The organism is Erythrobacter sp., from assembly GCF_036351135.1.
Taxonomy (GTDB): domain Bacteria; phylum Pseudomonadota; class Alphaproteobacteria; order Sphingomonadales; family Sphingomonadaceae; genus Erythrobacter.
This window is the reverse complement of record NZ_JAZBON010000017.1, coordinates 56,601-169,751: the sequence shown is the minus strand read 5'-3', so window position 1 is coordinate 169,751 and position 113,151 is coordinate 56,601. Positions and strand designations below refer to the sequence as shown.

General features: G+C 63.9%; 103 protein-coding genes, 5 tRNA genes and 1 other RNA gene (2 of these 109 running past the window's edge). 53 read left to right on the top strand and 56 right to left on the bottom strand.

Going from position 1 to position 113,151, the window contains the following annotated elements; genetic code table 11:
- Positions 1–1,088 carry the final stretch of a phosphoribosylformylglycinamidine synthase subunit PurL gene (purL, locus tag V2I30_RS05525; protein WP_330661078.1) on the top strand. Its footprint begins 1,180 nt before the window's first position, so the window shows 1,088 of its 2,268 coding nt (coding positions 1,181–2,268); the start codon falls outside the window, past its left edge; it ends in the stop codon at positions 1,086–1,088.
- A 101-nt stretch (positions 1,089–1,189) separates the two neighbouring features.
- Positions 1,190–1,516, top strand: a complete 327-nt coding sequence (locus V2I30_RS05520; RefSeq protein WP_330661077.1) for a DUF6122 family protein — start codon at positions 1,190–1,192, stop codon at positions 1,514–1,516.
- Here the strand turns inward: V2I30_RS05520 and V2I30_RS05515 are convergent.
- Positions 1,513–2,307: a Coq4 family protein gene (locus V2I30_RS05515; protein ID WP_330661076.1), complete on the bottom strand. Its 795-nt coding sequence runs from the start codon at positions 2,305–2,307 to the stop codon at positions 1,513–1,515. The genes V2I30_RS05520 and V2I30_RS05515 overlap by 4 nt on opposite strands.
- Before the next feature lie 90 nt (positions 2,308–2,397).
- Here V2I30_RS05515 and V2I30_RS05510 point away from each other — a divergent pair, with 90 nt between their 5' ends.
- Complete coding sequence (locus tag V2I30_RS05510) at positions 2,398–3,084, top strand: nitroreductase family protein (protein WP_330661075.1); 687 nt, start codon at positions 2,398–2,400, stop codon at positions 3,082–3,084.
- Here V2I30_RS05510 and V2I30_RS05505 read toward each other — a convergent pair.
- From V2I30_RS05505 to serB, 3 genes are all read right to left on the bottom strand, one after another.
- Entirely contained in the window at positions 3,081–3,932 is an 852-nt protein-coding gene (locus V2I30_RS05505) for a class I SAM-dependent methyltransferase (RefSeq protein WP_330661074.1), read from the bottom strand. The genes V2I30_RS05510 and V2I30_RS05505 overlap by 4 nt on opposite strands.
- Positions 3,933–4,024: 92 nt before the next feature.
- On the bottom strand, positions 4,025–4,858 hold the full coding sequence (locus V2I30_RS05500; RefSeq protein WP_330661073.1) for a Coq4 family protein: 834 nt from the start codon (positions 4,856–4,858) through the stop codon (positions 4,025–4,027).
- A gap of 100 nt (positions 4,859–4,958) precedes the next feature.
- On the bottom strand, positions 4,959–5,858 hold the full coding sequence (gene serB / locus V2I30_RS05495; RefSeq protein ID WP_330661072.1) for a phosphoserine phosphatase SerB: 900 nt from the start codon (positions 5,856–5,858) through the stop codon (positions 4,959–4,961).
- Here serB and miaA point away from each other — a divergent pair.
- The 11 genes from miaA (at position 5,851) to V2I30_RS05440 (ending at position 16,843) form a co-directional block, all read left to right on the top strand.
- Positions 5,851–6,819 carry a tRNA (adenosine(37)-N6)-dimethylallyltransferase MiaA gene (miaA, locus tag V2I30_RS05490; RefSeq protein WP_330661071.1) on the top strand — a complete coding sequence of 323 codons (969 nt, stop codon included), beginning with the start codon at positions 5,851–5,853 and terminating at the stop codon, positions 6,817–6,819. The two genes, serB and miaA, sit on opposite strands and share 8 nt — an antisense overlap.
- Positions 6,820–7,104: 285 nt before the next feature.
- Positions 7,105–8,859 (top strand): biosynthetic-type acetolactate synthase large subunit, encoded by a 1,755-nt coding sequence (gene ilvB, locus V2I30_RS05485; protein ID WP_330661070.1) that lies wholly within the window; start codon positions 7,105–7,107, stop codon positions 8,857–8,859.
- 145 nt (positions 8,860–9,004) lie between these two features.
- Positions 9,005–9,520, top strand: coding sequence for an acetolactate synthase small subunit (gene ilvN / locus V2I30_RS05480; RefSeq protein ID WP_330661069.1), 516 nt, complete (start codon positions 9,005–9,007; stop codon positions 9,518–9,520).
- Positions 9,521–9,624: 104 nt separating this feature from the next.
- Positions 9,625–10,659, top strand: coding sequence for a ketol-acid reductoisomerase (gene ilvC / locus V2I30_RS05475; protein WP_330661068.1), 1,035 nt, complete (start codon positions 9,625–9,627; stop codon positions 10,657–10,659).
- A 184-nt stretch (positions 10,660–10,843) separates the two neighbouring features.
- Positions 10,844–11,443, top strand: coding sequence for a DUF4329 domain-containing protein (locus V2I30_RS05470; RefSeq protein ID WP_330661067.1), 600 nt, complete (start codon positions 10,844–10,846; stop codon positions 11,441–11,443).
- A 36-nt stretch (positions 11,444–11,479) separates the two neighbouring features.
- Positions 11,480–11,863: a hypothetical protein gene (locus V2I30_RS05465; protein WP_330661066.1), complete on the top strand. Its 384-nt coding sequence runs from the start codon at positions 11,480–11,482 to the stop codon at positions 11,861–11,863.
- Positions 11,864–11,890: 27 nt separating this feature from the next.
- Positions 11,891–12,538, top strand: coding sequence for a YceI family protein (locus V2I30_RS05460; RefSeq protein WP_330661065.1), 648 nt, complete (start codon positions 11,891–11,893; stop codon positions 12,536–12,538).
- 76 nt (positions 12,539–12,614) lie between these two features.
- Complete coding sequence (locus tag V2I30_RS05455; RefSeq protein ID WP_330661064.1) at positions 12,615–13,763, top strand: alpha-hydroxy acid oxidase; 1,149 nt, start codon at positions 12,615–12,617, stop codon at positions 13,761–13,763.
- Between the two features lie 129 nt (positions 13,764–13,892).
- Positions 13,893–14,330, top strand: a complete 438-nt coding sequence (locus V2I30_RS05450) for a hypothetical protein (RefSeq protein ID WP_330661063.1) — start codon at positions 13,893–13,895, stop codon at positions 14,328–14,330.
- 249 nt (positions 14,331–14,579) lie between these two features.
- Positions 14,580–16,265 carry a 2-isopropylmalate synthase gene (gene leuA / locus V2I30_RS05445; protein WP_330661062.1) on the top strand — a complete coding sequence of 562 codons (1,686 nt, stop codon included), beginning with the start codon at positions 14,580–14,582 and terminating at the stop codon, positions 16,263–16,265.
- Positions 16,262–16,843 carry a DUF924 family protein gene (locus V2I30_RS05440; protein WP_330661061.1) on the top strand — a complete coding sequence of 194 codons (582 nt, stop codon included), beginning with the start codon at positions 16,262–16,264 and terminating at the stop codon, positions 16,841–16,843. The genes leuA and V2I30_RS05440 overlap by 4 nt, the downstream gene beginning before the upstream one ends.
- 14 nt (positions 16,844–16,857) lie before the next feature.
- Here the strand turns inward: V2I30_RS05440 and V2I30_RS05435 are convergent, their stop codons facing one another.
- Entirely contained in the window at positions 16,858–17,232 is a 375-nt protein-coding gene (locus tag V2I30_RS05435) for a hypothetical protein (RefSeq protein ID WP_330661060.1), read from the bottom strand.
- Positions 17,233–17,565: 333 nt separating this feature from the next.
- Here V2I30_RS05435 and V2I30_RS05430 point away from each other — a divergent pair, with 333 nt between their 5' ends.
- The 3 genes from V2I30_RS05430 to V2I30_RS05420 all read left to right on the top strand — a co-directional run bounded on the left by V2I30_RS05430 (position 17,566) and on the right by V2I30_RS05420 (position 20,722).
- Complete coding sequence (locus V2I30_RS05430; protein WP_330661059.1) at positions 17,566–18,243, top strand: glutathione S-transferase family protein; 678 nt, start codon at positions 17,566–17,568, stop codon at positions 18,241–18,243.
- 345 nt (positions 18,244–18,588) lie between these two features.
- Complete coding sequence (locus V2I30_RS05425) at positions 18,589–19,653, top strand: amidohydrolase family protein (protein ID WP_330661058.1); 1,065 nt, start codon at positions 18,589–18,591, stop codon at positions 19,651–19,653.
- A 64-nt stretch (positions 19,654–19,717) separates the two neighbouring features.
- Positions 19,718–20,722: an NAD(P)H-dependent flavin oxidoreductase gene (locus V2I30_RS05420; RefSeq protein ID WP_330661057.1), complete on the top strand. Its 1,005-nt coding sequence runs from the start codon at positions 19,718–19,720 to the stop codon at positions 20,720–20,722.
- Between the two features lie 139 nt (positions 20,723–20,861).
- On the opposite strand, the gene V2I30_RS05415 is transcribed toward V2I30_RS05420, so the two are convergent.
- Both V2I30_RS05415 and V2I30_RS05410 read right to left on the bottom strand, forming a co-directional pair.
- Positions 20,862–21,704, bottom strand: coding sequence for a hypothetical protein (locus V2I30_RS05415; RefSeq protein WP_330661056.1), 843 nt, complete (start codon positions 21,702–21,704; stop codon positions 20,862–20,864).
- 126 nt (positions 21,705–21,830) lie between these two features.
- Positions 21,831–22,313: a flavodoxin family protein gene (locus tag V2I30_RS05410; protein ID WP_330661055.1), complete on the bottom strand. Its 483-nt coding sequence runs from the start codon at positions 22,311–22,313 to the stop codon at positions 21,831–21,833.
- Positions 22,314–22,397: 84 nt separating this feature from the next.
- On the opposite strand from V2I30_RS05410, the gene recJ reads away from it, so the two are divergent.
- The 8 genes from recJ (at position 22,398) to phoB (ending at position 30,856) form a co-directional block, all read left to right on the top strand.
- Positions 22,398–24,185 (top strand): single-stranded-DNA-specific exonuclease RecJ, encoded by a 1,788-nt coding sequence (recJ, locus tag V2I30_RS05405; RefSeq protein WP_330661054.1) that lies wholly within the window; start codon positions 22,398–22,400, stop codon positions 24,183–24,185.
- A 104-nt stretch (positions 24,186–24,289) separates the two neighbouring features.
- Positions 24,290–24,364 (top strand) — tRNA-Glu (locus tag V2I30_RS05400).
- 98 nt (positions 24,365–24,462) lie between these two features.
- On the top strand, positions 24,463–25,767 hold the full coding sequence (locus tag V2I30_RS05395) for a sensor histidine kinase (protein WP_330661053.1): 1,305 nt from the start codon (positions 24,463–24,465) through the stop codon (positions 25,765–25,767).
- Between the two features lie 140 nt (positions 25,768–25,907).
- On the top strand, positions 25,908–27,293 hold the full coding sequence (gene pstC, locus V2I30_RS05390) for a phosphate ABC transporter permease subunit PstC (protein WP_330661052.1): 1,386 nt from the start codon (positions 25,908–25,910) through the stop codon (positions 27,291–27,293).
- On the top strand, positions 27,286–28,581 hold the full coding sequence (pstA, locus tag V2I30_RS05385) for a phosphate ABC transporter permease PstA (RefSeq protein ID WP_330661051.1): 1,296 nt from the start codon (positions 27,286–27,288) through the stop codon (positions 28,579–28,581). The genes pstC and pstA overlap by 8 nt, the downstream gene beginning before the upstream one ends.
- A 41-nt stretch (positions 28,582–28,622) precedes the next feature.
- A complete protein-coding gene (gene pstB / locus V2I30_RS05380) occupies positions 28,623–29,369 on the top strand; it encodes a phosphate ABC transporter ATP-binding protein PstB (protein WP_330661093.1) in 747 nt (248 codons plus the stop codon).
- Complete coding sequence (phoU, locus tag V2I30_RS05375; RefSeq protein WP_330661050.1) at positions 29,369–30,037, top strand: phosphate signaling complex protein PhoU; 669 nt, start codon at positions 29,369–29,371, stop codon at positions 30,035–30,037. The genes pstB and phoU overlap by 1 nt, the downstream gene beginning before the upstream one ends.
- A 129-nt stretch (positions 30,038–30,166) precedes the next feature.
- A complete protein-coding gene (gene phoB, locus V2I30_RS05370) occupies positions 30,167–30,856 on the top strand; it encodes a phosphate regulon transcriptional regulator PhoB (RefSeq protein ID WP_330661049.1) in 690 nt (229 codons plus the stop codon).
- Here phoB and V2I30_RS05365 read toward each other — a convergent pair.
- The 4 genes from V2I30_RS05365 to V2I30_RS05350 form a co-directional block, all read right to left on the bottom strand.
- Positions 30,853–31,527, bottom strand: a complete 675-nt coding sequence (locus V2I30_RS05365) for an extensin-like domain-containing protein (protein ID WP_330661048.1) — start codon at positions 31,525–31,527, stop codon at positions 30,853–30,855. The genes phoB and V2I30_RS05365 overlap by 4 nt on opposite strands.
- 68 nt (positions 31,528–31,595) lie before the next feature.
- Positions 31,596–35,402, bottom strand: a complete 3,807-nt coding sequence (locus tag V2I30_RS05360; protein ID WP_330661047.1) for an error-prone DNA polymerase — start codon at positions 35,400–35,402, stop codon at positions 31,596–31,598.
- Between the two features lie 66 nt (positions 35,403–35,468).
- Positions 35,469–36,923, bottom strand: coding sequence for a UdgX family uracil-DNA binding protein (locus V2I30_RS05355; RefSeq protein WP_330661046.1), 1,455 nt, complete (start codon positions 36,921–36,923; stop codon positions 35,469–35,471).
- Between the two features lie 13 nt (positions 36,924–36,936).
- A complete protein-coding gene (locus tag V2I30_RS05350) occupies positions 36,937–38,187 on the bottom strand; it encodes a putative DNA modification/repair radical SAM protein (RefSeq protein ID WP_330661045.1) in 1,251 nt (416 codons plus the stop codon).
- A gap of 216 nt (positions 38,188–38,403) precedes the next feature.
- Here V2I30_RS05350 and V2I30_RS05345 point away from each other — a divergent pair, with 216 nt between their 5' ends.
- Complete coding sequence (locus V2I30_RS05345) at positions 38,404–39,129, top strand: carbonic anhydrase (protein ID WP_330661044.1); 726 nt, start codon at positions 38,404–38,406, stop codon at positions 39,127–39,129.
- A gap of 157 nt (positions 39,130–39,286) precedes the next feature.
- Here the strand turns inward: V2I30_RS05345 and V2I30_RS05340 are convergent, their stop codons facing one another.
- Positions 39,287–40,897 (bottom strand): Y-family DNA polymerase, encoded by a 1,611-nt coding sequence (locus tag V2I30_RS05340; RefSeq protein ID WP_330661043.1) that lies wholly within the window; start codon positions 40,895–40,897, stop codon positions 39,287–39,289.
- Positions 40,898–40,902: 5 nt separating this feature from the next.
- Complete coding sequence (locus tag V2I30_RS05335) at positions 40,903–41,820, bottom strand: recA-like protein (protein WP_330661042.1); 918 nt, start codon at positions 41,818–41,820, stop codon at positions 40,903–40,905.
- Between the two features lie 163 nt (positions 41,821–41,983).
- Here V2I30_RS05335 and V2I30_RS05330 point away from each other — a divergent pair, with 163 nt between their 5' ends.
- Positions 41,984–42,469 (top strand): pyridoxamine 5'-phosphate oxidase family protein, encoded by a 486-nt coding sequence (locus tag V2I30_RS05330; RefSeq protein ID WP_330661041.1) that lies wholly within the window; start codon positions 41,984–41,986, stop codon positions 42,467–42,469.
- Between the two features lie 54 nt (positions 42,470–42,523).
- Here the strand turns inward: V2I30_RS05330 and V2I30_RS05325 are convergent, their stop codons facing one another.
- Positions 42,524–43,957 carry a sodium-dependent transporter gene (locus tag V2I30_RS05325; RefSeq protein ID WP_330661040.1) on the bottom strand — a complete coding sequence of 478 codons (1,434 nt, stop codon included), beginning with the start codon at positions 43,955–43,957 and terminating at the stop codon, positions 42,524–42,526.
- A 134-nt stretch (positions 43,958–44,091) separates the two neighbouring features.
- On the opposite strand from V2I30_RS05325, the gene panB reads away from it, so the two are divergent.
- Complete coding sequence (gene panB / locus V2I30_RS05320) at positions 44,092–44,964, top strand: 3-methyl-2-oxobutanoate hydroxymethyltransferase (RefSeq protein ID WP_330661039.1); 873 nt, start codon at positions 44,092–44,094, stop codon at positions 44,962–44,964.
- Here the strand turns inward: panB and V2I30_RS05315 are convergent.
- The 7 genes from V2I30_RS05315 to V2I30_RS05285 all read right to left on the bottom strand — a co-directional run bounded on the left by V2I30_RS05315 (position 44,949) and on the right by V2I30_RS05285 (position 54,172).
- A complete protein-coding gene (locus V2I30_RS05315; RefSeq protein ID WP_330661038.1) occupies positions 44,949–45,932 on the bottom strand; it encodes a bile acid:sodium symporter family protein in 984 nt (327 codons plus the stop codon). The two genes, panB and V2I30_RS05315, sit on opposite strands and share 16 nt — an antisense overlap.
- Before the next feature lie 58 nt (positions 45,933–45,990).
- A complete protein-coding gene (locus V2I30_RS05310) occupies positions 45,991–47,460 on the bottom strand; it encodes a tetratricopeptide repeat protein (protein ID WP_330661037.1) in 1,470 nt (489 codons plus the stop codon).
- The gene (gene prsR / locus V2I30_RS05305; RefSeq protein ID WP_330661036.1) at positions 47,453–48,817 is read right to left on the bottom strand and encodes a PEP-CTERM-box response regulator transcription factor; all 1,365 of its coding nucleotides are present in this window, start codon (positions 48,815–48,817) and stop codon (positions 47,453–47,455) included. The genes V2I30_RS05310 and prsR overlap by 8 nt, the downstream gene beginning before the upstream one ends.
- The gene (prsK, locus tag V2I30_RS05300) at positions 48,817–50,937 is read right to left on the bottom strand and encodes an XrtA/PEP-CTERM system histidine kinase PrsK (RefSeq protein ID WP_330661035.1); all 2,121 of its coding nucleotides are present in this window, start codon (positions 50,935–50,937) and stop codon (positions 48,817–48,819) included. The genes prsR and prsK overlap by 1 nt, the downstream gene beginning before the upstream one ends.
- Positions 50,937–52,322 carry a TIGR03013 family XrtA/PEP-CTERM system glycosyltransferase gene (locus tag V2I30_RS05295; protein ID WP_330661034.1) on the bottom strand — a complete coding sequence of 462 codons (1,386 nt, stop codon included), beginning with the start codon at positions 52,320–52,322 and terminating at the stop codon, positions 50,937–50,939. The genes prsK and V2I30_RS05295 overlap by 1 nt, the downstream gene beginning before the upstream one ends.
- Positions 52,323–52,451: 129 nt before the next feature.
- Positions 52,452–52,733, bottom strand: coding sequence for a hypothetical protein (locus V2I30_RS05290; RefSeq protein WP_330661033.1), 282 nt, complete (start codon positions 52,731–52,733; stop codon positions 52,452–52,454).
- Between the two features lie 107 nt (positions 52,734–52,840).
- Entirely contained in the window at positions 52,841–54,172 is a 1,332-nt protein-coding gene (locus tag V2I30_RS05285) for a helix-turn-helix domain-containing protein (RefSeq protein WP_330661032.1), read from the bottom strand.
- Positions 54,173–54,327: 155 nt separating this feature from the next.
- Here V2I30_RS05285 and V2I30_RS05280 point away from each other — a divergent pair, with 155 nt between their 5' ends.
- Positions 54,328–55,926 carry an isocitrate lyase gene (locus V2I30_RS05280; protein ID WP_330661031.1) on the top strand — a complete coding sequence of 533 codons (1,599 nt, stop codon included), beginning with the start codon at positions 54,328–54,330 and terminating at the stop codon, positions 55,924–55,926.
- Between the two features lie 205 nt (positions 55,927–56,131).
- Positions 56,132–56,317, top strand: a complete 186-nt coding sequence (locus V2I30_RS05275) for a hypothetical protein (protein WP_330661030.1) — start codon at positions 56,132–56,134, stop codon at positions 56,315–56,317.
- Positions 56,318–56,470: 153 nt separating this feature from the next.
- Here the strand turns inward: V2I30_RS05275 and V2I30_RS05270 are convergent, their stop codons facing one another.
- Complete coding sequence (locus tag V2I30_RS05270) at positions 56,471–58,270, bottom strand: SLC13 family permease (protein WP_330661029.1); 1,800 nt, start codon at positions 58,268–58,270, stop codon at positions 56,471–56,473.
- An 88-nt stretch (positions 58,271–58,358) separates the two neighbouring features.
- Entirely contained in the window at positions 58,359–59,171 is an 813-nt protein-coding gene (locus V2I30_RS05265; RefSeq protein WP_330661028.1) for a hypothetical protein, read from the bottom strand.
- A gap of 81 nt (positions 59,172–59,252) precedes the next feature.
- On the opposite strand from V2I30_RS05265, the gene V2I30_RS05260 reads away from it, so the two are divergent.
- A tRNA-Leu gene (locus V2I30_RS05260) sits at positions 59,253–59,337 on the top strand.
- Positions 59,338–59,473: 136 nt separating this feature from the next.
- Here the strand turns inward: V2I30_RS05260 and V2I30_RS05255 are convergent.
- The gene (locus tag V2I30_RS05255; RefSeq protein WP_330661027.1) at positions 59,474–60,292 is read right to left on the bottom strand and encodes an inositol monophosphatase family protein; all 819 of its coding nucleotides are present in this window, start codon (positions 60,290–60,292) and stop codon (positions 59,474–59,476) included.
- Positions 60,293–60,298: 6 nt separating this feature from the next.
- Positions 60,299–60,862, bottom strand: a complete 564-nt coding sequence (gene efp, locus V2I30_RS05250; RefSeq protein WP_330661026.1) for an elongation factor P — start codon at positions 60,860–60,862, stop codon at positions 60,299–60,301.
- Positions 60,863–61,066: 204 nt separating this feature from the next.
- On the opposite strand from efp, the gene V2I30_RS05245 reads away from it, so the two are divergent.
- A complete protein-coding gene (locus V2I30_RS05245) occupies positions 61,067–61,462 on the top strand; it encodes an elongation factor P (protein ID WP_330661025.1) in 396 nt (131 codons plus the stop codon).
- A gap of 12 nt (positions 61,463–61,474) precedes the next feature.
- On the opposite strand, the gene V2I30_RS05240 is transcribed toward V2I30_RS05245, so the two are convergent.
- The 5 genes from V2I30_RS05240 to thiE form a co-directional block, all read right to left on the bottom strand.
- On the bottom strand, positions 61,475–62,011 hold the full coding sequence (locus V2I30_RS05240) for a M23 family metallopeptidase (RefSeq protein WP_330661024.1): 537 nt from the start codon (positions 62,009–62,011) through the stop codon (positions 61,475–61,477).
- A gap of 190 nt (positions 62,012–62,201) precedes the next feature.
- The gene (locus tag V2I30_RS05235; protein WP_330661023.1) at positions 62,202–62,540 is read right to left on the bottom strand and encodes a L,D-transpeptidase; all 339 of its coding nucleotides are present in this window, start codon (positions 62,538–62,540) and stop codon (positions 62,202–62,204) included.
- Positions 62,522–63,493 (bottom strand): peptidoglycan-binding domain-containing protein, encoded by a 972-nt coding sequence (locus V2I30_RS05230; RefSeq protein WP_330661022.1) that lies wholly within the window; start codon positions 63,491–63,493, stop codon positions 62,522–62,524. The genes V2I30_RS05235 and V2I30_RS05230 overlap by 19 nt, the downstream gene beginning before the upstream one ends.
- Before the next feature lie 71 nt (positions 63,494–63,564).
- Positions 63,565–64,134 carry a YdcF family protein gene (locus V2I30_RS05225; protein ID WP_330661021.1) on the bottom strand — a complete coding sequence of 190 codons (570 nt, stop codon included), beginning with the start codon at positions 64,132–64,134 and terminating at the stop codon, positions 63,565–63,567.
- The gene (gene thiE / locus V2I30_RS05220) at positions 64,131–64,784 is read right to left on the bottom strand and encodes a thiamine phosphate synthase (RefSeq protein ID WP_330661020.1); all 654 of its coding nucleotides are present in this window, start codon (positions 64,782–64,784) and stop codon (positions 64,131–64,133) included. The genes V2I30_RS05225 and thiE overlap by 4 nt, the downstream gene beginning before the upstream one ends.
- Positions 64,785–64,918: 134 nt before the next feature.
- Between thiE and V2I30_RS05215 the strand changes: the two genes are divergently transcribed.
- Entirely contained in the window at positions 64,919–65,329 is a 411-nt protein-coding gene (locus V2I30_RS05215; protein ID WP_330661019.1) for a hypothetical protein, read from the top strand.
- An 18-nt stretch (positions 65,330–65,347) separates the two neighbouring features.
- On the opposite strand, the gene V2I30_RS05210 is transcribed toward V2I30_RS05215, so the two are convergent.
- The 6 genes from V2I30_RS05210 to tkt all read right to left on the bottom strand — a co-directional run bounded on the left by V2I30_RS05210 (position 65,348) and on the right by tkt (position 71,560).
- Positions 65,348–66,238 carry a fructose bisphosphate aldolase gene (locus V2I30_RS05210; RefSeq protein WP_330661018.1) on the bottom strand — a complete coding sequence of 297 codons (891 nt, stop codon included), beginning with the start codon at positions 66,236–66,238 and terminating at the stop codon, positions 65,348–65,350.
- 128 nt (positions 66,239–66,366) lie between these two features.
- Positions 66,367–66,837: a PaaI family thioesterase gene (locus tag V2I30_RS05205; RefSeq protein ID WP_330661017.1), complete on the bottom strand. Its 471-nt coding sequence runs from the start codon at positions 66,835–66,837 to the stop codon at positions 66,367–66,369.
- Positions 66,838–66,860: 23 nt separating this feature from the next.
- The gene (locus V2I30_RS05200; protein WP_330661016.1) at positions 66,861–67,289 is read right to left on the bottom strand and encodes a DUF4440 domain-containing protein; all 429 of its coding nucleotides are present in this window, start codon (positions 67,287–67,289) and stop codon (positions 66,861–66,863) included.
- Between the two features lie 2 nt (positions 67,290–67,291).
- Positions 67,292–68,503 carry a phosphoglycerate kinase gene (locus V2I30_RS05195; protein WP_330661015.1) on the bottom strand — a complete coding sequence of 404 codons (1,212 nt, stop codon included), beginning with the start codon at positions 68,501–68,503 and terminating at the stop codon, positions 67,292–67,294.
- A 22-nt stretch (positions 68,504–68,525) separates the two neighbouring features.
- Positions 68,526–69,533 carry a type I glyceraldehyde-3-phosphate dehydrogenase gene (gene gap, locus V2I30_RS05190; protein ID WP_330661014.1) on the bottom strand — a complete coding sequence of 336 codons (1,008 nt, stop codon included), beginning with the start codon at positions 69,531–69,533 and terminating at the stop codon, positions 68,526–68,528.
- A 29-nt stretch (positions 69,534–69,562) separates the two neighbouring features.
- Positions 69,563–71,560, bottom strand: coding sequence for a transketolase (gene tkt, locus V2I30_RS05185; RefSeq protein ID WP_330661013.1), 1,998 nt, complete (start codon positions 71,558–71,560; stop codon positions 69,563–69,565).
- A 320-nt stretch (positions 71,561–71,880) separates the two neighbouring features.
- Here tkt and V2I30_RS05180 point away from each other — a divergent pair, with 320 nt between their 5' ends.
- From V2I30_RS05180 to V2I30_RS05160, 6 genes are all read left to right on the top strand, one after another.
- Positions 71,881–72,090 carry a hypothetical protein gene (locus tag V2I30_RS05180; protein ID WP_330661012.1) on the top strand — a complete coding sequence of 70 codons (210 nt, stop codon included), beginning with the start codon at positions 71,881–71,883 and terminating at the stop codon, positions 72,088–72,090.
- Complete coding sequence (locus V2I30_RS05175; RefSeq protein ID WP_330661011.1) at positions 72,083–72,652, top strand: hypothetical protein; 570 nt, start codon at positions 72,083–72,085, stop codon at positions 72,650–72,652. Before V2I30_RS05180 ends, V2I30_RS05175 begins: the two co-directional genes overlap by 8 nt.
- Positions 72,653–72,722: 70 nt before the next feature.
- Positions 72,723–72,890: non-coding RNA, 6S RNA (gene ssrS, locus V2I30_RS14910), on the top strand.
- Between the two features lie 117 nt (positions 72,891–73,007).
- Positions 73,008–73,589: a 5-formyltetrahydrofolate cyclo-ligase gene (locus V2I30_RS05170; RefSeq protein ID WP_330661010.1), complete on the top strand. Its 582-nt coding sequence runs from the start codon at positions 73,008–73,010 to the stop codon at positions 73,587–73,589.
- On the top strand, positions 73,589–73,822 hold the full coding sequence (locus V2I30_RS05165) for a DUF2842 domain-containing protein (RefSeq protein WP_330661009.1): 234 nt from the start codon (positions 73,589–73,591) through the stop codon (positions 73,820–73,822). The genes V2I30_RS05170 and V2I30_RS05165 overlap by 1 nt, the downstream gene beginning before the upstream one ends.
- Positions 73,823–73,926: 104 nt before the next feature.
- Positions 73,927–75,408, top strand: coding sequence for an MFS transporter (locus tag V2I30_RS05160; RefSeq protein WP_330661008.1), 1,482 nt, complete (start codon positions 73,927–73,929; stop codon positions 75,406–75,408).
- 58 nt (positions 75,409–75,466) lie between these two features.
- On the opposite strand, the gene V2I30_RS05155 is transcribed toward V2I30_RS05160, so the two are convergent.
- From V2I30_RS05155 to thyA, 5 genes are all read right to left on the bottom strand, one after another.
- Positions 75,467–75,543 (bottom strand) — tRNA-Asp (locus V2I30_RS05155).
- 92 nt (positions 75,544–75,635) lie between these two features.
- Positions 75,636–76,964: a dihydrolipoamide acetyltransferase family protein gene (locus V2I30_RS05150; RefSeq protein ID WP_330661007.1), complete on the bottom strand. Its 1,329-nt coding sequence runs from the start codon at positions 76,962–76,964 to the stop codon at positions 75,636–75,638.
- A gap of 5 nt (positions 76,965–76,969) precedes the next feature.
- Complete coding sequence (locus tag V2I30_RS05145) at positions 76,970–78,028, bottom strand: alpha-ketoacid dehydrogenase subunit beta (protein WP_330661006.1); 1,059 nt, start codon at positions 78,026–78,028, stop codon at positions 76,970–76,972.
- Positions 78,025–79,335, bottom strand: a complete 1,311-nt coding sequence (locus V2I30_RS05140; RefSeq protein ID WP_330661005.1) for a 3-methyl-2-oxobutanoate dehydrogenase (2-methylpropanoyl-transferring) subunit alpha — start codon at positions 79,333–79,335, stop codon at positions 78,025–78,027. Before V2I30_RS05140 ends, V2I30_RS05145 begins: the two co-directional genes overlap by 4 nt.
- A gap of 72 nt (positions 79,336–79,407) precedes the next feature.
- Positions 79,408–80,328 (bottom strand): thymidylate synthase, encoded by a 921-nt coding sequence (gene thyA, locus V2I30_RS05135; RefSeq protein WP_330661004.1) that lies wholly within the window; start codon positions 80,326–80,328, stop codon positions 79,408–79,410.
- A 185-nt stretch (positions 80,329–80,513) separates the two neighbouring features.
- Between thyA and V2I30_RS05130 the strand changes: the two genes are divergently transcribed.
- The 3 genes from V2I30_RS05130 (at position 80,514) to V2I30_RS05120 (ending at position 82,435) form a co-directional block, all read left to right on the top strand.
- Complete coding sequence (locus V2I30_RS05130) at positions 80,514–80,969, top strand: hypothetical protein (protein WP_330661003.1); 456 nt, start codon at positions 80,514–80,516, stop codon at positions 80,967–80,969.
- Positions 80,970–81,018: 49 nt separating this feature from the next.
- Positions 81,019–82,230: a L,D-transpeptidase family protein gene (locus V2I30_RS05125; RefSeq protein WP_330661002.1), complete on the top strand. Its 1,212-nt coding sequence runs from the start codon at positions 81,019–81,021 to the stop codon at positions 82,228–82,230.
- 128 nt (positions 82,231–82,358) lie between these two features.
- Positions 82,359–82,435 (top strand) — tRNA-Pro (locus V2I30_RS05120).
- 53 nt (positions 82,436–82,488) lie between these two features.
- Here the strand turns inward: V2I30_RS05120 and V2I30_RS05115 are convergent.
- Positions 82,489–82,875: a hypothetical protein gene (locus V2I30_RS05115; protein WP_330661001.1), complete on the bottom strand. Its 387-nt coding sequence runs from the start codon at positions 82,873–82,875 to the stop codon at positions 82,489–82,491.
- Positions 82,876–82,889: 14 nt separating this feature from the next.
- On the bottom strand, positions 82,890–83,363 hold the full coding sequence (locus tag V2I30_RS05110; protein ID WP_330661000.1) for a DUF3429 domain-containing protein: 474 nt from the start codon (positions 83,361–83,363) through the stop codon (positions 82,890–82,892).
- 83 nt (positions 83,364–83,446) lie between these two features.
- Between V2I30_RS05110 and V2I30_RS05105 the strand changes: the two genes are divergently transcribed.
- The 3 genes from V2I30_RS05105 (at position 83,447) to V2I30_RS05095 (ending at position 86,087) form a co-directional block, all read left to right on the top strand.
- Complete coding sequence (locus tag V2I30_RS05105; RefSeq protein ID WP_330660999.1) at positions 83,447–84,223, top strand: SDR family NAD(P)-dependent oxidoreductase; 777 nt, start codon at positions 83,447–83,449, stop codon at positions 84,221–84,223.
- Between the two features lie 144 nt (positions 84,224–84,367).
- Entirely contained in the window at positions 84,368–84,550 is a 183-nt protein-coding gene (locus tag V2I30_RS05100; RefSeq protein WP_330660998.1) for a YqaE/Pmp3 family membrane protein, read from the top strand.
- Positions 84,551–84,701: 151 nt separating this feature from the next.
- The gene (locus V2I30_RS05095; protein ID WP_330660997.1) at positions 84,702–86,087 is read left to right on the top strand and encodes an ABC1 kinase family protein; all 1,386 of its coding nucleotides are present in this window, start codon (positions 84,702–84,704) and stop codon (positions 86,085–86,087) included.
- A 12-nt stretch (positions 86,088–86,099) separates the two neighbouring features.
- Here the strand turns inward: V2I30_RS05095 and V2I30_RS05090 are convergent, their stop codons facing one another.
- Positions 86,100–87,857, bottom strand: a complete 1,758-nt coding sequence (locus tag V2I30_RS05090) for a DUF885 domain-containing protein (RefSeq protein WP_330660996.1) — start codon at positions 87,855–87,857, stop codon at positions 86,100–86,102.
- 90 nt (positions 87,858–87,947) lie between these two features.
- On the opposite strand from V2I30_RS05090, the gene V2I30_RS05085 reads away from it, so the two are divergent.
- Positions 87,948–88,403: a low molecular weight protein-tyrosine-phosphatase gene (locus V2I30_RS05085; RefSeq protein WP_330661092.1), complete on the top strand. Its 456-nt coding sequence runs from the start codon at positions 87,948–87,950 to the stop codon at positions 88,401–88,403.
- A 30-nt stretch (positions 88,404–88,433) separates the two neighbouring features.
- Here V2I30_RS05085 and recG read toward each other — a convergent pair whose 3' ends face one another.
- Positions 88,434–90,509: an ATP-dependent DNA helicase RecG gene (recG, locus tag V2I30_RS05080; RefSeq protein ID WP_330660995.1), complete on the bottom strand. Its 2,076-nt coding sequence runs from the start codon at positions 90,507–90,509 to the stop codon at positions 88,434–88,436.
- Between the two features lie 94 nt (positions 90,510–90,603).
- Between recG and V2I30_RS05075 the strand changes: the two genes are divergently transcribed.
- Together V2I30_RS05075 and mfd are read left to right on the top strand one after the other, a co-directional pair.
- Complete coding sequence (locus tag V2I30_RS05075) at positions 90,604–90,885, top strand: FAD assembly factor SdhE (RefSeq protein WP_330660994.1); 282 nt, start codon at positions 90,604–90,606, stop codon at positions 90,883–90,885.
- A 145-nt stretch (positions 90,886–91,030) separates the two neighbouring features.
- Positions 91,031–94,534: a transcription-repair coupling factor gene (gene mfd / locus V2I30_RS05070; protein WP_330660993.1), complete on the top strand. Its 3,504-nt coding sequence runs from the start codon at positions 91,031–91,033 to the stop codon at positions 94,532–94,534.
- A gap of 33 nt (positions 94,535–94,567) precedes the next feature.
- On the opposite strand, the gene V2I30_RS05065 is transcribed toward mfd, so the two are convergent.
- The gene (locus V2I30_RS05065) at positions 94,568–95,425 is read right to left on the bottom strand and encodes an EAL domain-containing protein (protein ID WP_330660992.1); all 858 of its coding nucleotides are present in this window, start codon (positions 95,423–95,425) and stop codon (positions 94,568–94,570) included.
- 144 nt (positions 95,426–95,569) lie between these two features.
- Between V2I30_RS05065 and V2I30_RS05060 the strand changes: the two genes are divergently transcribed.
- The 3 genes from V2I30_RS05060 to V2I30_RS05050 all read left to right on the top strand — a co-directional run bounded on the left by V2I30_RS05060 (position 95,570) and on the right by V2I30_RS05050 (position 96,935).
- A complete protein-coding gene (locus V2I30_RS05060; RefSeq protein ID WP_330660991.1) occupies positions 95,570–96,415 on the top strand; it encodes an NAD kinase in 846 nt (281 codons plus the stop codon).
- A gap of 101 nt (positions 96,416–96,516) precedes the next feature.
- Positions 96,517–96,591: transfer RNA gene (locus V2I30_RS05055), tRNA-Asn, on the top strand.
- Positions 96,592–96,779: 188 nt separating this feature from the next.
- Positions 96,780–96,935, top strand: a complete 156-nt coding sequence (locus tag V2I30_RS05050; protein ID WP_330660990.1) for a hypothetical protein — start codon at positions 96,780–96,782, stop codon at positions 96,933–96,935.
- Between the two features lie 25 nt (positions 96,936–96,960).
- On the opposite strand, the gene V2I30_RS05045 is transcribed toward V2I30_RS05050, so the two are convergent.
- The 3 genes from V2I30_RS05045 to V2I30_RS05035 all read right to left on the bottom strand — a co-directional run bounded on the left by V2I30_RS05045 (position 96,961) and on the right by V2I30_RS05035 (position 100,942).
- Positions 96,961–97,725 (bottom strand): sulfite exporter TauE/SafE family protein, encoded by a 765-nt coding sequence (locus tag V2I30_RS05045; protein ID WP_330660989.1) that lies wholly within the window; start codon positions 97,723–97,725, stop codon positions 96,961–96,963.
- A 41-nt stretch (positions 97,726–97,766) separates the two neighbouring features.
- Positions 97,767–100,538, bottom strand: a complete 2,772-nt coding sequence (secA, locus tag V2I30_RS05040; RefSeq protein WP_330660988.1) for a preprotein translocase subunit SecA — start codon at positions 100,536–100,538, stop codon at positions 97,767–97,769.
- A 140-nt stretch (positions 100,539–100,678) separates the two neighbouring features.
- A complete protein-coding gene (locus tag V2I30_RS05035; RefSeq protein WP_330660987.1) occupies positions 100,679–100,942 on the bottom strand; it encodes a hypothetical protein in 264 nt (87 codons plus the stop codon).
- A 122-nt stretch (positions 100,943–101,064) separates the two neighbouring features.
- On the opposite strand from V2I30_RS05035, the gene argJ reads away from it, so the two are divergent.
- Together argJ and V2I30_RS05025 are read left to right on the top strand one after the other, a co-directional pair.
- Complete coding sequence (gene argJ, locus V2I30_RS05030; protein ID WP_330660986.1) at positions 101,065–102,291, top strand: bifunctional glutamate N-acetyltransferase/amino-acid acetyltransferase ArgJ; 1,227 nt, start codon at positions 101,065–101,067, stop codon at positions 102,289–102,291.
- On the top strand, positions 102,288–103,088 hold the full coding sequence (locus tag V2I30_RS05025; RefSeq protein ID WP_330660985.1) for an inositol monophosphatase family protein: 801 nt from the start codon (positions 102,288–102,290) through the stop codon (positions 103,086–103,088). Before argJ ends, V2I30_RS05025 begins: the two co-directional genes overlap by 4 nt.
- 39 nt (positions 103,089–103,127) lie before the next feature.
- Here V2I30_RS05025 and trxA read toward each other — a convergent pair whose 3' ends face one another.
- The 7 genes in view from trxA to V2I30_RS04990 are tightly spaced (at most 48 nt apart) and all read right to left on the bottom strand, a layout consistent with a single transcriptional unit that may run on beyond the window.
- The gene (gene trxA, locus V2I30_RS05020) at positions 103,128–103,448 is read right to left on the bottom strand and encodes a thioredoxin (RefSeq protein WP_330660984.1); all 321 of its coding nucleotides are present in this window, start codon (positions 103,446–103,448) and stop codon (positions 103,128–103,130) included.
- Positions 103,449–103,496: 48 nt separating this feature from the next.
- Positions 103,497–106,979 (bottom strand): double-strand break repair helicase AddA, encoded by a 3,483-nt coding sequence (addA, locus tag V2I30_RS05015; protein WP_330660983.1) that lies wholly within the window; start codon positions 106,977–106,979, stop codon positions 103,497–103,499.
- A complete protein-coding gene (locus V2I30_RS05010) occupies positions 106,976–110,032 on the bottom strand; it encodes a PD-(D/E)XK nuclease family protein (protein WP_330660982.1) in 3,057 nt (1,018 codons plus the stop codon). Before V2I30_RS05010 ends, addA begins: the two co-directional genes overlap by 4 nt.
- A 24-nt stretch (positions 110,033–110,056) precedes the next feature.
- Complete coding sequence (locus V2I30_RS05005) at positions 110,057–110,788, bottom strand: nucleotidyltransferase family protein (RefSeq protein WP_330660981.1); 732 nt, start codon at positions 110,786–110,788, stop codon at positions 110,057–110,059.
- Complete coding sequence (locus V2I30_RS05000) at positions 110,785–111,771, bottom strand: aminoglycoside phosphotransferase family protein (RefSeq protein WP_330660980.1); 987 nt, start codon at positions 111,769–111,771, stop codon at positions 110,785–110,787. The genes V2I30_RS05005 and V2I30_RS05000 overlap by 4 nt, the downstream gene beginning before the upstream one ends.
- On the bottom strand, positions 111,768–112,229 hold the full coding sequence (gene tsaE / locus V2I30_RS04995) for a tRNA (adenosine(37)-N6)-threonylcarbamoyltransferase complex ATPase subunit type 1 TsaE (protein WP_442896903.1): 462 nt from the start codon (positions 112,227–112,229) through the stop codon (positions 111,768–111,770). Before tsaE ends, V2I30_RS05000 begins: the two co-directional genes overlap by 4 nt.
- A gap of 11 nt (positions 112,230–112,240) precedes the next feature.
- A protein-coding gene (locus V2I30_RS04990; RefSeq protein ID WP_330660978.1) for a PAS domain-containing sensor histidine kinase crosses the window boundary here: on the bottom strand, positions 112,241–113,151 show its end. The gene runs 1,474 nt beyond the window's last position; 911 of the gene's 2,385 nt are visible here — the last part of the coding sequence; its start codon lies beyond the right edge, outside the window — the gene reads right to left on this strand; the stop codon is at positions 112,241–112,243.

Below are 113,151 nucleotides of genomic sequence, written 5' to 3'. Positions count from 1 at the left end.
GGGCTGGCATCAAGGCGGTCGAAAACGCGCCCGAATGCGCCGATCCCGGCGCGGACCTCCTCAAGCTGCTCGCCTCGCCCAACCTTTCCTCCCGCGCATGGATCGCCGGGCAATATGACAGCCAGGTCATGGCCGACACGCTCCAGACCGGCGGCGATGCGGCAGTGGTGCGCGTGCATGGCACGCATAAGGCGCTCGCGATCAGCACCGATTGCACGCCGCGCTATGTCTATGCCGACCCCTATGAGGGCGGGAAGCAGGCGATTGCGGAGGCATATCGCAACCTCTGCGCGGTGGGCGCGCGCCCGCTGGCGGTCACCAACTGCCTCAACTTCGCCAACCCGCAACGCCCGGAGATCATGAGCCAGTTCGTCCACGCATTGGAGGGCATGGGCGATGCCTGCCGCGCACTCGATTTCCCGATCGTGAGCGGCAATGTTTCGCTGTATAATGAGAGCAAGGCGACTGGCGGCGGAAGCGCGATCCTACCCACGCCCGCGATCGGTGGCGTTGGCATCATCGAAGACGCTGCGAAAATGATCACCAGCGCCTTCAAGGCGGAAGGCGACGCGATCTACATGATCGCCCCCGAATTCTGGGCCCGCCCCGACCCGACGCGCTCGCATCTCGGCAAATCGCGCTGGCTGATCGACGTGCATGGCCGCGACGAGGGCCGCGCGCCGCCCGTCAATCTCGAAGCCGAACGCGGTGCAGGCCAGATCATCCGCCGGTTGATCGACGAAGGGCTGCTTTCCGCCGTTCACGACATCTCCGATGGCGGGCTCGCAGTCGCACTTGCCGAAATGGCGCTATCTGGCGGGATCGGTGCGGAAGTTCACGCGCACGAGGCCTACACCTCCGCGCAATGGTGGTTCGGCGAGGATCAGGCGCGCTACGTGCTCACCGTCAGCGCCGAAAATCACGAGGCCTTCAATCGCATCGTGGCCGAGGGGCCGGAAGTGCCGGAGGCCGAGATGGTCGGTTTCCATCGCATCGGCACCGTGGGCGGCGATAGCCTGCTGGGCGCCGCGCTCGCCGATCTGCGCGAGGCGCACGAGAGCTTCTTCCGCGATTGGATGGAGAGTTGATCGGCCCCCTTGGTCATTCCCGCAAACGCGGGAACCCAGCGACGGGCCAGAGAAACCTTCGCCGTGGGTCCCCGCGTTCGCGGGGATGACGGTTGGGGCTATTGGAAACTCTCCAACCGATCCTCCATTATGGCGGGCACTGGCTTGCCCCCTTCGGCATCGCCGCCATCCTCTGGCGCGCGCGGTGGTGGCAGGCGGGCTTCGTCATGATCGCCGCCAACGCCATCGATCTCGACCACCTCCTCGCCGATCCGATTTTCGATCCGAACCGCTGCTCGATCGGCTTCCACCTGCTTCACGGCTGGGAAGCCGCCCTCGCCTATGGCGCACTGCTCCTGATCCCGCGCTGGTGGGCCCGCGCCTTCGGGGCGGGCGCTCTGTGGCACCTCGCGGTGGACGCCGGCGACTGCGCTATGATGGCGCTTTAAGCCGCCGCCGCGCCACCGCTCAGCGTCAGGTCCTCGCGCTCGGTCCCCTCCCTCTCGAGGATGCGCAGGCAGGCGCGGTAGACGCTGGGCTTGCCGATATTCAGTCGTTTGCGCGCCGCGTCGATATCTTCGCTCATCAGCGCCTCGATATCCTGATGCGCGAGCTTCTGCGCAGCTTTGCCGAGCCGCTGTCCCTCGCGGATCGCGGAGAAAAGCGGCGCCTTGGTGCGCGTGACCTTCTTGATCTGCCGCGCGCCGGCATAGGCGATGAAGAGGACGCCGTGATTGTGGTTCTGCGCGTAGGAGAAACCCAGCAGGCTCGCCTCGCCCAGCGCATCGCGGCCATAGCCGGTCAGGACGTGAAACAGATCGTGCGTGTCGCGCAAGCGATCGTAATACCACTGCAGGAGGTCCTGCGGCAGCGCTTCGGGCGGGGCCCAATTGTGGCTTTCCGCGACCAGCCCCGAGGCGCTCAGCCCCTCGCGCTTCATGAAGGCCATGTAGTGCTTGCCGACCGAATTATCGGGAAGATCCGCCCAGCGATCGTGATCATCGAGCATGGCGGGGATGTCGACGCCTTCCTGAAGGAACCGCTGGCCTTCGCTCGACCGGATGAATTTTTCGCCCTGACGAAAGCTCTTCCGGCCCTTGGTCGCCTCGATGATGTGGAAGACCTGTTCGGTGTCCTCCTTGTCCTCGACCAATTTGGAGAAGTGCTGCAGCACCTTGCGCGGCTGAAATCCCGAGATTTCTCGATCCGCGGCGACGATGGGGAGAGATTGCAAGCTCATCGATTCCTCGCTGTGACAGCCCTTACTTACATCGTTGTCAGTTATATGTCCACTTCCCTTAGCGTGTCCGAGCGCGGATAGATGGCGCGCATGCAAGATCACGACACCGTCCCCTATTCACTCGAAAACCTGCCACACGAAGAGAGCATCACACGAGCGCGCGCAATGCGCGATCGGCTCAAGGAAAGGAGGACCTGCCAGTATTTTTCCAATGAAGCGGTTCCAAGCGAAGTCATCGAAGCGGCCATCGAAGCCGCAGGCACCGCTCCAAACGGCGCCAATCATCAGCCGTGGCATTTCGCGGTGGTCTCCTCGCCTGCGAAGAAATGCGCGATCAGGAAAGCGGCGGAGGCAGAGGAGCGACGGTTCTATGGGCAAGACGGCGCCGATCCCAAGGCGAGCGAGGAATGGCTCGGGGCGCTCAAGGATCTGGGAACCGATGCGGACAAGCCATTCCTCGAAACCGCGCCCTATCTCATCGTCGTCTTCGCGCAGCGTAAGGGCGGCATCGAGGAGGACGGGAAGACGCAGAACTACTATGTCAATGAAAGCGTCGGCATCGCCTGCGGGATGCTGATCGCGACCCTGCACGAGGCGGGGCTCGCGACGCTGACGCATACGCCCTCGCCCATGGGGTTCCTGCGCGAAGCATGCGAGCGGCCAGAATGGGAGAAGCCGCTGATGATCGTTGTGGTGGGCCACCCAAGCGCGGATGCGACGGTGCCCGCCCACGCGCTGAAAAAGAAGCCGCTGAGCCAGATCGCGAGCTGGCTCTAGGCCGCCGCCGTCTCTCGCGGAAACAGCTTGTCGAACGCGGCGGACGGATGCGGATACTGAAACGCGTTCGCCGCCATCGACAGAACCATGCCTTCGGGCATTCCGGGACGGAAATAATGGCCGGCAAAGCGATCGGGCGAGGTGCGGCTGTCCTGCGCCTCGTAGACCTTGCCGATCGGGGCGAAAGTCATGCCCGTGCCGAAAACCGCCGCCAGCGCCATGTCGACGAATATCATTCGGTCATGCGGCCCGCGCAAATGCGTGTCCTGGACGATGATCGAATGCAGCTGATCGCGCACGAAGCTGAGCGCGGTGAGATCGTGGACCACCTGATCGAACATATGCGATCCATCGTGATGCACCAGCGCGCGCCCGGACCCACGCGGCAACATCACCTCGCGGACATAAGCGGGAAGATCGCCGTGGAACAGCCGCACGCGTCCCGCCGCTTCGGGAAAGCTGCGCCGGATCCGCTCATGCGTGAATTGCAAGTGCTCGGCGCTGATATCGACGAGGTCGAGGTCGAAATCGAAGCTCCCGCTGCATCCTGCAAGCATGACCGATGCGCCACCCATGAAGGTGCCGACTTCGATCACCCGGTCGTATTCGCCGTTGAGATCGCGCAAGCTGCGAACGAGGTCGAAATAATAGTCGATCGAGCATTGGTCCTCGCAGACGAGATCATCCACGGCCAGGCGTTCGATCAAGCGGTCGAAGATGCGAAACTGCCCGTGAAAGCGCTGGGCCTCGCGGATCGCGCGGTAGCCCGAACGGATCGGAATGCCGAGCGCCTCGTGCAAATCTTCGGCGCCCTCGAGCGCCCGGTCCGGTTCGATGAAATGACCCATGTCCCGCTAATCTCCTCCCGCGCCGGAATGGCGGGCAGGCAATGCGATGATCGTGGTATCCAATCCCCTGCGAGGGCCCCTGCAAAGACTACCTAGGCGGCCGCCGGTTCGCCGCCGGGCTTCTCGCTCGCCAGCAGGTCGTAGGGATCGAGCCCCTCCTCCCGCCAAATGCGGTGGCATTCGCGATAAAGCGTGGGCTCCGGAATGTTGAGCGCGCTGCGCACGCGGTCGAGCGGCTGTTTCAGCAGCTCGCGGATCGGCTGTTCGATCAGCTTGGGCGCGCCCCGGCCGATGCGCTTGGCCTGGCGGACAGCGCCGATCACCGGAGCCTTCGAGCCCCAGACCATTTTCCTGATATTCGCCGCGCCCGCATAGCCGATCAGCAGATGGCCCTGCGTCGGCGACTGGCCATGGGTGAAAAGCAGCACGCACTGCTCGCCCAGCGCATCGCGGCCGTAGCCGGTTAGGACGTGGAACAGGTCATGCGTGTCGCGCGAGCGATCGCCGAACCACTGGACGAGATCGGGATATTTGGGCCGCCCGAGCTTCTCCGCCTCCGCCACCAGGCCCGCCGCGGTTAACCCTTCGCTTTCCATGAAATCGCAATAGGCATGCGCAAGGCTGCCCTCGGGCGTCCGGCGCAGCGCGGCGTGATCGTCGAGAATGTCGGGCAGGTTCGGCTCGGTCCGGCGCAGGTAGTCACCGTGCTCGGACAAAGTCAGCGCTTCGACCCGAGGCATGAAGTTCTTCGACGGCAGCGATTCGTAGATCTTGAAGACCAGCGAGGTGTCTTCCTTGTCCTTCATCAACAGCCGGAAATTCTTCACAGCGCGCGGCAGCGAATAGCGGGGCGCAGGGCGATCGGGATGGCGCAGGACGGTGCCGTCGCGGGCGAAGCGGTCGGAAAAGGCGGGGATGTCGGTCATGATTTGCCTCTGGCACGCATTACTTACATTAATGTAAATAGCAGCACCGGGGCGAATTTGAAACCCCCCAGTTATGGCTTGGCGGCGCCAGGGTCCGACCTCACGCGCCGACCCAGTCGCGCCGGGGAATGCCTAGCAGGGCCAGAACGCCGGTCAGGTCGCCGCGCTCCACCCGTCCGTTCGCCGCTTCTCGCGCTTGCGGCTTGGCGCGATAGGCGATGGCGTAGTCCGCCGCCTGCAGCATGGGAATGTCGTTCGCCCCGTCGCCCGCCGCCAGCACCCGCGCACCGGAGCCGAGCCGCACGCGCTCCTTCTCTAGCACCGCGCGCTTGGTCCGCCCGTCGCTGATTGCGCCCACGAGCCCGCCGGTCAGCCGACCTTCCTCGACCCCCAGCCTGTTGCCCACCACGCGGTCGAAGCCGAGTTGCTCGCCCACCCGGTCGGCGAAATGGTGAAAGCCGCCCGTCACCAGCACGCTGCGACAGCCATGCGCGGCGAGCGTCGCCACCAATATCCGCGCGCCCGGGCTGGGCGATATGCGCTCGGCAAGGCAGCGGTCGATCGCACTCTCCTCGAGTCCCGCCAACAGGCCCACGCGTTCGCGCAAAGCCGCTTCGAAGTCGATCTCGCCGCGCATGGCGCGCTCGGTAATCACGGCGATCTGCGGCTTGAGATCGGCGAAGTCGGCCAGTTCGTCGATGCATTCCTGCCCGATCATGGTCGAATCCATGTCTGATACGAAAAGATGCGGGACCGCGATCTCGCCCTCGCCCACCAGCGCATCGGCGGGGGCGAAGAAGCGGTCGATCGCCGCGAGCACCTTCAGCGCCTGCCCCTCGGCGAAGCGCATCTCGAGCACGGGCAGTCCGACATCGAGCATCATCGCCGAGGCGAGCGGCATCCCGTCCGCCTCCAGTGCGGCGCTGGCGGCATCGAGGCGCGTGTCGAGATCGCCCGTTCCCTCCGAAAAATGGTCTGCTATCAGACGCGCGATGAGCACCGACAAATCTCCCGAGAAAGCGTCCGCCTCCAACACCGGGGCGCCGCCGGTCGCGCTCATCGCAGGGCCGACCGCGAGCGGCAAGAGCGCAGCGGCCCTTGCGCTCGCCGAGGCGCTGGAAAAGGCGGGGCGCAGGCCCGTCATCGTCAATGCCGATTCGATGCAGGTCTATTCCGACATTCCGATCCTTTCCGCCGCGCCGAGCGAGGAGGAGCAGGACCGGGTGCCCCACCGCCTCTACGGCGCCTGGGACGGGGCCGATGCCTGTTCCGCCGCCGACTGGGCCAAAGCCGCGCGGGCCGAGATCGACGCCGCGCATGAGGATGGTGCGGTGCCGATCCTGGTCGGGGGGACGGGGCTCTATCTCAAGGTCCTGATCGAGGGGATCGCCCCGATTCCCGAAATCGATCCCGAAGTGCGCGAAGTGGTGCGCGCGATGGATAGGGGCATTGCCCATGCCGCGCTGGCGATCGAGGATCCGCTGCGCGCCGCCACGCTCGATCCGGGCGATAGCCAGCGCATCGCCCGCGCATTGGAGGTCAAGCGTTCGACCGGGGTGACGCTGGCCGACTGGCAGCAGGCTAAGAGCGGCGGGATCGGCGAAGAGGTCGACGTCCATGCCGCCGTGCTGATGCCGGAGCGGCAGTGGATCTATGAGCGGTGTGACAAACGGTTCGCGCAGATGGTGGCGGGCGGCGCGGTTGAGGAGGTCGAGGCGCTACTCGCTCGCAGCCTCTCCCCCGATCTGCCGGTGATGCGCGCCATCGGGGTGCGCGAGATCGCCGCGCTGATCGCGGGCGATATGACGAAGGACGAAGCGATCGCCGAGGGCGCACAGGCGACACGCCGATATGCCAAGCGGCAATTCACTTGGCTGCGCAATCAGAGCCCGCCCGGATGGCGACGCATTGAGACCAATTCGATTGATGTCGAAGGCGTTTTTGATCGATTGTTACGTTAATAGCGGTTGACGGGACATATTGCGCTGCTAAGGCCGAGCTACGCCGCGCAGGCGGGGCGTTGTCATTCACCCGCCGCACCATTAAGACAAACTCAGACGACGAAGGACGAGACGTTTTCCATGACCCCGATCGTAGACATCGATGTCGTAATTATCGGCGATACGGGCTGATCGGGAGCGTCCTTCGACACACCTGACCGGCCCGAGGCGACATGCGCATCGGGCCGTTTTCATATCCACCACGCTTTTTCTCCGAAACTTTCTTTTCAGGCATAGGACGTGATTATGGCGCAGCAAACGGGGGCCGCCCTGCTGATGGAAGCCCTGATCGATCAGGGCGTCAAGTTCGTTTTCGGCTATCCGGGCGGCGCGGTGCTGCCGATCTACGACGAATTGTTCGGTAGCGAGCGCATCCGCCACATCCTCGTGCGCCACGAAGCGGGCGCGGCCCACGCGGCCGAAGGCTATGCCCGCGCAACCGGCAAGCCGGGCGTCGTGCTGGTCACGAGCGGCCCGGGTGCGACCAATGCGGTAACCGGCATCGCCGATGCGTGGATGGATTCGATCCCGCTCGTCGTCATCACCGGACAGGTCCCATCGACCCTGATCGGCACCGATGCGTTTCAAGAAGCCGACACGGTGGGCATCACGCGCCACTGCACCAAGCACAATTACCTTGTGAAGGACCCCGCCGACCTCGTCGCCACGATCGAGGAAGCCTTCCGCATCGCCACCACCGGGCGGCCCGGCCCGGTCGTCATCGACATTCCCAAGGACGTCCAGATCGCGGTGCCTTCGCTGTCGCGCGCGAGCGCCCTGCCCGGCTCGCATCGCTACGCCCCGCAGACGGTCGCCCCCGCCGACCAGATCGCCGAGGCTATCGAGTTGATCGAGAATGCCGAGCGTCCGGTGCTCTACACTGGCGGCGGTGTTATCAATTCGGGCCCGCGCGCGAGCGAGGCGCTGCGCCGGTTGCAGGATCTGACGGGTGCCCCGGTCACCTCGACGTTGATGGGACTGGGCGCGTTCCCGGCGAGCCATCCCGACTGGCTCGGTATGCTGGGCATGCACGGCACCTACGAAGCCAATATGGCGATGAACCGCAGCGACGTGATGGTCTGTATCGGCGCGCGGTTCGACGATCGGGTGACCGGACGGCTCGATGCGTTTTCGCCGGAGAGCACGAAAATCCACATCGACATCGACCGGAGCTCGATCAACAAGACGGTGCCGGTCGAGCTCGGCATCGTCGGCGATTGCGCGACCGTGCTCGAACAGCTGATCGAGGCGTGGGGGGATCGCCGCGGCAAGGACATGGGCGAGTGGAAGGCGCGGATCGCCGGCTGGCGCGCGCGCGAATGCCTCGCCTATCCCGAAAAATCGCGCAAGGAACCGAACGCGATCATGCCGCAAAAGGCGGTCGAGCGGCTGTTCGCGCTCACCCGCGATCGCTCGCCGATCATCACCACCGAAGTCGGTCAGCACCAGATGTGGGCGGCGCAATATTACGGCTTCGATGAGCCCAACAAATGGCTGACCAGCGGGGGGCTCGGCACGATGGGCTACGGCCTGCCTGCCGCGATCGGCGCGCAGCTCGGGCATCCCGAGCGCCTGGTGATCGACATTGCCGGCGAGGCGTCGATCCAGATGAACATTCAGGAGCTCGGCACCGCCTCGCAATATCGCCTGCCGGTCAAGATCTTCATCCTCAACAACGAATATATGGGCATGGTCCGCCAGTGGCAGGAGCTGACCTATGAGAGCCGCTACTCGAACAGCTATTCCGACAGCCTCCCTGATTTCGTCGCTTTGGCGCAGGCTTATGGCTGGAAAGGGATCCGCATCACCGAGGAAAGCGCACTCGACGACGGCATCGCCGCGATGATCGCACATGACGGCCCGGTCATCGTCGATTGCTGCGTCGCCAAGGACGCCAATTGCTTCCCCATGATCCCGAGCGGCGCGGCGCATACCGACATGCTGCTCTACGGCGACCAGGTCGAAGGCACGATGGACGACGAGGCGAAGGCGCTGGTGTGATGCGTTCCCCCACCCTCCTCCCCGTTCGTCCCGAGCGAAGTCGAGGGACCAGTTCGAGCGAAGCCGAGAACGCGGTCAAACTCTCGGCTTCGCTCGAGCATGCCCTTCGACAGGCTCGGGGCGAATGGTGGGAAGGCAAGGCGCTATGAAAATCCAGTCCGCCCAAACCGAACGCCACGTCCTCGCCGTCACGGTCGATAACGAGCCAGGCATCCTCGCCAAGATTACCGGCCTCTTCACTGCGCGCGGCTACAATATCGACTCGCTTACGGTGGCCGACATTTCCGACGATCATGCGGTCAGCCGGATCACCGTGGTCACCAACGGCCCTCCGCAGGTGATCGACCAGATCGAAGCGCAGCTTGAACGGTTGGTGCCGGTGCACAAGGTCATCGACCTCACCGCCGCCGGCCCGCATGTCGAGCGCGAGCTTGCGCTCATCAAGGTCGCCGGCCGGGGCGAACCGCGGGTCGAGGCGCTGCGCATCGCCGAACTGTTCCGCGCCAAGGTTATCGACACCACGACTGAGAGCTTCGTCTTCGAACTGACCGGCCCGCCGGACAAGATCGACAGCTTCATTGCCCTGATGCGCGAGCTCGGCCTGGTCAGCGTCGGGCGCTCGGGCGTGGTCGGCATGATGCGCGGGGCCGGAGGGGCTTAGAAATTCATCGTCACCCTGGACTTGATCCGGGGTCTCCATCGGATACGTGCGACGTGGAGGCACGAGATCCCGGATCAGGTCCGGGATGACGAAGAGGAATACGAATGAAAGTTTATTACGACGCCGATGCCGATCAGCAGCTAATCAAGGACCGCAAGGTCGCGATCGTGGGCTATGGCAGCCAGGGCCATGCCCACGCGCTGAACCTGCGCGACAGCGGGGTGGGCGAGATCGCCATCGCCCTTCGCGACGGCTCTTCCAGCGCGCAGAAGGCGCGCGCCGCGGGCTTCGAGGTCAAGTCGGTGTCCGACGCGGCGGAGTGGGCCGATCTCGTCATGATCCTCGCCCCCGACGAACATCAGGCGGCGATCTGGGCGAACGAGATTTCGGGCCGGATGAAACCGGGGAGCGCCCTCGCCTTCGCGCACGGCCTCAATATCCATTTCGGTCTGATCGAGGCGCCGGCTGAACTCGACGTCATCATGATTGCGCCCAAGGGGCCGGGCCATACGGTGCGCTCCGAATATGAGCGCGGCGGCGGGGTGCCGTGCCTGATCGCGGTCGACCAGGAAAGCAGCGAGAGCGGTGGCAACGGCTTCGCAAAGCAACTGGCGCTGTCCTATGCGAGTGCGGTCGGCGGCGGGCGCAGCGGCATTATCGAGACCAATTTCCGCGAGGAATGCGAGACCGACCTGTTCGGCGAACAGGCCGTCCTGTGCGGCGGTATCACCCATTTGATCCAGGCCGGCTTCGAAACCCTGACCGAGGCCGGATACGCGCCAGAAATGGCCTATTTCGAATGCCTGCACGAAACCAAGCTGATCGTCGATCTGCTCTATGAAGGCGGGATCGCGAACATGCGCTATTCGATCAGCAACACCGCCGAATACGGCGACATCACCACCGGCCCGCGGATCATCCCCGAAGAAACCAAGGCCGAGATGAAGCGCGTGCTGGACGACATCCAGTCGGGGCGCTTCGTCAAGAACTTCGTGCTCGACAACCGCGCGGGCCAGCCCGAACTAAAGGCCGCGCGCAAACGCGCCGAGGCGCATCCGATCGAAAAGACCGGGGCCGAACTGCGCGCGATGATGCCCTGGATCAGCACCAACAAGCTGGTCGACAAGGAGAAGAACTGAAAGGTGTCGCGAGTCCCAGCGAAGGCTGGGACCTCCCTCAAGCTCGCGCCATGTTTCGACAAGGTCACAGCCTGCCGCGCGCGGCAGTTTATCCTGAGCGACGCCGAAGGCGGCGTCGAAGGGCTGGGACTCGCACCCCTCGGCACGCTCGACAAAACCGCTGGTCGAACCCACCTGACAGCGCATGCTGAAAAGCCCCGTTCCGCGCGTCGTCTACATCCTGTTCGCGATCGTCTTCGCGATCATCGTCGCGCGCGCCTGGTCCAATGTGAAAGGCACCGACGCGCTCCAACCCAGCCTGCCGCAATCCACCGTCCAAGCATTCGCCCGGCAGCAGCTCGACGCGCTGCAGCCGGCGAGCTTTGCCGGCAATCAGGAGCTGTGCGGCATCATCTACGAGACTTCCGAAGGCACGCTCGGCGTGACGCGCCAGAGCGAGGGCGACGTGGCGACGTGCGATATTTCCTTCTTCGACGAGCCGGGCATGGTTCCGGTCGCGAGCTTCCACACCCACGGTTCGCATTCGCCGCAATATGACGGCGAAGTCCCCTCGCTGATCGATATTCAGAGCGACGTGGCAAGCGGCATCGATGGTTATGTCGCGACGCCCGGCGGCCGGTTCTGGCATATCGACCACGATAGTGGGGCGGCGCGGCTGGTTTGCGGCCCCGGTTGCCTCGCGCAGGACCCCGCCTATGTCCCGTGCGCCGACGACCGGATCGCGGAAATCTACACGGCGGAAACGCTGGCCGCCCGGTTCACCGCGCCGCGCTTTCCCTGCTAGTCGGAACCACCGGCGCCCTTTGGTGCTTATAGGGGCATGAACTCGATCCGAACCTGCGCCGCCCTCCCCGCCCTGATGCTGCTCGCCGCCTGCGGCGAGGCGACCGACGCCGACGCGCCGCCCAACCCGACCGAGCCGGTCGAGGTCGCCGAAATCTCGCGCGATCTGCCCGACGTCGACGAGGTTGCCCCGCCGGTCGGCACAATCGACGCCGGTTGCCGGGCACAGCTCGCCGAACCCTTCGTCGGTGAGACGCTCGACCTCGGCACGCGAACCACGCTGCTCGACGCGGTCGAACCCCAGGCGATCGTACGCTTCATCGAGCCGGGCGACGAAATCGAGGGCGATGACAACAATGCCGACCGCCTCAATATCCGCACAAACGAGGCGGAAGAGATCACCGAAGTCTTTTGTGGTTGAACCCGCCTTAGGAAGGAATACTCCGACATGAAGATCCTCGCCCTTGCAGCTTCCGGTATCGGTGCCGCCGCCCTGTTTACGGCGCCCGTTCTCTTCGCACAATCCGGCGACCTGCCCGGCCAGATGGACCCGTCGCTTGTAAGCGCCGGGACCTATTCGCTCGACCCTGCTCATACGCTCGTCGTGTGGGAAGTGAGCCATTTCGGGTTCAATGACTATTTCGGATTGTTCGGCGACATCGAAGGCACGATGAACCTCGACCCGTCCGATATCTCCGCGACCGAGCTGGAGATCATGATCCCGATCGCGCAGGTCACGGTTGCAAGCGATGATTTGAAGGATCATCTGCTGCGCCCTGCCGAAGATGGAGGCAGCCCGGATTTCTTTGGTCCGGAGCCGGGAATGGCGACCTTCACCTCGAGCCAGGTGCGACGCACGTCCGACACCACCGCCCAAGTCATGGGCACGCTCGAAATGAACGGGCGCAGCGGTCCGGTTACCCTCGACGTCGAGCTTGCCGGCGCCGGCGCGAACCCGATGAGCGAGGCGATGACGGTCGGCTTTCACGCCACCACCACGATCGATCGGACGCAATGGGGCGTAGATTACGGGCAGGGTCTGATAGGCAACGATGTCGACCTCGAGATCAGCGCCGCCTTCGAGATGCAGGAATAGAGGTCCTGCGCCGCGTGTTGCGTGGTCCCGGCACGCCTCGACAGGCGGCACGCGATAAGCCACAGCGCAGCGCAAGATGCGCCTTTGCGATTGCCACAACATCGAGGATTTCCGGCGGCTGGCCAAGGCTCGTCTGCCCTTCCCCGTCTTCGATTATATCGACGGGGCCGCGGACGACGAGCGCACGCGGGCACGCAATACGGAAAGTTTCGAGGAGGTCGATCTCGTCCCCGACGTGCTCGCCGGGGTGGCCGAGATCGATACGAGCTGCACCGTCCTCGGTCGCAAGAGCGCCCTGCCCCTGATGCTCTCGCCGACCGCGGTCCAGCGCGCCTTTCACTGGCAGGGTGAGACGGCGGTGGCGAAGGCGGCGGCGAAATTCGGCCTCTGGTTCGGCATATCCAGTCTCGCGACCCGCTCGATCGAGGAGATCGCCGCACTGACCGACGGGCCCAAGCTGTTTCAGCTTTATGTGCACAAGGACACCGGCCTCAACGATCACATGATCGAGCGTTGCCAACGGGCCGGGTTCGATGCGCTGGCGCTGACGGTCGACACGATCGTTTCGGGCAAGCGCGAGCGGTGTTTGCGCAGCGGCTTCACCACCCCGCCCCGCTTCACTCCGGCAAGCCTGTGGAGCTATGCGACGCGCCCGCGCTGGACGCTCGACTATCTCCTGCGCGAGAAATTCCGCCTGCCCAATCTCGAAACGCATGTGTCCGAAGGGTCGAGCGAGGCGGTGAGCATTGCGGACTATTTCAACACCATGCTCGATACGTCGATGGACTGGTCGACCGCCGCCGCGATCCGCGAGCAATGGGGCGGGACCTTCGTGCTCAAAGGCGTGATGAGCGCGGGCGATGCGCGGCGCGCGGTCGAGATCGGAGCCGATGCGATCATGCTGTCGAACCATGGCGGCCGGCAGCTGGACGGCAGCCGCGCCCCCTTCGACCAGTTGCCAGAGATCGTCGATGCGGTGGGCGGCGAAATCGAGATCATCTGCGATGGCGGCATACGTCGCGGGACGCATGTGCTGAAGGCGCTCGCCAGCGGCGCCACGGCGGCGTCTGGTGGGCGGCTCTATCTCTATGCGCTGGCCGCCGCGGGACAGGCCGGCGTCGAACGTGCGCTCGCCATTCTCAAGGACGAGATCGAGCGCGGCATGCGGCTGATGGGCGTAACGCATGTGGACCAGCTGACGCTCGAGCGGATCAGACGGCGTTAAACCCCGCGCGCCGGCCGCCGCAAGGGCGCTGTCATCGATTGCTACTGACGCCATCCTGCCTGCATGTCATAAGGCCGTAACGCAAAGGGCGCTTGAGCGCTCGCGGACAGTTTGCCGACGGGACATATCATGACGACCATCCGCCTTATCGCCGCGGGCGCATGCCTCCTCCTCGCCGCATGCGGAGCCAGCGAGACGCCCGAGGGTGACAGCGCCGACGATTTCGCCGCGCGCATCAATGGCACCGCCCCCGCTTCGCCCGCGCCGCAGGGTACGGCGGCGCCGACCATCGCCGAGCCGCTGGCGGGCGCAGCCGAAGGCGTCTACGCGCCCGGCACGGCGACCGATCCGCAAAGCGCCACCTGCGCCGCCAACGATATGGGCCCGTTCATCGGCAAGCCCGCCGACGATCCCACCCGCGCCGCGATCATGACCGCGGCTGCGGACGCGCGCGAGATCCGCTTCGTATCGCCCGGCTCGGCCTATATCCGCCCCGATCCGACGTCGTCACGGCTCAACATCATGATCGACAATTTGGGTATCATCCGCGACGCGCGCTGTGGGTAGGGCGCAGGCGAGGCCCGGGCGTGCGAAGGGTTGAAGTGTTAACCATTCTGCGCCACACCCTCGCTCATGGCATCGGACACGGCCCTGCTTCTGCGACTTACGCGCCCTTGGGCGTGACCTGACGCGCGGCCACATGGCGCGCGGCGAAGCGCCCAAGGGACGAAGAACCCCCCCGCCTCATCAGGTAGCCCCATCAGGCAGCACCTTCAGGCACCCGCCTCCAGTCGTTTCTGCGAAAGACCGCCAGCCATGCTGACCAATCCGTCCGACAAATACCGCCCATTTCCGCAAATCGACCTGCCCGATCGGCGTTGGCCGGGCCGCGTCATAGATAAAGCGCCGCGCTGGCTTTCGACCGACCTTCGCGACGGCAACCAGTCGATCATCGATCCGATGGACGGCGTGAAGAAAGCGCGCTTTTTCGATCTGCTGGTCGAGATCGGGGTGAAGGAAATCGAAGTCGGCTTTCCGAGCGCTGGCGCGACCGAGTTCACCTTCATCAAGCATCTCGTCCAGTCCGGCACGATTCCCGACGACGTGATCGTGCAGGTGCTGACGCAAAGCCGCGAAGACCTGATCCGCACGAGCTTCGAAAGCCTCGAAGGCGCGCGTGCGGCGATCGTCCACCTCTATAACGCCGTAAGCCCCGCTTGGCGGGACATCGTCTTCCGCATGTCGAAGGACGAGGTGCGCGACATCGCGGTTGCCGGCGCCAAGGTGATGCGCGACGAGGCGGCCAAGCGTCCGGATACCGACTGGCACTTCCAGTACAGCCCCGAAACCTTCTCCACCGCCGAAATCGATTTCTCGATTCAAGTCTGCGAGGCGGTGATGCAGGTGCTCGCGCCCACGCCCGACCGTCCGATCATCCTCAACCTCCCCGCGACGGTCGAAGCAGCGACGCCCAACATCTACGCCGACCAGATCGAATATTTCACCCGCAACCTGCCGAACCGCGAGAGCGCTGTCATCAGCCTCCACACGCATAACGACCGCGGCACGGGCGTTGCGGCGGCGGAGCTTGGCCTGATGGCGGGCGCGGACCGGATCGAGGGCTGCCTGTTCGGCAATGGCGAGCGCACCGGCAATTGCTGCCTCGTGACCGTCGCGCTCAACATGTATACGCAAGGCGTCGATCCGGGGCTCGATTTCTCCGACATCGACCGCGTCATCGAAACGGTCGAATATTGCAACGACCTGCCTGTGCACCAGCGCCATCCCTATGGCGGCGAACTGGTCTTCACTGCCTTTTCCGGCAGCCATCAGGACGCGATCAAGAAGGGCTTCGAAGCGCATGAACGCCAGAACGACGAGCTGTGGCGCGTGCCCTATCTGCCCATCGATCCGGCGGATCTTGGCCGGGACTATGAGGCCGTCATCCGCGTCAACTCGCAAAGCGGCAAAGGCGGCTTTGCCTGGGTGCTGCAGCAGAAGCAGGGCATCAAGCTGCCCAAGGCGATGCAGCGCGATTTTTCCAAGCATGTGCAACGCCTGGCCGACCAAACCTCGCGTGAACTGGGTGCCGACGACATCTGGGATGCCTTCAAGGCCGCCTATCACGTCCAGACGCCCGACAAGCATTTCCAGCTGGTCGACTACGACGAAACCCGCGCCGGCGACGGCACCCGCATCTTCACCGGCAAAATCGCGGTCGAGGGTCAGGAGCAGAGCGTATCGGGACGCGGCAACGGCCTCATCTCGAGCGTCATGGCCACCTTGCGCGACGTGTTCGATCTGGACCTCGAAGTCGTCGACTACTCGCAGCAATCGCTGGGTGCCGGAACCGACGCCAACGCCGCGACCTATCTGGAATGCGAAACCCCCGATGGTCGCACCATCTGGGGCTGCGGCATCGACGAGGACGTCGCCACCGCCAGCGTGCGCGCCGTGCTGAGCGCGGCCAATTCGGCGGTGGCGCCTGAGCCGGAAGAGTGAGCGAGACCGAATTCGCGCAAAGCGTGCCCGACGAGGCAATGGAAGTCCTGCAATTCTGGTTCCTCGAACTCAAGCCTGAACACTGGTTCGGCGGGTCGGAGCGCGTCGATACCGCGTGCGAGCAGCGCTTCGGCGAAACGCTGGCGCAGGCCGCGGCGGGAAAGCTCGATCACTGGGCCAAGATCCCGCGCGGCCTCCTCGCGCTCGTCATCGTGCTCGACCAGTTCTCGCGCAACATCCACCGCGATACCGCGCAGGCCTATGCCCAGGATGGAAAGGCGCAAGGGTTCGTCGAGCAGGCGCTCGCGAAGGCGTGGGACGAAGCGATGGGCATGGATGAACGCCAGTTCCTCTACATGCCGCTGATGCACGCCGAAGACCGCGATCTGCAAAGGCTCGGCGTCGAAAAGTTCGAAGCGCTGGCCGAAACCGCGACGGGCGTCGTCGGCTTCGCCGAGAAACACCGCGCGATCATCGAGAAATTCGGCCGCTTCCCCTATCGCAACGACGTGCTGAACCGGGAGATGACCGAGGCGGAGCGCAAGTGGATCGAAGAAGAAGGCAATCCGTTCGGCTGATCCGGCCGATCGTCCTAGGGATTGCGGCGCCGGATGCGACTCCCGTTAGGGACACCCGAGCGGTTGTCGCATTTGGTGCCTCGACCATCCATTGAGCGCCTGAGCAGACGGCGCTTCATGTCGTCGGAAACGCGGTCTATCGCGTCGCAATCATCCTTTGCTTCTATGACTTTCGCGACCTCTTCGATCATGCTTTCTGCAGCTTCGAGTTCGCGTTTATTCGCACCGCGCTTTTCCAGTTCGTGCTCGACCACTTCGATCAGCCGTCCAGCGCTGCGAAGTTCTTCCGCGAGCCTTTCCTCGATCGCGTCGTCGGATTTCTCGATCGGCTTGTGCACGCGGAATGCGTCGCGGAGCTCACGCAGTTGGTCGGTGGGAAGGCGGAGCATGTCACCCTCGTCGATCTCGCGCCACCCCCCAGCGCTTTTGCAAAAGAATATTCCATGCGAGCCGGTTAGCTGGCTTTCGTGAAGCGATGGTTAAGGCGACTTAACGATCGACGGCATGTAGTTTGAAGGATTTGCAGGCGCCGCACGATTTGGAGCCATGGGATCCACGAGGACACTCCCGCGCCAGGGAGCGTGCAGTGCTAAGCGCGGCAAATTCTGAGGTGGCTGGAAAGGATCGAGCGTGAGGTTTGGGGTGGCAAGCTGACGGTCTACCGAAATTGTTGTAGAGCGGACGCTCGTCGCCGATCAATTTGGCAATCAAGAAACGGTTCGATGATGTCAGTGAATCTCGTTCAGCTGCATGGATACAAATATAGCGTCTACCATCGGATCGCTCGACTGGTTTTGCTTCTCAAAGGAGTTCGGCACGAGACAATCGAGGTCGATCCGTTTGGCGAGGTGCCGGATGAGTATCTGGACATAAATCCATTCGGTCGAGTGCCGACGCTGACCCATGGTACTTTCGCGTTGTTCGAGACCAACGCGATCACACGTTACATCGATCGGGCATTTGAGGGTTTACCTTTACAGCCCAAGAGCGCGGCTGCCGTCGCCAGGATGGATCAAGTAATCGCTGTGATAGACGCATACGGCTACTGGCCAATGGTGAGGCAGGTTTCCTCCCATGGCTTTTTTCGCGATCTATTTGGCGAGACTTCAGATCCGGATGAGGTTTCCGCTGGTCTTAAGAAATCTCATCGCGTCTTAGCTTTCCTCGATGGCGTCGTGGAGGAAGGCACAATTCTTGATGGTAAAGCTCTTACGCTAGCGGACTGTCACCTTGCGCCTATGCTCGACTATTTCGTCCGCGCCGATGTTGGGAAGGACGCGCTATGCAAACACGCTGCGCTGCAAGACTGGTGGAAGAGCATCGCTTCTCTTGACGTCTTCATCTCGACCGATCCAATACCAGATCATATTACGCCAACGGCTGCTCCTGGCGACAACTAGCGTCGCTTCGTATGTCCGACTTTGAGGTCCCAACCGGACGTCGGTTTCCTACTCCCTCCCATTCTCCTATCCAAAAAGCATGCCTCTTGGCCACGCTTCTCTCCTAACCTCTCTTTCAAAAGCGAAAAGTGGCGCGTCGCTGGGAGACACTCTTACAGCTTCCAGATTGACGCTTCTGCGCTTCCACTGCGACGCTTTGCCCCGCCAAAGTGACACTCGGGCGGCGACAGTAACGCTTTTGCGCCCGATAGTGACACGATCGCACAATTTGCTCCTGGACCGTGTTCCACCTGTTCCATCCTGTTGGGTTTCGGGGCACACCTTGCGGCCAAGGGAGAGCCAGCAATGACCGAAGACATCCTCGAACCCGAGACGATCCTTGAGCCGGAATTGGCCATCATCGATCCGCACCATCACCTGTGGGACCTGCGCGCGCTGCTGCCGATGTTCCCCGAGCCGCGGCATCGCTTCCTCGAGACGCTGGTGCCGGTCGCGCATTACACGTTCGACCAGTTCCATAACGAGGTCGCTGGCAGCGGACACAACGTGCGAGCGACGGTCTTCATGGAATGCGGGGCCTTCTACAACGCCGCCTATGGCGAGGCGACAAAGGTGGTGGGCGAGGTCGAATACGTGAACGGCGTCGCGGCGCAGAGCGCGAGCGGCCTCTATGGCGAGGCGCGGCTGTGTGCGGCGATCGTGGGCCATGCGGACCTGATGGCGGGCGCGGCGGCGGGCGAGGTGCTCGATGCGTTGGCCGAAGCGGCGCCGGGGCGGTTCCGGGGCATCCGACATGCCGCCGCCTGGGACGCCGATCCCGAGGTGCTGGGCGCTCCCTTCGACCATCCGCCGGAGCGCTATCTCGACCCGACGTTCCGCGAGGGCTTCGCCGAGCTCGGCAAGCGGGGCATGAGCTTCGATGCGTGGATCCTCGAGCCGCAGATCCCCGACGTGATCGACCTGGCACGCGCCTTCCCGGACCAACCGATCTGCCTCGACCATTGCGGCACGCCCCTAAGCAATGCGAGCTATGATGGCAGGCTGGAGGAACGCTTCGACATCTGGCGCGAGAGCATCGGCGAGCTGGCGACTTGCGAGAACGTGGTGGTGAAACTGGGCGGCCTCGCAATGCACAATTGCGCAATGCCGCCCGAGGGGCCGGCCGCCGGCTACGCCTCCGAAGCGCTCGCCGGGATGTGGCGCCCCTATATCGAGACCTGCATCGACGCCTTCGGCACCAGGCGCTGCATGTTCGAGAGCAACTACCCGGTCGATCGCTGGGGGGCGAGCTATCCGGTGCTGTGGAACGCCTTCAAACGGATCACCGCCGGCGCCAGCGCGGACGAGAAAGCCGACCTCTATGCCGCAAATGCAGCGCGCTTCTATGCTATCGAAAGCGCGCTTGCCTGATTGAGACATGCAACTTACCCCGCCTTGAAGCCGTAGCTTGGCCCAGACATCAGGAGAGACGCCCATGCCCCTGCCCGCCCCGTTCGATCGCCTGCGCCTGCCGCTGATCGGTTCGCCGCTGTTCATCGTGTCGGGCCCGGAACTGGTCATCGCGCAATGCAAGGCGGGGATTATCGGCAGCTTTCCGGCGCTGAACGCGCGGCCGCAGACCCTGCTCGACGAATGGCTCCACCAGATCACCGAGGAACTGGCGAAGCACAACCGCGAGAACCCCGATCGTCCGGCCGCGCCCTATGCCGTCAACCAGATCGTGCACAAATCGAACGACCGCGTGATGGAGGATATGAAGACCTGCGAGAAGTGGCAGGTGCCACTGATCATCACCTCCTTGGGCGCGCGAACCGAGATCTTCGATGCGATTCGCGGCTGGGGCGGGATCAGCATGCACGACGTCATCAATAACCGCTTTGCGAACAAGGCGATCGAGAAAGGCGCCGACGGTCTCATCCCGGTTGCCGCCGGTGCGGGCGGACATGCGGGCACGCAATCGCCTTTCGCTCTGATGCGCGAGATCCGCGAATGGTTCGACGGTTTGGTCGCGCTCTCGGGCTCGATCGCACACGGCTCCTCGATCCTCGCGGCACAGGCCGTGGGCGCGGACTTCGGCTACACCGGCAGCGCCTTTATCGCCACCACCGAAGCGAATGCCAACGAGGGCTACAAGCAGGGCATCGTCGATGGCAGCGCGGAAGGGATCGTCTATTCGAACCTCTTCACCGGCGTCCACGGCAACTACCTGCGCTCCTCGATCGAGAATGCCGGGCTCGACCCGGACGACCTGCCGACCAGCGACCCGTCCAAGATGAACTTCGGCAGCGGCGGCAACACGAAAGCGAAGGCGTGGAAGGACATCTGGGGCTCGGGACAGGGGATCGGCACGGTCAAGTCGGTCGGCAGCGTGGAGGACATGGTCGCCCGGTTCGAGCGCGAATATCACGAGGCGAAGGCGCGCCTTGCTGCCGACTCGGACTACACGCCGTGGTCGCAGATGAAAGAGGCGGCGGAGTAGGCGCTTAGGTCGCGGGTTCGACCCGCATTCGAGTTCAGCGAAAATCGCTTTCCTACTTGCCCGGTGCCTTGGCAAAAGGCTGTGACCGGATACCCGTCGGGCTCGCAAAGCAGCTGAGGATGCGACCCGATAGAAAACGCTACTCGCGCCAGACCCTCACGAATTTGCCGTTGCGCGAGGTCTTCATCAGCAGGGGGTTGCCGTCCGGGGCGACAACCCGTTCGCTGGTCTTGATACCGTTGACGAGCAGCAGTTGGTTGACGAGCCGAACCGCCATGCGCGTCGCGGCGACTTGGTCGCGCGAGAGCGGCGGTTCGATCCGCAATTCCTGTCCGATCCAGAAGCCCAGCCCTTCGCTTTGCAGCGCGCCGTCCATCGTTTCGCGAAAGGCAGTGAGGCCGAGCGCGGGGAACGGGCCGCCTTCGAGCCACGCGGTGGTGGTCGATTCGAAGAAGCGACGCCCGATCGCGCTCGACGCAGGCGGCCAGACGACCACCTCGAGCGTTTCGAAGTGGCGCACGAGATCGCGCGCAAGAGCAACCAGACTGCGCGCAACCGGCAGCGTGTTCTCGCCGCCGGCCAGGTGATGGCCGGGCGCAAGATGCAGGACGTCGTAACGCCCCTCGATCGGCGCGTCGGCAAGGTCGAACCGGTGTTCGATCGTCGGCAAGCGCGGAGCGGGCCCGGGCGCGAGACCGGCCAGATCGAAACTCAGCCCATCGCGCAGCAATTCGAGCCAGACCGGCGCATGGGCCGTGTCACCCCGCGCCTGCCGCTCCTTTTGCGCGAGCGCGCCACTATCGTTCACGGGATCGGGCAGATGCGCTTCGGCCGGATCGAAGCTGATCGCGAGTGCCGGATCGCCCCCGACGAATCCGCGGATAGCCGCGCTGTCCGGCCGCGATCCTTGCGCAAACAGCAGGAACAGCCCGCCTTTTCCCGAGACGCTTACCTGGCTGATTGTCCGTACCCCCTCGAACATCGGCGCAGCCCTCCTTGAGATGCGCAGAGCATTGTGAGCGAGGCAGAGCCGCGCCGTCCCGCCGCTCGCTCCCGCCGATCCCATCCGCGTTCCGCCAAGCGGCAAAACGTCGCCGCGCATGATAGATCAGAACACGCCCAAATCAATGCCTTCGGCCAGGCCTTCCCCTAACTCGGCGCATTCGCGCAAGGTCTCGTCCGGCACGCATTTGGCCGCCCAGATCGCCTCGGGCGTCTGCGCGTCGAAATTGACGATCTTATGATCGATAACGCGCTTCAATCGCCAGCCCTTGGCGATGCGATCGAGCTGGCGCTGAGCGCCCTCACCGTCGGATCCGGCGGCGATGATCGTTCCGTAAGGCCGCCCTTCGATTCGGCCGAGCACGGCGTAGTAGTTGCGATCGAACATCTCCTTCATCTCCCCGCTCAACGCCGCGAGGTTTTCGGGGGCGACGAAGAGATAGCCCGCCGCGCCCAGCAGATCGTCCGCGCCGACATCCTCGGCGCGCATCAGGCGGGCCGAGGCGTGTCCGGCGGCAGCGCGGGCCATGGCCTCGCTCGCCCCGGTGCGACTGTGCCAGACGACGAGCAGGTGGGGGGCTTCTTCCATTCCTCCTGCCTCGCCATCGCGCCTGTCGATTGTCAATGCCGGCGATCTCGCGCGTCGCCCGGCAATCGTATAGGCTGCACGCCTATGGCCACCCGAACCGTCAGCCACGTACTCGGCGTCGCACATTCGCTCGGCGGACGGGCATGGTGCTGGCGCGCGGGCCACAACGACTGGGGTGATAATGCGAGCGGTGCGGGCGGCGACATTATGACACAGCTGCTGAGCGCGCGCGGCGTCGCACCGGAAGATCTGGCCCGCAATGCGCGACCGACGATGCGCGATTTCCTGCCCGACCCGTCCGAATTCCGCGACATGGACCGCGCGGCGCAGCGCCTCGCCAGCGCCGTGCTCGGCGGCGAGAAGGTGACGATCTATGGCGATTACGACGTCGATGGGGCGACCAGTGCGGCGCTGATGATCGAGGTCCTGCGGGCGCTGAGCTGCGAGGCGGACTATTACATACCCGATCGCCTGCTCGAGGGCTACGGGCCGAGCGGCGAGGCACTGGTCAAACTCGCCGAGGCCGGGTCTAGCCTGATCGTCACGGTCGATTGCGGCGCGATGGCGCACGAGGCTCTCACCATGGCGCGTGATGTCGGGGTCGACGTGATCGTGGTCGATCACCACAAATGCGCAAGCGAACTTCCGCCCACCGCCGCGCTCGTAAATCCCAATCGCCTCGACGAAAGCGATCTTGCCGCGAGCCACGGCCATCTCGCCGCGGTCGGTGTCGCCTTCCTTCTCGCCATCGCGCTGGTGCGCACCCTGCGTGCGCGCGGCTATTTCGACGAGCGGCCCGAGCCTGATCTCATGGCGCTGCTCGATCTCGTCGCGCTCGGCACCGTGGCCGACGTGGCGAGCCTGCACGGTCTCAATCGCGCCTTCGTGACACAGGGGCTGAAAGTGCTCGCCCGGCGCGAGCGGATCGGCATGGCGGCGCTGATGGATGCGAGCCGGTTGAAGCGCGCCGCGGTCGCCTCGGATTTGGGCTTTGCGCTTGGGCCCCGCATCAATGCCGGCGGGAGGATCGGTGAGTCCACCCTCGGGGTGCGCCTTCTCACCACCCGCGACGCTGAGGAAGCGCGCGCCATTGCCGAGCAGCTCTCTGCCCTCAACGAAGAGCGCCGTGCGATCGAGGCCGAGGTTCAGGAAGCCGCCGAAGCGCAGCTTGCCGGGCAGCACAATATGGCGGTGCATGTCCTTGCTGCCGGCGGGTGGCATCCCGGCGTGATAGGTATCGTCGCCGGCCGGATCAAGGAGAAGACCGGGCGCCCCGCGATCGTCGTCGCGCTCGACGAGGCGGCGGGCATCGGCAAGGGTTCGGGTCGCTCGATCAGCGGCGTCGACCTGGGCGCCGCAATCATCGTCGCGCGCGAAGAGGGTTTGCTCGTCGCGGGCGGCGGCCATGCCATGGCGGCGGGACTGACCATCGCACAGGGCGACATCGCGCGCTTCGCCGAGTTTCTCGACACGCGGCTCGCGCGCGACGTCGAACGCGCGCGCGCCGGGCAGGAAATGCAGCTCGATCTTTCGCTCGCTCCCGGTGGTCTCACGCCCGAACTGGTCGAAGCGCTTGAAGCCGGCGGGCCTTACGGCGTCGGCTGGCCCGCCCCGCGCGTCGCGGTGGGCCCGGTGCAGATCGTCAAGGCGGACATCGTGGGGAAGAATCATCTGCGGCTCATCGCCAGCGGCGCGGATGGACGCTCGTTCAAGGCGATCGCCTTCCGCGCCGCCGAGACCGAAATGGCCCAGACCCTGCTTCATCGCCGCGCCGGTCGCCGCTTTCACCTGGCGGGGCGCGTCAAAATCGACGATTGGGGTCCGCGCCCCGCCGCCGAACTGCACCTCGAGGATGCGGCCTACGCCGATTAAGCGGCGAGCGCCGAAGCCTTTTCGCTTTTTTGCCGGAACGGCCCGTGCAGGGGCTTGACCCTGCCCCGCCGCCCTCCTAGATGCGCGCTCTCGCAAGCAAGCGTGGCCCCTTCGTCTAGCGGTTAGGACGCGGCCCTTTCACGGCTGAAACACGGGTTCGATTCCCGTAGGGGTCACCACTTGAAGGCGCAGCGGACGGAAACCGCGCCGGCGCCGCCCCACCCCACACAATCAGGCTTTGACCTTGCGGCCGCGCGCGTTAGACCGCTTGGCGGCTATGGGCAATCGGCAGACATTCCCGCTCGCAGGCTTCGCGCTCGCGGCGGCAACCTTCGCGGCCATGCTGCTTCTCGGCATCGATCCGGTGATCGCGGCCGCAGTGGGGGTCGTATGGGTGGGATCGCTGCTGGTCGCGACCGGTAGACCGCCGGAGGAACCGCCCCGCGTCGTCGAACTGCCGATCGGGCGCGATTCGATGCGCAAGTTGATCGAGAACTCGCACACCCCGCTGCTGGTCACCGAACGCAACAAGATCGCGGTCGCCAATCGCGCAGCGCGCCGGATGCTGGGCGAGCATGTGATCGGCCAGGATGCACGCGTCGCCTTTCGCCAGCCCGAAGCGATCGCGCTAATCAACGAGGATCGCAATGGTCAGGCGATAGTGCGCGGCCTCGTGCGGCGGCAGGATATCTGGCAGATCAATCGCCAGTCGGTCGATCCGACACGCGCGGTGATCGAGCTGATCAATCAGACCGCCGAGGCCGATATCAGCCGGGCTCACACCGATTTCGTCGCCAATGCCAGCCACGAATTGCGCACGCCGCTCGCCGCGATCCTCGGCTATGTCGAAACGCTGCGCGAAAGCGGCGATGCGCTCGATGCGCCGACCGCGCAGAGGTTTCTTGGCACGATCGAGCGCGAGGGCAAACGGCTGCAAAGCCTTATCAGCGACCTCATGAGCCTGTCGCGCGTCGAAGCCGAAAAGCACGATCTGCCCGAGACGATCATCGCGCTTGCCCCCCTCGCCGAGCGCGCGGCGCGCGATGCGGCGGGGGGAGAAAGAGTGTCGCGGCTCGACATCGAGCTGGCCGAGAGCCCTAGAGTGCGCGGGGATCAGGGGCAGCTCGAACAGGTGGTTCGCAATCTCGTCGACAATGCGCTCAAATACGGGGCACCGGGAAGCGAGGTGAAGCTGGTGCTCGACATCGCGCAGGACGGCATGGCCCGCATCAGCGTGATCGACGAGGGCGAAGGGATCGCACCCGAACAACTGCCGCATCTCACCCGCCGTTTCTTCCGCACCGATCCTGGACGCAGCCGTGCCTCGGGGGGGACGGGCCTGGGCCTCGCGATCGTCAAACATATCGTCGAGCGGCATCGCGGGCGGCTCAATATCGACAGCGATGTCGGTAAGGGGACGCGCGTGATCGTGCGTCTGCCGCTTGCGCCCAGCATCGCGTCGGACCCGCCCGCAGCGACGGATGAAGACGCTGCGGACGGAGCGACAGAAGGCGAAGGCGACGACGCGCGCACCGCATCGCCCGAAGAGACATCGCGGACCCAATCGCGGGAATTGTCTTAACCGTGTCTTATTTCGTGCGCATGCGCGAGGCGGATCGAACCGCGGTGGCCATCCGCCGGGTGCAAGGCGGCGCGGGGCACGGCCGCCGAACGTCCTTTTCCTGACCCATATCCTTTCGCCGGGACCGATACGTTTCCACCATGTCGCCGATCATCTTCATCCTCATTGCCCTCGCCCTCGGCCTGGCGGGATGGCTGGCGGGCCGAGCCAAGGCTTGGAGCTTCCAAAAGGCCAGCGAGCAGACCCGCCCGGTCGCACGGCCAGTCTATCATGCGTGGTATGTCTCGGTCTGGATCGTCGTGCCGGTGCTTTTTTTCGTCGTACTCTGGTCCTTCATCGCGCCGCAGCTCGTCCTTCAGAGCGTCCTTGCCTCCCCAGGCGCTCAGGTCCTGCCCAGCTTCGGGTTCGAGCGCGATGCCTGGCTCGCCGAAGCGCGCGCGGTGGCTCTGGGTAACGCGCCGGGAGTCTTCAACGAGGAAGCCGAAGTACTGGTTGAGCCCTTTCGCGAGGCGCTGGGCCGCTACAATATCATCGGCATCGTCCTGACCCTGCTGATCGCGTTCGGCGGCGGGGTCTACGCTTTCCTGCGGATCCGGCCCGACTTCCAGGCACGCACCCGGGTCGAACGGACGGTGATGATCGTGCTGCTCGCCGCCTCGCTGGTCGCAATCCTCACGACCTTCGGCATCTTCGCCAGCCTCGTCTTCGAGACGTTCCGCTTCTTCTCGATGGTCTCGCCGATCGATTTCTTGTTCGGGACATTCTGGGGACCCGACCCGATGAGCAATCCGGACAATCCGGATGGTTCGCGCTACGGCGCGATCCCGCTGTTCTGGGGCACGATCTTCATCGGCGCGATCATCGCCATGATCGTTGCCATCCCGCTCGGCCTGATGAGCGCTATCTACCTGACGCAATATGCCGATCCGCGCCTGCGCGCCTGGGTGAAGCCGGCGCTCGAAATCCTCGCCGGCGTGCCGACCGTCGTCTATGGCTATTTCGCCGCGCTGACCGTGGCGCCAGTCATCCGCGATGCGGCCGTCGCCGTTGGGATTACCAATGCCTCGACCGAGAGCGCGCTGGCGGCGGGCGTCGTCATGGGGGTGATGATCATTCCCTTCGTCTCATCGATGGCGGACGATTCGATCGCCGCCGTTCCGGGATCCATGCGCGACGGCTCCTACGCGATGGGCGCGACCAAGTCGGAAACGATCACGCGTGTGCTGTTCCCCGCCGCGCTCCCCGGCATCGTGGCGGGCGTCATGCTTGCCGTCAGCCGCGCCATCGGGGAGACCATGATCGTCGTCATGGCCGCGAGCACCGCCGCCAATCTCAGCGCCAATCCGCTTGAGAGGATGACCACCGTAACGGTACAGATCGTCAAGATGCTGACGGGAGAGGGCAGCTTCGATCACCCGGCGACGCTCAGCGCCTTTGCGCTGGGCTTCGTCCTTTTCCTCGTCACCCTCGCCCTCAATTTTGTCGCCCTGCGCGTCGTCAAACGGTTCCGCGAAGCCTATGAGTGACACTGCCGCCATTTCCGCGACCACCCCGTCCGAAGCGCCCGCGACGCATGCCGGCCCCACGCGCACGCCCGCTTTCGAGAAGCGCCTCGCGCGTCGTTACCGCAAGGAGCGCAACTTCAAGCGCCTCGGCCAGGCTGCAATCGTGTTCTCGCTCGCGGTGCTGATCCTCCTTTTGGGCAACATGCTGACGAATGGCCTCGGCGGTTTTCAGCGCGCCGAGCTATCGGTGCCGATCGACTTCGCCGAAAGCGGCCTGACCGGCGACGAGGTTTCGTTGACCGCCCCCAGCGCGGTGCAGGTGCTCGAGCTGCAGGGGCTTCCCGATATCGTCGAGTTCTACGCAGAGGAGGCGCTCGGGCCGGAAGGTGCGCGGCACATCAGCGACGATGCCTGGCGCGATGTCGCCGCCGCCCTGCGCGAAGATCCCTCTTTGATCGAGCGCACCGAAACCTTCGAGCTTGCCGCGACTTCCGACCTGGCTTCGGGGCTCGACGGCGAAGGCTCGCCGCAGATGCAGGCGCTGGCGCAGGAGCTCGCCGCTCAAGATAAGCTGTCGCAGAACTGGGACTGGGGCTTCCTATCGCGCTCGGACGCGACCAGTCCGCAACAGGTAGGAATCTGGGGGGCGCTCAAGGGTTCGATCCTCACCATGATCGTCACCCTCCTGCTGGCCTTCCCGATAGGCGTTCTCTCGGCGCTTTATCTCGAAGAATATGCGCCCAAGAACCGCTGGACCGACCTCATCGAGGTCTCGATCAACAATCTCGCCGCCGTGCCCTCGATCATTTTCGGCCTGCTCGGTCTCGCCGTCTTCCTCACGATCTTTCCGAACCTTCGCTCGGCCCCACTGATCGGGGGGCTGACGCTGGCGCTCATGACCATGCCGGTGATCGTCATTTCCGGGCGCAACGCGATCAAGGCGGTGCCGCCCTCGATCCGTGATGGCGCGCTGGCGGTTGGCGCCTCCCCGGTCCAAGTCGTGTTCCACCACGTCCTTCCGCTCGCTCTGCCCGGCATGCTGACAGGCACCATCATCGGCATGGCCCGCGCCCTGGGCGAAACGGCGCCGCTGCTGCTGATAGGCATGCGCGCCTTCGTTGCCACCCCGCCCGACGGCTTCACCTCGCCCGCCACCGTCCTGCCGGTGCAAATCTTTCTGTGGTCGGACGAGATCGACCGCGGTTTCGTCGAACGCACCAGCGCGGCGATCGTCATTCTGCTGCTGTTCCTCCTTCTGATGAACAGCCTTGCCATCTATCTTCGCAACAGATTCGAGAAAACTTGGTGACCGTCATTCACGAAAGCATCAGCCACGACCGCACCGCCAAAATGCGCGCGCGCGACGTGTCGGTCTATTACGGCGCGAAAAAGGCGATCGACGAGGTTTCGATTGACGTCTCGCCCGATTATGTGACCGCCTTTATCGGCCCTTCCGGCTGCGGCAAATCGACCTTTCTGCGGTGCTTCAACCGCATGAACGACACGATTCCGATCGCGAAGGTCACCGGCCGGATCGAGCTCGAGGGCGAAGACATTCACGGCAATGCGATGGACGTCGTACAGCTGCGCGCGCGGGTCGGGATGGTGTTTCAGAAGCCCAATCCTTTCCCAAAGTCGATCTACGATAACATCGCCTATGGGCCCAAGATCCACGGGCTTGGCGAGAAGAAGGCCGATCTCGACCAGATCGTTGAAAAATCGCTGACGCGCGCGGGGCTTTGGGAAGAGGTGAAGGATCGGCTCGAGGATTCGGGCACCGCGCTTTCGGGTGGGCAGCAACAGCGCCTGTGCATCGCGCGCGCCATCGCGGTCGATCCAGAGGTCATTCTGATGGACGAACCGGCCAGCGCGCTCGATCCGATCGCGACCGCGAAGATCGAAGAGTTGATCGACGAGCTTTCCGGGCGGTATGCTATCGTCATCGTGACCCATTCTATGCAACAAGCCGCCCGCGTGTCACAGCGCACCGCCTTCTTCCACCTCGGCAAGATGGTCGAATACGGGCCGACTTCGGACATCTTCACCAATCCGATCGAACAGCGCACGCAGGATTACATCACAGGGCGTTACGGCTGATGGCCGACCATACGGTCAAGGCCTTCGACGAGGATATCACGCGCCTTCGCGGGCTAATCGCGGAGATGGGCGGGCTTGCCGAAGTCGCGATCCAGGAAGCGCTCGATGCAATGATTCGAGGCGACGAGGAACTGGGTGACCGGGTGGTGGTGCGCGATAAGAAGATCGACCTCATCGAAACCGAGGTCGACAAGCTCGCGGTCCGGATAATCGCGCTGCGCGCGCCGATGGCCGACGATCTGCGCGAAGTGATCGCGGCGCTGAAGATCGCCGGCGTGGTCGAGCGCATCGGCGACTATTCGAAGAACATCGCGAAGCGCGTCGGCATGATCGAGGGGCGCGACCGGTTCGAGCCGCTGACTTTGCTCCCAGCCATGGGCGAGGTGGCGGGCGAGATGGTTCATGACGTGCTGACCGCCTATGCCGCTCGCGACCCGGCACTGGCGCGCGAAGTGATTGCCACCGACGCCAAGGTCGATGCCTTTTACAACAGCATTTTCCGCAACCTAGTCAGCCACATGGTCGAGAATCCTGCGACCATTTCGAGCGCCGCGCAGCTCCTGTTCGTCGCGCGTAATCTCGAACGGATCGGCGATCATGCAACCAATGTCGCCGAGATGGTTCATTTCGCCGCGACAGGGACTTATCCTCCCGAAGAGGAGCGGTAAAAACATTCGACCTGGTTTGGGGCGCGGGAAAAACTCTGCCTTCGCATTTCATCAAAATGTAGTGGAAATGAAACATCACGGCTTGCGGGCGGCCACCGTGCCACCCGAATATGAGGGGAGACGTTCGCCATGTCCGCCGCCAAACTGTTGCTCGTCGAAGACGATCCGGCGCTGTCCGAACTGCTCGAATACCGCTTTCAGAACGAGGGCTATGACGTGCGCTGCACCGGCGACGGGGACGAGGCGCTGGTGCTGGCGAGCGAGGACGTGCCCGATCTCATCATTCTTGACTGGATGATCGAGGGCACCAGCGGGATCGAGGTTTGCCGCCGCCTGCGCCGCGACAAGGAAACTGCGCATGTGCCGATCATCATGCTGACCGCGCGCGAGACGGAGGACGACCGCGTTCGCGGTCTTGAAACCGGCGCCGACGACTACCTCATCAAGCCGTTCTCCCCGCGCGAATTGCTTGCCCGCGTCGCCGCGGTGATGCGCCGCATCCGCCCGGCGCTGGCCGGCGAGACGATCGAGGTTGGCGATATCAAGCTCGATCCGGTCGCTCACAAGGTCCAGCGTCGCGGGCGAAGCCTGCAACTGGGTCCGACTGAATACCGCTTGCTGAAGTTCTTCATGGAAAGCCCGGGCCGGGTCTTCAGCCGCGGACAGCTGCTCGACGGGGTGTGGGGCACTGGCAGCGATATCGAGCTGCGCACCGTCGACGTGCATATCCGCAGGTTGCGCAAGGCGATCGGGCTGGAGGGCGCGAAGGATCCGATCCGCACCGTGCGCTCGGCGGGTTACGCGCTGGAGGCGGCCTAGCGGCAAACACCCGACCAACGGCCATCCTGGTCGAAATGGAAGTGATCGGCATGCGCTGCGTTGTAGTCGGGGGAGAGGACGGTCGCGAACACCCCGCAGGCGCCATCACGCACACGGCGCAGGAAAGCCTGCTCCTCCGCATCCCCGTCCCAGTCGCCTAGTAGGGTGATCCTGCGCCCATCTTCGAGCACGAAGGCAGAAATATCGATCGCGTTGCCGGTCGCGTGCTCGCTCCACGCGCCTTCGCTGCGCCCGTAAAGGCGGCGGCAGAAATAGACGCCCAGATGTTCGATGCGCGCAATACCGCTTCCGAAAAGTTCCTGCGCCGCCGGTTCCACGGTCGTGGTGCGCCACAATTCCATCGCCGTCGCGACGGCACAGGTTGCCGGCGGCGAGTTCGGCGCGAAGGGGAATTGCGTGAGCTGCGTCCGGTCAGGTCGCGCACACACGCCTTCGCCTATGGGTTCGAGCGCCGCAAAGCCCACGTCGCTGCGCTCCAGAACCGCGCGGCATTCGCTCACATCGTCCTTTAGGGCCGCCAGCTTGGTCGCGGTCGCCATTCCCACAGGATGGCGCAGATCGAGCGGGGCAGAAGGGTTGTGTTCGGGATGCGCGAGTAGCCAGCTATAGCCGGCCCAGAGAACGCAGCCGAGAATTGCGAGCAGGATCAACCGCTTCTCGGTCCTGAATTTGCCTACCTTGCGATTTATGCTGAAGAGATTGGAGCGCGGCGCCATCCTCAGTGAAAGTCGCGGGAATTGGGAAGTATCCTGACATTTCGCGGATGAACCTGCGTGTTGGGCAGCTTGCGCCGTCCACGCTTGGGCGCGCCGCTCGCATCGGGAAGCTCGTCGATAAGGTCGCGCGGACGGATTGCTCCGGCATCCCCTATCGCGCGGTCATCGACCAGATCGTCGCGCGGGTTAGGGCGCGCGGTCGCGCTCAGATGTCCCGGCAGCGGCGAATTGACGTGGTCCGCGCGCGCGACAGGTGCGTTCAGCATGTCGTCGGAGAGCGCGTAGAGGCTGTCGCTCGCATCGGTCATGTGGTGCGCGATGACGTGGATCACCTCGTCGTCATATTCGACGCGTCCGCGCACCTCCATCAGCCGTGCCCCCATGACCACGCGGCGCTGCTTCTCCTTGAGATCGGGCCAGACGACAAGGTTGATGACGCCCGTCTCGTCCTCGAGCGTGATGAAGCACACGCCCTTAGCGCTGCCCGGACGCTGCCGGATCAGGACGACGCCCGCGACCTGCACCATCGAGCGAAACTTGCGGCTGCGCAAATCGCTGGCCCTGACGAAACCGCGCTCGGCGAGGTCGGCGCGCAGGAACGCCATCGGATGCGCTTTCAGACTGAGGCGCGTGATCTGGTAATCGGCCACCACCTCCTCGGATAGCGGCATTCGCGGAAGCTGCACCGCGCTGCGTTCAGCGCCCTCATCGCGCGCGGCTGCGGCACGAAACAGCGGCAGGTCCGGCGCCGCAACCAGGCTACGCGCATCCCAGAGAGCCTGGCGGCGGGTGAGCCCCATCGAGCCAAAGGCATCGGCGGAAGCGAGGAGTTCGACATGAGATGGCCGGACCTTCGCCCTGTCGCGCAACGAGCGCACATCGGTGTAGAGGCCGTGTGCTTCTCGCTCATCGACTAGCTGCGCAGCCACATGCTCTGGCAGGCCATCGATCTGGCGCAGGCCGAGGCGCAGGGCGACGTGCTTGTCCGTCCTCCCTTCAACCTCGTCATCCCCGCGAAAGCGGGGACCCAGGACGGAGTTATCGTCGCCGACGACTGGGTTCCCGCTTGCGCCGGAATGACTTAAATCCTCTTCCAAAGTGCAATCCCACTGCGAACAGTTCACATCCGCCGGCAGCACCTTCACTCCATGCTCCACAGCATCGCGCACGATCTGCGCGGGCGCGTAGAATCCCATCGGCTGCGAATTGAGCAGCGCGCAGCCGAAAGCGGCGGGAAAATGGCATTTCAGCCAGCTCGAGACATAGACCAGATGCGCAAAACTCGCCGCGTGGCTTTCCGGGAATCCATATTCACCAAAGCCACGGATCTGGTTGAAACAGCGATGCGCGAAATCTGGATCGTAGCCGCGCTCCACCATCCGACCGACCATCATGTCCTGCAATTCGTCTACCATGCCACGGCTGCGGAAGGTCGCCATGGCTTTGCGCAACCTGTTTGCTTCCTTCGAGCTGAACTTGGCCGCATCGAGCGCGATCTTCATCGCCTGCTCCTGAAAGATCGGCACGCCGAGCGTGCGTTCGAGGATGTTGGACAGTTCGTCCGGCGGCCCCCGATCGGGTGCGGGTTTGGGAATGACGACCGGTTCGGCCCCGCGCCGACGCTTCAGATAGGGATGCACCATATCGCCCTGGATTGGGCCGGGGCGCACAATCGCCACCTGAATCACCAGGTCGTAGAATTCGCGCGGGCGCAGGCGCGGCAGCATGTTCATTTGCGCGCGGCTTTCGACCTGGAAGACGCCGAGCGAATCCCCCTTACGCAGCATCGCATAGGTCTCCGGATCCTCGCGCGGGACGCTTGCCAGAGTTAGCGAGCGATCGTGATGATCGCGTAGCAGATCGAGGCACTTCTTGATGCAGGTCAGCATGCCCAGCGCCAGCACATCGACCTTGAGGATGCCGAGCGCCTCGATATCGTCCTTATCCCACTCGATGAAACTGCGTTCGGGCATGGCGCCGTTGCCGATCGGCACCGTTTCGCTCAGCGCGCCTTGCGTCAGGATAAAGCCGCCCACGTGCTGCGAGAGGTGGCGCGGCATGCCGATCATCTGTTCGGTCAGTTTCAGAACCCGTTTCAAATGCGGATCGGTCACGTCCATGCCGGTTTCCGCGGCGTGTTTCTCGCTGATCTCGCGGCCCCATCCGCCCCATACGGTCTTGGCAAGGCTGGCGGTGACGTCTTCGGACAGGCCCATCGCTTTGCCCACTTCGCGGATCGCCATTCGCGGGCGGTAATGGATGACGGTCGCGGTCAACCCGGCGCGGTGGCGGCCATATTTACGGTAGAGATACTGGATCACCTCCTCGCGCCGCTCATGCTCGAAATCGACGTCGATATCGGGCGGTTCCTTGCGGTCCTCGGAGATGAAGCGGTCGAACAACAGCGCATGTTTGGCCGGATCGACGGACGTAATGCCAAGGCAATAACACACTGCTGAATTGGCCGCGCTGCCCCTGCCCTGGCACAGGATCGGGGGGTCGACCTCGTTCCGGGCGAAATCGACGATATCCTTGATCGTGAGGAAATAGCGCGCCAGCTTCATCTTGCCGATCAGCGCCAGTTCCTTTTTCAGGGTCTCGCGCACGTAATCAGGGACGCCCGCCGGATAGCGCCAGTCCGCGCCCTTCCAGGTCTCGCTTTCGAGATAATCCTGCGCATCCATCCCGTCGGGATAGATCTCTTCGGGATATTCGTAGGCGAGTTCCTCGAGGCTGAAATCGCAATTGTCGGAGACTGCCCGCGCGGCCTCGATCGCGTGCGGCCAGCGAGCGAACAGGTGCACCATTTCCTGCGGCGATTTGAGATGCCTTTCAGCATTGGCATGCAGCATGTGCCCCGCTTCGGCGACGGTGGTCTTGTGCGCGATCGCGGTCATTACGTCCTGGAGCGGGCGGCGTTCGGGCGCGTGGTAGTGGACGTCGTTGGTCGCGAGCAGGGTGAGGCCGTGTTCTTGCGCGAGCGCATCGAGCCGGTCGATCCGGGCGATATCGTCGCCGCGATAGAGGTAGCTTGCGGCGAGGTGATTAAGCGTGGGGAACTGGCGGGTGAGGTGAGGGAGGATTTCTGGGAAGCCAGCGGTTCGCTCGATTGTTTTGCGCAGAGAGCGCGGAGGAATAGAGAGACGCGGAGAAGTTGCGCTTGCGGCGGAGCCGCCTTCCTCATGCAACAGTTCGTCAGGCGGTCGGCTTGAGGGCGATAAAGGTGCCTCCGACACGCACTCGATCTCTGTGTCTCTGCTTCCTCTGCGCTCTCTGCGCGAAACCGGAAACGGCACGACGTTACTAGGAACTCGGATCGTGAACTCTGCCGCCAAATCTTCCGGTGGCAAAAGGATTAGCTGCACGTCTTTTGAATGCGCCGCCAGCATGGCGAGGTCGATCTCGCACACACCCTTCTCCTGCCATTCGCCCGAAAGCGTCTGCATGCGCCCCGCGCTGATGAGACGCGAGAGGCGGCCATAGGCGGCGCGGTCTTTCGGATAGGCGAGGAAGGCGAGACCCTCGACCGTCTCGATCCGGCAGCCGATCACGGGTTTGAGCTTGAGCGTCGTCGCCTCGGTGTGGATCCGAACCACGCCTGCAAAGGAGTTCGCATCGGCTATCCCAATCGCATCGTAGCCGAGTGAGCGCGCCGTCAGGGCAAGATCGACCGCATCCGAAGCGCCGCGCAGGAAACTGAAACAACTGACGAGACCCAGCTCGACAAAAGGCGCGCGCGGCGGTGCGTCGATCAGGTCGGGATCGACTTCGAGTGTGCGTTTATCGGGCGTGAGCGGTGCGTCGGGCATGACGTGCAGGCATCAGTCCGCCGTCATCCCTGCGCAGGCAGGGGTGACGAGAAAATAGTGCCATTGTCACGACACATCTTCCATCTCTTCCAACCGCTCCCGCACCGCCGCCAGGTCGGCCGCGAACATCGCCGCCTGTTTGTCGCGCGCATCGCCATCGAGCCGCAGAAGATAGGAGGGGTGCGCCGTCACCCACAGTTCCGCCCCGCCCTCAAGCGCAATCGGTTCGCCGCGCACCTTGGAGATGCTGACCGTCTTGCCGATCAGGCTGCGCGCCGCGCTTGCGCCCAGCGCCAGGATAACGCGCGGCTTGACGATGTCGCGCTCGGCCTCGAGCCACCAGCGGCAGGTGTCGATCTCTTTTGCGCCGGGCGATTGGTGGATGCGGCGCTTGCCGCGCTGGACATATTTGAAATGCTTGACCGCGTTGGTGACATAGGTTTCCGAGCGGTCGATCCCGGTGCGTTCGAGATATTCGTCGAGCAGCTGGCCAGCCGGTCCGATGAACGGGCGACCGCCCTGGTCCTCCTGATCGCCGGGCTGTTCGCCGACGATCATCAGAGGCGCACGGCGCGGCCCCTCGCCCATGACGGCGCGGTTTTCGAGCTCGCCAATCGGGCATTTGCGGCACCTTTCGATCGCAGTGCCGATCGCGTCCAGCGTTTCCGGCTTGTCTTCGAATTCCAGCGCGCCCGCATCGACCATATTCGCTTCCCTTGCCTGCGCCCCGGCGATGAGATCGGGGATGAGCTCGGCCTCGGGCATATTTTTCCAGTATTTCTTGGGCATCTCGGAGAGCATCGCCCCAACCTTCAAACGCGCAGGATTGAAAATGGATGCGTAATAGGACTTCCATAGATCCTCGACCGGATCGCCCTGTGGCGCGTCGCTGCGTTTTGCGGGACCGCTTTCACGCATCGTCTCGCCATCCCAATGAATACAACCGCATGGGGTAAGGATCGACCAGTTCATGTTGGCAAAGCGGCGCATGAAGAAGCCGGCATTGGCGCGCACGATGTGATGATCAGGCTCGAACCAGGCGACGAAATGCTCCGACCCTTGCGCGTCCTCGACTTCGCGAAAACGGACGAAGGCATGCATCTTGTGGCTGTCGCGGCGCACCTCCTTGGCAAGTTCCTCGATCCGGCGCACGTCAAGATCGGCGCCGTCTTCCATCAATTTGGGGCTCGATTGCAGCCGCCACAACGTGCGGTAAAGCAGGGCAAAGCGCTGCGGATCGCTGTGCAGGGCGGCGTTTGCCGCCACTGTCAGGAAACGCTTGCTGGCGCGCGGATGCGGCGCGCTTTCATCGGGCAACGGCAGACGCTTGTCGCCCCCGGCCGGCGCTTCCTGCGCGAACAGGTCCCCCGTGCCACCCGGCTCGACCCAGCTTACCCGGTCGGGCGGAACGTCGCATCGCACCAATTGACGCGCCCGCTCGCGCCAGAACGCGAAATCGTCCGGTGCGGGCAGGCGGACGGTGTAATGCTGTCCGAAAGAAACATTCTGAACCGCGGTCATCGAAGTTTCACCATCAGAACAGTTCCAGCTGCTCCTGACGCGGTGCGAGCAGCGCGCGCAGATCGGCACGGTCGGTCAGGTGAGTTGGGCGCCAGTCGAAGGTAGTTAGAAACGGACGCACCTTGGCGATCGACTGGGTCAACAGGGCTATATCATCCAGACGCAGGGTCCGATGCCGCCGCGCCTTGAGGATGCGCGCAACCGCCGTCGTGCCCAGCCCCGGCACCCGCAACAATTGCTCCTTGCTTGCGCGGTTGACATCAACCGGAAAATACTCGCGAAACTTCAAAGCCCAGGCGAGCTTGGGATCGATATCGAGCGGCAAATTGCCGTCTTTTTCGGTCGCCTGCGCAACTTCGCCGGGCGCGAAACCATAGAACCGCATCAGCCAATCGGACTGATAAAGCCGATGTTCGCGCATCAGCGGCGGGCGCTTCAGGGGGAGCACTGCAGACGCATCGGGGATAGGCGAAAAGGCGCTATAATAGACGCGGCGCAGGCCGAAATTGTCATAGAGCGAGCTGGCCCGCGAAACGATGTCGCTGTCGCTCGCTTTGTCCGCGCCGACAATCATCTGCGTGGATTGACCGGCCGGCGCGAAGCGCGGCGCATGGCGGAAGCGCTTTCTTTCGTCTTCCGCTTCGATGATGCGCGACTTCGTCTTTGCGAGCGCGCCTTCGATCTGCGTCTCGTTCTTGTCGGGCGCGAGCCGGGTCAATCCTTCGCGCGTGGGCAATTCGACATTGATCGAGACCCGGTCGGCATAAAGTCCAGCCTGGTGAATCAGTTCGGGATCGGCTTCGGGAATGGTCTTCAAATGAATGTAGCCGCGAAAATCGTGCTCTTCGCGCAGGATCCGCGCCGCCTCGACCATCTGCTCCATCGTGTGGTTCGAGCTTTTGACAATGCCCGAGGACAGGAACAGCCCCTCGATATAATTGCGCTTGTAGAAACTTAACGTGAGGTCGGCGACTTCCTGCGGCGTGAAACGCGCGCGGCGCACATTCGAGCTCTTGCGGTTGACGCAATAATGGCAGTCGAAAATGCAGTGATTGGTCAGCAGCACCTTCAATAGCGAAATGCACCGGCCATCGGGCGCATAGGCGTGACAGATGCCCATCCCTTCGGTCGAGCCGACGCCTTTTCCGCCGAGCGAATTCTTCTTGGCGGTTCCCGACGACGCGCACGACGCATCGTATTTCGCCGCATCGGCTAGAATTTCGAGTTTATCTCGAAGAGTTTGGGAGCGAAGCGTTTGAGCCATGGCAAATTCGTCGTTCTATATATGTTCGCATTTGCAGGATTCCAATCGTAAAAAACGCATGCGTGGGGAACCTAGTTACGCATGAAACATTATTTCCTTGCGGACCGGGCCCCTCTGGCGAGCATTCCGCTCGCGATGTCGGACGCAGCCTGCGGCTAGGTGCCGCTTGTCAAATTCAGGGGGGCAAAAATCAGCTCCCCCGCGAAGGGAGCTAATATGAAGTACATTACATCTCTTGCAGCCAGTGTCTTTGCCCTCGCCGCGGTGTCCGTCGGCGCACAGGATTGGCGATACACCGATGGCGAACGGCCTGAAAACTGGTCCCAGGTCGGTCAGGACTATGGCAGCTGCGATGCGGGTGCGATGCAATCCCCCATCGACCTTGGCGAAGCGAATGCATTGGGTGAGGTGAAGCTCGCGGCCGACTATGGAATGACCGACGGCACCCTGCGCCTCGGCCAGTACAAGGTACAGGTCGATGCGCCGATGGGCCAGGGCATGATTTCGGGCGACCGGCTGTTCAACCTAATCCAGGTTCACTTTCACACCCCGTCCGAACACGCAATCAATGGCGAGCGTTATCCGCTTACCGCGCATTTCGTCCACGCGACCCGCGATGGTACGCTCGGCGTCCTCGGCGTGATGTTCGAGGAAGGCGATGCCAACGAAGGGCTCCAGACCATCATCGACGCTATTCCTTCGGGCGATGGGTCGAGCATCTCGATCGACATGGGCTCGATGGTTCCGGACGAACTGGAGGTCTGGCGCTACATGGGTTCGCTGACGACGCCGCCATGCAGCGAGAACGTGAACTGGCACGTGGTCGAAGATACGGTCGAAGCCAGCGCCGAACAGATCGCGGCGATGGAAGCGCAGCTTGGCATGACGGCGCGTTCGATCCAGCCGCTCAATAACCGGCTGCTGGTGGCGCCGGAAGATTGATAGGATCGAAGAGGGGGTTCGGCGTTTGGTCGAACCCCTTCGGCGATTGCCAGAACCCTTTTGGTGCCTGCAGGAATCCGCTGTGTGCCGCATCAATTGCGGCCGAGACCCAGCCCAATGATGGACGAACCCGGCTCAACTCGGATCGTGGAGCCTGTCAGGCGCACAATCCCTGTAGGAACCACTCGGGCACCCCGCCCCGGCCATCGCCGGATATGCCGTGGCGATAGATCCAGTAGCGGCCCCCGCGCTCATCCTCGATCCGGTAATAGTCGCGCAGGCGCACGTTCGAGCGCTCGCGCCACCATTCGGGCGCGATCCGCTCCGGCCCCTCGACGCGCACCACGTCGTGCACCCCGCCGCGCCAGCGAAACCGCTGGGGAAAGCCGTCGGGACTGGCATAGAGCACAGCAATCCGCTCCGCCCGATCGAGCAGTTTGAACGGCCTTTCGCAGGGTTCGACGGCGAGCGCGCTGCCGCCGCGATTGGCGAGCGGCGGCATCCAGCTTTGAGCGCGTTCGGGCAGATGACTTGCATACGGCACAGGACGCCGCACCGCCCCTTCGCCAAGCCGCACACTCAGCCGGTCGATACAGGCGACAAGCGAGGTGCCGTGCCGTTCCGCGGCCGCCTCGACGTCGCCCTGCTGGGCGGCGAGCGGTTCTGCCCAACTCGCGCGCAGCCGCACGGTCTCGATCCCGAAACCTGCATCGACATCGTCCAGCCTGTCAGCGAACAGCCGCGTGATATGGTCCGCCTCGCGCGTGGCGGCGGCAAGCTCGAGCTGGCGAGTGATGACCTCGCCGTCGACCCGCCACATTCCCAGTTCGAGCCGCCGCGCGCCCTCTCCCCGCGCCTCGAGCGCGCGGGTCATGTCGGCGGCAAGATCGGCCAGAACCCGGTCGAGCAGAGCGCGGTGGCGCAAGGGTTCGAGCAGGCGGCGCTGCACCAGCGGCATTTCGATCGGGACCACCGGCAGCAGCGGTTCGGGCACGCGGCCGAGCAACTGGTCGAGACGGATGAGCGGGTTGGCGGCAGGCGATTTGCGGTTGCGAAACCGGCGCTGAAGCGAATCGCGGGCCGCCGCCTCTCGCCGGTCGACGCTACCCGAAGCGATATCGGTAAGGTCGCTGAGCCGCTTTAAACCCAGGCGCTTGAGCACGGTCAGCACATCCTCGTCGAGCCGCAGCGCCGCGACCGGGAGATCTGCGAGGACACGCATCATGTCCCGGCCCCGAGGCGTGGGTTCGAGGATAGCCCTGCTGCGCGTTCCGTAATGCGCGAGCGCCCAGGCCGCCCCGGCGGTCGGCGCGATCGCAGTCCTGACGACGAGTTCGCGCGCGGCAAAGGCAGCTTCGACATCGGCGAGAAGCCGCGCTTCGCCGCCGAACAGGTGAGAGACCGCGGTGATGTCCACGAGCAATCCGTCAGGCGGGTCGAGCGCGCTCCACGGACCCCATCGCCGCGCCCATACGGCCAGGCGCTCAAGAAAGGCGAGATCGCCGGCTGGATCGGCGGGTGCGGTCCGGATCTGCGGGCACAGGACGCGCGCATCGGCCAACATCATGCCCGTGCGCGCCCCGACATCGAGCCCGGCATCGTTGGCCGCCTCGATCCGTGGACCATGCGCGGTCTCGGTAATGAGGACGGTGGGCAGCGCGTCTTCGCCCTTCGGCGCCGCCTGGTCGCTGCCGAGCGACATCTTCCAGCGGTCGATAGACAGGCGCGCGCACCAGATCGCAAGGATGCGGCGGGAAAGCTGCTCCATCGCTCTCAGCCGTTGACACCCGCCGGGGTGGCTGGTCGCAATGGCGGCGTTTCGAAAGCAGCGAGAGCCAGTGCGGTTCCAACCATCTGTCCACATGCGCGCGTCCGGCCCAAGGCACGCGGAGACGATCGATGCAAATCCTGTCCGGAAGCGATTGCCGGCGGGGTTACGGCGAGTTTTCCGCCCTTGTCATACAGCGTCCACTCTCCCGGCGCGTGAGTGCGCGCGCGGAACAGCTCGGCCTGCCAGCTTGCATCGCCCGGCGCCTGCGCGTTCCAGCGGCGCGCGATGGAGGGCGCGGGGCGCGCACGCCAGCGCATGCGCGCCGAAGAGAGGTCCGCGTCCGCCTCGAGCCGCACCAGCCACAGGGCAACGCCATGGCGTTCCGCAGTCAGGCTGAGCCGGCGGGACGCGGTAAAATCGAGCGCGCGCGGATTGCCCGTGATCTCGCCGATGACGCAGGCGAGATCGCGGCATTTGAGCCCTTCCTCGAGCGCGAACAGCATATCTTGGGGGCTTGCCGCCTCGACATGGACGATCCGCTCGCGCAGATCCGGTGGTAGGCCATGAACGTAGGGACGGCCGGTCAGCTGCACTGCGCGCCTGTCCTGCACCCATAGGACCTGCCGCCGGTCCTCTCCCTCGGCCAGCGGATCGAGAGCGCGCTGTGCGGCCGTCACCTCAAGTGCATCGCGCGCCAGTGCCAAAGCCAGTCCCACCCCGCTGCCATCGCGCGTATCGGCGAAGATTTCGCTGTGGAGCGGCCCGTCGGCGAGGCCCGGACGCCATCGCGCCTCGCGCGCCTTGGACAAGGCGGCGATCTCCTGCGCCGAAAGTTGCGGAACGGGTGCGTGTTCGCGGCGCCCGACTGGATCGGGTTCGCGCAGCGCTTTCGCGCCGTGAGGGGAAGAAGGTGTGGTCATAGGAATGCGTTAACGAGACTCGCAAAAGTCCCGCTTGTTCCTATTATGTTCCATCTTTCCAGCGATGGTGCAACGGGTTTCTCGCGCCCTTTCTCCCGCCTCCTTCAGCTGTCGCCGGAACGCCCGCCCATGCCACTCATTGTATTGGCAAAGGAGATATTCAATGCGCACCAGCCCAGGCAAAGCCGACGAACTCAAGACCGAATTCTGGAAGGCTCTCGACTCCTCGCCCTTCCTGTTCCTGCAACTCGACGGCCGTCCAGGCACCGCCGTGCCGATGAGCCCGCAGCTCGACAAGGACGCCAACAGCTCGATCTGGTTCTTCACCCATACGCACAGCGATTTCGCCGCGCTCGGCAACGCCACCGCCACCTTCCAGGGCAAGGGGCACAACATGTATGCGCGCTTCAACGGCGCGCTGACCCGCGAGACCAGCCGCGCGCGCTTCGACCAGTTCTGGAACAATTTCGTCGAAGCCTGGTATGATGGCGGCAAGGACGATCCCGACATCCTGTTCCTGCGCATGGATCTGGGCGATGCGGAAATCTGGAGCGGCGATCTCGGTCTTTTGACGACGGCCAAGATGGCGCTCGGCATGACCGTCATCGACGAAGCTGAGAAAGAGCACGTCGACAACGTGCCGCTTTAATTCCCAAACCGAATTACGAAAAGGGCCGTCCCCGTCGGGGCGGCCCTTCTCATATCAACTGCCGAGGATCGCGGGGAACAGTCCGGTGACGAGGATCAACCCGACCGCGAGGGGGCACAGCCAAGCGATGAGGAAGCGCCATAGGGCGAGCCATGAGCCCGACAGTCCGGTCATCTCCTGAACCAGCCGCCGATCGGCTCGCCAGCCGACGAAGATCGCCGTGAAGAAAGCGCCCAGCGGCAGCATCACCTTGCCGGTAAACCCGTCGATCGTATCGAGAATATCGGTGTCGGCGAACAGGTCCCAGAAACCCAGCGGGCGCACATCGGCCCAAACGTTGTAGCCCAAGAGGCATGCGATCCCGACCAGGAACGCCGACCCGCCGAAAATCAGCGCGGAGGTCGTGCGGCTCCAGCCCATTTCGCCGATGCCCCAAGCGGTCGGCACTTCGAGAAGCGAAATCGAACTCGTCACCGCCGCGACGAGGATCAGGACGAAGAACAAAAGGCCGATCAGCGAACCCGCCGGCATGGTCTGAAAGGCGAACGGCAGCGTCTGAAAAACGAGCGTCGGCCCCGCCGCCGGATCGAGGCCGACCGCGAAGACGATCGGGAAGATCATCATCCCCGCGATCAGAGCGACGCCCGTATCGGCGAAAGCGATGGTGAGTGAGGTCGACCCGAGCCCATCCGAACCCTTGATATAGGAACCATAGGTGATGAGGCCCGCGACCCCCAGCGACAACGAAAAGAGCGCCTGGCCGAGCGCGGTGTTGAGCGATTGCGAGGTGAGTTTGGAAAAGTCGGGGGTGAACAGAAACGCGAGCGCTTCGCCCATGTCGCCGGCAAAGGCGCCGTAGATCGTGATCCCGATGAGCAGCACGAAGAACATCGGCATGAGCACCGTCGCCGCCGCTTCGATCCCCGAGCCGATCCCGCGCGCGACGATATACAAGGTGACCCCCATGAAGGCGAAATGCATGGCAAGGAGCAGCATCGGATCGGCGAAAAGGTCGCCCATGCGCCCCTGGATCGCCTCCTGGCTCTCACCCGGCAAAGCGCCGCGCAGCGGATCGCCCGCCGCCAGCGCGCCCACAAAGTCCGCGCCCATGACGCCGACATAATAGAGCACCCAGCCCGCCACGACCGAGTAGAAGGAGACAATCAGGAACGCGGCGACTACCCCCATGATGCCGAAGCCCGACCAGGCTTCCGACACGCCCGAGCGCTGCGCCACCTTGCGGATCGAGCCGACCGCGTCGTCCTGTCCGGTGCGGCCGAGGAAAATCTCGGAAATGACCAGCGGCAGACCCAGCAGGAAGACGAAGGCGACATAGACCAGCACGAAGGCCCCTCCGCCATTCTCGCCCGCAAGCGTTGGAAAGCGCCAGACATTGCCGAGCCCAACAGCCGCGCCGATCGCCGCGAGAATGAAGGCGCTGCGCGAGGACCAGCCCTCGCGCGGGGTCGTACCGGTGGATGCTGCCATGTGATGAAGTTATCCCTGTGCCGCGCCCGGTGCGGACGCGCTTTTTCCCTTGGCCCGCCTATCTGCAATATCTCGCCGCCCGCGCCAAGAGGCAGCTTTGCCAAGCTGCGGGCGGGGAGCTAGATGTGGCGGCCATGTCGACCACATTCGAGCTCGATACGAGCACCAGCAGAGCCAATCCCACACCTTCACCGATGAAGCGCCTCACCGTGCCGCACATTCGCGCGCGCAAGGTGGACGGGGAGACGAAAGAGCCGCTGGTGATGCTGACCGCCTATACGGCGCGCCAAGCGCAATTGCTCGATGCGCATTGCGACCTGCTCCTGGTCGGCGATTCGCTGGGTCAGGTGATCTACGGCCTGCCCTCGACCATTCCCGTGACCCTCGAAATGATGGCCAATCACGGCGCTGCGGTGGTGCGCGGGAGCTATCATTCGGTGGTGGTGATCGACATGCCTTTCGGCTCCTACGAAGCCTCGAAGGAACTCGCATTCGAAAATGCCGCTTTCCTGCTCAAGCAAACCGGCGCGGCCGGGGTCAAACTCGAAGGCGGAGAAGCGATGGCCGAAACGGTCGCGTTCCTTTCCCGCCGCGGCATCCCTGTGATGGGACATGTCGGTTTGACCCCGCAGGCGGTCAATGTTCTGGGCGGCTACGCGGCGCGCGGGCGTTCCGATGCGGAGGCGGACAAGATCGTCTCCGATGCGAAGGCCCTCGATGAAGCCGGCGCTTTTGCAATAGTCATTGAGGGCGTGGTCGAGCCTATCGCGATCGAGGCGACCGGGGCTGTGTCCTGCCCGACGATCGGCATCGGCGCGTCCAATCGCTGCGACGGGCAGGTGCTGGTGACCGAAGACATGCTCGGCATGTTCGAGCGGGTGCCGCGCTTCGTCAAGAAATACGAGGATATCGCGTCGACGATCGAGAAGACGGTCGCAACCTATGCGAGCGAGGTGCGCGAGCGCACTTTCCCCGGTGAGGATCAGACCTATCAGCCCAAGTCCTGACCCGCGCGCTGTCGGTCCGCAAGCAGCGCCGCCAGCGGGGCGGCGATCATCAGCTGAATGAGGTGATAGAGCAGCAGCGGCGCGATGACGAAGCCGGCAACCTCGGGTGCGAACAGGATCGCGGCGAGCGGCGCGCCGATGGCAACGCTCTTTTGTGCGCCGGCGAACAGGAAGGAGATGCGATCCTGCCGTACCAGTCCGAGGACGCCGCCTGTAATCCAGGCTCCGCCCGTCGCCGCGACCAGATAGATAAGTACCAACCCGATCAGTGCTGCCCAGCCCGCAGCCGAGAACATCGCGCCAAGCCCCTGTTCCACCGCACCCGAGAATGCGACATAAACCGCGATGCCGATAACCAGCCGGTCGAGCCAGGCGACCTCGCCCTTGCGCTCTCGAAGCCAGCGTAGGGTCCAGCCCTGCACCGCCTGTCCGATGACGAAAGGCAGCACCAAAATGAGCCCGATGCGGATGATGGCATCGCTGCCGATATCGACCGACGCGCTGCCGGCGAGACTTGCGAATAACGGCGCGGTGACGAACACGCCCGCCATGTTGATAAGCGCGGCTCCGACGACGGAGAGCGCGACATTGCCGCCGGCAAGGCTGGTATAGGAGGTCGCGGACTGTACCGTCGACGGCAGCGTGCCGAGGAAGACGAAGCCCAGCGCCACCAGCGGCGGGACGAACCCGGCAGCAAGGCCGGAGAGGCCGAGACCGATCAGCGGCATCGCTCCGAAGACCCATGCGAATAGCGGCAGGAAGAAGCGCCAATTGGCGAGGCCCCGCGCGATTTCGCCGCGCGCGATACGCATACCGTTGACCAGGAACAGCACGAAGATCGCGGCATTCGAAACACCCTGCGCCGCTGGCCGCGCATCGCCGCTCGCCGGAAGCAGGATTGCCAGCGCGGTCGCCAGGATGAGCACCGCGATCATCGGATCGGCGAACAAGGAAAGGTGACGGCGCATGACGGGCCACCGCCCCTGCCTGCCTTTGCACGGGCTGTCGAGGCCGGGTCGGGGAAACCTAGAGCGGCGCGAGCAGCCGCGGCGCGAGATGCATGCGCGCCTGATCGAATTGCCGCGCCGCCTCGTCATAGCCCAGCCCGCGCGCGGCCTGCGCACGTAGATCGAGTATTGCCGGATCGGTGCCTATGCCAAGTTGCGCGGCTCGGCTCAGTAACAGGTCGGCGCGCAGCCAGTCTTCGGCCAACAAGCTCCGCCGGGCCAACATTATCAGCGCATCTCCATTCTGCGGCTCGGCGGCTGCATGTCGCAGGAGAAGCGCGTCAGCTGCGCGGTCGGCACCGGCTGCGCGGTATGCTGCGACAAGCTTGCGCGTCAATGCCCAGGGACGGCGCACCTGTGCAGCGGTCTGATAAAGATCGATGGCGCGGAGAGTATCTCCCTCAATGAAGGCCGCATCGCCGGCCAGCATATGGGCGTCTGCCGATTGGGGAAATTCGCCGAGGATCGCTGCGCCCGCCGCGCCATCGCCTAGTGCCAGACGATAGCGCAGGTCGCGGGTCATTGCGGGCATGTCTTCGGACGACGGTAGAGAGATGGGTCCGACGCCCGCTCGCCTTCGCGCCCGCTCGATGAAGGGGATGGCGCGGTCTCGTTCGCCCAGTCGCTCCAGACTTCTCCCCACCAGCATGGCGAGATAAGGCGAAGCCGCGTCGTCGCGCGCCACTTCTTCGAACCGCTCGACCACGGCGCGGTCGCGTCCTCCCATCCACCAGGCTTTCGCCAGCAATTCCGCAATGCGATTATTGGCCGGCTGGCGCGCTGCGAGCGTTTCGAGAATATCGGCAGCGGTGTCATGCGTGCCCTGCTGCATGTGGATAAGCGCATCGAGCAGCATCGCCGCCGGAACCCCCGCTTCGGCAAGCCCGCTCTGGGAAAGGAGGGTGCGCGCCAGCACCGGATCCTGCGCCCGAGCCGCCAGCACCGCCTGGAGGTAATGAACCTGCGGGTGATCGGGCGCGACGCGCGCCAACGTGCGCACCGCGTGCAGCATGTCCGTGTAGCGACCGAGTTCACCCAGGGTCGCGGCATATTCGGCGTGTATGTCGGGATTACCGGGGTCGATTTCGAGCGCAGCTTCGAACCAAGCGAGCGCGTCGGCCGGTCCATGCGCATCGCGCACCATCTGGCCGCGCAAGAGCAGCGCAGGCGCGAAAGTTCCATCAAGCGCCAGCGCGCGTTCGGCCGTCTCTATCGCGCCGAAGTGCTCGCCCCCGCGATAGCGCAGCCGGGCGATGTCGACCCATAGGGCCGGATTGCTCGGTTCGAGCGCGAACGCCTCGTCGTAAAGTCGGCCTGCTTGGACAAGATCGCCCTCGCGCATCGCAATGCGCGCGGTTTCAAGTCGTTCGGCGAAAGCTGCGCCGCCCTCCGGCGTGATGGGCCTCTCGGGTGTTTCCCCTGCGCCGCAGCCCGCCAGCGCCAACGCAGCGGCGATTATGCCAGCACGTTGGAAGCGCCCGTCATGCATGCAGGTCGTATTGCTTAAGCAGGTCGTAGAGCGTCGGACGGCTGATCCCTAGCAGCCTCGCGGTGCCGGAGATATTTCCCTCGCTGCGAGCAAGCGCGTGGCGAATGACCCGGCGATCCGATTGTTCGCGCGCGGTTTTCAAATTGAGCACGTCACCGCTTTCCTCGTCCTCGTCGCCAAAATCAAGATCGGTCGCGGCCACCAGCTTGCCGTCCGCCATGATGACCGCGCGCTTCACCCGGTTTTCGAGCTCGCGCACATTTCCCGGCCAGTCATGCGCGTCGATCGCGGCGAGCGCGTCGGGGGCAAAACCTGTCACGGCCGGGTTCATCTCGGCTGCAAACCGCTTGAGGAAAGCCTTAGCCAGCAACACCGCATCGCCGTGCCTCTCGGCAAGGCCCGGAATGCGCACGACGATTTCGGCGAGGCGATAGAACAGATCCTCGCGGAAGGTGCCGTTCGCGATCATCGCTTCGAGGTTCTGATGCGTGGCGCAGGCGATGCGGGTGTCGACCGCGATCGTCTTGCGCCCGCCGATGCGCTCGATCGTGCGTTCCTGAAGGAAGCGCAAAAGCTTGACCTGGAGCGGGAGCGGGATGTCGCCGACCTCGTCGAGGAAGAGCGTGCCGCCATTGGCGCTCTCGATCTTACCCTCGGTCGTCTTGACGGCGCCGGTAAAAGCGCCCTTCTCATGGCCGAACAACTCGCTTTCGAGAAGGTTTTCAGGGATCGCCGCGCAATTGATCGCGACGAAAGGCCGATCCACCCGGTTGCTCGTTTCGTGCAGACCGCGCGCCAGCAACTCCTTGCCGGTCCCGCTCGCGCCCAGCAGCATGACGCTAACATTGGTCGATGCCACGCGCTCGATGGTGCGCGCGACCTTGACCATCTCCGGCGCGCCGGTGATCAGCCGGCCCAGCACGGTCTTGTCCTCGCTCGCATGCGCCAGCAGGCGGCGGTTCTCGCTTTCAATCTGGTGAAGATTGAAAGCGCGGCGCACGATCAGCCCCAGCGCGTCGATATCGACCGGCTTCTGATAGAAGTCGTAGGCGCCGCGCTCGATCGCTTGCAGCGCGCTTTCGCGGGCGCCGTGCCCGCTCGCAACGATCACCTTCGTGTCGGGCTTCAGTTCCATGATCGCATCGAGCACGGCGAAGCCTTCACGCGTCCCATCGGGATCGGGCGGCAGGCCGAGATCAAGCGTTACCACCGCGGGGGCTTCGCTGCGTAGCGTGGCGATCGCGCTGTCGCGGTCGCCAGCGATCACCACCTCGAAATCTTCATACGCCCATTTGAGCTGCGCCTGGAGGCCCTCGTCGTCCTCGACGACAAGCAATGTCGGTTTCTTGTCAGCCATCATGCGACCTCTTTACTGCTGGACTCGTGGCGATCTGCGGCAAGCCGAGCAGCATCGGGTATCGGCAGATTGATCGTAAAGCGCGTGCCGACCCCCTCGCGGCTTTCGACCGCGAGGCGTCCGCCCATCGCCCTGATCATCTCGCGCGCTTCGAACGCGCCGATCCCGAAGCCGCTAGTCTTGGAGGAGACGAAAGGTTTGAAGAGGCCGGCGCGCACGAATTCGGGCGACATGCCGGTGCCCGCATCGATGATGTCGAAGCGGCCGTAGAGCCCGTCGCTGCCGATATCCAGCATGACCGGCACCGCCTTCTCGCTTGCATCCACCGCGTTCTGGACGAGATGGGTGATCGCCTGTTCGAGCGCTTCGGCATCGCCCAGCACGCGTACCGGTGCGCGTCCCGTCGCGCGCACCGGATGGATCCCGGCGAAACGCTCCTCCACCCTGCCAGCCAGTGCAGTGAGATCGACTTCGCCAACATCCTGGGCCGGCGCCCCACCGTAGCGTCCGAGGCGATCGAGCAGCGCGTTCAGCTTCTCCGACGACTTTCGCAGGGTAATCAACATGTCGGCCCGGAAATCGGGATTGTCGGCATGCTTTTGCGCGTTGGCGGAGAGCAAGGAGAGCTGACTTGCGAGATTTTTGATGTCGTGCATGACGAACGCCATGCGCCGGTTAAATTCGTCGAACCGGTTCGCATCCATCAGCGCCTGCTGTCCGGCCTGTTCGGCGAGATAGCTCGCCAGCTGCTGGCCCACGACTTTCAGCAGATCGAAATCCTCCCAATCGAGCCGCCGTTCAATCCGCGGACGGGCGAGCACGATGGCGCCCACCAACCGATCGAAATGAACAAGCGGCACCAGCGCCCAAGCATCGCCTGCCTCTCCCAGCCATTGCGGCACATGCGCGGTTTCGCCGTGATGATCGATCCCCGCACGCACCTCGTCGAGATCGACGATATGGTGGTGTTCCTCGAGCAGTCCTGCAAGCGCATAGGCACTTGCGACGGCGGGCACTTCCAGAGTCGGCCAGTTCCAGCGCGCGGTCAGCACCAGCTGCGCCTCTTCGTCGGGCATCAGTAGCAGACCCGCCGGACTGTCGGTGATGTCGGCCACCGCCTTGACCGCCCGCTCGTGAAAGCTCGCATTATCCGGGGAAGCCTCGCCGATCGTCCGGGTGAAGCGCAGCCATTCTTCTCGATACTCGTAGCGATGCTGGAAAAAGTGCTTGGTTGCTGTCACGCGCAGCCAGCTGCGTATCCGCCGCGAAGGTAACCAAAGGAAAGCGGCGGCGGCGGCTAGGACGACGACGACGATCTGGCCCGCGCGCGCAATGTCCGATCCGAGCAGTTCGAGACTGCGGGTAATCAGGACCACCAGTGCGAGGTAGCTGCCGATGACCACAAGCGAGAGGGATTGGAAAGTCACCGTGCGCGATGGGCGGAAATGAAGATCGGCGCTGCGCGAATTCGCGCCGATGGCGAAGAGCACCGCCGTCCCGCCGGCGACAAAGCCGTTGAGAACCTGAAGCACGGCGGGCTCACCCGCCGCGAGATAGGCGATGGTGTAGAGGTTGAGCTCGAAGGCGAACAGCACCGCCAAGCCGATCGCGCTCCACATGATGATCCGGCGCGAGACCGCCGCGGCGCCGGCATAAAGGTTATGCAGCAGCATCAGCATACCGATCGCGACCAGCATATTGAGCAGACGCGAAACCTCGCGGGTAAGCTGCACGAGTTCGGGGAAGGCGACGCTTTGCGCTTCGATGAAAAGGAGGATCGGTTGGAACAGTTGCACCAGCGCAACCGTAATGATGACGGGCCTTATGGGCTTCAGGCTTTCATCGCGTCCGTCGGCTGCGAAGAGGCGAAAGACGAGTGCGATCAGGGCGAGGTTGCGCGCGGTCGCCGCCATCCCAACCAAGGCCGAACCTGCACCCGCCCCGATCGAGACGCTGCACCAGACCAGCGTCGCTGCCAGCGCGACAAGCGCCGCGGTGCGATCGGGCCGCATGCGGTCGCCATAGCGCGCGATCCACAAGGCCGCGCCCGCACACAGCACCGCGCCCGTTCCGTAACAAAAAAGCGCCAGCGAACCGCCGAAATTTGTCAGCTCCATCATCACCGCGCCCCTTCAGGCCACAGGATAACCCGCAGGGTCTGCAGCAGGATCACAAGGTCGAGAAACGGCGTGTAGTTCTTAGCGTAATAGAGATCGTATTCGAGCTTCTTGCGGCTGTCCTGGGTCGAGGCGCCGTAGGGGAAATTGATTTGTGCCCAGCCGGTAATTCCCGGCTTCACCATGTGCCGTTCCTGATAGAATGGGATTTGATCCTGCAGCTGATCGACGAATTGCGGCACTTCGGGACGCGGACCGACGAAGCTCATTTCCCCCTTCAGCACGCTCCAAGTTTGCGGCAGTTCGTCGATCCGCACCTTGCGGATGAGTCGGCCGATGCGGGTGATGCGCGTATCATTGGTTTCGGCCCATTTCGCACCGTCCTTCTCGGCGTCGACACGCATCGAGCGCAATTTGACCAGTTCGAAATCCTGGCCGAACAGTCCGACGCGGCGCTGTCGGAAGAAGGCGGGACCGGCGCTGTCGAGTTTCACGAGGACGGCGAACAGCGCGATGATCGGCGCGGTCAGTATCAACAGCGTGAGACTGGCGACGATGTCGAACAGCCGTTTAACCACGCCCGAGAACATGCGCGAGCTCGAAAAGCCGTCGGAAAAGATCAGCCAGCTCGGATTGACCGTATCGAGATCGACGCGGCCCGTCTCGCGCTCGAGGAAACTGGAAAAATCGTTGACGTGGACGCCCTTTGTCTTGATCCGCAAGAGGTCCTGTAAAGGCAGCGAGTTGCGCCTTTCTTGAAGGGCGAGGACGACCTCGCTGACACCCAGATTTTCGACGAAACGGCCAAGATCGTGGATCGCCTCGCGCGGGATCGCCTCCTCGACTGTGCGCTCGGGTTCGCCCATTGCGATGTAGGAGACAATTGCAAAGCCCGATTCGGGTCGATCGCCAAGCCTGCGCAGCCGCTGCGCCCGGTCGCCCGCACCAAGCACCATGACCCGCCGGCGAAAGGCGCTGGAGCCGAGGAAACTGTTGAGGAGCAGGCGGTCGGCAACCAGGACGAAGATCGCCAGCCCCATCGCGTAGAGCAGAGTGGAGCGCCAGAAGGTCTGGCCCGGCAATATCCAGTCGATGGTCGCCAGTGCGATGATGCCGAGGCTGATCGCGACCAGCAATCGCGCCCCGGCAAAACGAAGGCTGCGCAGCGCGTAAGGCCCGTAGACCCCGACCGCGATCATGGCGAGCCAGACGACACCGGCGATTCCTACGAGCGACAGCCAGCGCCCGCTCACGGGACCGGGCTCCATCCCGATCTGAGCGGCGCGCAATTGCCAGGCCATCTCGCTCGCCACCACCAGAAGGGCGAAATCGAGCAGGCCGAGCAGCAGCACGGCGTGGGGTATGTAATGTTTGAACAGCCTTATCATGGCCTGGGCGGTGCTCGCAAAATAAAGGTTGCAGGCACCGCCCTAGCGGCCACAGTTTAAGTGTCGGTAAACTTTACAAGGCACCCGCGCGGCCGCGGCGAAGGCCATCAACGATGTTTAACGGCGCCTTTACTCAGGCGCGACCGCGTCGGCGGCATTCTCCGCCGCACCGCCGACCTGCCCGGCAGCCTCTCCCACGTCGTTTGCCGCGTCGGCGATGGCGTTGTCGCGCGCGATCTCGGCATTGTTGGTCTGCGTCAACAGGTAGCCGCCAACGCCCAGCGCGACGACGAGGATAAGCAGAAATGCCCATTTCGCCGTACCGCCACCCGAACTGCCCTTCTCAATGGTGTGGGTGGTGTGCGTATTCCCCTGCGCGTCGGTATGCTGCGTAATGCGTTCGTCGCTCATGGTTCGATCCCTTTCGAGAATGGGGCATCCTTGCCCGATCGAGCCATAAGTGCAGATGGCTTGGGCGGGTTCCCGCGTCCGACAACTTTTCTCGCGCGCGGTATGGGTCAGTCCGTGGGCGCAAGCCGTGCCGATGCCGGGGTCAGACAATCCGCCCGGCCGCAGCGCGGACAGCCGACGCCCAGCGGCACCGCGTCCTGCGGGTCGAGCGAGATGCCGCGCGCCTGGGCAAGCTCGCCGGCGAAGCGCGCCTCCAATCCCAGCACGATGGCCCGCCGCGCCGAACAGGCGGCGCCATCAACCTCGATCGTGCGTGCGATCGTCAGCCAGTGCCTTGGGGCCGCCTCACCCTCGCCGAAGATCACCGCTTGCGTTAGCATCGTGCCGCGGCTTTCGAACGCGGCATAGGGCGCCCAGGCCGGCCAGCGCGCCCCGTCGAGCGGATAGACCGCGCCGCTCGCACCGGCGCTGAAATGAACCATGCGGCCAGTGCGTCCAAAACGGGCGCTGAAGAATGGCAGGCCGCGCTCGCCGACCCGCTGCAGGGTGGTGAGCCGCTGCGCGAGCTGGTCGAAACTTACGGCGAAACGGCGCGAGAGGACGGGCAAGTCGTAGCCCGTCTGTTCGCAGGCACGCAGGAAGCGGCGATAGGGCATCAGCAGAGCGGCAGCGGCATAATCGGTCACATGCTCGCGGAAGTGTTCGCGCGCTTCGGAGGAGCCCAGCTTCGCGCCCTCGACTATGGTCGCGATCGCCTCGCGCTGTTCGAGGCTGGCGATCTGGCGCGCGATCTGGAAACGGCGAGCGGCGCCGCCGAGCATTTCGGAGAGTTGCAACTGGCGGGCATGAAGGTCGAGCCTGTGGACCAGCCCGGGGACGACTTCGGCCGGCAGGACGCGCACGGTAAGGCGATGCTTTTCGCGCAACCTCTCGATCAGGCCGGCGCCGATATCTCCGCGCGATAGCCTCACTTCGTCGGCAAGGTTCTCGGCGTCATGGTCGAGGTCGGGGAAGTGGTTCTGCCAGCGTTCGGCCGCCGCGCGCGCCTCGCCGACCGGGTCTTCGCCGCGGCGCGCGGCGGGATCTGACTGGTCGTAAAGCCGCGCGAAGGCCGCCGCGGCCTGCGGCGCGGCGGCGAGGAACTCCTCAATCTCTTCGCGGTCGATTGCGAGATCGGCGAAACGCTTGTCCGCCATTCGCCGCGCTAGACCACCAACCCCGCCGATCGCCTCGTCCTCGCGCAGCTCGCGCGGGTCGTAATCGTAACGCTCGATCACCTGGACCAGCACTCGGGCGGAAAGCGGGCGCTGGTTGCGTTCGATAAGGTTGAGATAGCTCGGAGAGATACCGAGAGAGGCAGCCATGGCTGCCTGGGTTAGCCCTTCGCGTTTGCGCAGGCGGCGCAGCGACGGGCCGGCGAGAAGCGCGGTATCCTTCATGCACCGGTTCTGTAAACTTCTTTACATGATTACACAAGCGCAGCCGCGAGAACGGCCATACAGACAAGAAAGTTTGTAACTTTTCCTGTCGCGCCGTGCCGGCACATGGCATCGCGGGGTCATCCCCTCCCCATCCCCATTCTTAGGAGAACCCAATGACCTACCACGACATCATCGGTCAGATGCGAAACGCGATCGATCAGAACGGCGCGCCCTGGAAGGCGATCGATGCCGAAGCGAGCGCCCGCATGGCGATCCAGAACCGCTTTCCCACCGGCCTCGACATCGCGAAATATACCGCGAAGATCATGCGCGAGGACATGGACGCCTACGACGCCGATCCCGCGCAATACACGCAGTCGCTCGGTTGCTGGCACGGCTTCATCGCGCAGCAGAAACTGATCGCGATCAAGAAGCACTTCGGCAGCACCAAGCGCCGCTACCTATACCTCTCCGGCTGGATGGTTGCCGCCCTCCGCAGCGAATTCGGCCCCCTGCCCGATCAATCGATGCACGAGAAAACGAGCGTGCCCGCGCTGATCGAGGAGATATATACCTTCCTCAAACAGGCTGATGCACGCGAACTTGGCATGATGTTCCGCGATCTAGACGCCGCACGGGAGGGTGGTGACGAAGTCGAAGCCAAGCGCATCCAGACCGCAATCGACAATTACGATACGCATGTCGTTCCGATCATCGCCGATATCGATGCAGGCTTCGGCAATGCCGAGGCGACCTATCTCCTGGCCAAGAAGATGATCGAGGCGGGCGCCTGCGCGCTTCAGATCGAGAACCAGGTTTCGGACGAAAAACAGTGCGGCCACCAGGACGGTAAGGTCACCGTTCCGCATGAGGATTTCCTGCAGAAGATCCGCGCCATCCGGCACGCTTTCCTCGAACTGGGCGTCGAAGACGGCATCATCGTCGCGCGCACCGACTCGCTCGGCGCCGGCCTGACCAAACAGATTGCCTATTCGAAGGAGCCGGGCGATTTGGGCGACCAGTACAACGCCTTCCTCGACGCGGACGAAGTCGATCCTGCCAATATCAACAATGGTCAGGTCTTCATCAGCCGCGACGGCAAGCTGATGGCGCCCAAGCGCCTGCCTTCGAACCTCTACCAGTTCCGTGCCGGCACCGGCGTCGACCGGGTCGTCCTCGATTGTATCACCTCGCTCCAGAACGGCGCGGACCTGCTGTGGATTGAGACCGAAAAACCGCATGTCGAGCAGATCGCCCAGATGGTCGACAAGATCCGCGAAACGGTGCCCAACGCGAAGCTCGTCTACAACAATTCGCCGAGCTTCAACTGGACCCTCAACTTCCGTCAGCAAGTCTTTGATACGTGGGAAGAAGCCGGCAAGGATGTCTCTTCCTATGATCGCGACAAGCTGATGAGCGTCGATTACGACGGCACCGATCTTGCCGCCGAGGCCGATGAGAAGATCCGCACGTTCCAGGCCGATGCGGCGAAGCGCGCCGGCATCTTCCACCACCTCATCACATTGCCGACATATCACACCGCGGCGCTCAGCACCGACAATCTCGCCCGCGAATATTTCGGCGAGCAGGCGATGCTCGGCTACGTCAAGAATATTCAGCGCGAGGAAATCCGCCAGGGTATCGCCTGCGTGAAGCACCAGAACATGGCCGGCTCCGACATCGGGGACGATCACAAGGAGTACTTCGCCGGCGAAGCCGCTCTCAAGGCGGGCGGCAAGGACAACACGATGAACCAGTTTGCCGCCGCGTGACCGCAATGGTGGGAACCAGGTCGCCGCTGCCTAGGCGTCGCAAATGTCCGGGTGCCGACGAGCTTATCCCTCCCGCCGAGCCCTCGGGTCGCGGTTCCCGCAACGCCGGTTCGCTCAAAACCGGCCTTGCGGGAACCATCCAGCCCCGCCAATAGCTTCCTCATCACAGCCGCCTTCCTTTCGCGAAGGAGCAGGGAGAGACCATATGAGCGACACCGACACTCCGAAGACCGAACCGTCCCGCGCCAGGGCCCTGCTGTCCACCGCCGATATGAAGCTGCTGCGCCGCGCGCTGGAAAGCCATGCCCGCGGAACCGAGGATCGCGACGAGCTCGCGAAGATCAACGCCCTGCACCACCGGCTCGGCACCTACGTGCCTGACCCGCAATAGGGCGCTCTAGCCGTCACAAGGGTTCTCCTGGGGAGGAGAATGCGGCCGCCGGAAGCAGGCCATCGTGCTTTGCATCCGGTGGCCGTTACTTCATGCAGCTCGAGACGATATCGAGCGAAGCTTTGGCGGGCCGCGGACCAATGCCACCCCGCATCAAAGTCCGTAGGATAGCACCAGCAGGATCGACAGCGTCGCCACCATGATCACCACCAGCGGAACGCCGGTGCGGATATAGTCAACGAATTCGTATTTCCCCTCCGCCATGATCAGCATGTTGGTCTGATAGGCGATCGGGGTCGCATAACACAGATTGCAGCCGAACAGCACGGCCAGCACAAGCGGCTCGGGCGGCAGGTCCAGTTGCGCAGCGATGCTGAAGGCGATCGGAGTGCCGACCGTTGCCGCGGTCGCGTTGGAGGCGAAGTTGGTCAGCACGGTGACGAAGGCCATGATCGCGGCCAGCACCAGCGCCGGAGGAAGATAGGCGAGACCGAGCGACAATGTCTCGCCAAGCCATGCCGCCGCCCCGCTCTCGTCGATGAAACGTCCGATCGTGATACTCGCGGCAACCAGCACGATGACCTGGCCCGAAAGCGCGCGCCCGACCCTGTCGAACTTCACACAGCCGGTCACGAACATCAGGATCGCGCCCGCCAGCGCCGAGATCGCGATCGGGAAAATTCCGACCGCCGCGGTAAAGACCGAAAAACCCATGATCGCGGCCGAAAGCAACGCCTTCGACCGGCGCGGCAGCTCGCGCGCGCCTTCCAGCATTAACAGACTGTCGGCGCGGGCGAATTCCTGCAGGTCGGGCTCGATCCCCATGACTAGCAGCACGTCGCCCTCGACGATGCGCAGGTCGCCGCCTTCGGAATATTGCTGCTTTTCGCCCAACAGGCGCTCGGGTCGATGGATGCCAAGCACCGCGACGCCGTAGAGATCGGCGATGCCGGAAGAGGGCAGTGTGCGGTTAATGAGCCGCGAATCACCGGTCACCGTCATCTCGACCACCATCACATCTAGCGAGCGGGACGATGCGGTGCGCTTGATACGGTCTAGTACCCAGCTGGGGGCAAGTTCGCCCTTCAATGCTCTGGTCGCATCCTCGAGCGCTTCGTGACTGCCGGAGATGTGCAGTCGCTGCTGCGGCTGCATCGGTCCGAGCGGCGGGCTGTGGAAGGTGATGCCGGCGGGCAACTTGTCCTGCACCGCGGCAAGCTCCTGGCCGGCGAGAAAGGACTGGCTGCCGACGCGCAGCCGCGTGTGGAACATGCGCGCGCCCGCCGATGTCTCGGCGGTGTTGTCATTGAGCAGGCGCGGCATGACCAGCCACATATAGGGCAGCGCGACAAGGCAGGCGATGAGCACGATCGGGGTGAAGTCGAACACTCCGATCTCTCGCATGCCCAAATCAACCGCGATGGAAACCACCAGGATGTTGGTCGAGGTTCCGATTGTCGTCGACAGCCCGCCCAGGAGCGAGGCGGCGTTGAGCGGCATCAGCGTCTTCGACGTCGGCAGCGCGCCCCGGCTCGCCAAAGCTGCGAAGATGGGAATCATCAGCACCAGAACGGGCGTGTTGTTGATGAACATCGACAAGACGAGCGCGATGACGAGCGAGACGAGCAGGCCGATCTGCAGATTGAATTTGAAAACCCGCTCGAGCACTCGCGCCGCAGGGTCGAGCGCGCCGGTCACCACCAACCCCCGCCCCATGATCATCAAGGCGCAGATCGTGATGAGGGCGTAGTGGCCGAAGCCGCCGAAGGCGAGAGCTAGCCCGTCGATCGGCCGCGTGCCTTCGAGCGGAAAGAAATAGAGCCCGACCGCGATCACGGCGATCGTCAACAGCGACACGATCTCGATCGACAGCCGCCCGCGCACGAATTCGACGAACATCGCGACGGTAACGGCCATTGCAGCCATGGCGTGATAGGAGGGGATCTCTAGCATTTGGTTCGTCGCAGGGCGCGGATGTCTCAATTTGCCGCCGCAATGGCAAGCGTTTTGATCGTAGCAGCAGCGCGGTGCGCGAAGTGGACTAGGAGGGTCCGAAGCCGAACAGGTTAAGCTGGCGTCCGCGCGCCTCGCGGGCCGCCTTCGCATCAGCGTGATCCTGCGGATCAGAAAGCCGTCCAAGCGCGCGGCCCTGCGTCATCCATGAAACACCGAAGGCGGCAAGGATCAGCGCTTCGGCCCAGAAAGTAAGGTTGTTCGCGCGCCAGGCCGGCCCGACCAGATTGTCGCCGAGCGCAATGGCGATCGCGCTCACCGCGATGGTGAGGCCGGACAGGATGTAGATGACGTTGCGCCGCCATTTAGCTGGCGTCATGTCCCTGCCGCCAGGCACCTTGGTGAAAACGAAGAGGCAGAAGAAGGCGAGGATCGCAAACAGGAGACCCGCGGCGCTCGCATGAACCCAGTAGCCGATCTCGGGAAAGCTGGTCGTGGGATCGGCACAGGTCGCATCGGGGCCAAGCTCGCGGCAGCCGGTTATCCAACCCGCCATCGGCACGAAGGCAACCACAAGCGCTGCCAGCCCCGCAAGCGTTGCCAATTGCGCGACTTTGGGCGTCCAGCCACGATAGGCCATTAGCAGCGCCCCGATCGCAACTAGGCAACCGACGAAAAAGTCGCCGAGCACAATGGGCTCGTAATAGTAATCGGAAAGGGCGACTCTGAAACGGCCAAGCGAATAACCGCCCAGCCCGAGCACGATCGGCATCGAGAAGGCGAAGAAACCAACCACGCGTGCGAGCCGCCGCTGATCGAAGCGCAGCTTGGGATCACGCGCATAGGGATAGCTTGGTGGCGGCTGGTAGCGCGCCGGACCGGTTTCGAAGGGCGTTTCCATGTCGAGCGCGCGGCTAGCGCGGGCGCGACGGGTTGTGCAAGATCGCGCGGCTCGCTAACAGCCTCGGCGCCTCAGGCATGTGCCCCTGTGGTGGAATTGGTAGACGCGAGCGACTCAAAATCGCTTTCCTTCGGGAGTGCCCGTTCGAGTCGGGCCAGGGGCACCATCACAACCATCGGTTTCGATCGACGATCGACCAGATTGCTTTTCAAACTTTGTCTTCCTCCGCGAATGCCAGAGACCAAATTGGTCTAACGCAGCATTTCTAAGGATTCTCGCCTTCGCGGGAATGACGGAGAGCTTTAACGCAGCGATCCGGCGAGCAGCTTGTGCAGCCTTGAATGCAACGCATCGTTCGCCGCCAGAACCTGAGCCGAATGGATCGGCTGCGAGCGACCGCGATAGTCGGAGACGAACCCGCCCGCCTCGCGCACCAACAGGCATCCGGCCGCGGTGTCCCAATCGTTGAGGCCGCTTTCCCAGAAGCCGTCGAAACGCCCTTGCGCAAGGTAGGCCATGTCGAGCGATGCGGCGCCGAACCGGCGGATGCCGGCGACCTCCGGTCCGATCGCGCCGTAGATGCGGCTCCACTCGCCCATGTCGCCATGTCCTGCGAAGGGGATGCCGGTCGCAATCAGCGCATCGGAAAGGTTGCGCCGCGCCGAGACGCGCAGCCGCGCATCCTGCAGCCATGCGCCGCGGGTTTTCTCGGCCCAGTAGGTCTCATCGTTGATCGGATGGTAGACTACGGCCGCGGTGACGTCGCCCCAGTCCCTGCCGTCCAGCCGCGGCTCCTGCACCGCGATGCTAATCGCGAAATGGGGGATGCCGTGAAGGAAATTGCTGGTCCCGTCGAGCGGGTCGACGATCCAGCGGGGTTTGCCCTCGTCCCCCTCAATAATGCCTGCCTCTTCCATGACGAAGCCCCAGCCGGGACGCGCATGTGTCAGTTCGTCATAGATCGTGCGCTCGGCGCGCATATCGGCCTTGGAAACGAAGTCGGCAGGCCCCTTGCGGCTGACCTGCAAATGTTCGACCTCACCGAAGTCGCGCCTGAGCCGCCCGCCCGCTTTGCGCGCGGCGCGTTCCATCACGCGAATAAGGCCTGAAAACATACTCATGCGAGGTCAACTTGCCTTGCCGACATAGCTTTGCTCGTAGACATCGACCACAATCCGCGTGCCGCTTTCGATATGCGGGGGGACCATGATGCGCACGCCATTGTCGAGCATGGCAGGCTTGTAGCTGGACGAAGCGGTCTGCCCCTTCACCACCGCGTCGGCCTCGACGATTTCGGCCTCGACCTGCTGCGGCAGTTCGACGCTGATCGGCTTTTCCTCCCACAGCTCCAGCTTCACCTGCATTCCGTCCTGAAGAAACGGGCGCGCGTCGCCGAGGAGATCGCTGGGCAGATTGATCTGCTCGAACGTGCTCTGGTCCATGAATACGAGCATATCGCCGTCCTCATAGAGGAACTGGTAGTCCTGCGTGTCGAGGCGCACCTTTTCGACGGTATCGGCGCTGCGAAAACGGACATTGGTCTTGCGACCATCCTGCAGGTTTTTCATCTCGACCTGCATGTAGGCGCCGCCCTTGCCCGGCTGCGTATGCTGAATCTTGGCAACCTTCCAGATGCCGTTTTCATATTCGATGATATTGCCGGGACGAATGTCGACGCCGCTGATCTTCATGAAGGGATGCCTTGGACAAGAGAGAGGCGCGCCGGGCCTATGGGCGGGCTGCGCTTTGATGTGGCGCGCCAATAGCGGCTCCCTGCCGGCTGAGCAAGGCGCGTGGGCGGCAGCGAGCAACAGTGCCGCAACGTAACATGGTTAAGGCGCTGGTATGTATGTTGCGCGAGGGGTAAGACGGCCCGATTGAAAGTAACCGACCACATGAAGACGCCTCATATCATCCTCCTCGCGCTTGTCGCCGCGATCGTCGCTGCAGGCGGCCCTGTGCTCGGCCAGTCGCGCGCGCCATTGCCGGGCGGCGGTATGCTGCGCGTTCTACCTCACGGCGACTATCAATGCGCCTTGCCGGGAGATGCGGGCGGTGATCCCTATACCGTCGTCGCCGAGGAAAACTTCCGCATCAGCACCGCCTCGCGCTACACCAGCATGGCGGGCGCCGGCACCTATATCCTGCGCGGCAGCGACCTGACCTTCACCCGCGGCCCAAAGAAGGGCGAACGGTTCGAGCGTATCGGCGACAATCAGTTGCGAAAGCTCGATGCGTTGGGCGAAATAAGCGACATTCTCTGCACCCGCCTCTCCGACAGACGCCGCTGATTTCGCGAAAATTTAGCGCGTCGCCGACACCGTCCGCGCCTCTCGCAGGATGGGATAGGGATTGACCGCATTCGAAGGTTCCCACCACGACGCGTCGGCGCTCGTGCGCATGATTTCGAGATGAAGATGCGGGGCGGCGGGATCGGCATTGCCGCTGCTGCCCACCGTCCCCAGCTGTTGTCCGGCCCGGACCTGCTGTCCTTCACGCAAGGAAGGGGCGTATGCGTCGAGATGGGCGTAGTAATGAACCTGCAAGCGGTCAGGGCTGCGCACATAGATCGAATTGCCGCCCGGCCCCTCCCTGTAAAGCTTGGCGACCGTTCCGGGCGCCATGGCTACTACACGGGTGCCGGTCGGCGCCATGATGTCGATCCCCTCATGCACCCGCCCGCCACCGCGTGCGTCGAGGAAGGTGTCGGTCAACTCGTCGGCCGCGATGCCTTCGACAGGGATGATCGGGCCCCCGGCTACCGTCCGCGGGTCATTCGCGCCTGGGCGGCCCTCGGGTGGCGGGGCGTTGGCAGGAAGGTTGTCTTCCAGGTCTGACACCGCGCCGTTTCCATCAACGCCGCCGGGTTCTTCCACAGAGGGCGCCGACGATTCGTCTGCGCTTTGACGATCCTCGGCGCGCTCGAACCAGGTCCCTCCGAAGACGATCCACGCCGCCGATGTCATTGTTATCGTTATGACGATTGTCAGTAACCGGTCTGCGAATTGCATTTGGCCGCACCTCTTACGCTCAGGCTTCGAAAATTACCTGTGTGCTCTGGGAAACCATCTGTGCGAGGCGTGCGGCGTCCCAGTTGGTCAGCCGAACACAGCCCGACGATTGCGCGCGCCCGATCGTTTCGGGTTCGGGCGTGCCATGGAGGCCGTAATGCTCCTTGGAAAGGTCGATCCACACCACTCCGACGGGCGAATTGGGTCCCGGAGGGAACGTGTAGGTTTCGCCATCGCCCTGTCCCAGCACCTCAGGATCGTAACTGTAGGGCGGGTTGTAGGCCTCGCCCACGATATCCCATTCCCCGAGTGGCAGCGGAAATTGCGCGCTGCCCGAGGTCACCGTGAAAAGCGCCACCAGCTTGTCGCCTTGATAGGCTCTGAGCGTATCTTCCGACTTGCTGACCACGATGCGATCGACTTCGGGCTGATCCGTACCGACGCCGAGCGAGGCGAGCGTGCGCTGCCAGTCACGATCATCGATACTGCCGGGTGCGATCCAATGCCGCCGATATTAGGTACGCGGACCTGCTGGCCGGCGCGGAAGAAGCTCGCGCCTTGACCCGATGCATTATCACCCTGCGCCGATTGCTCGCCATCGGTTGACCGATCCCCGGCAGGGCGCCCGCCGCGGTTGAGCTCCTTCAGCACGTCGATCGTCGTGTGAAACCGTTCGGCCAGTTTCTCGTCGAGCGAGCTGTAACCCATCTTCTCGAGTTCCGCCTTGGCGGCGTTGTCTTCGGGAATGTCGGTAAAATTCGTATCGCTCCAGCCCTGCGGGATGGTGACCATGCGGGTCGCGGGAATGTTGTCCCACCGCGCAAGCGCCTCCTTCGTCGCCGCGTCGTGTTCGCCGGTCACATCGAGGCTGTTCGCCTCTTGAAACCCTTCGAGCGCGTTGCGGGTCGACATGCCCATCGCCCCGTCGATCACCCCTGGCCCGAAACCGGTGCGGTCGAGCACGACCTGCAATCGCATGATCTCGCGATCTTCGCTGTCGGGGGCCGCACTTTGCGCATTAGCGTCTCCGGCGCTCGCAGGCATGGGCGATGCACCGTCGGTCGGCGGGGCGGATGAGGTCCTCATCGCGCCCGAGGCCGCGGGGGTGGCGTCGCCATCCATCTCGGGGTCGTTGGATGCCATCGTATCGGCGAGATTGTCCTCGCTGTAAGTTTCGTAGCCGTAATCCGTTTCCTCGGCGCCCGATGTTTGCGCGGCTTCCTCTGCAACGCTGTCTTCGGCGTCGGTGCTGCAGGCCGCGGCGAGCATGAGCGCGCTGGCCGCTGCGAAGGTTGGGACTAAACGGTTCATGCGACATCTCTCCTGACGATCGATTTCCTACAGGAACGCCGGGGGCGTCATTCGGCTCCCCCACAGGACTCTTATTGCTCGAACAGCCAGTAGTGATGGAGGAAATAGACCTCGCGCGCGAGGAAGGGCAGCCGCGTGCGCCAGCTGCGATAGCGGGAATAGGGCGTGGCGCTGGCGACAACGTCGATGCCCAGATCGTGCGCCATCATCACCGCGCGGCGCAGGTGCAGCGGATCGGAGACGATCAGCACCCGGCGATCCTCCGCGTTCAGTAAGGCCCGCGCTTCGATGAGATTCTGCCGCGTGGTATGCGAGCGTTCTTCGACGGCGATAGCATCAGCCGGAATATCTGCCGCTAAGGCCCTGCTGCGCGCAGCGGCGGCTTCGGAAGCGGTGTCTTCGTACGATCGGGCGCCGGTGAAGATCAGGCGCGAGACACGCCCCTCGCGATACAGATCTATCGCGTGATCGATCCGTGCGGCGAAGACCGGCGAGGGAACGTCGCCATCCACCGCGGCCCCGAGTACGATCGCAGCGTCGGCACGGCCACCCGCATCCTGCGGCGGACCGATCCAGACCCATACCGCGACGACAGTGAGCCATAGCCCCGCAAGTGCGGCGAGGCCCGCCGCCCATTTCATCGCAGTTTTGCCGCGAAAGCCTTGATTGCGGTGACTTCGTCGGCGCCTTCCCCGGCCCAATAGGGTGCGTTCCAAACCGCGCCCGACACCGCGAGGAAGTCCGCCCCCGCATCTGCCAACGGCGCGCAATTTTCAGGCGTGATGCCGCCGATCGCGACCACCGGAAGCTCGAACAGATGCGCCCACCATTCGATCAGCTCGGGCGTCGGACGTTCGGCATCGCCCTTGTTCTTCGTTGTGCTGTCGAAGAACGCACCGAAGGCGACATAGTCCGCCCCCGCCTCGCCCGCTTCCATCGCGAGATGTTTCGAGGCGTGGCAGGTCACGCCGATCTGCGCCTCCCGCCCAAGCGCCTCGCGTGCTTCGGCGGGATCGCCGTCGCCCTGGCCGAGGTGCACCCCGTCGGCGCGCAGCCGTTTCGCAAGCGGGATCGAATCGTTGACGATAAAGGCAATGTCCCGGCTCGCGCAGATCTCGTGCAAAGGTCCGGCGAGCCGTGCCGCCTCGTGCTGATCGACGTCCTTCACCCGGAATTGAAAGGCGGTGACCAGCCCTGTGCTTGCATTCAGCGCGCGTTCGAGGCGCGACGGGAAACTGCCGCCGGTCTCCGGCGGGGAAATAAGGTAGAGTTGGGTGTCGATATCGCTCATTCGTGCGCCTTAGCGTAAGGTTCTTTGCCGGGCCAACCGCGCGCTAATTGTCCGGCGGCGGGACAGGGGCGCGCGCGGCGTAGGCACGGCTGAGCGTATCCGTGCTATGGCGATGGTTGAAAGGACTTTCGATTATGCGCGTCCCCTCATCCCTTGCCGCCCTTTTGACGGTCACCGTGCTCGCCGCAGCACCGGTCGCCGCGCAAGAAGCGCGACAATTCGCAGCAGATCGGGTCACCGGCCTGCGTTTCTTCGAGCGTGCGCAGCTCGGACCCCATGAGCTCACCCCGTTCGGCGTCGTGCGCGACCAGCGCTGCGCCGATCCGCGCTTCTGCTACCGGCCCGAGGATATGCGCATTTCGATCATCCTGCACGAGCGTGCAATTCCGCGCGAAGTGGTTCTTCGCCTGGGGCAGCCGGTCGCGGTGCCCGGGGGCTATTACCTGCTGCGCGATCCGGGCACGCGGCCCCGCTTTCGCGGCGCGCTGAGCCTCGACGAATACGCGCTCGACATCGCCTTCATTCCGGAGCGTCGCGCGCGCTGACCGCGTCGTCAAAACGGCCTACTTGGCGAGGCTCGCATCGACGATCTTATCGATCGCAGCGGCCAGCGCACGGTCGAATTCCTCGTCCGACTGGTCGTAGCGCAAATCCTGCAGCAGCCCGCGCGAGAAACTGGCGATCATGCCGGGGTTCTTGCTGAGCTTCTCGCAAGCCTCGTCGGTCGAATAGCCGCCCGAGAGGGCAACGACGCGCAGCACATGCGGATGCTCGACCAGCGTGTTGTAATGGCCAGGCCGCTCGGGGATCGAAAGCTTGAGCATGACTTGCCTGCCTTCTGGCAGTGCGGCGAGCCCCTTCTGGATCTCGGCGAGCAGAATGTCCTCGCCCTGCGCCCGGTCGCCCGCGGTAATGTCGTATTCGGGCTCAAGAATCGGCATCAGCCCGGCATCGGCGATCCGGTTGCCGACCTCGAATTGCTGTGCGACGAGCCGGTTGATGCCGCCCTCGTTCGCAGACTTGATGACCGATCGCATCTTGGTGCCGAACATGCCGCGCGTCTTCGCTTTGGCAAGCAGGGCGTCGAGCTTATCCAGCTCCTTCATCAGCTGCACCCCGCCCGCCTCTTCGGCCAGTCCCTGATCGACCTTGATGAAGGGAACGATCCCACGGTCCTTCAATGCGTCCGCGGTCGAGCGTCCGTCGACTTCGCCGTCCATCGTCTTTTCGAACAGGATAGCGCCAATAACCTTGCCTTGGCCGAAACATGGCGCGGTGATGACCCGGCTCCGCATCGCGTGGATCGCGGCGAACATTTCGTCCTCGTTCGACCAGCTGGCATCGTCGACCCCATAGCCGCGCAGCGCCTTGGGCGTGGAGCCGCCGGACTGATCGAGCGCAGCGATGAAACCATTGCCATGAGCGATTTTGTCGGACATCTGTTCTTGGTTCATACGGACTGAGCTTCCTCGAATAGGGCGTTGTTACAATAGGGGATATGCTGCGCTCTACGCCTATGGTCGATGGCCCGCAACCGCCTGAAATTCGGTGCTCGGTACGACGTGCGCCCGGATACAAACAGCTAAGCGTCGGGCTGGCGGGCCGAAAATTTGCGGATGATGCCGGTGAAGCTCAGCGCTGGTGCCCCGTCGGCGGTGACGAGCCCACGCACGAAGATCGTCTTGCCTCCGCCCCGCGTGACTTCACCGCGCGCCTCGATTAGCGCGCCTCGCTCGACGACACCGAGGAAATCGCCTGATAAATTCACCGTTACGGCGTGCTCGCCCTGCCCCAATTCGTCATTTGCAATCGCGAACAGCGCGAAATCGGCGAAGGTCATAAGGCAGCCACCGTGAAGGAAGCCGCCACCGTTCATGTGACGATCACCGGCGCGAAAGGCACTTAAATAAGAACCGTCTTCTTCACGGCGCATGTAAAACGGACCTGAGCGGTTCTCATAAGGGTCGCCGTCCCAGAAGCGCCACCCCGAAAACTCTCCGTCCGGTTGTAAGGACATCGAGCCATAGCCTTCAGCAATATCGGTATCGCTCAATTGAATAGTCCTTCCCGCTTGCCCTATCGCCATAATTGCAGCGCGCGAAGGCGCGCGGAAAAGGAGCCGTCACCGCGCAGCGGCGCGAGGCTGCGCTCGACCAGTTGCCAGCGCCGCCGCAGCCGCCCCTTGCGCCAAAGATCGGTTATCAGAAAATGCCCCGTCCATTCGCGTCCGCCGACATCGAGCTCGAGTTGGACATCGCCCGAAAACCACACATTCGCGTCATATTGCCGCGCAGTCGTCTGATCGAAACGAAAGCCCGTGAGACGCAGTCCGCCTTCCGCGGCTGCGACGAGGCTGGGCCGATCGAGCAGGACCGGAGGTGTCGAACCAACGAGAATCAAGCCACCGCGTGCAATCTGCGTCTTGAGCGCCGACACATCGGCGTGCATCCAGGCCTTCATCAACGCATTTTCGCGGGCCAGGAACTCGGCGTCGAGATCGGCCATGATCAGTCGTCCGCTTTTTCCAGCGCGGCGACGCCCGGCAGGCGCTTGCCCTCCATCCATTCGAGAAACGCGCCGCCGGCAGCCGAAACGTAGGTAAGGTCGCCGGTCACTCCCGCCTGCGAAAGGGCTGCGACGGTATCTCCACCGCCTGCGACGCTAGTCAGCGAACCTTCCTGCGTCAGCGCGGCGACATGGTGGGCGAGCGCTATCGTCGCCGCGTCGAAGGGCGGGGTTTCGAAGGCACCGAGCGGGCCGTTCCAGATCAGCGTGCGGCAAGTCTTCAGCACGTCGGCCAGCGCCTCGGTCGCCTGAGGGCCGATGTCGAGGATCATCTCATCCGGCCGCACCTCGTGCACATTGCTGGTGCGCAAAGATGGCGGGTTCGCTTCGAATTTCTCCGCGACCAGCACGTCATAGGGTAGGTGCACCGTGCAGCCGGCGTGATCGGCCTCGTCGAGGATGCGGGTGACCGTGTCGGCCAGATCGTGCTCGCAAAGCGACTTGCCCACATTGACCCCGCGCGCGGCGAGAAAGGTGTTGGCCATGCCGCCGCCGATCACGAGATGCTGGACGCGGCTGACAAGGTTTTCGAGCACATCGAGCTTGGTCGAGACCTTGGCCCCGCCCACGATCGCGGCGACCGGGGTTTCGGGATTGCCAAGCGCCGCATCGAGCGCTTCCAGCTCGGCCGCCATGGCGCGGCCGGCATAGGCGGGTAAATGATGGGCGATCCCCTCAGTCGAAGCATGAGCGCGGTGTACGGCCGAGAAGGCGTCGTTGATGTAAAAGTCGCCATGCGACGCGATCGCTTTCGCGAAGTTGGGATCGTTTTCGGTCTCGCCCGGCCAGAAGCGGGTGTTTTCTAGGAGACCGATGTCGCCCGCGCGCAAGATTCCGAGCGCCTGTTCGACCACCGGACCCGCGACTTCGGGGATGAACATGATTTCCTTGCCGAGAACCTTTTCGACGTCGCCCTGGATAAAGCTGGTCGACATGGTCGAATGCCGCTTGCCCCCGGGTCGCCCGTAATGGGCGAGGAGCAGAACCTTCGCCCCTTTCTCGCACAATTCGAGGACAGTCGGCTTGACCGCCTCGACCCGGGTGACATCCGTGGCCGACCCGTCCTTCATCGGCAGGTTGAGATCTACCCTGACCAGCGCAACCTTTCCGGTCAGGTCGCCGGGCAGGTCGTCGAGGGTGCGGAATTGGGTCACGACGAAACTCCGGGCCTGCCTTTCAAAGCAGCTTCGCCATCGCGCCGGCGGTGTCGATCATGCGATTGGAGAAGCCCCATTCGTTGTCGTACCAGCTGACCACGCGTGCGAGCTTGCCATCCATGACGCTCGTCTCGAGGCTATCAACCGTGGAGCTTGCGGGCTGGTGGTTGAAGTCGCTCGAGACCAGCGGCTGATCGGTATAGTCGAGCACCCCCTTCATCGGCCCTTCGGCGGCCTTCTTCAGCGCCGCATTGAGTTCGTCCGCATCCGTGTCGCGGCCGGGCTGAAACACGAGATCGACGAGACTGACATTGGGCGTCGGCACCCGGACGCTAGACCCGTCGAGCTTGCCGTCCAACTCTGGAAGAACCAGACCGACCGCGCGTGCGGCGCCGGTTGTGGTTGGGATGATGTTTGCCGCACCGGCGCGCGCGCGGCGCAGGTCCTTGTGCACCTGATCGAGCATGCGCTGATCGTTGGTGTAGGAATGAATCGTCGTCATGAAGCCGCGCTCGATCCCCACCGTGTCGTTCAGAACCTTGGCGATCGGCGCGAGGCAATTCGTCGTGCAGCTCGCATTCGAGACGACGTCATCGGCAGCCGTCAGCGTCTCGTGATTGACGCCGTAAACGATGGTCTTGGATACACCCTTGGCCGGAGCCGAGATCAGCACCCGCTTCGCACCTGCGCTGATATGCGGACGGGCGGCCTCGTCGGACTGGAAGAAACCGGTGCATTCGAGCACGATGTCGACGCCCATGTCGCTATGCGGCAACTTGCCCGGTTCGCGTTCGGCGGTGACCCTGATCGTTCGGCCGTCGACCTCGATCGCATCGTCCGCAGCGCTCACATTGCCGGCGAAGCGGCCATGGATCGAATCGTGCGCAAACAGCAGCGCATTGGCCTTCGCGTCGGCAAGATCGTTGATCGCGACCAGTTCGAAATCATGGTCGGACCGCTCGAGCAATGCGCGTGCGACCAGGCGTCCGATGCGCCCGAATCCGTTGATGGCAACCTTCGTGGCCATGGATTTGTCTCCTCAGTCTGTCTTGTGTTCTAGTCTTTTAGCGCGTCTCGGATCTGCGGGACGATCGCCTCAGCGGTGAAACCAAAGTGGGCGAAGAGGTCCGCCGCCGGGGCCGATGCGCCGTAGCTGTCGATGCCGATATTGAGTCCGTCTCGACCGGTATATCGCTCCCAACCGAGCGTCGCGCCGGCCTCTATCGAGACGAGCAACGCATCTCGCGGGAGCAGATCCGATCTGTAGCTCTCGTCCTGGGCGTCGAACAGCTCGAGACAGGGCATCGAGACGACATCGGCGCCTATCCCGTCTTTCTCGAGAGCTTCGGCGCAAGCATCGGCAAGCGCCACTTCGCTGCCGGTAGCGAGAAGTACGACGCGGCGGGCCAGCGCGGAGGCGCGCAGGCGGTAGGCGCCGCGTGCGCAGCGGTTCTTGTCGGCGCTCCATTCCGCATCGCCATCGCCGCGCAATTGCGGCAACCCCTGTCGCGACAACGCCAGGATCGCAGGCGTATCCGAGGTGGAGAGCGCCAACTGCCAGCATTCGGCGGTCTCGATCGTATCGCACGGCCGATAGACATTGAGATTGGGCATAAGGCGCAAGCTCATCAGCTGCTCAACAGGCTGATGGGTCGGACCGTCCTCGCCAAGTCCGATCGAATCATGTGTCATCACGTAAACAACATTTGCCTTTTGCAATGCGGAAAGCCGGATCGCGTTGCGGCAATAGTCCGAGAATATCAGGAAAGTCCCGCCATATGGCGCGATCCCGCCATGCAGCGCCATGCCGTTCATCGCCGCCGCCATGCCGAACTCGCGGATCCCGTAGTAAATGTAACGGCCGGCATAATCGTCTGCCGTCATCGGTTCGGTGAAGGCGGTCTTCGTGTTGTTGGATCCGGTGAGATCGGCCGAACCGCCGATCAGCTGCGGCAAGGCTTCGGTAAGGGGGCCGAGCGCCATCTCGCTCGCCTTGCGGGTTGCCACCTTGGATGGGTCGGCGGCCAGCGCGCGGATATGCCCTTGCAGCGCGGCAGCAGTGTGTTCGGCCACGCCTTCCATTCGCTGTTCGAAAGCGTCGCGATCTTCCGAACCGTCGAGCCGCACCTGCCATTCCGCTTGTGCGCTGCGCCCGCGATCGCCTGTCGAACGCCAATCGGTAAGGATCGCATTCGGTATCTCGAACGGCTTCGCGTCCCAGTCGAGCATTCGGCGCGCCGCGGCCACTTCTTCCGCCCCGAGCGGAGAGCCATGGGTGGCACTGGTGCCTTGCTTGTTGGGAGCGCCCTTGCCGATGATCGTATTGCAGGCGACGAGCGAGGGACGGTCATCTTCCTTCGCCTCTTTCAGCGCGCGGTGGATATCATCGAAATCGTGCCCGTCACAGTTCACGACATGCCATCCGGTCGCCTCGTAGCGCGCGCGGATGTTCTCGCTGGTGGAGAGATCGGTGGTGCCGTCGATGGTGATCGAGTTGTCATCCCAGAGCACGATAAGCCGGCCCAGATTGAGATGCCCGGCGAGCCCGATCGCTTCGTGGTTCACGCCCTCCATCAGGCATCCGTCGCCGGCGATCACCCAGGTGCGATGATCGACGAGATCGCGGCCGAACTCTGCATTCAGATGCCGTTCCGCGATCGCCATGCCGACCGCCATGGCAAGTCCCTGGCCCAACGGACCGGTGGTGCATTCGACGCCTTCGAGCAGGAAGTTTTCCGGGTGCCCCGCACAAGGGCTTCCGAGCTGGCGAAAATTGCGGATGTCGTCCATCGTCGGCCGGGCATAGCCGGACAGATGAAGCAGTGCGTAGAGCAGCATCGAGCCGTGACCCGCCGACAGGACGAATCGATCCCGGTCGTCCCAATCGGGGCGGCTGGGGTCGAATTTCAGGTGCCGGTCGAACAGAATGGTCGCGACGTCGGCCATCCCCATCGGCATGCCCGGATGGCCAGAATTGGCCGCTTGCACCGCGTCCATCGACAGGGCGCGAATGGCATTTGCCATCGGCTGGAGACGGTCGGGATCGATGCTCATGTCGTGTCTAACTGCTCCTGCTGGAATGCGGGGCGACCGGTGGGCCGCGCAGCGATCGGGCGCTGCACGCTGGCTGCGCCATCAAGTCGAGTCGAACCCGAAGTCGCGGCAGCGCCTGCCATTGCCGAGCCGCCGGTAGAGGTCAACAACTTGGCGCGCCCGTCCGGCAATGGTTGCGCTGCGGCTTTGATGAATCGGTTGGCCACGTTGGCAGCACAACTGGACAGAACACTTATCAACAGGCAGCGCCAAACCTTTGCGAATGGCAGGAAAACGGGTATTTCGAAGCGGCGATGAGCGCGTCCCGGATAGAGACTGCGATGTCCCGCCTGAAGGCCGCGGTCGAGCGGATCGATGCGGCGCGTCTCGATCTGAGTGCGGAGCGGGCCGAAACCGGGCACGAAGCGCGAGCCGATACCGGTTCGGACCGCGTTCTCGCGCTCGTCAATGCGCATGAAAGATTACGCGAAGAAGTCGCTGATACGATTGGCGAAATCGATACGCTGATCGAGGAGCTTTCCGGTGAGTGACGTGCGCATCGCCGTTGGCCCGCGCAAATATGCGATCGCCTGCGCGCCCGAAGATGCGGACAAGGTGCGTCGCCTGGGCGAGGTTATCGACGCGCATTACGCAAAGCTCGGTCCGATGCGCGCGGCGCAGGAAGCCGACAATCTGGTGCTGGCCGCCCTATTCCTCGCCGACGAACTGGACGAAGCACGGACGCAGGCAAGGGAGGCGGATGTCGCGCTGGGAGAGGCGCGCAGCGAAGCCGAACAGGCGTGTAATGACGCCGCCAACGCGCAGCGCCGGGCCGAGACCCGGTTGCGCGAAGCACGCGAAAAATCGGGGAACGGCCGCGCCGAACTTCATGCCGAAATTGAAACTCTGCGCAAGGCCGAGGAACACGCCCGCAGGGAAAACGCGCGTCTCAAGAGCGAAATTGCCGAGCTAAAAGAGGCCGCCCGCCACCAGCACGACCTGTTCGGCGGTCCCGGCGAAAGCGAAGCGCATTCCGACGCGCTCGCCGAAACGCTCGAAAAGCTCGCATTGCGCGCCGAGGCGGCGGCAAAAGCGCTAGAAGGACGTCGCTGAACTCCGCCGCCACGCCCCCTCAGCCGCCATGGCTTGAAGCAGGTGCGCACACCCACTAAATCCCTTTACGGCGGGGCTGCCCGGCACGAGCCAAAGAACATCCCTGAGGCTATAAGCAATCCTAGGGAGCTGTCCCTGTCCTGGTCTACCGGTTCGGCCGTGGGACCGGGATATACGGCGCCCACCTGACGTTTAGGCGTCAGAGGATTTCGCGGCACCGACCCATGGTGGTCCCGTCATTTTTCTTCGCTCACCTATGGGGGCGAGCGTCCTCGCCTCAGGGACAGCCAACCGGCCATACGGTCCATTAGGACCGTTCTCTGGCTCCCTCATCGCGAGCATAGCGAAGCAGTTCATGGACCAAGCCACCACCAAGCGCGACCTTCGCAAAACCCTGCGCGACGCCCGGCGCGAGCATGTGGCCGCGCAGCCTGACGCCATTCGCGCACTCCTGTTTCATCGCCCTCCAGCGCCGCTCCTTGCGCGCATCGGCGACGAGACGGTGATTGGCCTATATAGCGCGACCGAAAGCGAAGCGCCCGCCGGCGGGTATGCCAGGTTCTTTCATGAGGCCGGACACACCATTGCCCTCCCCCATTTCGCTGGTGCAGGCGCTGCGATGACCTTTCGCCGGCACACCGATCCGCATGGAGAAACCGACCTTGAGCCAGGGCCCTTTGGTATAGCTCAACCGCACGCGGCCGCACCCGACATCCTGCCCGACATTCTCTTCGTACCTCTTCTCGGCTTCACTGCGGAGCTTCACAGGCTGGGTCAGGGCGGCGGGCATTACGACCGCTGGCTGGCAGAGCACCCAGGTAGACTAGCGATCGGACTGGCATGGGATGTGCAATGCTACGATCATCTTCCAAAAGAACCCCATGACATCGCGCTCGACGCAGTTGTCACCCCGACACGAATTTACGGATTGAACTGATGCGCGAAACCCCGACCTGGCGAATTCCGATCGGCATTATCGGCCTTTTTGTGGGGCTGATCGTTTACGGCGTGCTCATCGCCGTCACTCTGGCGGATTCACTGCGCAGTTGGCCGTGGTGGGCGCAGACGATCGTCTATCTCGTCCTCGGCCTTGTCTGGCTCCTGCCGCTCAAGCGTTTCCTGATCTGGATGGAAACCGGACGTTGGTCGCCGCCGCCCAAAAGCGATTGAGGTCCGGGAACCGCGCGTCTCCCATCATCCTTTCGGCATTGCTTATTGCCAGTCCCTAACGCGGCACCTAGCCTTGCCTTGGCGCGAGGAGAGGGAGAGGCACGATGGCAAGCCTGGCCGGAAAGGGTACAGAGCCACCACCCCCTGTATCTCGCAGCGCGTCCGATGAGGCTTCTCCAAATCCGCCCCCGCCCACCCTCGGCCTGAAGCTGGCGCACGGTTTCGGCGCGTCGGCGCTGGGCATCAAGGAAGGGGGCTTCAACTACTTTCTCCTCCTGTTCTACGGTACGGTGATCGGGCTCGAACCGGGTCTGGTGGGCCTTGCTATCCTGATTGCGCTGATATTCGACGCGGTCTCCGACCCGCTGATGGGTTACTGGTCGGACAATTTCCGCTCGCGCCTCGGCCGCCGCCACCCCTTCATGTATGCGGCCGCCATTCCCGTAGGCATGACATATTTCCTGCTCTGGAACCCGCCCGATCTCGGCCAGACAGGGCTCTTCCTTTATCTCACCCTTCTCGCGATCCTGATACGCACCTTCATCACCGCCTATGAAACGCCGTCTTCGGCGCTCCTTCCCGAATTGTCGCGCGATTACGAAGAGCGCACCAGCCTCCAGTCCTTCCGACTGTTCTTCGGCTGGGCGGGCGGCAATCTGATGAGCGTCGTGATGTTCGGTGTGTTGCTGACTGGGCCGCTGGGCATGCGCGACCGCGAGGGGTTCGAGACTTACGGCATCATCGCCAGCATCGTCATGTTCCTGGCAATCATAGTTTCGGCGATGGTGACCCACCGGCGCATCCCGACACTCAGCACACCGCCAGCGCGGACCGAACCCTTCCGCCTTGCTCGTATTTTTCGCGAGATGTTCGAGACCCTGAGCGAGAGAAGCTTTATCGCGCTTTTCATCGCTACCGTGATCTTCTCGGTCGCGCTCGGGCTCAACACCTCACTCGCCTTTCTGATGCTCAACTATTTCTGGGGCCTGTCGGAAGAGCAGATCTTCATCTGGACATCGACAGTCTTCTTCTCCGCCGGCCTAGCTCTCATCATCGCGCCCATTGTCGGACGTAAGCTGGGCAAGAAGCGGGCGACGATCCTCCTTGGGCTTCTCGCCTTCACCATCCAGCCGGCGCCCTATCTGTTGCGGCTCGTCGGGCTGATGCCCGAAAATGGCGATCCGGTCCTGTTTCCCTTGCTGCTCGGCATAAACCTGATCGATCTAGCGCTGATCATCGCGGTTCAGATGCTGTCCTATGCAATGATCGCGGATCTCGTCGAATCGAATCAGGTCAAGACGGGACGCCGCAGCGAAGGCGTCTATTATGCCGCCATGACCTTCACCCGAAAGACGACGCAGGGGCTCGGCGTGTTGAGCGCCGGGCTGATCCTGTCGCTTATCTCCTTTCCGCAAGGCGCAGAACTCTCGCAGGTGCCCGAAGAGACACTGTGGTGGCTGGGCGCCGCCTACGCACCGTCGCTACTGGTCTTGTGGATGGCGGCGCTGTTCTGTCTGTCGCGTTACAAGATCGACAAGGCACAGCACGAGGCGAACCTCGCCGCGCTTGCCGAACGCGCCCAATGATGGACACAGCCGTTTCCGGGAGTGCAATCCGACGTGCATTTTGAAGGAAGGTCCCAAGTGGCGCGAGTGACGGGACTCGAACCCGCGACCCTCGGCGTGACAGGCCGATACTCTAACCAACTGAGCTACACCCGCGCATATTTGGCGGTCAGCGCCTCTTGGGAGCCGCGCAGATAGGAGCGTTGGCAGAGGGTGTCAACGGCCCTTTTGCGCGGCGCTTGATAACTTCAGTCCGAAAGCAGCAGGACGGGCATTTCGATCAGCTTTTTCATCTCCTGGATGAAGAGCGCGGCATCATATCCATCGACCACACGGTGGTCGCAGCTGATCGAAATATTCATGAGCTTACGCTTTTCGATGCGTTCTCCGCCCTGCCCGTCGGTGACGAACATCGGGCGCTCGATGATGCGGTTCGGGCCGATGATGGCGACCTCGGGACGATTGATGACCGGCGTCGTCGCCACGCCGCCCAAGGGCCCCAGGGAGGTAACCGTGAGTGTCGAACCCGACAGCTCTTCCGACTTTGCCGAACCGTCGCGCGCGGCTTCGGCGAGACGGCCGATCTCGCTCGCAAGCTGCCACAGATTACGCCCTTGCGCGTCACGTATCACAGGCACCATCAGGCCGTTATCGGTCTGCGTCGCCATGCCGAGATGCACCGCGCCGTGCCGGGTCACAACATTCGCCTCATCGTCGTAGCGGGCATTGATCATCGGAAAATCGGGCACCAGCTTGCAGATCGCGGTGATCAGCAGGGGCAGCATCGTGAGCTTTGGTTTGGACCCGCGCGCGCTATTCAGATCCGCACGCATTGCTTCCATCGCGGTGACGTCGCATTCCTCGACATAGGTGAAGTGCGGAATGTGGCGCTTGGCGGCGCTCATATTCTGCGCGATGCGCTTTCGCAGACCGATGACCTTGATCGCCTCGTTTTCGCGTGCCCGGCCCGCTGGCGAGAAACCGCCGCCGGAATTGTAGGCGAGAAACTGATCGAGATCACCGTGGCGCACACGTCCGTCTTCGGCGGGCTTCACTTCGGCGAGATCGACGCCCAAATCTTTCGCGCGCTTGCGCACGGCGGGAGAGGCCAAGACTTTCGCAGCCGGGGACGGGGAGGGTGCGGGCTCGGTCGGCTGGGCCGGAGCCGGCTCGGGGTCCGCTGCCATCGCGTCGTCAGCATCCGACGAATCAGAGTTCTCGACCTCGATCCGCTCTTCCGTCGCCTTGCTCATCGGCGAATCGACGGGTTCGTCCGTCGTGTGGGCGTCATCCCCCGCTTCGGCATCCCCCTCATCGGCATCCTCAGGCACCTCACCCTCGACCTCGATCACAAGCAACATCGAGCCGACCGCGATCACATCGCCGACCTCGCCCGCGACCTCGGTAACTTTGCCATCGACCGGACTTTCAATGTCGATCGTCGCCTTGTCGGTCATGACATCGACGAGGTGCTGATCTTCGGAGACGGCATCGCCGACCTTGACGTGCCATTCGACCAGCTCCGCCTCGGCGACGCCCTCACCCACATCGGGCATGTTGAACGTGAACTTGGCCATTCGTGTCAGTCCTTCAGAATTTCGTCGAGCGCTTCGCCGATGCGGACAGGGCCGGGGAAGTAGGCCCATTCGAGGCTGTGCGGATAGGGAGTGTCGAAACCGGTCACTCGCTCGACCGGCGCTTCGAGATGGTAGAAGCAGCGCTCGGTCACAAGCGCTGACAGTTCCGCGCCGAAGCCGCTGGTGCGCGTCGCTTCGTGGACGATCAGGCAGCGCCCGGTCTTCTTCACCGACGCCTCAATCGCTTCAATGTCGAGCGGAACGAGCGTGCGCAGATCGAGGATCTCCGCCGCTACGCCCTTCTGCTCGCACACCGCCTTGGCCACATGCACCATCGTGCCATAGGTCAGGATGGTGAGCGCATCACCATCGGTCACCACCCGCGCTTTGCCGAGCGGGATGCGGTAATAGCCTTCCGGCACCTCGGCATCGGCATGTTTCTTCCAGGGTTCGACGGGCTTGTCGTAATACCCGGAAAACGGGCCGTTATAGATGCGCTTGGGTTCGAAGAAGATAACCGGATCGTTGTCCTCGATCGCGGCGATCAGCAGGCCCTTGGCATCGTGTGGAGTCGAGGGGATCACCGTTTTCAAACCGGCGACATGGGCGAAGATGCTTTCCGGGCTTTGCGAATGTGTCTGTCCGCCGAAAATGCCTCCGCCGAAGGGCGAGCGAACGGTCAACGGAGCGATATATTCCGTTGCCGAGCGATAGCGCAGCCGCGCTGCTTCGCTGATCAACTGGTCGAGGCCGGGATAGATGTAATCGGCGAACTGGATTTCAGGCACGGGGCGAAGGCCGTACGCGCCCATGCCGACCGCGACGCCGATAATCCCGCATTCGCTGATTGGCGTATCGAAGACGCGCGTCTTGCCGTGCTTTTCCTGAAGCCCTGCGGTGCAGCGGAACACGCCGCCGAAATAGCCGACATCCTCGCCCATCACGATGACGTCGTCGTCGCGCCCCAGCATGATGTCGAGCGCTTCGTTGATCGCTTCGATCATGTTGATGCGGCGTCCGCTTTCCGCCTGCGCGGCCGGTTCGGTCTTGGCTTCGGCGTTCATTCCCACGGCCTTTCTTCGCCGAATTTGGTCTTGCGCTCGTGCATGGCCTGTTCGGCCTGTTCCTTGAGATGCCAGGGCAGCTCTTCGTACACATCTTCGAACATCGTGCGGAACGGGTGGTGCAGGCCGTGGCCGAGAATTCCGTTCTTTTCGGCTTGCTTAGTGGTGGCCTTGACCTCTTCGGCACAGCGGCGGTCCATTTCTGCCTGCCGGTCCTCATCCCATTCCCCAATCTCGATGAGGTGACGTTTCAGGCGCATCACTGGATCGCCAAGCGGCCATTCCTCGCGTTCCTGCGCACTGCGATAGCCGCTGGGGTCGTCCGACGTGGAATGGCCCTCGGCGCGGTATGTGAAGAATTCGATCAGGGTTGGACCTTGGTTTGCCCGGGCCCGGTTCGCGGCCCATTGCTGTGCGGCATAGCAGGCCAGCGCATCGTTGCCGTCGACTCTCAGCCCTGCGAGCCCGTAACCCAGCGCGCGCGCGGCGAAGGTGGTGCGTTCGGCACCGGCGAACCCGCTGAAGCTCGAGATCGCCCACTGATTGTTGATGACGTTGAGGATGACCGGCGCGTTGTAAACGGTCGCGAAGGTGCAGGCGGAGTGGAAGTCGCCTTCCGCAGTCGACCCCTCGCCCACCCAGGTCGCCGCGATCCGGCTGTCGCCCTTGATCGCGCTCGCCATTGCCCAGCCTACCGCCTGAGGGGTCTGCGTCGCCAGATTGCCGGAGATCGAGAAGAACGAATGCTCGCGACTCGAATACATGATCGGCAGCTGCCGGCCCTTCAGCTTGTCGCCCTTGTTCGAGTAGATCTGGTTGATCATCTCGATCAGCGGGTAGCCGCGCGCGATCAAGATGCCCTGCTGACGGTAGCTCGGAAACACCATGTCGTCCGATGCCAGCGCCATGGAGGCGGCCACCGAAGTTGCCTCCTCCCCGGTGCATTTCATGTAAAAGCTGGTCTTACCCTGCCGTTGCCCGCGAAACATGCGCTCGTCGAAAGCGCGCACCATGGCCATATGGCCGAGCATCTTGCGCAAGGTATCGGCATCGAGCTTCGGGTCCCACGGACCGTGCGCGCGGTTATCATCGCCGAGCACCCGTACCAGACCGTAGGCAAGCTCTTTCATCGACGCGGGGTCGGCGCTTTCGTCTGGGCGCGGCTGTGCGCCCGGCTCCCCAATATCGATGTCGCCGAAATCCACCGGATCGCCGGGCCGATATTTCGGCTCGGGCACATGCAGGGCGAGCGCGGGACGATTGTCTCCGGCGGCGCTTTTTGGGGACGGTTCGGCCGGATCGACCATAGGCTTGCTCTCCCAGCGTTGGATGCGCTGGCTCGCCTATGTCAGCGCATGGGGCCGGTCAAGCGCCGGACCTTACACCGCAACGGGCGCGCGGATCGGGCTTTGCGGCGCGTAATCATGCACCTCGAAATCGCCGATCTCGTAATCGAAAATTGTTTCCGGCTTCCGATTGATCGTCAGCGTTGGATGGCCCGAGGGAACGCGCGATAATTGCTCGGCGATGAGATGTTCGTGATTGAGATAGAGGTGCACATCGCCTCCCATCCACACGAGTTCGCCCGGTTCATACCCCGTTTGCTGAGCCATCATCCGCGTGAGCAGAGCGGCCGACCACAGATTGAACGGCAGGCCGAGCGCAACGTCGCATGAGCGCTGATAAAGGACGCAGTTCAACCGGTCCCCGGCGACGTGGAACTGATAGGTCTTGTGACACGGCGGCAGCGCCATATTATCCAGCTGTGCGACGTTCCACCCCTCGATGATGTGACGGCGGCTGCCGGGATTGCTCCGCAGGCTCTCGACCACCTCGCGCACCTGGTTCACCCCCGGCCCGCGCTCGTAAAGCCCATCCGCGCGCCGTTCGTAAGTCGGCCAATCGACCCATTGTTTGCCATAGACCGGCCCGAGATCGCCCCAGCGCTGCGCAAATGCCTCGTCCTCGGCGATCCGCGCCACAAAAGTCTCGAGCGCGATGTCCTCGCCGGTTTCGCGCACAAAGCGGGCGTGCGGCCACTCGTTCCAGATCTTCACCCCTTGGAGCACGAGCGGGCGAATATTGGTCTCGCCGGTCAGGAACCAGAGTATCTCGCGGGTCGCCGTCTTCCAGTAGACGCGCTTCGTCGTCAGCAGCGGCATGGCGCCGTCGCCCAGATCGTATCGCAGCATTGCACCGGCGACTGAGCGCGTGCCGATCCCGGTGCGATCCACGCGCTCGCTGCCGGTCTCCCAGACGGTGCGCATGAGGGCGAGATATTGCTCTTCGGGGTGGGCCATCGGGAGCGTTGCTAAACCGTTTGAGCCACCCTCGCCAGCCCAACGATCCGTCGTTCGCTCAGCGCGGTTCGTCGTGGCGTGTCCGGGGGAAACGCCCTGTTTACCGGGGTTTATCTCGGAACTCCGACACAGTCCCTCCGTTGGAATGGGTGTAACTTTCAACAAGGAAAACTGGAGAACCATCCATGAGAACCGCACTGATTGCAGCCGCTGCCATCGCCCTCCCCGCCGCCCCGGCCATCGCCCAGGACATGGACGTCGATGTCGACAGCGACGACGATTATGTAACCTACTCTGACACCGACGGCAGCTACGAGCTGCAAGAGGAGCAGACCGCAACTTTCCGGTCTTCGGACGGTATGGAAGAGGAAATCACGTTCCGCACCGACGGCACCGCCGACATTCGTGAAATGAACGGGACCATGCGTCAGGCGCGCTACGAAATCACCGGCGACCGCTTCTGCATCGATGAGGAAGACGATATGCTCGATCGCTGCTATGGCTACAATTCGAGCCTGTTTGATGGTTCGACCTATCGCGTCACCGACACGCGCGGCATGATCAGTGATGTGACGTTCGATCGCGAAAGCGAAGACACCGATCGCCGCTATCTGTCGGCGCGCTACGGCGAACGCGGATAATCACAACGTGACAGCATTTATCGCCCGATCGATCGGGGCAGCGACATGCGTGTTGCTGCCCCTTTTGTCGTCCCCGGTCGCGGCGGAGGCACCGGCAAGTCCTGCGTCTGCCGCGCTTGCGCCGCCGATTGCGATCGAAGAGGTCGCCGGGAACGAGAGCGAGATGCACTATGTCGATCCGCAACTTCGCCCCTATCCGGGCGGCGAAGCTGAAAACCACAATTTTCTGGTCGATCGGCTGATCGCCGCAAAAGAGACTTACGCGGACAATTATGCCGACCTGCCGCAAACCCACCTCGAATACGAGCGCGAGCTGACTCGCGGAATGCGTGGCGGCGATGTTGCCGCGCTGCGCGCTCGGTTGGGCCTTGGAGCTGGAGACCGGTTCGATGAAGCGCTCGGTGAAGCGGTTTCCCGGTATCGCGATCTCCACGGCCTTGAGGCAGGCAATACAGCCGACCGTGAACTGATCGACTCGCTCAATCGCGGCGCGGCGCATTACCTTGCCCTTCTCGATCGCAATATCGAGCGCGCCCGAGCGATCCCGCAAGACCTGCCCGCCCGCTTCGTCTTCGTCGACGTCGCCGCGCAGCGCCTTTCGATGTTCGATGGGGAGCGCGAAGTCGATGCGATGAAGGCGATCGTCGGAAAGCGCGCCATGCCTACCCCCGCACTTGCCGCCTATATCCGGCGGGCCGAGGTCAATCCCTACTGGAACCTGCCCTCAGACCTTATCCAGACCGGCGTCGCCCGCCGCGCCGCGGCGCAAGGCGCGGGCTATCTGCGGCGCGCCGGCTATCAGGTTCTTTCCGATTACAACGAGGATGCGAGACTGCTCGACCCGCGCGGGGTCGATTGGCGCGCGGTGATGCAAGGCGAGGACGACGTTCGCGTCGTCCAGAAGCCGGGCCCGTACAACGCAATGGGCGATGTGAAGTTCATGTTTCCCAACCACCTTGGGATCTATCTCCACGATACGCCGCACACCCAGCTGTTCGATCGAGACAGCCGACTGTTCAGCGCCGGCTGCGTCCGGCTGGAGGATGCGGCCCGGCTCGGTCGCTGGCTGTTCGGCTCGGACGTCGTCTCCAGCAGCGAGGATCCCGCGCACGAGGTTCCGCTAGCCGAACCCGTGGCGCTTTTCATTACTTATCTTACGGCCTGGCCCGAAGAGAATGGGCGCGTGTTCCGCCCCGACATTTACGGCCGCGACGCGGTGGATGACGAGGGCGCACCGATGCGGATCGCCGCGGCGGGCTGAACCTCAATTCTTTCCTTCGATTTGTCGTCTTGCCAGCCACCCGGCAGGAACCTATAGGCACGCGCCTTGTCCCTCTCCGCAGGGGCATTCGTCCGGGCTGTTCTACATGGCAGCGGACGCGATACGGTCGGGGAGTAGCTCAGCCTGGTAGAGCACTGTCTTCGGGAGGCAGGGGCCGGAGGTTCGAATCCTCTCTCCCCGACCATTTTCGAATAAAAAGTCGGTTCAGGGTGTTGCCGACCGTTCGTGCGCCCCGGCTCAAACCGGCGGCGCGGTCAATCCCCATAGTTTCATCACGCTCGCCTGCACCACCATCGCGACCAGCCAGTAAGCGCATGCCGAAACCGTCCGCGACACGCTCACGCCGCTGATAAGCAAGGTTACTCCCAACGCCGGCAGCACGAAGCCGGCCCAGATCACCAGCGCGCTTCCCACCGCCATCGTCCATGCGCTCGCCTGCGGCGGTGCGAGGATGAGGGCGCCCGCCAGGATCGCCGCGCACCAGAACAGCGCGAGCGCGCTAACGATAAGCGTGCCCGCGCCCGGCAAGCTGCGACCCGACACGCGCAGCCACACAGCGCCGATAGCCAGCGCCGCCAAGGTCGCAAGCAGAATGGCGGCGATATTTTCGAGAATGTAGATCATATGTGAGGGCCCTCTTAAGGCGCCGCAACGGGCGTCATCAGCATCATCGCCAGCAGGCCCAGCGCGACGGTCAGCGCGCCCAGCCCCAGCGAAAGATGCCATCGCAGCCGCAGGAAATCCGGCGCGGCGTAGCCGAGAACGCGATCCACCAGCGGGCTTAGCGTGATGAAGGCGCCGATATAGAGGAGCGCCGGACCCGGCCATTCCCATCCAAGGCTCCAAGGAAGGAAGAGCGCGACGGAGATGAGACTGGGCATGACCGCAAGGATGTAAGCACCGGCTCCGCCACGACCGCTCTGAAGGGCCTGGCCCCACCAAACGCCACCCAGAAAACTGAAGATCGCGGCTGCGTAGGCGAAACCGCCGGCCAGCGCGGTATAGGCATATTCATGCCCGATCGCCGCGAGCGCAACGCACAGGGTCTGAGGCAGCAGTCCGGCATAGCCGAGCCAGCGCGCGGGCGAAGTAAGCGTGGGGGATGCGTCCATTGCGGAAAGAACCGCAGGCGGAGCGTTGCGGTTCCCGAAAGCCCGGTTGCGAGCGAACCGCTTTTGCGCCACTTCCCCTCTTGATGAACCTTTTCGACCTCGAAGGCCGTGTTGCCATCGTCACCGGCGGAAGCGCTGGCATCGGCCTTTCCATGGGCCGCGGTCTCGTGAAGGCGGGCGCGCATGTCGCTATCTGGGCGCGCGATGCGCAAAAGAATGCCATAGCGACGCGCGAACTCGAAGCGCTCGGCGGCAAGGGCGAGGTGCTCGCGCTCGAATGCGATGTCGCGAGCGAGGAAGCGATCGCCGTGGCGATGGAGGCGACGCTGACGCGGTTCGGCCGGGTCGATGCCGCCTTTGCCAATGCCGGGCGTTCGGGCGAGGGAACGCGCATTCCCGACATGACACGCGAGGGCTGGGACGCGGTGATAGCGGTGAATGCGCGCGGGCCTGCGCTGGTCTACAAATATGCCTCGCGCCATATGATCGAGCGGGCCGAAGCCGGCGACCCGGGCGGCAAGCTCATCGCGACCTCCTCCGCGCAGTCGATCATGGGAGTGAACAAGAGCAGCGATTATGCCGCTTCAAAGGCAGCGGTGAACGGCCTCACCCGCGGCGCCGCCTTCGAACTGGCGCGCTACAGGATCAACGCAAACGCTCTTTTGTTCGGCTATTACGAGACCGATCTCACCGCGTCTGCCGATCCGCGTTTCGGCGAATGGATTGCGCGGCGCATACCGCTGCGTCGCTTTGGCGATCACGCCGGGCTCGAAGGCTTGGCGGTGTTTTTCGCCTCATCGCATTCGGATTACATCACTGGGCAATGCCTGCCGGTAGACGGGGGGATTTCGATCAGTTGAAAATTTGTAAACGCATGAGGCAAGGTCCTGGTCTGAAAGCGGATTATCGGAACCTTACCGCCCCTACTCCGTTGATATAGTGAACGATGGCGAACAATCGCCAACAATCGCCGAAGATCCAAACTCTAAACGGAGCCCGCAAACATGCTCGAACTTCTTGCTCTTATCGCCACGATTTTCATTCCCCCGCTCGGTGTCGCCCTGAAGAAGGGTTTGAGCACCGACTTCTGGATCAACCTCGTGCTGACGCTGCTGTTCTTCGTCCCCGGCCTGATCCACGCAATCTACGTGAACTACCTCAGGGGTGGATCGACCGCGGTCGCATAACCTGACAATCTTACCCGATCTTATCGATCGAGCGGCTGCGGCCCGGATACCTCAAGGAGGTCCGGGCCGTAGTCGTTTGTACGGCCGAAACGGCACCAACCGCGTAGCTCGCATGTTGGGCTTTCCCGATCCGCTCCCTACCTAGACGCCTATGGCCGACGACAACTTCGAGAACCCGCCCGAAAACAATGCCCGCGATCGCTCGCGCGAGCGCTCCGTTCCCTCCGGACGTATGGCGCGGCTCGGCACTTTCGGAGGTCTGGTGGGCGGAGTGGTCGGCGGAATGGCGGCGGAAGGCGCGCGTCGCCTTTCGAGCGGCGAGCGGGTCTCTGCGCGCGACCTAATCCTCACGCCTGGCAATGTCCGGCGGATGACCGACAAGCTTTCCCATCTGCGCGGGGCGGCGATGAAGATGGGGCAGATGATCAGCCTCGATTCGGGAGATGTCCTACCGCCCGAGCTTGCCGAAATCCTAGCCCGTCTTCGCGATCAGGCGAATTTCATGCCCACCCGCCAGCTCGACAAGGTGCTGCGCGAGGAATGGGGCGCCGACTGGCGCCACCAATTCAAATGGTTCAACCCACGCCCGATCGCCGCCGCCAGCATCGGTCAGGTGCACAAGGCAATGACCCGCGATGGCGAAGAGCTTGCGATCAAGGTGCAATATCCCGGCGTTGCCAAGAGCATCGACAGCGATGTCGATAACGTCATGACTCTGCTGCGCGTTGCCGGATTCGCCCCGCCCGAGCTCGAGATCGACAAGCTGCTCGCCTCGGCGAAAAAACAGCTGCACGAGGAAGCCGACTATTCGCGTGAAGGCGCGCAGATGGAGCTTTATCGCGAGCAGCTCGCCGATACGCCCGGTTTCGTGGTCCCGCGCCTGCATGAGGAACTGACCCGCGGGTCGATCCTCGCCATGAGTTTCGAAGAAGGCGTCCCGATCGAGCGGCTGGAGGAAGAAGCGCCCGAGCGCCGCGATACCGCTTTCGGCAATCTCCTGCGGCTGGTGACACGCGAATTATTCGACTTCGGCGTCATGCAGACCGATCCCAACTTCGCCAATTTCCGCTACCGGCCCTCCACCGGAGAGATCGTGCTGCTCGACTTCGGCGCCTGCCGCCCGGTCGATCCGGCGGTCGCCAATGGCTACCGTGAAATGCTGATCGCCGGCCTGGAAGGAAATCGCGAGGAAGTCCTGACTGCGACGATCGCAGCCGGCTTCATGATGCCTATCGTTGCCGAGCGTCACCCTGATCGGGTCGCGCGGATGATTGACATCGTCGTCGAGCAAATGCGCGCCGATGCCCCCTTCGACTTCGCCGATCGCGGCTTCGTTCACCTGCTGCGCGAGGAAGGCTATGCCATCGCGCAGGACAAGCAGACTTGGTCCTTCCCCCCGGTCGAGACACTGTTCGTCCAGCGCAAGGTTTCTGGCATTGCGCTGCTCGGCACGCGTCTGAAGGCAAAAGTCAATTTGCGGCGCATCGTCGAGGAAGAGCTCGCACGGACGGAGCCTTACGAGGTGACGCCAAGCTGATCGGCTCGCGAATCATTCCGCCAGTTCCTGCGCGATCCAGCGGTCGACATGCGCTTCCAACACCGAAAGCGGGATCGCGCCGTTCTCCAGCACCGTATCGTGAAAATCGCGGAGGTCGAATTCGCTACCCAGCGCCTCTTCCGCCCGTGTGCGCAACTCGCGGATCTTCAACTCGCCGATCTTGTAGGCGAGCGCCTGACCCGGCCAGGTCATATAGCGATTGACCTCGGCATCAATATTCCCCGGCGAAAGCGCGGTGTTGTCGAGCATGTAATCCACCGCCCGCTGTTTCGACCAACCTTTGGCGTGGATGCCCGTATCGACGACCAAGCGCGCCGCGCGCCACATCTCGTAGGACAGCCGTCCCATTTCCTTCGCGGGCGTGTCGTACAGCCCCATCTCGATGCCCAAACGCTCTGAATAGAGCCCCCAGCCTTCGACGAAGGCGGTGAAATAGGTGCCGCTGGCACGCAGAGGATGGATGTCGAGCTCCTGCTGAAGTGCGATCTGGTGATGATGACCGGGCACCGCCTCGTGTACGCCGAGCGCGGGCAATTCCCACAAAGGTCGCTGATCGAGCTCGGTCAGGTTCAGGCGATAGATGCCCGCCGCTCCCGTCTCCAGCGAGCCCGGTTCGTAATAGGCCGTCGTATTGCCGGGCGCGAGCGCCGCCGGGATCGGTTCGACGGTGTAGGGCTGGCGCGGGAGCCGGCCGAAAAGCTTGGGCATCCAGCCGTCGATCTCTTTCGCCAGCGCTTGTGTGAAGCGCAGATATTCTTGCGGATCGGTCATGTAATAGCGCGGATCGGTGCGCAGATGCTCGATATAGGCCTCGCGCGTGTCGAAGCCCGCTTCAGCGGCGACCTCCTCCATCTCTGCCCGAATCCGCGCGACTTCGGACAGGCCAAGCTGATGCACCTCTTCGGCGCTCATCTCGGTCGTGGTGAAACTTCTTACCCGGTGATCGTAATATTCGGCCCCGCCCGGCGTTGCGAGCACGCCCGGTGTACCGCTGCGGCAATCGGGTGCATATTCCTCTGTGTAGAAGCTGGCGAATTCTATGTAAGCGGGCATCACAGCGTTTTCGAGCGCGGCGCGCGCCTCTTCCTTCAGCCGCTGCCAGTCGATATCGGGGATGGCGGCGGGCCGCTCGCCGGCAAAGGGCCGCCAGAACGGCGTTGCGGTGACGTCCTCGACAATCTGCTGGCGCACCTGATCTTCGAAGCCCGCCATCGGTTCGCAAGGCTGCGTCAGCCCCCGCGCGATCGCCTCGCGGCTGCGCTCAATCCCTGCATCGTTGACCGCGCCGAACGCACCGAGTCGGGCGACATAGCTTTCGTAATCGGCGAGCGTGAAGAAGGGCGAGCGATAGGGCAGCGACCCGAAGCCGGTGAACCATCCGCCGCGATTGGTGAACAAAATGAAGCGCGAGTGATCGTGCTCCGCTCCCGCAATCCGATCCTCGAACGCGCTTCTCAGGACCGCGTAATCGACCTGCAGTTCCTCGGTCAGTCCCTCCGGGTCGATCGCCTCCAGCCGCTCGAGAAAGGCGCGCGTTTCGGCAATCTGGCGATCATATTCGGCGAGCGAGAGATCGCCCAGCTTCCCGTCCCCGCTCCGATCGCCGACGGTGGTTGCAAGCGTCGGCGACGCATCCAGGGTCGCCCGCCAGACCTCCTCGCGCAACGCCTCGTAATCCTTGACCGGTCCGGCATGCAGCGAAGTCAGGGGCAAGCAGGAAAGGACAAGACCAAGGACTATCGCACGCATTCTTACGCTCCGGATTGGCGGTTCTTCGCCCTTGTTTCGTTCGGGCGCGCCGAATAATGAAACGCCATCGTGGGAAATGACAAGGCAAACATTTCTGTTCTGTTCGTGTGCCTCGGCAATATTTGCCGCTCACCCATGGCCGAAGGTGCCCTGCGCGCGGCCACCGCGAAGGCGGGACTGACCATAGACATCGATTCGGCGGGCACCGCGGATTACCATATCGGCCAGCCGCCCGATCGCCGCGCCATCGCCACCGCAGCGCGCCATGGCGTCGACATTTGGGACCTGCGCGGGCGCCAATTGTCGGAAGGCGATTTCGACCGCTTCACCCACATCTTCGCGATGGATAAAGCCAATCTGGCTGGAATAAAGGCGCGTGCCCCGCGCGAGAGCCGCGGCCGGATCGCGCTCTTGTGCGACGTGTTCGAAGGGCGCGATGGCGAAGCGGTCCCGGATCCCTATCATGGCGACGAGGCGGCATTCGAAGCCGTCTGGAAAACGGTCGACGAGGCGGCCCAGACGATTGTGAAGCAGCTGCGCACCTGAAGCCTCGGGGCGACCGGCGCGAGGCGGCGGTCATCCTCCCCGCAACAATTGCACCCCCCAATCGCGTTCGAACAGATATAGCATTGTGCGCGCCGCCTCGCCCCGGTCGCTCGTCAATCCGCCGTCCCGGTCCATCAAGAGTCGCGCGTCGCTATGCGCGACCGGGAGAAGGCGCTGAACCTGATCGAGATCGGCAAGCCGAAAGGCCGCCTCCCCCGACTGCCGCGTACCCAGCAATTCACCTCCGCCGCGCAGTTCGAGATCCTTTTCGGCGAGCTCGAACCCATCTTGAGAATCCTTCACGAAGGCGAGCCGTTTCCTGCCGGTCTCGGACAGTTCGTCGCCGCGCAGCAACACGCATCGGCTCTTCCCGGAGCCGCGCCCGACCCGCCCGCGCAGCTGGTGCAATTGCGCGAGCCCGAAACGCTCGGCCTGTTCGATGACCATCAGCGTCGCGTTCGGCACGTCGACCCCGACCTCGATCACCGTCGTCGCCACCAACAGCTTCGCACCACCGCTGGCGAAGCGTTCCATGTTCGCGTCCTTCACCTCCGGCGCTTGCTGTCCATGAACGAGAACCACGTCCTCGCCGAATGCTTCGCGCAGGGCGGCATAGCGCGCTTCGGCAGCGGCGAGATCGGCGGCTTCGTAGGAGCCGCTCGCCTCGCGGACCATCGGGCACACCCAGAACGCCTGCTGCCCCCCTGCCAGATGGCGTCCGACCGCGGCGACCATTTCCTCGAGCCGGCTCTGCGGAAAGACCAGCGTCTCGATGGCCTGCCGCCCCGGGGGAAGCTCGTCGAGGCGACTTACATCCATCTCGCCATATTGCGCGAGCGTCAGACTGCGCGGGATCGGCGTCGCGGTCATCGCCAGCGTATGCGGTGCCCGCCTGCCCTTGCTGGCGAGTGAGAGGCGCTGCTGCACGCCGAACCGATGTTGTTCGTCGATCACGATGAGGCCGAGATCGCGGTAGGCGACGCTGTCCTGAAAGATCGCATGGGTGCCGACGAGGATGTCGATCGACCCATCCATCAGACCCATCAGCAAACCCTCGCGCTCGCGCCCTTTGGCCCGGCCCGTCAACAGCGCGATTTCGGCGCCGGTGGGGGCGGCCATCGCGCGCAGGGTTTCGAAATGCTGGCGGGCGAGAAGTTCAGTGGGCGCGAGGAGAGCTGCCTGTTTGCCCGCTTCGACCGCGATCAGCATAGCTGCGAGCGCCACCACCGTCTTGCCCGCACCGACATCGCCCTGAAGCAGCCGCAACATGGGCGCTTCCTGGGCGAGATCGCCCTCGATCTCAGTGATCGAGCGTTTCTGCGCGCCCGTCAACTCGAAGGGCAGCTCGAGTTTCGCCCGCAGGCTCCCGTCGCCGAAAAGCGCCTGACCGCGGCGCCGTCGTCCCTCGGCCCGGACCAGCAATAGCGCCAGGCTGTTTGCTAGGAGTTCATCATAAGCGAGCCGGTCGCGCGCGCTCTCGTTCTCGCCCTTATGCGCAAGATGCAATGCATCGCGCCAGCCCGGCCAACCTTCCCGCTCCAGCTGCCCAGGCTCGATCCATTCGGCGAGTTCGGGAAGGCGCGCGAGCGATTGCTTCGCAAGCGATGCGAGCTTTGGTTGGGTCAGCCCTTCGGACAAGGCGTAGACAGGTTCGACCATCCGACCGAGATGCGCACTGCTGTCCTCCTCGACATGTTCGGGATGAACGATCTGGAGCATATCGCCATAGCGCTCGAGCTTGCCGGCAACCCAGCGCCGCTCTCCCACGGGCAGCTGTTTTTTCGCGCCGTAAGAGGCGCGCCCGAAATAGGTCAGCGCGCAAATATTGCCCACCGCATCCTGCGCCAGCACGCGGAACGGTCCGCGCCCGGGATTGCGGGCGGCGCGATGCTCGGTCGGGGTGAGCGCGACGATAATCTGTTCGCCTTCGCCCGCCTCGTCGAGATCGGCGATCGCCCGCCGCGTGACAAAGCGTTCGGGCAAGTGATAGGCGATGTCGCGGATGCGCGCGAGGCCGAGCTTCTCGAGCGGTTTTGCAAGCTTGGGTCCGACTCCATCGAGGCTCTCGCTCTCGGCGAAGAGGGGATTGAGAATTTCGGGGCGCATGGCGAAACGTCGCTATCACCGCCCTTTCCTCATTGCGAGCGGCGCGAGGCGATGACGAGTTGATGACGAGCGTCCGAACAATTATGCCCGGACCATGACCGACACTCCGCCCCCCATGTCCACCCGCCTCGCCAGAGCCAAATTTCGCGCCTGGCATCGCGGGACGCGCGAAGCCGACTACATGATCGGCGGCTTCTTCGATCGCTACGCGCATGAGTGGGGCGAGGCGGAGATGGACTGGTTCGAGGATCTGCTGGCCGAGGACGATGTCAACGTCATGGCATGGGGGCTCAAGACCCAGCCCGTGCCCGAACGCTTTCAGGGCGAACTGATCGAGCGGATGCAGCGGCTCGACTACGTCGATATTCCGGGTTAGCGGCGCGCGACGCACTGCTCCTTCGGTCGCTGGAAGGCGGCCTGCTGGGCTGCGCAACAGACCGCCAAGCAATACCCGTACAGAGCCGCCAAGCCCCTTCTAGGCGACCACGGGAAAGAAAACGACGCCGAGACCTTCTATAGAAATGCCCGACCTTTCCCGCATCTTGAACGCGGACGCTCCGCTTACCCTCGCCTCGCTTCCCCGCGGCGCGCAGCCGCTCGTCCTGAGCGATCTAGCGCGCGCGGCGAAGAAACGCGCGGTTTTCATCGCGCCCGACGACGGAGCAATGCGCTCGCTTGCCGATGCCGCCCGTTTCTTCGCACCCGAGATCGAGGTTCTCGAATTCCCCGCCTGGGACTGCCTGCCCTATGATCGCGCCTCGCCCGCTTTGTCGGTCAGCGCCGCGCGTCTTTCCGCCCTGTTTCGCCTGCAGCGTCCCACGGGCGGCTCGCAGCTGCTCGTCACCACCATAAATGCCGTCCTGCAACGTGTCCTCACCCCGTTCCGCATTCGAGAAAGCGTACGCGAGTTCAAACCGGCCACGTCGATCGGCCATGACAGTTTAGCTGCGCTCCTCACCCGTCAGGGCTATTCGCGCACCGACACGGTGATCGATCATGGCGAGTTCGCAGTGCGCGGGTCGATCGTCGATATTTTCCCCTCATCGCTCGATCAGGGATTGCGGCTCGATTTCTTCGGCGACGAGCTCGAAAGCCTGCGTCTGTTCGATCCGAGCACCCAGCGTTCGACGGGCACGCTGGATAGGCATCTGCTGCTGCCCGCTTCCGAGGCATTGATCGACGACGATTCGATCAAGCGCTTCCGCACCCGCTACCGCGAGCGGTTCGGCGCGGGGGCGACGCAGGATCCGCTTTACGAAGCGGTCAGCGACGGCCGGCGGCTCGCCGGTATGGAGCACTGGCTGCCGCTGTTCGAGGAGCGGCTCGCGACCTTGTTCGACCATTTGCCCAATGACGACGTCGTGGTGATCGACCAGTCGGCGCTCGCGGCAGCGGATGAGCGACTGTCTGACATACGCGACTATCACGATCAGCGCGGCAAGGTCGCAAGCGACAAGACCGGCAGCTATCGCCCGCTCGAAACGGACGCGCTCTATCTTGGCGAGGACGAGTTCAAGGCGGCGCTCGGCAATGCCCCCGCCCACCGCGCGAGCGTGTTTACAGCGCCGGAAGGCGATGCGGCGGTGGATTTCGGCTTCAAGGCAGCGCGCGATTTCGCCCCCGAAAGGACGCGCGGCGCCAACGTCTACGAAGCCGCCGCCGCGCATTTCGCCGAGATCGCGAAGCAGGGACGCAAGAGCCTGTTCGCCGCTTATTCCCCCGGCAGCCGTTCGCGCATTGCTTCGATCCTCGAAGAGGCTGGTACGTCCACCGTTCAGGCCGACAATTGGCAGGAAGCGCTGAGCCTCGCAGCCAAAGGCAAGACCGCCACCATGGTCCTGCCGCTCGACACCGGTTTCGCCAACGACGAGATGGCGTTGCTTACGGAGCAGGACGTGCTCGGCGATCGGCTGGTGCGCCGCAAGAAGAAACGCAAGGATTCGGACGCCTTCCTCGCCGAGCTTCAAGCGCTCGCGAAAGGCGACCTCGTGGTCCATGTCGAACATGGCATCGGCAAGTATCTCGGGCTCGACCCGGTGCCGGTGGGCAAAAGCAAGCACGATTGCGTCGCGCTCGAATATCGCGGCGGCGACAAGCTCTTCATTCCGGTCGAGAACATCGACGTGCTCTCGCGTTACGGTTCGTCCGAGGAAAGCGTCCCGCTCGACAGGTTGGGGGGCGAGGCCTGGCAGAAGCGCCGCTCCAAGCTCAAGGAACGCATCACCGCGATTGCGGGCGAGCTGATGGAGGTCGCGGCGCAGCGCGCGCTGAAAAAGGCGCCGGTATTCGAGGCCGAGGAAGCAAGTTACAACCAGTTCGTCGACCGTTTCCCCTGGGAGGAAACCGACGATCAAGACGCCGCCATTGCCGACGTCCTGCGCGATCTTGAAAGCGGGCGCCCGATGGACCGGCTGGTCTGCGGCGATGTCGGCTTCGGTAAGACGGAGGTCGCGCTGCGCGCAGCTTTCGTCGCGGCGATGAACGGGCAACAGGTCGCGATGGTCGCCCCGACGACGCTGCTTGCGCGTCAGCACTACCAGAATTTCGTCCAGCGCTTCGATGGCTTTCCGCTCAAGATCGGTCGCCTTTCGCGGCTCGTCTCGTCCAAGGAAATGGCGGAAACGCGCGAGGGGCTGGCGAATGGCGATATCGATATCGTCGTCGGCACCCATGCGATCCTGTCCAAATCGACCAAATTCGCCAATCTCGGTTTAGTCATCGTCGACGAGGAACAGCGTTTTGGGGTCACCCACAAGGAGAAGCTCAAGACGCTGCGTGCCGACGTGCACATGCTGACGCTGACCGCGACGCCGATCCCGCGCACGCTGCAAATGGCGATGACGGGTCTGCGCGAGCTTTCCACCATCCAGACCCCGCCGGTCGATCGCCTCGCGGTGCGGACCTATGTGATGGAGTGGGACGACATGGTGATGCGTGAGGCGCTGCTGCGCGAACATCACCGCGGCGGCCAGAGCTTCATCGTCGTGCCGCGCATATCCGACATGGAACAGCTCGAGGAATGGCTGCGCGAACATGTGCCCGAGGTGAAGTCGATCACCGCCCACGGCCAGATGAGTGCCGGCGAGATCGAGGAGCGGATGAGCGCCTTTTACGAAGGCAAATACGAGGTTCTGCTTTCGACGACGATCGTCGAGAGCGGGCTCGATCTGCCAAGCGCCAACACCATCATCATACACCGCGCCGATATTTTCGGCCTCGCTCAGCTCTACCAACTGCGCGGGCGGGTCGGCCGCGCAAAACTGCGCGCCTATGCCTATCTCACTTACGAGAAGGACGTGCAGCTTTCCGAGGTCGCGGAAAAACGGCTCAAGGTACTGAGCGATCTCGATTCGCTTGGTGCGGGCTTCCAACTCGCGAGCCACGATCTCGACATCCGCGGCGCGGGCAACCTTCTGGGCGACGAGCAATCGGGCCATATCCGCGAGGTCGGCTTCGAACTCTATCAGTCGATGCTCGAGGACGCGATCCTGGAAGCCAAGGCAGGCGCGATGGGATTGAAGAAGAAGGAGGACGCTTTCAGCCCCCAGATCACCGTCGATGCGCCGATCATGATCCCGGAGGATTACGTCCCCGACCTCGCCGTGCGTATGGCGCTGTATCGCCGTCTCAATCAAGCGCAGGACAAGGCGGAGATCGAGAGCCTTGCCGCGGAAATGATCGACCGCTTCGGCGACCTGCCGCAGCCGACCAAGAACCTCGTCAAGCTGATCGAGATCAAGGATCAGGCGATCTCCGCCCATATCGCCAAGATCGACGTCGGTGCGCGCGGCACGCTCGTCACCTTCCACAAGGACGATTTTCCCGACGGCCCGGGCCTTATCGCCTATGTCGACAAGCTCAACGAAGGCCGCGACGGCACCGCCAAGCTTCGCCCGGACATGAAACTCGTCATAAACCGCGCCTGGGGTGACCCGCAAAGTCGGCTAAACGGCCTGTTTCAGCTGACCAAGGGCCTCGGTCGCATCGCGCAGAAGCACCAGAAGGCGGAGAAGCAGGCGGCTTAGGTTCGATTTGAACCGGGCAAGCAGGCCCAGAACCTAACCGTGGCCCGCCCCGCGCGCTGTCTTCGCGAGTGCCAGCACCTCGCCGCTTCTCATCGGAGCCGCGCGCAGAAAACCCTGCCAAAAATCGCAGCCTTCGGAAGTGATCGTCGCACGCTGAACGTCGCTCTCGATACCCTCAGCATAGATCGCAAGGTCCAGCGCCTTGCCGAGCGCAATGATCGCGCGCAGCACAGCCAGCGCCTTTGCATCGCTGGGCACGTCGTCGACCATAATCTTGTCGAGCTTGAGCGCATCGAGCGGCAATTCGCGCAGGTAACGGAAGTTGCAGAAGCCCGCGCCGAAATCATCGAGCGCTGTGCGGAAGCCAAGGGCGCGCAGGGCGCCGAGCGCAGCCGAAGCCTGTTCGACATTGCGCACAAGTAGGTCTTCGGTGATTTCAAGAGTCAGCCGGGCCGGTGCGATGTCGCTCTTTGCGATGAGGGCGGCGAAATCGGCGGCGAAGCGCAAATCGCCCAATTCCTCAGGCGTGATGTTCAGCGACAGGCTGAGCTGTTGCGGCCAGCGGCTCGCCTCCTCGAGCGCGCGGGCAACGACATGGCGCGACAGCGGCGCGACCAGCGCAGCGCGCTCGGCGATGGCGAAGAGGTCGCGCGCGCCAATCTCGCCCAGCGTCGGGTGCTGCCAACGCGCCAGCGCCTCCGCCCCGACCATGGCGCCGCCGCGGCAGGCAAACTGTGGCTGGAACAGCACTTCGATCTCGCGCCGATCGAGCGCGCGTAGCAAATCGGCGTCGAGCGCCTCGCGCTTCACACCGGGAAATTCGCCCCGCACCGGCCCGCGCAGCGACGCGGAGGAAGCGGGTTTGGTGAAGGAGTTGCGACCTCGTTCCATGGCGTTGCCCATTATGCGCGCGAGGCGACAAAAGCGCCAGCCGATTGCAATCCGACCGATTATGGAACATCAGGATGACCGCGTAGCGCCGCCGCCGGGCGAAGGGACCCGAGGCGGGAATATGTGGGGGAGAGAGCGGGTAAGATGGGAACGCGCGAACCGGCTATCGAAGAGAACGTGCTGGACGAGCAGCTCTCCGGCGCTCCCGCGACGCGATACGAAAAGGTGGCGTTGATCGCTTCCGATACGCCCCGCGCGCAGGAGGCGTTCAGCCATCTTTGGGCACAGCGGGACTGGGCGTCTCTCGAAGAGGCCGATGCTGCAGTGGTGCTCGGCGGCGATGGGTTTATGCTCGCAACCCTGCACAAGATGCTCGACACCGGGCGTCTGGTGCCGGTCTATGGAATGAACCGCGGCACGGTCGGCTTCCTGATGAACCGCTATGACCTGCGCGCCAACCCGTTCAAGCGCATTCAGAAGGCGCGCGGCAAGATCATCACCCCTCTTGCCATCACCGCGACGACGCAGGACGGCGAGACGCATTCGATGTGCGCGATCAACGAATTGTCGTTGCTGCGCGAAACCCGTCAGACCGCCAAGATCGAAGTTTCGGTTGGCAGCAGGGTTCGGATCGAAGAACTTGTGGGAGACGGCGTGCTGGTCGCCACCCCCGCCGGATCGACCGCTTACAATCTGTCCGCCAACGGTCCGATTCTGCCGCTCGACAGCGGCATGCTTGCGCTGACCCCGATCAGCCCGTTCCGCCCAAGGCGCTGGCGCGGCGCCATCCTACCGGACGCAATGCGCATCAAGCTGCGCGTGCTCGAACCGGCCAAGCGCCCCGTCGCCGCGGTCGCCGACCAGAAGGAATTGCGCGACATCGCCGAAGTGACGATCGAGATCGCCGAGGAAGCCGAGCTGGAATTGCTGTTCGACCCCGGCCAGTCGCTCGCCGAACGCATCGTAGCGGAGCAATTCGCGGTTGATTGACGCAACGGTTCGACCTGGCCTCGGATACCCTCTTGCAAAGCTCCGCCCGCCCCCATATACGCGCGCTCTCGCTTCCCGAAGGATACCGCCAGGGAAGCTGCTCCCCGATAGCTCAGCGGTAGAGTAGGTGACTGTTAATCACTTGGTCGTTGGTTCGAATCCAACTCGGGGAGCCATTCTCTTCTCATCGCGAGTTACGCAGGGACGCGTCTCAACACGGGCGCGGCGCTTTGCATGCTCCGCGTCAGTCGATTAACTTCTAGCGCCTTCCCATCCCAGAAAGAGACTGTGCGCAATAGCCTATATCGTTAACGCACATCCCAAAGCCACAGACTTGGCTCGTCATCCGAAAAGGAGCTTTGCCATGTCCGCTTATTCCTTCCGCAGTTCCGGTTCCGACAAGTGGGTAAGCCCGCGCCAGTCCTGCGATCCCTGGGCGCGGCGTTATCACTATGGCAAGATCCAGCCGATGGAAGAGGCGCGACCCGGCCTGCTTTCGCGGTTGCTGCGCAGCAATTGACGGTGCCGACGCGCCTGGCAAACCGCTAGGCGCCGAGCAGCAGTCGGATGCCGACCGCGCCGACTAACAGCGCCGTCAGCCACCTGATCCATGTCAGCGGCAGCACTCGCAATGCCAAAAGGCTGCCGACCTGTCCGCCGATGACGACCGCGAGCAGCAGCGGCAGCGCACCCGACATCGCCCCTGCAAAGGTTGAAAGACCGCTTTTCGCGATCTGACCGGCGAGACCGAACAGCGAATTGACGAGGATGAAAAGGCTGGCCGTCGCGGCAATGGCGCGAGCGCTGCGCCAGCGTGTGAGATGAAGCAATGGGGCGAGAAAGATGCCCCCGCCGATACCGACCAGTCCCGAGAGAAAGCCGATCGGAAGCGCGGCAAAGGGTACCGCGCGCGCCCAACCGATCAGCCAGCCCCTGCCCTCGCGATCAATCTGCGCGACCGGGATTAGCATGGTCAGCGCGGTCAGCACGAGGCTCGCCCCGAGCAGCGCCAAAAAAGTCTCGCGTTCAACCGGGACCAGCCCGCCAAGAAACGCGGCAGGCGCCGCCAGTGCCGTCATCGCCAGCGCACCACGCCACGGCGTAACCTTCGCGCGCGCGAACCGCACGCTCGCTCCGGCGACCACCACGATGTTGCATGCGAGACTGACCATCGGCAGCAGCCGGTAGTCGAGACCCGACAGGGCAAGCAGCGCCGAATAGGTCGAGCCGCCGCCGAAACCGACGCTGGCGTACAGCAGCGCGGTCAGCAGAAAGGCGAGCGCGAGCACGACCGGAACCGCGCCGATCATCGCCTGCCGCCCCTCGCTCTAAGCTCTGGTCCGCCCGGTCCTTACGTCTGTGCCGGTACCGCTGGAATGCCGACCGCGCCGTGGCAATGCTTGTACTTGTTGCCGGAACCGCATGGGCACGGCGCATTGCGCGGCACGTTCATATGCGCATAGGGGTTCTCGGTGATCGCCCCGCCCGGCCCGGCGGCCGCCCACGGGCTGCCGGCGAGCGAGCCGAACAATTCGGGCCGCTTTTCCGATCCATCATCGTCACCTGAATTGTCGAGCCCGGTCAGCGGATCGATGTGGCCGGTGAGGAAATCGGGCAGATCGGGCAGCGCTTGTATTTCCGGCTGCGCAATGCGTAGTTCGGACTTGAACAGCAGCTTGGTCACCTCCTCGCGCAGGGTCTCGAGCATCGTCTCGAACAGGCCGAACGCTTCCTGCTTGTATTCGTTGATCGGCTGTTTCTGAGCAATGCCCCGCATCCAGATCACCTGACGCAGCGCGTCGAGCGTTGCGAGGTGCTCCTTCCAGTGAAAGTCGAGCTGACGCAGCAGAATGTCCTTCTCGACCATGCGCCAGATCGCCGCGTCGTTCTTGGCAATCTTTTCTTCCATGATCGTGTCGGTCTGCTCGCGCAGCCGCTCTTCGATGATCTCCTGCTCGACTTCGTCTTCCTCGAGCCAGTCGTCGATCGGCGGAGTGACGCCGAAGATCTCTTCCAGCTTGGTCTTGAGCCCCTCGACATCCCATTGTTCGGGGTAGGTGCCACGTGGACAGGCGCCATAGACGACTGCGCTGAGCGTATCGTGTCGCATGTCGTCCACGACATCGTCGACAGTTTCGGAGTCCATGATTTCGGCGCGCTGCTCGTAAATGACCTTGCGCTGGTCGTTCATCACGTCGTCGTACTGAACCACCTGTTTGCGCGTGTCGTAATTGCGCGCCTCGACCTTTTTCTGCGCGGTCTCGATGGCCTTGGACAACCATTTCGAGCCGATCGCCTCGCCGTCTTCGAGGTTCGAGTTCATCATCTTGGCGAACAGGGTGTCGGGGCCGAAAATGCGCAAGAGATCGTCTTCGAGACAGAGATAGAAGCGCGAGAGGCCGGGATCGCCCTGACGGCCAGAACGGCCGCGAAGCTGGTTGTCGATCCGGCGGCTTTCATGTCGCTCGGTGCCGAGTACGAACAAGCCGCCCGCTTCGAGCACTTTCTGCTTCTCAGCGGCGACCTCTTCCTTGATACGCGCGATGGCGGCATCCTTTTCGGCGCCGTCTTCCATGTCGGCCAGTTCGTCGCCGATCCGGAATTCGACATTGCCGCCGAGCTGGATGTCGGTTCCGCGCCCCGCCATGTTCGTGGCAATCGTGACCGCACCGATCCGGCCCGCCTGCGCGACGATATGCGCCTCGCGCTCGTGCTGGCGGGCGTTGAGGACCTCGTGCGTGACGCCTTCCTTATCGAGAAACTGGGAGAGAAGCTCGGATTTCTCGATGGAGACGGTGCCCACCAAGATCGGCTGACCGCTTTCGTTCTTCTCGCGGATCGCTTTTGCGATCGCCTGGAACTTGTCCATCGTGTTCTTGTAGAACTCGTCTTCCTCGTCGATCCGCGCGACCGGCAGGTTGGTCGGGATTTCGACGACGTTGACCTTGTAGATGTCCCAGAATTCCGCGGCCTCGGTGGCGGCCGTCCCGGTCATGCCGGAAAGCTTGGGATACATCCGGAAATAGTTCTGGAAAGTGATCGAGGCCATGGTCTGGTTTTCCGGCTCGATCTTGACGCCTTCCTTTGCCTCGACCGCCTGGTGCAGACCGTTCGACCAGCGCCGGCCATCCATCATGCGCCCGGTGAACTCGTCGATGATGACGACCTTGTCGTCCTTGACGATGTAGTGGTCGTCGCGGCGGAACATGTGCACCGCCTTCAGCGCCTGGTCGAGGTGGTGAACGACCTGCGTGTTCTCGACATCGTAGAGATTGTCGGTTTCGAGCAGCCCCTTCTCGATCAGCAGCGCCTCGACCTGATCGAGACCGTCCTCGTTCAGCTGGATGGATTTGCTCTTCTCGTCCTTGTCGTACCACTCCTCTGGGATCTCTTTCGCCACCTCGTCGAGCTTGGCGTAAAGATCGGACTTGTCCTCGGTCGGCCCGGAGATGATCAGCGGCGTGCGCGCCTCGTCGATCAGGATCGAATCCACTTCATCGACGATCGCATAGTTGAACGGTCGCTGCACCATTGAGCGGCGTTCGTGCTTCATGTTGTCGCGCAGATAGTCGAAGCCGAACTCGTTGTTCGTGCCGTAGGTGATGTCGGCGTTGTAGGCGTCGCGCTTGTCGGCCTCCATCATGTTGGGAACGATCACGCCGACCGTCAGCCCGAGCCAGCGATACAGCTGCCCCATCCATTCAGCGTCGCGGGTCGCGAGGTAATCGTTGACGGTGACGACGTGGACGCCCTTGCCCTCGATCGCGTTGAGATAGGTGGCGAGCGTCGCGACCAACGTCTTGCCCTCACCCGTGCGCATCTCCGCAATCTCGCCGCGGTGAAGCACGATGCCGCCGATCAGCTGGACGTCGAAATGACGCATCCCGAGCACGCGCATCGAGGCTTCGCGCACGGTCGCAAAGGCTTCGGGCAGGATGTCGTCCAAAGTCTTGCCCTCGTCGAGCAGCTCGCGGAACTTGTCGGTCTGCGCCTGCAGCGCTTCGTCGGACAGCTCCTTGATCATCGGTTCGAGCGCGTTGACGCGCTCGACGATCTTGCTCATCGACTTGACGTAGCGATCGTTGGACGAGCCGAAGACGGACTTGAAAAGGGTTTCGAACATAGTCGGATAAGCCTTTGAATTGTTTGTCCGAAAACTCGCGCTGACTGTCTGCGAGTGGTCCGGAGCTATCAGATTGTATCGAGGGTTCGCGCCGGCATGGCCGGCGCGTTATATTGGCAGGTGCGATGAAAGGCGCGGCGCTATTCGAGCGCGCGATCACTTTCGAACAGCGCGGGCAGGCCCAGCGTCTCGAGCAAGCGCCGCGACACAGCAGGGCGTTCGCGCTTGGCGCAGCGCCGCGAAGCCTTTTGCTCCTGCGACTGACAGCTGCATTGCTTGCTCGCTTGCGTATCGTTGGATCGCGCAAAAGCGCGCGCGTCGAACACGAAGGAGTCGAGCGAAGACGCCTGGGCCGGCGCCTGAAGCGCGGCAATTCCGCCGAGAAGGGCAAGAAAGGCGATCAAATGACGGTGCATTTGGCGAGCAATATAATGCAATCACCTCAATTCGTCCACCGCCGGCGGCCGGGAAGCCATGCAAGGATCGCCGTTTACAAGGGGCCCCCGCTGTTCGTAAGGCCGCGCGCATGGATCTGAAGCCCTCTCCCCTCGCCCGGCCCTTCCCCGACATGCCTGCAATCGACGGGGTGACGTTGCACACCGCGCGGGCGCGTTACAAGGACTGGGACCGGGCCGATCTGACCTATGTCGAACTTGCCGAGAGGACAGCGGTCGCAGGCGTGTTCACGCAGTCGCTCTGCGCCTCGAGCGAGGTCGAACTTGGCCGCGAACAAGTCAAAGCCGGCCGCGCGCGGGCGCTGGTGGTCAATGCCGGCAACGCCAACGCCTTTACCGGCCACCGCGGGCGTGATGCGGTCGAGGCGATCCGGCAGCAGGCGGCGGCGCATCTCGGCTGCGACTTTCAGAAGGTTTTCGTTTCTTCGACCGGAGTGATCGGGGTGCCGTTACCCCAAAACAAGGCGCGTGAGGGGTTGAAGGCCGCCTTCACCGCCGAAGAGGCCAGCTGGGAGGATGCGGCACGCGCAATCGGCACGACTGACACTTTCGCCAAGGGCGCGCGGGCTTCCGCGATGGTCGGCGACACACGCGTCGAGCTTGCCGGAATCGTCAAGGGCAGCGGCATGATCGCGCCCGACATGGCGACCATGCTCGGATACATCTTCACCGACGCCGACATCGCGCCGGGGGTGCTCCAGGAATTGCTCGAAGCCGCCACCGCGCGCAGCTTCAATTGCATCACGGTCGATGGCGACACTTCGACCAGCGACACCGTGCTCGCCTTCGCGACCGGCAAGGCTGGCAATATTCGCATCGAAAGTCGCGAAGACCCCGGCGCCGATGCCTTTGCCGCTGCTCTGGACGACATTTGCCGCGAGCTTGCACAGCTGGTCGTACGCGATGGCGAAGGCGCGTCCAAATTCATCACGATCCGGGTGAGCGGGGCGGCAAGCGACGACAGCGCGCGAACCATCGGGCTCGTGATTGCCAATTCGCCGCTGGTCAAGACCGCAATCGCCGGAGAGGACGCCAATTGGGGCCGCGTGGTCATGGCGGTAGGCAAGGCAGGCGAACCGGCCGACCGCGACCGGCTCGGCATCGCCTTCGGCGGCATCTGGACGGCGCGCGACGGTCTTCCGGTCGAGAATTACGACGAGGCTCCGGTGGCCGAGCATCTGAAGGGCGAGGAGATCGACCTCGCCGTCGAAATCGGCGTCGGCGATGGCCGCGCGACGGTGTGGACCTGCGACCTCACCCAGGGCTACATCAGCATCAACGCGGATTATCGTTCGTGAGCTTGACTGCGCTGGATGCCGAACTGCGCGACCTGCTGCGTTTTGCTGCGCAACGCTCGGTTCTGCCCCGCTTCCGCGCCCTTTCCGGCGATCAGATCGAGATGAAGGGCAAGGACGATCCGGTCACGGTGGTCGACCGCGAGGTCGAGGCGTTTCTCTCCGAGGCTTTGACCAAGCTCGTGGGCGACGTTGCGGTGGTAGGCGAGGAGGCGGTGGCGGCTGACGAGGGGGTGCTGGAGCGTTTGTCCGATCCTTGCTGGATCATAGACCCGCTCGACGGAACCGCCAATTTCGCGGAAGGCAAGGAGCCGTTCGGGATCATCGTCGCGCTCGCCGATGCGGGGCGCGCGATCGCCGGCTGGCTTTACGACCCACAGGCCGACCGGCTGTGCCACGCGAGAAAGGGCGAAGGCGCCTTTATCGATGGAGAGCGGATCAGCGCGCGTTCAACCGGGCAGGACCCGAACGTTGCCGCCATCGCGCGCGGGTTCATGACCGAGCAGCAACGCGCCCGAGTGGATGCTGCGATCGGCCCGCATTACGAGCTGGTCGACATTCCGCGCTGCGCCGCCGAACAATATCCCCGCCTCGCGCTGGGCGAAAACGACGTCTCGACTTTCGAGCGTACGCTACCCTGGGACCACGCGGCAGGCGCGCTCTGGCTCAACGAGGCGGGCGGCAAGGTCGCGCGGCACGACGGCAGCGATTACCGCGTGGACGAAATGGGCCGCATTGGCCTTATCGGCGCGTCCAGCCCGGCAATCTGGGAAACATTCGCGCGAAGATTGAACGGCTAAAGCCCCAGTCTGCGCCTACCCTAGAGCTGGGAAAACCGCTCAGATTTCGCTCTCGAGCCAGTCCTTGAGCTGGCTCTTGGGTGCCGCGCCGACCTTGCGCGCGACCGGCTGGCCGTCCTTGAACAGCACCATCAACGGGATCGACTGCACGCCCATCTCGCCCGGCACCTGCGTCGATTCCATGATGTCCATCTTTGCGATCGTCACCTGCTCGCCGAGCTCTTCACTGATTTCCTCGAGCGCGGGAGCGATCATCTTGCACGGGCCGCACCATTCCGCCCAGAAATCGACCAGCACCGGCTTGTCGCTCTTGAGGACATCGCTTTCGAAACTTGCATCGGTGACGTTGATGGTGGCCATAGTAAACTCCTATTTGCGTGTGGCCCCCTATCTAGGGGGACTTGCATCTCACTCAATATCGAGCGGGGCATAGTTATCCTGCTCGTCACCCAACGATTGTTTGTGAAGTGCGATCCGGTCTGGCGCGATTTCGAACATTGCGGGGGCATGTGTGTAAAGCACGAAAGCGCGAAGACGGCGACCGGGATAAATCGCGCCAACCGCGGCAACATAGGCCGCCATCTGTCTCACCACCGGCAGCGGAACCTCGTCGGCCTGCGTGGGCGGGCGCCGGGTAGTCTTGAAGTCCACGACCGTCACCTCGCCTTGCGTCACCAACAATCGGTCTGCGACACCCGCGATTACCATGCCGCCGAGCGTCGCTGCGAGCGGCACTTCGGCAAGCGCGGAGCCATCGAATATGTCGGCAAATCGCGGGTCCGAAACGACGGCGAGCGCGCTTTCAAGCATCTCCTTGCGCTCGGCCTCGGCCATGTCGCCCGCTTGCCGCGTCAACCAGGCGCGCGCCGTGTCCTCGCGCCCCTCGGGTGGCAGGTCTGGGAGGCGTTCGAGCAGGCGATGGAGCAGCACGCCGCGCTGCGCCGCACTTGCATTGCCGCCGCCAGCGCTCGGGGGATCGGCACTCGCTTCCTCGCCCGCCCCGCTCGGCGCCAGCGGGCGCGGCGGGCGCGGTTCGGGGCCGATCGGCCTCGAAGCCCAGTCAGGCAACAGCGCCGGTTCCGCGTCCTCCGACGCGCTCTCCACCTCGCCGATCGGATCGGCGCGCACGCCCCATTCGCGGCGCTCATGCCAGATATCGTCCTGCTGCGGCGGGCTGTCGAACAAGGGCGCGAGGCGCGCATACCAGCTGTCCTCGTGCGGCTCGCCCTTGCTGCGCGGACCCAGCGAACCGCCGATGAACAGCGCCTCCTCCGCGCGCGTCATCGCCACATAGAGCAGCCGCCAGTGCTCCTCCATCGCTGCGCGCGCCGCACGTTCTTCCGCCGCCGCCACCCGGCCCACACGCTGCGCCTTCGCCAATGACGGCAGTGGCACGGCGCGCGTGGTCTTCCCGCCCTCGCCCAGTGGATCGTCGTCGAGATCGAGCGCGCCCGTCTGACCCGGCTCCCCGGTCGCATCGGCGAGGATCACGATCGGCGCCTGCAAGCCTTTCGCCCCGTGCACGGTCATCACGCGGACCTGCCCGCCCGCCGCGTCGGCATCGCGTTTCAGTTCCCCGGTTCCGGCATCGAACCATTCGGTAAAGCCCGCAAGGCTCGGGGGATGGGCGCGTTCATAGGCGAAAGCGGCGTTGACCAGTTCGTCGATCGGATCGTTGGCTTCTTGGCCCAAGCGCCGGGTCAACGCGCGACGTCCCTGCCACGGCCCCGTCAGCAGCCAGGCGAGAAGCGCCTGCGGGGTCTCGAAATCGGCGCGGGCGAGAAGGTCTTTCAGCCGCGACACTGCATTCGCGACGAAGTCGTCGCTCTCCGCCCGCTCGCGCAGATGCTCCCATAACCGCCTGCCGGGAGGCCGCGGGACATGCGCTAGCAGATCGTCCTGCGTCCATCCGCCCAATGGCGAGGCGAGCACGTTGGCCAGCGAGAGGTCATCCAGCGGCTGCGCGGCGAAGCGCAGCGCCGCCATCAGATCCTTGACAGCCAGCGGCGCGCCCAGCCGCAGCCGATCGACCCCGGCCACGGGCACGCCCTGGCCGTGCAGCTTGGCGACGATCTGCGCAGCAAGGTCCTTGCGCTTCCTCACCAGCACCATGATGTCGCCGGCCTGCGCGTGCCGTCGCTCGCCTTTTTCAAGGACGAACGGTTCCTCGCCGCTGACCCAGCGGCGAACCTGACGCGCGATCCGTTCCGCAAGCTGGGTGTCGTGCGCGGGCAGCCAGTCGCGCTCTTCCTCGTTCTCGTCAAGATCGCTCTCGCCGGTGACCGGCTCCCACAGCGCCACCAATCCGGCGCGGTCCTCGCCGACATGCTCACCCGGCGCGCTGGTCAGCCCGAAAGCGTCGTGCCCGATAGCCGCTATCGCCTCGTTGACGAAGTGGAGCACGGGCAGGGCGGTGCGAAATGAGCGGCCGAGATCGAGCGCGCTCCAGCGCGGCAACCGACGATCCTCGCGCAATTCGTGCGCGTGCGTGCGCGCTTCCTCGATCCGGCGCCGCACGGTCTCGCGGGCCCGCTCGAAATTTTCGGGACTGGTGCCCTGGAAACCGAAGATCGCCTGTTTGTAATCGCCGACGGTGAAGATCGTGCGCAGCGTATCGCCCCGCGCGCCCTCGCCGCTGAAGAAATCGTCGATCAGCGCGAGCACGATGTCCCATTGCGCCGCATTGGTGTCCTGCGCCTCGTCGATCAGAATATGGTCGAAGCTGCGATCGAGTTTGTAGCGGATCCAGTCCGCGGCATCCGAACGCTTGAGCAGCAGCGCCGCGCGTGCGATCAGGTCATCGAAATCGAGAAAGCCCTCGCGGCGTTTCGCCTCCTCCCAGCGCAGGGCGAAAGCGCGGCCCATGGTGAGCGCATCGGTCAGAAACGTAGCGAGGGAAAGCAGGGCGCGGCGTTCCTCCACCATCGCGGCCGCCTGGGCGATGTCGGCCTGCCAGCTTGTGAGCCGCGGCTCAGCGCGGGCGGGCTTGGTCATGGTGCGCGGCTCGCCGTCCTTCTTGAGCACGGTGTCGTAGAATCCGGGCATGGCGTCCACGCGCTCGGTATGTGGCAGGCCCAGCCAGCGTTCGATGAAGGCGGCCGTCTTCACCCCAGCCTGCGTCGGCCAATCGCGCATCAAGGGCAGCATTGCGCGCAGCTGATCGTCGGGGAAGGTATCGCGGTGCAAACCCTCGATCGCCCAATCCGCATCCGCGCTCGCCGGCATGTCGAGCAGCGCCCGCACCCGCATATCCATCGGCGGCTGCCAGCTGCCCGGCCCCTCCCACATATGCGCCGCGCCGGCACAGCGCAGCAGCCAGGCGCGAAGAGCCTCGGGGCTCTTCGCCTTGCTGAAGGCGGCGACCTTGTCGGCAAAGTCGCTCGCGTCTTCGCCGAGCATGTCCTCCAGCACATCGCGCGCGAGAAGATCGCGTTCGCGGTCTTCCATCGGACGGGTGCCGGGAACGAGTTCGGCCTCTTCGGGAAAATTCGCGAGCAACCATTGCGCGAAGGCGTGGATCGTATCGATCCTCAGCCCGCCGCCAGGGCAGTCGAGCACGCTGGCGAACAGCGACCGTGCATGATCCTGCGTCGCCGGGTCGATATCGGCGCCGAGAGCTCCAAGCTCGCGCGCCAGCCGTTCCGGATCGAGCCGCACCCAGCGGGCAAGCACGGCATTGATCCGGTTCGCCATTTCCGCCGCGCCCGCCTTGGTGAAGGTGAGACAAAGGATTTGCGAGGGTGCGACGCCGGGGGTCAACAGCAGGCGCAGGACGCGCGCCGAAAGCACCTGCGTCTTGCCAGTGCCGGCCGACGCGGTCATCCAGACATTGTCGCGGGGATTTGCCGCGGCGAGCTGATTGCCTTCGAGCGGGAAAACCGCGCCGCTCATTCGGATGCTCCGCCTGAAGAACGATCACCCTCGCCCAGCCGCACGATCCATTCCTCGAGCCGCATCAGCTGGTCGTAATCGGAATAGGCAGGATAATCGGGGTTCTCCTTCGCGGTAAAGGGCGCCGAGCCGGTCAGATATTTGCCGATCGCCTCTTCCAGCCAGGCTTTGTGCCGGGGGAGGAACTCCTCGGGCGTCAGACCTTTTTGCCGCGCGGTGCGCTTGACCGGTTCGATCACATAGCCGAACTCGTCATCCGCCTTGCCGCGAGCGAGCGACCAATATTCGTACGCTCCAACCTCGCCGCGCAGCTTCCCGTCCTCGAACCCACCGTCGCGTGCAATCAGGCCCAGGACTCCCATCTGCAGCGCATAACCCGCCTCGACCTGCGCGGCGCTGGGCGGGGTGCCGGTCTTGTAATCGACGATGGCGAGACTGCCATCCGCCAGCCGGTCGATCCGGTCGGCCCGTCCGCTCACTTCGATTGCCTCCACCCGCATCGAACCGCGGCTTTCGATGGCTGTCGGCGTGCGGCCTTCGCGCGTCTGCTCGGCGAGCTTTGCTTCGAAAGTCTCGAAAGCGGCCAGAATGCGAGGTTGCCACAGCCCCTTGAACAGCGGGTGCACCTGCGCCTTGGCAAAAGCTTCTCGCGCAAATGGCACGAGCGCGACCGTCGGATCGCTCTCCCGCGCGCCGTGCCACTTTTCCAGCACATCGTGCACCAATGTGCCGCGCAGGGCCGGATCGCTGAAGGGATCGGCGGCGAGCGGATCGAGACGGCGCAGCTTCAAGATTTCGCTCGCGTAGAATTGGTAAGGGTCGCCCAGCAGACGGTCGAGCGCGGTGGCGCTGATCCGGACGTCTCGGCGCTGGTTAGGCGATGGAGCCGGCATGGGCCGCGGATAGTCGGGCGCCGGGGGCGGCGCGCGGTCGAGCGCGGCGAGCATGGCGGGCATGCGAGCCTCGCGATATTCGCCTGCGAGTTCGCCCAACAGCGCCTCGACCCGCAGCACGAAACGCGAGGCGAGCGTCGGACCTTCGGCGTCGCGCAGCGCCCGGCTCAGCACCACTTCGGGGGCGCCCATCGCGCCGGCGAGGTCGTGCGCGGCAAGGCCAATGCGAAACTCCGCCCCCGGCACGCCCAGCGCGCGTAGCACGGGCGGCGCGAGCAGCGCGTCGGCGCTGGGCGCTTGCGGCCAGCTGCCTTCGTTAAGGCCGCAGCAAATGACCAGATCGGCCCGCGCGAGGCGCGATTCGAGCAGGCCGAAGATTGCGACACGCGGGTGGCCGCCATAGGGCGGGCGGACCGCGACCTCGTCCATCGCATCGCGCAGGATCGCGGCGAAGTCGGCGCCCCTCACCTCGGTCTCGACAGCACCGGCGTGGAGACGCAGGTCCTCGATCAGAGTGGCGAGCGCCCGGCCATCCTCGCGCGCGAAGGCATCCTCTCCGGCCAGCGCTTCGGCGGCCGCTGCGAGCCTATCGACAAGCTCCGCGAGCCGCGCCGATCCAGTGCTGTCCAGAAGCGGCCCCAATATCGCCTCGACCTGCTGCCACCATTCGCTCACTCCGACCATGCGCGCGATCTGACGCAGCGGTTCGAGACCGGGTGCGGGCGTGAGCGCGCGAAGCGCCCGATCGAAAGCGCGCAGGTTTTGAAGCCAGGCGCGCCGTAACTCCGGCTCGCCGCGCGAGACCAGCGGATGACCCAGCAGCGCGACCAGCGTTGCCGGCGCGAGGCCATGGGCGATGATTTCCGCCAGCAGACCCGCCAGCCGTCCCGCGGGCGTCAGCGACAGCGCGCGGCCCGCACTGTCATCGGCCGCGATGTTCCAGCGTTGCAGATGCTGCGCGATGCGCGCCGCAAGCGAGCGATCGGCCGTGACGACGGCGACGCGCTTTTCCGGCTGCTCCAATGCTTCGCGGACCAGCAGCGCGGCGCTTTGCGCCTCTTCCTCGGGCGTCGCCGATACCATCAAGCGCACGCCCTTCAGCCGCCGCTTCTCCGCGGGCAGATCGACCCAGGACTTGCTTGCCTGCGGCGGCAGAAAGAGCGAGGTGATCGCATGGCTGCGCGCGGGCGGTGCGGCGGCGATACCCTTGCGGTGCCAGGAACGCACCTCTTCGCGCTTCAGTCCCATACGAGAGAGCAACAGCTTGAGGTGATATTGCGGATGGGTGAGCGCATCGCCCTTCGCGAACACCTCTCCCCCCGGCTCGGGCGCAGCGCCGGCACGGCCGAGCTCTTCCCACGCCTCGCCCGATAGCGACAGATCGAGATCAGGCAGCACCACCGCACCGCCAGGCAAATCGGCAATAGCCCGCAGCATCCGGGCGAGCGCGGGCGAGGCGCTGGTAACGCCGGCGGCCAGGATCGGCGTTGCGGGCGGATCGGACCGCCATTTGCGCGCCGCGCGGTCGAACAACAGGTTGCGCCGTGTTGCCGCATCGACTTCACCGCGGTGCTCGAGCAGCGACCGCCAGCGCGCCTGAACCCGCGCGAAGGTCCGCAGCGAGCGTTGCCAGTGCCCCGAAAGACTGCCGAGCAGATCGAGCACCGCCTCGCCAGTCAGGTCGTCGGGTGTCTTGTCCTCTACCAGCAGGCGATCGATGGTCCGTGCAATTTCCCGCGCCAGCCGAAGCCGCGCCGCGCCCGGCAGCGGATCATCCCCCTCCGCCGCCCGCTCCTCCGCAACAAGTCGCGCCAGTTCGAGCCAGCGCCGCATCGGTTCGACCGCCGGGGGAATGTCGCTGGCGCCGAGCGGATCGAACAGCACGCCTAACGCTTCGTCCAGATCGAGATCGCCGATCGCCACCATGCGCGGCATCAGCAGGCCATGCGGCGCCTCAGCATCTTCGCGTTCCTGCCCGCTATGGCGGATGAATGCTTCGCGCAGCGTACGGGCGGCGCGGCTGCTGGGGACAAGCAGCGTCAGCCGCGCAAGGCCGAATTCCGCATCGGCATATCGCGGCACGATGCCAGCCACCAAAGCGTCGGCGAAACCGCGATGGGCCGCAATCGAATAGACTTGCGGATCGGCGCGCCCGCTCATGTGTTGCGCCTATCAAAAGCGAGCTCAACCCCTCGCCAGCGCATCTTCGGTCGGCCTGATCGCATCGGGGGTGCCGACTTCGAACCAGCGTCCGGTGAAGGCGACCCCGTAGAGCCGCCCCTCGTCGAGCGCCCGGTTCCACAAGATGTTGGTCGAAAACTTGCCTTCGGGCGCATCGCGCAACAGACGCTTTCCTATGAGTTGGATGCCCGTGTAGATGAAGGGCGCGACCCGGCCCGGCTGCCGCCGCGAAATACGCCCATGCGGGTCCATATGAAAATCGCCGAGCCCGGAGAAGTTTGCCGCGCTGCGATGGCTGACCAACAGGAGCAGCGCGTCCATCCGTTCCGGGTCCCAGCGTGCGGACAGATCGCGGAAGGCATCGCGCGGCCCTTCGAGCCAGATATTGTCGGCATTGAGGCAGAAGAACGGGTCGGGCAGCAGGTCCTGTGCCTTGATCAGCCCGCCCCCCGTTTCGAGCAGCACCTCGCGCTCATCGGAAATCGTGACTCCCGGCGCCTCGCGCTCCAGCACATGCGCCTCGAGCGCGTCGGCGAGATAGTGCACGTTGACCACCGCGCGCGCGATACCGCATTCGGCAAGCCGATCGAGCGCATGGTCGATCAGCGGCTTGCCCGCGACCCGCACCAGTGGCTTTGGCATGGTCGCCGTGAGCGGTCGCATGCGCTTGCCAAGGCCGGCAGCCATTACCATCGCGGTGTCGCTTGCGAGGCCGGCTTTGCCCTTAGCGGTCATACGCTCCCCCCATGCCTTGCGCGCAGCTCGCCAGGGATGTTCCGATCGAACCATCGAGCAACCGGGCCCAGTGCCGGATGCGCCAGATCGCGCTCCATCGCCGCCCAGACGCGCGGGATCATGGCGAGATAGCGCGGCTTGCCATCGCGCTCGGCAAGGCGGGTGAAGATGCCGACGATCTTCGCATTGCGCTGTGCGCCGAGCCGCGCGTAATCGGCCTGGAAATGCTCGCCAGCTCCAGCGGCCGCCATATATCGCTCGAGCATCGCCGCTTCGAGATCGGGCGACACGTCGCGGCGGGCATCCTGCAGCAGGGAAACCAGATCGTAGGCGCGGTGCCCGACCAACGCGTCCTGAAAATCGATCAGCCCTTGCGCCCCCCCGTCGCGCGGATCGCCCAGCAGCATGATGTTCTCCGCATGATAATCGCGCAGCACCGTTACCGGTTGGTCCTGCCGCTCAACCAGGGGAGCAAGCGCCTCCTCCCAGGCCTCCGCATATCCCACCTCGTCGATGTCCAGCCCGTGCGCCTGGCAAAACCATTCAGGCAGGAGCATCGCTTCGCGGACATAGGTCGCCATATCGTAGGGCGAAAACGGGCCGGCGGGCCGTTCGTGCAGGCGCACCAGCGTGTCGACAGCCGCCTCGTAGGCCGCACGCTCCGCACCAGGGTAATCGTCCAGCCAGTCGCGCATCCGATGCTCGCCAAAATCCTCGGTCAGCACCCAGCCCTCGCGCGGGTTTTGCGCATGGATTTGCGGCGCGCGCATACCGTGCGAGGCGAGCCACTGCGCAACCAGCAGAAAAGGCTGCGGATCCTCGTGCGGCGGCGGAGCGTGCATCAGCATCGCGCTCTCACCCGAAGCGCGGCGCAGACGGAAGTAGCGGCGGAAAGAGGCATCGCCAGGGATCGGTTCGATGCGCGCATCATCCCAGCCGGCAGATGCAACGAATTCGCTCAGACCCTCGGGAAGATCGCTCATGCCATGCGCTCTAGCCAAGCCGCACCGGGCTTCACAATCGCTATCCGCCCGCCATCCGCAGCTTTCCCGTCGCGTTCGAGCGCAATCGTCAGACATTGAGGCTCATGCACGAAGCCCCCGGCACGGGCTGGCCATTCAGCGATCAGCGCCGCGCCCTCGCGATAATCCTCGAGCCCCAGTTCGGCGGCCTCCGACGGATCCTCCAGCCGGTAGAAATCGGCATGCACGATCGGCAGACGCAGCGGAGGGGCATCGTAGGTCTCGACGATGGTAAAGGTCGGCGAAGGCACTTCGCCGTCATATCCGAGATGCGCAATGATCGCGCGGGCCAAAGTGGTCTTCCCCGCCCCCAGACCGCCTTCGAGCGCGACCACATCGCCCGGACGAAGGCGATCGGCTATTTGCGCGCCGAAACGTGCCATGGCGGCTAGGTCTGGGAGCGCGCGGCGCTGGTCCATGGGCATCGGCGTCAGGGGAGCAAGATGGTCACCGCGGTGCCCTGCCCCTTGCGGCTGACAATGTCGAGCCGCCCGTCATGCGCTTCGATCAGCGTGCGGGCGAGCGGCAGGCCGAGCCCGTTACGTCGCTCGCGCTCGCCCTCCCCCTCGTGCTCCAACCCGCCGAGCGCGCGGGCGAGCTCGTCTTCCGACATGCCGCTGCCATTGTCGATCATGTCGATCTGGGCCGCCCACTGGTCGTCCCCGCCTGCGCCCTTTCTTGGCTGCGGTTGCGGCAACTCGATAACGATCTTGCCGCCCGCCTCGGTCCCCGCGATCGCATTGTCGAGAAGATTGCCAATCGCGCGGCCGAGCTGGCGCGGATCGGCTTCGACCTTGCGCTTCCTGCCGCCCTTGAGATCGAGGCTCAGCCCGCCCTCGATGATCGCCTTTTCGCGCTCGCGTACCAGTCGGGTGAGAAACGGCAGGAGGTCGAGCTCCTCCTTGGCGATCGGCATCAGGCCCGCTTCGGTCTGGGAAAGGTCGAGGACGTTCTCCACCTGCTCGGTAAGCCGCTCGACCGAGGTGAGGATCGCCTCGATATAGCCGCGCGCCTGCTCGTTCATCTCGCCCGCCGCCCCGCTGGCGAGCAATTCGGCAAAACCTCGTACCGAAGTGAGCGGGGTGCGAAACTCGTAGGACATGTTGGCAAGGAAACGCGCTTTAACCCCGTCGGCTTCCTCAAGCGCCTGCGCCCTCTCGCGCAGCGCCGCCTCGGCCTTCTGCGACGCCGTGATGTCGAGCACGGTCAGCAGCCCGTTACCGTCGGGCAGCGGCACGCCGGCGAAGCGCAGCGTGCGACCGTCGGCCAGCACGACCTGTCCCTGCTTCTCGCGCCGGTCGAGAGTGGCGGCACGCACCACCGCACCGATCGCGGCGGTTT

Excerpts from the sequence above, each read along its gene's own strand:
- tsaE (WP_442896903.1), bottom strand. The coding sequence starts at position 112,229 with ATGGACCAGCGCCGCGCGCTCCCAGACCTAGCCGCCATGGCACGTTTC.
- V2I30_RS05500 (WP_330661073.1), bottom strand. The coding sequence starts at position 4,858 with ATGACCGACATCCCCGCCTTTTCCGACCGCTTCGCCCGCGACGGCACC.
- V2I30_RS05295 (WP_330661034.1), bottom strand. The coding sequence starts at position 52,322 with ATGATAAGGCTGTTCAAACATTACATACCCCACGCCGTGCTGCTGCTC.
- thiE (WP_330661020.1), bottom strand. The coding sequence starts at position 64,784 with ATGAGCGATATCGACACCCAACTCTACCTTATTTCCCCGCCGGAGACC.
- recG (WP_330660995.1), bottom strand. The coding sequence starts at position 90,509 with ATGCGCCCCGAAATTCTCAATCCCCTCTTCGCCGAGAGCGAGAGCCTC.
- V2I30_RS05460 (WP_330661065.1), top strand. The coding sequence starts at position 11,891 with ATGAAGATCCTCGCCCTTGCAGCTTCCGGTATCGGTGCCGCCGCCCTG.
- V2I30_RS05280 (WP_330661031.1), top strand. The coding sequence starts at position 54,328 with ATGACCTACCACGACATCATCGGTCAGATGCGAAACGCGATCGATCAG.
- V2I30_RS05200 (WP_330661016.1), bottom strand. The coding sequence starts at position 67,289 with ATGGCCGATCTCGACGCCGAGTTCCTGGCCCGCGAAAATGCGTTGATG.
- V2I30_RS05230 (WP_330661022.1), bottom strand. The coding sequence starts at position 63,493 with ATGAACCGTTTAGTCCCAACCTTCGCAGCGGCCAGCGCGCTCATGCTC.
- V2I30_RS05345 (WP_330661044.1), top strand. The coding sequence starts at position 38,404 with ATGAAGTACATTACATCTCTTGCAGCCAGTGTCTTTGCCCTCGCCGCG.
- ilvC (WP_330661068.1), top strand. The coding sequence starts at position 9,625 with ATGAAAGTTTATTACGACGCCGATGCCGATCAGCAGCTAATCAAGGAC.
- V2I30_RS05005 (WP_330660981.1), bottom strand. The coding sequence starts at position 110,788 with ATGACCGCTAAGGGCAAAGCCGGCCTCGCAAGCGACACCGCGATGGTA.
- V2I30_RS05275 (WP_330661030.1), top strand. The coding sequence starts at position 56,132 with ATGAGCGACACCGACACTCCGAAGACCGAACCGTCCCGCGCCAGGGCC.
- V2I30_RS05310 (WP_330661037.1), bottom strand. The coding sequence starts at position 47,460 with ATGCATGACGGGCGCTTCCAACGTGCTGGCATAATCGCCGCTGCGTTG.
- V2I30_RS05325 (WP_330661040.1), bottom strand. The coding sequence starts at position 43,957 with ATGGCAGCATCCACCGGTACGACCCCGCGCGAGGGCTGGTCCTCGCGC.
- V2I30_RS05115 (WP_330661001.1), bottom strand. The coding sequence starts at position 82,875 with ATGATCTACATTCTCGAAAATATCGCCGCCATTCTGCTTGCGACCTTG.
- V2I30_RS05050 (WP_330660990.1), top strand. The coding sequence starts at position 96,780 with ATGTCCGCTTATTCCTTCCGCAGTTCCGGTTCCGACAAGTGGGTAAGC.
- V2I30_RS05265 (WP_330661028.1), bottom strand. The coding sequence starts at position 59,171 with ATGGAAACGCCCTTCGAAACCGGTCCGGCGCGCTACCAGCCGCCACCA.
- V2I30_RS05145 (WP_330661006.1), bottom strand. The coding sequence starts at position 78,028 with ATGAACGCCGAAGCCAAGACCGAACCGGCCGCGCAGGCGGAAAGCGGA.
- V2I30_RS05420 (WP_330661057.1), top strand. The coding sequence starts at position 19,718 with ATGCCCCTGCCCGCCCCGTTCGATCGCCTGCGCCTGCCGCTGATCGGT.
- addA (WP_330660983.1), bottom strand. The coding sequence starts at position 106,979 with ATGAGCGGCGCGGTTTTCCCGCTCGAAGGCAATCAGCTCGCCGCGGCA.
- V2I30_RS05010 (WP_330660982.1), bottom strand. The coding sequence starts at position 110,032 with ATGAGCGGGCGCGCCGATCCGCAAGTCTATTCGATTGCGGCCCATCGC.
- V2I30_RS05165 (WP_330661009.1), top strand. The coding sequence starts at position 73,589 with ATGCGCGAAACCCCGACCTGGCGAATTCCGATCGGCATTATCGGCCTT.
- V2I30_RS05170 (WP_330661010.1), top strand. The coding sequence starts at position 73,008 with ATGGACCAAGCCACCACCAAGCGCGACCTTCGCAAAACCCTGCGCGAC.
- V2I30_RS05350 (WP_330661045.1), bottom strand. The coding sequence starts at position 38,187 with ATGGCTCAAACGCTTCGCTCCCAAACTCTTCGAGATAAACTCGAAATT.
- V2I30_RS05130 (WP_330661003.1), top strand. The coding sequence starts at position 80,514 with ATGAGAACCGCACTGATTGCAGCCGCTGCCATCGCCCTCCCCGCCGCC.
- V2I30_RS05285 (WP_330661032.1), bottom strand. The coding sequence starts at position 54,172 with ATGAAGGATACCGCGCTTCTCGCCGGCCCGTCGCTGCGCCGCCTGCGC.
- V2I30_RS05215 (WP_330661019.1), top strand. The coding sequence starts at position 64,919 with ATGCGCGTCCCCTCATCCCTTGCCGCCCTTTTGACGGTCACCGTGCTC.
- V2I30_RS05100 (WP_330660998.1), top strand. The coding sequence starts at position 84,368 with ATGCTCGAACTTCTTGCTCTTATCGCCACGATTTTCATTCCCCCGCTC.
- leuA (WP_330661062.1), top strand. The coding sequence starts at position 14,580 with ATGCTGACCAATCCGTCCGACAAATACCGCCCATTTCCGCAAATCGAC.
- V2I30_RS05000 (WP_330660980.1), bottom strand. The coding sequence starts at position 111,771 with ATGAGCGATCTTCCCGAGGGTCTGAGCGAATTCGTTGCATCTGCCGGC.
- prsK (WP_330661035.1), bottom strand. The coding sequence starts at position 50,937 with ATGATGGAGCTGACAAATTTCGGCGGTTCGCTGGCGCTTTTTTGTTAC.
- V2I30_RS05355 (WP_330661046.1), bottom strand. The coding sequence starts at position 36,923 with ATGACCGCGGTTCAGAATGTTTCTTTCGGACAGCATTACACCGTCCGC.
- V2I30_RS05090 (WP_330660996.1), bottom strand. The coding sequence starts at position 87,857 with ATGCGTGCGATAGTCCTTGGTCTTGTCCTTTCCTGCTTGCCCCTGACT.
- V2I30_RS05395 (WP_330661053.1), top strand. The coding sequence starts at position 24,463 with ATGGGCAATCGGCAGACATTCCCGCTCGCAGGCTTCGCGCTCGCGGCG.
- V2I30_RS05505 (WP_330661074.1), bottom strand. The coding sequence starts at position 3,932 with ATGGGTCATTTCATCGAACCGGACCGGGCGCTCGAGGGCGCCGAAGAT.
- mfd (WP_330660993.1), top strand. The coding sequence starts at position 91,031 with ATGCCCGACCTTTCCCGCATCTTGAACGCGGACGCTCCGCTTACCCTC.
- efp (WP_330661026.1), bottom strand. The coding sequence starts at position 60,862 with ATGAAGATCAGCGGCGTCGACATTCGTCCCGGCAATATCATCGAATAT.
- V2I30_RS05095 (WP_330660997.1), top strand. The coding sequence starts at position 84,702 with ATGGCCGACGACAACTTCGAGAACCCGCCCGAAAACAATGCCCGCGAT.
- V2I30_RS05270 (WP_330661029.1), bottom strand. The coding sequence starts at position 58,270 with ATGCTAGAGATCCCCTCCTATCACGCCATGGCTGCAATGGCCGTTACC.
- miaA (WP_330661071.1), top strand. The coding sequence starts at position 5,851 with ATGAGCACCGACAAATCTCCCGAGAAAGCGTCCGCCTCCAACACCGGG.
- V2I30_RS05045 (WP_330660989.1), bottom strand. The coding sequence starts at position 97,725 with ATGATCGGCGCGGTTCCGGTCGTGCTCGCGCTCGCCTTTCTGCTGACC.
- V2I30_RS05335 (WP_330661042.1), bottom strand. The coding sequence starts at position 41,820 with ATGACCACACCTTCTTCCCCTCACGGCGCGAAAGCGCTGCGCGAACCC.
- pstC (WP_330661052.1), top strand. The coding sequence starts at position 25,908 with ATGTCGCCGATCATCTTCATCCTCATTGCCCTCGCCCTCGGCCTGGCG.
- V2I30_RS05330 (WP_330661041.1), top strand. The coding sequence starts at position 41,984 with ATGCGCACCAGCCCAGGCAAAGCCGACGAACTCAAGACCGAATTCTGG.
- V2I30_RS05515 (WP_330661076.1), bottom strand. The coding sequence starts at position 2,307 with ATGAGCTTGCAATCTCTCCCCATCGTCGCCGCGGATCGAGAAATCTCG.
- V2I30_RS05360 (WP_330661047.1), bottom strand. The coding sequence starts at position 35,402 with ATGCCCGACGCACCGCTCACGCCCGATAAACGCACACTCGAAGTCGAT.
- V2I30_RS05470 (WP_330661067.1), top strand. The coding sequence starts at position 10,844 with ATGCTGAAAAGCCCCGTTCCGCGCGTCGTCTACATCCTGTTCGCGATC.
- V2I30_RS05105 (WP_330660999.1), top strand. The coding sequence starts at position 83,447 with ATGAACCTTTTCGACCTCGAAGGCCGTGTTGCCATCGTCACCGGCGGA.
- ilvB (WP_330661070.1), top strand. The coding sequence starts at position 7,105 with ATGGCGCAGCAAACGGGGGCCGCCCTGCTGATGGAAGCCCTGATCGAT.
- V2I30_RS05315 (WP_330661038.1), bottom strand. The coding sequence starts at position 45,932 with ATGCGCCGTCACCTTTCCTTGTTCGCCGATCCGATGATCGCGGTGCTC.
- V2I30_RS05435 (WP_330661060.1), bottom strand. The coding sequence starts at position 17,232 with ATGCTCCGCCTTCCCACCGACCAACTGCGTGAGCTCCGCGACGCATTC.
- V2I30_RS05450 (WP_330661063.1), top strand. The coding sequence starts at position 13,893 with ATGACGACCATCCGCCTTATCGCCGCGGGCGCATGCCTCCTCCTCGCC.
- pstB (WP_330661093.1), top strand. The coding sequence starts at position 28,623 with ATGCGCGCGCGCGACGTGTCGGTCTATTACGGCGCGAAAAAGGCGATC.
- V2I30_RS05065 (WP_330660992.1), bottom strand. The coding sequence starts at position 95,425 with ATGGAACGAGGTCGCAACTCCTTCACCAAACCCGCTTCCTCCGCGTCG.
- thyA (WP_330661004.1), bottom strand. The coding sequence starts at position 80,328 with ATGGCCCACCCCGAAGAGCAATATCTCGCCCTCATGCGCACCGTCTGG.
- V2I30_RS05290 (WP_330661033.1), bottom strand. The coding sequence starts at position 52,733 with ATGAGCGACGAACGCATTACGCAGCATACCGACGCGCAGGGGAATACG.
- V2I30_RS05410 (WP_330661055.1), bottom strand. The coding sequence starts at position 22,313 with ATGGAAGAAGCCCCCCACCTGCTCGTCGTCTGGCACAGTCGCACCGGG.
- panB (WP_330661039.1), top strand. The coding sequence starts at position 44,092 with ATGTCGACCACATTCGAGCTCGATACGAGCACCAGCAGAGCCAATCCC.
- argJ (WP_330660986.1), top strand. The coding sequence starts at position 101,065 with ATGGATCTGAAGCCCTCTCCCCTCGCCCGGCCCTTCCCCGACATGCCT.
- tkt (WP_330661013.1), bottom strand. The coding sequence starts at position 71,560 with ATGAGCATCGATCCCGACCGTCTCCAGCCGATGGCAAATGCCATTCGC.
- V2I30_RS05210 (WP_330661018.1), bottom strand. The coding sequence starts at position 66,238 with ATGAACCAAGAACAGATGTCCGACAAAATCGCTCATGGCAATGGTTTC.
- V2I30_RS05150 (WP_330661007.1), bottom strand. The coding sequence starts at position 76,964 with ATGGCCAAGTTCACGTTCAACATGCCCGATGTGGGTGAGGGCGTCGCC.
- V2I30_RS05465 (WP_330661066.1), top strand. The coding sequence starts at position 11,480 with ATGAACTCGATCCGAACCTGCGCCGCCCTCCCCGCCCTGATGCTGCTC.
- phoB (WP_330661049.1), top strand. The coding sequence starts at position 30,167 with ATGTCCGCCGCCAAACTGTTGCTCGTCGAAGACGATCCGGCGCTGTCC.
- V2I30_RS05340 (WP_330661043.1), bottom strand. The coding sequence starts at position 40,897 with ATGGAGCAGCTTTCCCGCCGCATCCTTGCGATCTGGTGCGCGCGCCTG.
- V2I30_RS05510 (WP_330661075.1), top strand. The coding sequence starts at position 2,398 with ATGCAAGATCACGACACCGTCCCCTATTCACTCGAAAACCTGCCACAC.
- V2I30_RS05075 (WP_330660994.1), top strand. The coding sequence starts at position 90,604 with ATGACCGACACTCCGCCCCCCATGTCCACCCGCCTCGCCAGAGCCAAA.
- V2I30_RS05225 (WP_330661021.1), bottom strand. The coding sequence starts at position 64,134 with ATGAAATGGGCGGCGGGCCTCGCCGCACTTGCGGGGCTATGGCTCACT.
- V2I30_RS05455 (WP_330661064.1), top strand. The coding sequence starts at position 12,615 with ATGCGCCTTTGCGATTGCCACAACATCGAGGATTTCCGGCGGCTGGCC.
- V2I30_RS05430 (WP_330661059.1), top strand. The coding sequence starts at position 17,566 with ATGATGTCAGTGAATCTCGTTCAGCTGCATGGATACAAATATAGCGTC.
- secA (WP_330660988.1), bottom strand. The coding sequence starts at position 100,538 with ATGTTCGAAACCCTTTTCAAGTCCGTCTTCGGCTCGTCCAACGATCGC.
- V2I30_RS05415 (WP_330661056.1), bottom strand. The coding sequence starts at position 21,704 with ATGTTCGAGGGGGTACGGACAATCAGCCAGGTAAGCGTCTCGGGAAAA.
- V2I30_RS05140 (WP_330661005.1), bottom strand. The coding sequence starts at position 79,335 with ATGGTCGATCCGGCCGAACCGTCCCCAAAAAGCGCCGCCGGAGACAAT.
- V2I30_RS05180 (WP_330661012.1), top strand. The coding sequence starts at position 71,881 with ATGTCCCGCCTGAAGGCCGCGGTCGAGCGGATCGATGCGGCGCGTCTC.
- V2I30_RS05060 (WP_330660991.1), top strand. The coding sequence starts at position 95,570 with ATGGGAACGCGCGAACCGGCTATCGAAGAGAACGTGCTGGACGAGCAG.
- pstA (WP_330661051.1), top strand. The coding sequence starts at position 27,286 with ATGAGTGACACTGCCGCCATTTCCGCGACCACCCCGTCCGAAGCGCCC.
- trxA (WP_330660984.1), bottom strand. The coding sequence starts at position 103,448 with ATGGCCACCATCAACGTCACCGATGCAAGTTTCGAAAGCGATGTCCTC.
- V2I30_RS05110 (WP_330661000.1), bottom strand. The coding sequence starts at position 83,363 with ATGGACGCATCCCCCACGCTTACTTCGCCCGCGCGCTGGCTCGGCTAT.
- phoU (WP_330661050.1), top strand. The coding sequence starts at position 29,369 with ATGGCCGACCATACGGTCAAGGCCTTCGACGAGGATATCACGCGCCTT.
- recJ (WP_330661054.1), top strand. The coding sequence starts at position 22,398 with ATGGCCACCCGAACCGTCAGCCACGTACTCGGCGTCGCACATTCGCTC.
- gap (WP_330661014.1), bottom strand. The coding sequence starts at position 69,533 with ATGGCCACGAAGGTTGCCATCAACGGATTCGGGCGCATCGGACGCCTG.
- prsR (WP_330661036.1), bottom strand. The coding sequence starts at position 48,817 with ATGGCTGACAAGAAACCGACATTGCTTGTCGTCGAGGACGACGAGGGC.
- V2I30_RS05245 (WP_330661025.1), top strand. The coding sequence starts at position 61,067 with ATGAAGACGCCTCATATCATCCTCCTCGCGCTTGTCGCCGCGATCGTC.
- V2I30_RS05425 (WP_330661058.1), top strand. The coding sequence starts at position 18,589 with ATGACCGAAGACATCCTCGAACCCGAGACGATCCTTGAGCCGGAATTG.
- ilvN (WP_330661069.1), top strand. The coding sequence starts at position 9,005 with ATGAAAATCCAGTCCGCCCAAACCGAACGCCACGTCCTCGCCGTCACG.
- V2I30_RS05160 (WP_330661008.1), top strand. The coding sequence starts at position 73,927 with ATGGCAAGCCTGGCCGGAAAGGGTACAGAGCCACCACCCCCTGTATCT.
- V2I30_RS05255 (WP_330661027.1), bottom strand. The coding sequence starts at position 60,292 with ATGAGTATGTTTTCAGGCCTTATTCGCGTGATGGAACGCGCCGCGCGC.